This is a genomic window from Chlorobaculum parvum NCIB 8327 (assembly GCF_000020505.1).
GTDB lineage: Bacteria > Bacteroidota > Chlorobiia > Chlorobiales > Chlorobiaceae > Chlorobaculum > Chlorobaculum parvum_A.
Genome location: NC_011027.1, coordinates 1784484 through 1899826, shown reverse-complemented (window position 1 = coordinate 1899826; position 115343 = coordinate 1784484). Strand labels below are relative to the sequence as shown.

General features: G+C 57.4%; 99 protein-coding genes, 1 tRNA gene and 3 pseudogenes (2 of these 103 cut by a window edge). 44 read left to right on the top strand and 59 right to left on the bottom strand.

Annotation, left to right across the window (positions count from 1 at the left end):
• Positions 1 to 2562: the 5' portion of an alpha-amylase family glycosyl hydrolase gene (locus tag CPAR_RS08770; RefSeq protein WP_012502958.1), read on the bottom strand. It extends 927 nt beyond the left edge of the window; the window shows 2562 of its 3489 coding nt (coding positions 1-2562); it begins with the start codon at positions 2560 to 2562; the stop codon falls past the left edge of the window.
• A 361-nt stretch (positions 2563 to 2923) separates the two neighbouring features.
• Here CPAR_RS08770 and rfbA point away from each other — a divergent pair, with 361 nt between their 5' ends.
• The 9 genes from rfbA (at position 2924) to CPAR_RS08725 (ending at position 13556) form a co-directional block, all read left to right on the top strand.
• Complete coding sequence (gene rfbA / locus CPAR_RS08765; RefSeq protein WP_012502957.1) at positions 2924 to 3805, top strand: glucose-1-phosphate thymidylyltransferase RfbA; 882 nt, start codon at positions 2924 to 2926, stop codon at positions 3803 to 3805.
• Between the two features lie 86 nt (positions 3806 to 3891).
• Complete coding sequence (rfbC, locus tag CPAR_RS08760; protein ID WP_012502956.1) at positions 3892 to 4449, top strand: dTDP-4-dehydrorhamnose 3,5-epimerase; 558 nt, start codon at positions 3892 to 3894, stop codon at positions 4447 to 4449.
• 34 nt (positions 4450 to 4483) lie between these two features.
• Complete coding sequence (gene rfbD / locus CPAR_RS08755; RefSeq protein ID WP_012502955.1) at positions 4484 to 5359, top strand: dTDP-4-dehydrorhamnose reductase; 876 nt, start codon at positions 4484 to 4486, stop codon at positions 5357 to 5359.
• Positions 5360 to 5443: 84 nt separating this feature from the next.
• On the top strand, positions 5444 to 6493 hold the full coding sequence (rfbB, locus tag CPAR_RS08750) for a dTDP-glucose 4,6-dehydratase (RefSeq protein WP_012502954.1): 1050 nt from the start codon (positions 5444 to 5446) through the stop codon (positions 6491 to 6493).
• Positions 6494 to 6541: 48 nt separating this feature from the next.
• Positions 6542 to 7951: a mannose-1-phosphate guanylyltransferase/mannose-6-phosphate isomerase gene (locus CPAR_RS08745; protein ID WP_012502953.1), complete on the top strand. Its 1410-nt coding sequence runs from the start codon at positions 6542 to 6544 to the stop codon at positions 7949 to 7951.
• A 123-nt stretch (positions 7952 to 8074) separates the two neighbouring features.
• A complete protein-coding gene (locus tag CPAR_RS08740; RefSeq protein ID WP_012502952.1) occupies positions 8075 to 8296 on the top strand; it encodes a hypothetical protein in 222 nt (73 codons plus the stop codon).
• A 181-nt stretch (positions 8297 to 8477) separates the two neighbouring features.
• The gene (ileS, locus tag CPAR_RS08735; protein WP_012502951.1) at positions 8478 to 11720 is read left to right on the top strand and encodes an isoleucine--tRNA ligase; all 3243 of its coding nucleotides are present in this window, start codon (positions 8478 to 8480) and stop codon (positions 11718 to 11720) included.
• Positions 11721 to 11783: 63 nt separating this feature from the next.
• The gene (locus tag CPAR_RS08730; RefSeq protein WP_041466347.1) at positions 11784 to 12218 is read left to right on the top strand and encodes a TraR/DksA family transcriptional regulator; all 435 of its coding nucleotides are present in this window, start codon (positions 11784 to 11786) and stop codon (positions 12216 to 12218) included.
• A gap of 168 nt (positions 12219 to 12386) precedes the next feature.
• On the top strand, positions 12387 to 13556 hold the full coding sequence (locus CPAR_RS08725) for a nucleotide sugar dehydrogenase (protein ID WP_012502949.1): 1170 nt from the start codon (positions 12387 to 12389) through the stop codon (positions 13554 to 13556).
• 126 nt (positions 13557 to 13682) lie between these two features.
• On the opposite strand, the gene purF is transcribed toward CPAR_RS08725, so the two are convergent.
• Positions 13683 to 15176 carry an amidophosphoribosyltransferase gene (gene purF, locus CPAR_RS08720; RefSeq protein ID WP_012502948.1) on the bottom strand — a complete coding sequence of 498 codons (1494 nt, stop codon included), beginning with the start codon at positions 15174 to 15176 and terminating at the stop codon, positions 13683 to 13685.
• 283 nt (positions 15177 to 15459) lie between these two features.
• Here purF and CPAR_RS08715 point away from each other — a divergent pair, with 283 nt between their 5' ends.
• Positions 15460 to 15987: a hypothetical protein gene (locus tag CPAR_RS08715; RefSeq protein ID WP_012502947.1), complete on the top strand. Its 528-nt coding sequence runs from the start codon at positions 15460 to 15462 to the stop codon at positions 15985 to 15987.
• A 63-nt stretch (positions 15988 to 16050) separates the two neighbouring features.
• Here CPAR_RS08715 and CPAR_RS08710 read toward each other — a convergent pair.
• Positions 16051 to 16123 (bottom strand) — tRNA-Ala (locus tag CPAR_RS08710).
• A gap of 99 nt (positions 16124 to 16222) precedes the next feature.
• Here CPAR_RS08710 and CPAR_RS08705 point away from each other — a divergent pair.
• Entirely contained in the window at positions 16223 to 17095 is an 873-nt protein-coding gene (locus tag CPAR_RS08705) for a cell division protein FtsX (protein ID WP_012502946.1), read from the top strand.
• On the opposite strand, the gene nfo is transcribed toward CPAR_RS08705, so the two are convergent.
• The 4 genes from nfo to purN form a co-directional block, all read right to left on the bottom strand.
• The gene (gene nfo / locus CPAR_RS08700) at positions 17096 to 17941 is read right to left on the bottom strand and encodes a deoxyribonuclease IV (protein ID WP_012502945.1); all 846 of its coding nucleotides are present in this window, start codon (positions 17939 to 17941) and stop codon (positions 17096 to 17098) included. It abuts the gene before it with no gap.
• A gap of 66 nt (positions 17942 to 18007) precedes the next feature.
• The gene (locus CPAR_RS08695) at positions 18008 to 18994 is read right to left on the bottom strand and encodes a glycosyltransferase family 2 protein (protein WP_012502944.1); all 987 of its coding nucleotides are present in this window, start codon (positions 18992 to 18994) and stop codon (positions 18008 to 18010) included.
• A complete protein-coding gene (locus CPAR_RS08690) occupies positions 18995 to 19654 on the bottom strand; it encodes a 7-carboxy-7-deazaguanine synthase QueE (RefSeq protein ID WP_012502943.1) in 660 nt (219 codons plus the stop codon).
• Positions 19651 to 20253, bottom strand: coding sequence for a phosphoribosylglycinamide formyltransferase (gene purN, locus CPAR_RS08685; protein WP_012502942.1), 603 nt, complete (start codon positions 20251 to 20253; stop codon positions 19651 to 19653). Before purN ends, CPAR_RS08690 begins: the two co-directional genes overlap by 4 nt.
• Positions 20254 to 20442: 189 nt before the next feature.
• Here purN and purH point away from each other — a divergent pair, with 189 nt between their 5' ends.
• On the top strand, positions 20443 to 22014 hold the full coding sequence (gene purH / locus CPAR_RS08680) for a bifunctional phosphoribosylaminoimidazolecarboxamide formyltransferase/IMP cyclohydrolase (RefSeq protein ID WP_012502941.1): 1572 nt from the start codon (positions 20443 to 20445) through the stop codon (positions 22012 to 22014).
• A 182-nt stretch (positions 22015 to 22196) separates the two neighbouring features.
• Here purH and CPAR_RS08675 read toward each other — a convergent pair whose 3' ends face one another.
• Entirely contained in the window at positions 22197 to 22682 is a 486-nt protein-coding gene (locus CPAR_RS08675; RefSeq protein WP_012502940.1) for a DUF456 domain-containing protein, read from the bottom strand.
• Positions 22683 to 22746: 64 nt separating this feature from the next.
• Positions 22747 to 23661, bottom strand: a complete 915-nt coding sequence (gene queG / locus CPAR_RS08670; protein WP_232203892.1) for a tRNA epoxyqueuosine(34) reductase QueG — start codon at positions 23659 to 23661, stop codon at positions 22747 to 22749.
• 123 nt (positions 23662 to 23784) lie between these two features.
• On the opposite strand from queG, the gene CPAR_RS08665 reads away from it, so the two are divergent.
• Positions 23785 to 25728, top strand: coding sequence for an FAD-dependent oxidoreductase (locus CPAR_RS08665; protein ID WP_012502938.1), 1944 nt, complete (start codon positions 23785 to 23787; stop codon positions 25726 to 25728).
• A gap of 38 nt (positions 25729 to 25766) precedes the next feature.
• On the opposite strand, the gene CPAR_RS08660 is transcribed toward CPAR_RS08665, so the two are convergent.
• The 9 genes from CPAR_RS08660 to CPAR_RS08620 all read right to left on the bottom strand — a co-directional run bounded on the left by CPAR_RS08660 (position 25767) and on the right by CPAR_RS08620 (position 34422).
• Positions 25767 to 27278, bottom strand: a complete 1512-nt coding sequence (locus tag CPAR_RS08660) for a DUF6798 domain-containing protein (RefSeq protein WP_012502937.1) — start codon at positions 27276 to 27278, stop codon at positions 25767 to 25769.
• A 64-nt stretch (positions 27279 to 27342) separates the two neighbouring features.
• The gene (locus CPAR_RS08655; protein ID WP_012502936.1) at positions 27343 to 28467 is read right to left on the bottom strand and encodes a serine hydrolase domain-containing protein; all 1125 of its coding nucleotides are present in this window, start codon (positions 28465 to 28467) and stop codon (positions 27343 to 27345) included.
• Between the two features lie 17 nt (positions 28468 to 28484).
• Positions 28485 to 29363, bottom strand: a complete 879-nt coding sequence (locus CPAR_RS08650) for an MlaD family protein (protein ID WP_012502935.1) — start codon at positions 29361 to 29363, stop codon at positions 28485 to 28487.
• A gap of 25 nt (positions 29364 to 29388) precedes the next feature.
• Complete coding sequence (locus CPAR_RS08645; RefSeq protein WP_012502934.1) at positions 29389 to 30123, bottom strand: ABC transporter ATP-binding protein; 735 nt, start codon at positions 30121 to 30123, stop codon at positions 29389 to 29391.
• A 1-nt stretch (position 30124) separates the two neighbouring features.
• Entirely contained in the window at positions 30125 to 30922 is a 798-nt protein-coding gene (locus CPAR_RS08640; RefSeq protein WP_012502933.1) for an MlaE family ABC transporter permease, read from the bottom strand.
• Between the two features lie 111 nt (positions 30923 to 31033).
• Entirely contained in the window at positions 31034 to 31900 is an 867-nt protein-coding gene (locus tag CPAR_RS08635; protein ID WP_012502932.1) for a PHP domain-containing protein, read from the bottom strand.
• A 267-nt stretch (positions 31901 to 32167) separates the two neighbouring features.
• Positions 32168 to 33016, bottom strand: coding sequence for an undecaprenyl-diphosphate phosphatase (locus CPAR_RS08630; RefSeq protein WP_012502931.1), 849 nt, complete (start codon positions 33014 to 33016; stop codon positions 32168 to 32170).
• 24 nt (positions 33017 to 33040) lie between these two features.
• Complete coding sequence (gene rdgB / locus CPAR_RS08625; RefSeq protein ID WP_012502930.1) at positions 33041 to 33712, bottom strand: RdgB/HAM1 family non-canonical purine NTP pyrophosphatase; 672 nt, start codon at positions 33710 to 33712, stop codon at positions 33041 to 33043.
• The gene (locus CPAR_RS08620; RefSeq protein WP_012502929.1) at positions 33709 to 34422 is read right to left on the bottom strand and encodes a pyridoxine 5'-phosphate synthase; all 714 of its coding nucleotides are present in this window, start codon (positions 34420 to 34422) and stop codon (positions 33709 to 33711) included. The genes rdgB and CPAR_RS08620 overlap by 4 nt, the downstream gene beginning before the upstream one ends.
• A gap of 189 nt (positions 34423 to 34611) precedes the next feature.
• On the opposite strand from CPAR_RS08620, the gene CPAR_RS08615 reads away from it, so the two are divergent.
• Both CPAR_RS08615 and CPAR_RS08610 read left to right on the top strand, forming a co-directional pair.
• Positions 34612 to 34839, top strand: a complete 228-nt coding sequence (locus CPAR_RS08615; RefSeq protein WP_012502928.1) for an AbrB/MazE/SpoVT family DNA-binding domain-containing protein — start codon at positions 34612 to 34614, stop codon at positions 34837 to 34839.
• Between the two features lie 3 nt (positions 34840 to 34842).
• Positions 34843 to 35226: a type II toxin-antitoxin system death-on-curing family toxin gene (locus CPAR_RS08610; RefSeq protein WP_012502927.1), complete on the top strand. Its 384-nt coding sequence runs from the start codon at positions 34843 to 34845 to the stop codon at positions 35224 to 35226.
• Positions 35227 to 35424: 198 nt separating this feature from the next.
• On the opposite strand, the gene nhaA is transcribed toward CPAR_RS08610, so the two are convergent.
• Complete coding sequence (gene nhaA / locus CPAR_RS08605) at positions 35425 to 36774, bottom strand: Na+/H+ antiporter NhaA (protein WP_012502926.1); 1350 nt, start codon at positions 36772 to 36774, stop codon at positions 35425 to 35427.
• Between the two features lie 451 nt (positions 36775 to 37225).
• Between nhaA and CPAR_RS08600 the strand changes: the two genes are divergently transcribed.
• From CPAR_RS08600 to CPAR_RS08590, 3 genes are all read left to right on the top strand, one after another.
• Positions 37226 to 39628: an endonuclease MutS2 gene (locus CPAR_RS08600; RefSeq protein ID WP_041466345.1), complete on the top strand. Its 2403-nt coding sequence runs from the start codon at positions 37226 to 37228 to the stop codon at positions 39626 to 39628.
• Positions 39629 to 39740: 112 nt separating this feature from the next.
• Positions 39741 to 40337 (top strand): CDP-diacylglycerol--glycerol-3-phosphate 3-phosphatidyltransferase, encoded by a 597-nt coding sequence (gene pgsA, locus CPAR_RS08595; RefSeq protein ID WP_041466344.1) that lies wholly within the window; start codon positions 39741 to 39743, stop codon positions 40335 to 40337.
• A 4-nt stretch (positions 40338 to 40341) separates the two neighbouring features.
• A complete protein-coding gene (locus tag CPAR_RS08590) occupies positions 40342 to 40818 on the top strand; it encodes a phosphatidylglycerophosphatase A family protein (RefSeq protein WP_012502923.1) in 477 nt (158 codons plus the stop codon).
• A gap of 143 nt (positions 40819 to 40961) precedes the next feature.
• Here the strand turns inward: CPAR_RS08590 and dxs are convergent, their stop codons facing one another.
• The 3 genes from dxs to CPAR_RS08575 all read right to left on the bottom strand — a co-directional run bounded on the left by dxs (position 40962) and on the right by CPAR_RS08575 (position 45191).
• Positions 40962 to 42890: a 1-deoxy-D-xylulose-5-phosphate synthase gene (gene dxs, locus CPAR_RS08585; protein ID WP_012502922.1), complete on the bottom strand. Its 1929-nt coding sequence runs from the start codon at positions 42888 to 42890 to the stop codon at positions 40962 to 40964.
• 353 nt (positions 42891 to 43243) lie between these two features.
• The gene (locus tag CPAR_RS08580) at positions 43244 to 43669 is read right to left on the bottom strand and encodes a secondary thiamine-phosphate synthase enzyme YjbQ (protein ID WP_012502921.1); all 426 of its coding nucleotides are present in this window, start codon (positions 43667 to 43669) and stop codon (positions 43244 to 43246) included.
• Between the two features lie 70 nt (positions 43670 to 43739).
• Complete coding sequence (locus CPAR_RS08575) at positions 43740 to 45191, bottom strand: alpha-amylase family glycosyl hydrolase (protein ID WP_012502920.1); 1452 nt, start codon at positions 45189 to 45191, stop codon at positions 43740 to 43742.
• 249 nt (positions 45192 to 45440) lie between these two features.
• Between CPAR_RS08575 and CPAR_RS08570 the strand changes: the two genes are divergently transcribed.
• The 8 genes and pseudogenes from CPAR_RS08570 to CPAR_RS08535 all read left to right on the top strand — a co-directional run bounded on the left by CPAR_RS08570 (position 45441) and on the right by CPAR_RS08535 (position 55877).
• Positions 45441 to 45776, top strand: coding sequence for a 4a-hydroxytetrahydrobiopterin dehydratase (locus CPAR_RS08570; RefSeq protein ID WP_012502919.1), 336 nt, complete (start codon positions 45441 to 45443; stop codon positions 45774 to 45776).
• 127 nt (positions 45777 to 45903) lie between these two features.
• Positions 45904 to 48149, top strand: a pseudogene (locus tag CPAR_RS08565) (ATP-dependent helicase).
• A gap of 354 nt (positions 48150 to 48503) precedes the next feature.
• Positions 48504 to 49553, top strand: a complete 1050-nt coding sequence (locus CPAR_RS08560; RefSeq protein WP_012502918.1) for an MJ1255/VC2487 family glycosyltransferase — start codon at positions 48504 to 48506, stop codon at positions 49551 to 49553.
• A complete protein-coding gene (locus tag CPAR_RS08555) occupies positions 49550 to 50146 on the top strand; it encodes a nitroreductase family protein (RefSeq protein ID WP_012502917.1) in 597 nt (198 codons plus the stop codon). Before CPAR_RS08560 ends, CPAR_RS08555 begins: the two co-directional genes overlap by 4 nt.
• Before the next feature lie 12 nt (positions 50147 to 50158).
• Positions 50159 to 50743, top strand: a complete 585-nt coding sequence (gene aat / locus CPAR_RS08550; protein ID WP_012502916.1) for a leucyl/phenylalanyl-tRNA--protein transferase — start codon at positions 50159 to 50161, stop codon at positions 50741 to 50743.
• 188 nt (positions 50744 to 50931) lie between these two features.
• Positions 50932 to 52233 (top strand): ArsA family ATPase, encoded by a 1302-nt coding sequence (locus CPAR_RS08545; protein WP_012502915.1) that lies wholly within the window; start codon positions 50932 to 50934, stop codon positions 52231 to 52233.
• A 222-nt stretch (positions 52234 to 52455) separates the two neighbouring features.
• Positions 52456 to 53337: an enoyl-ACP reductase gene (locus tag CPAR_RS08540; protein WP_012502914.1), complete on the top strand. Its 882-nt coding sequence runs from the start codon at positions 52456 to 52458 to the stop codon at positions 53335 to 53337.
• 314 nt (positions 53338 to 53651) lie between these two features.
• On the top strand, positions 53652 to 55877 hold the full coding sequence (locus CPAR_RS08535; protein WP_012502913.1) for an NADP-dependent isocitrate dehydrogenase: 2226 nt from the start codon (positions 53652 to 53654) through the stop codon (positions 55875 to 55877).
• A gap of 57 nt (positions 55878 to 55934) precedes the next feature.
• Here the strand turns inward: CPAR_RS08535 and CPAR_RS08530 are convergent, their stop codons facing one another.
• Entirely contained in the window at positions 55935 to 56558 is a 624-nt protein-coding gene (locus tag CPAR_RS08530) for a murein L,D-transpeptidase catalytic domain family protein (RefSeq protein ID WP_012502912.1), read from the bottom strand.
• Between the two features lie 111 nt (positions 56559 to 56669).
• On the bottom strand, positions 56670 to 57578 hold the full coding sequence (locus CPAR_RS08525; RefSeq protein WP_012502911.1) for a pirin family protein: 909 nt from the start codon (positions 57576 to 57578) through the stop codon (positions 56670 to 56672).
• Positions 57579 to 57783: 205 nt separating this feature from the next.
• On the opposite strand from CPAR_RS08525, the gene CPAR_RS08520 reads away from it, so the two are divergent.
• Complete coding sequence (locus tag CPAR_RS08520) at positions 57784 to 58605, top strand: TIGR00282 family metallophosphoesterase (protein ID WP_012502910.1); 822 nt, start codon at positions 57784 to 57786, stop codon at positions 58603 to 58605.
• A gap of 105 nt (positions 58606 to 58710) precedes the next feature.
• Here the strand turns inward: CPAR_RS08520 and fbp are convergent, their stop codons facing one another.
• Positions 58711 to 59712: a class 1 fructose-bisphosphatase gene (gene fbp, locus CPAR_RS08515; protein WP_012502909.1), complete on the bottom strand. Its 1002-nt coding sequence runs from the start codon at positions 59710 to 59712 to the stop codon at positions 58711 to 58713.
• Positions 59713 to 59959: 247 nt separating this feature from the next.
• Between fbp and recJ the strand changes: the two genes are divergently transcribed.
• Positions 59960 to 61675, top strand: coding sequence for a single-stranded-DNA-specific exonuclease RecJ (gene recJ, locus CPAR_RS08510; RefSeq protein WP_012502908.1), 1716 nt, complete (start codon positions 59960 to 59962; stop codon positions 61673 to 61675).
• A 63-nt stretch (positions 61676 to 61738) separates the two neighbouring features.
• Here recJ and CPAR_RS08505 read toward each other — a convergent pair whose 3' ends face one another.
• From CPAR_RS08505 to CPAR_RS08490, 4 genes and pseudogenes are all read right to left on the bottom strand, one after another.
• Positions 61739 to 62641: a lysylphosphatidylglycerol synthase transmembrane domain-containing protein gene (locus CPAR_RS08505; protein ID WP_012502907.1), complete on the bottom strand. Its 903-nt coding sequence runs from the start codon at positions 62639 to 62641 to the stop codon at positions 61739 to 61741.
• Positions 62625 to 63559 (bottom strand): annotated as a pseudogene (locus tag CPAR_RS08500) (glycosyltransferase family 2 protein). Before CPAR_RS08500 ends, CPAR_RS08505 begins: the two are co-directional and overlap by 17 nt.
• Positions 63556 to 65121, bottom strand: a complete 1566-nt coding sequence (locus CPAR_RS08495) for an ArnT family glycosyltransferase (RefSeq protein WP_012502906.1) — start codon at positions 65119 to 65121, stop codon at positions 63556 to 63558. Before CPAR_RS08495 ends, CPAR_RS08500 begins: the two are co-directional and overlap by 4 nt.
• Entirely contained in the window at positions 65118 to 65789 is a 672-nt protein-coding gene (locus tag CPAR_RS08490; protein ID WP_012502905.1) for a phosphatase PAP2 family protein, read from the bottom strand. Before CPAR_RS08490 ends, CPAR_RS08495 begins: the two co-directional genes overlap by 4 nt.
• Positions 65790 to 66157: 368 nt before the next feature.
• On the opposite strand from CPAR_RS08490, the gene CPAR_RS10680 reads away from it, so the two are divergent.
• From CPAR_RS10680 to CPAR_RS08465, 5 genes are all read left to right on the top strand, one after another.
• On the top strand, positions 66158 to 68389 hold the full coding sequence (locus CPAR_RS10680) for a S8 family serine peptidase (protein WP_012502904.1): 2232 nt from the start codon (positions 66158 to 66160) through the stop codon (positions 68387 to 68389).
• A gap of 188 nt (positions 68390 to 68577) precedes the next feature.
• Positions 68578 to 69447, top strand: coding sequence for a formyltetrahydrofolate deformylase (gene purU / locus CPAR_RS08480; RefSeq protein ID WP_012502903.1), 870 nt, complete (start codon positions 68578 to 68580; stop codon positions 69445 to 69447).
• A gap of 52 nt (positions 69448 to 69499) precedes the next feature.
• Entirely contained in the window at positions 69500 to 70447 is a 948-nt protein-coding gene (locus tag CPAR_RS08475; RefSeq protein WP_012502902.1) for a cation diffusion facilitator family transporter, read from the top strand.
• Positions 70448 to 70653: 206 nt separating this feature from the next.
• Complete coding sequence (locus CPAR_RS08470) at positions 70654 to 73749, top strand: SUMF1/EgtB/PvdO family nonheme iron enzyme (RefSeq protein ID WP_232203889.1); 3096 nt, start codon at positions 70654 to 70656, stop codon at positions 73747 to 73749.
• 67 nt (positions 73750 to 73816) lie between these two features.
• Entirely contained in the window at positions 73817 to 74335 is a 519-nt protein-coding gene (locus CPAR_RS08465; RefSeq protein WP_012502900.1) for a lipocalin family protein, read from the top strand.
• Positions 74336 to 74399: 64 nt separating this feature from the next.
• Here CPAR_RS08465 and cydC read toward each other — a convergent pair whose 3' ends face one another.
• The 6 genes from cydC to CPAR_RS08435 form a co-directional block, all read right to left on the bottom strand.
• On the bottom strand, positions 74400 to 76118 hold the full coding sequence (gene cydC / locus CPAR_RS08460) for a thiol reductant ABC exporter subunit CydC (protein WP_012502899.1): 1719 nt from the start codon (positions 76116 to 76118) through the stop codon (positions 74400 to 74402).
• Positions 76115 to 77857, bottom strand: coding sequence for a thiol reductant ABC exporter subunit CydD (cydD, locus tag CPAR_RS08455; RefSeq protein ID WP_012502898.1), 1743 nt, complete (start codon positions 77855 to 77857; stop codon positions 76115 to 76117). The genes cydC and cydD overlap by 4 nt, the downstream gene beginning before the upstream one ends.
• Before the next feature lie 198 nt (positions 77858 to 78055).
• A complete protein-coding gene (gene cydB / locus CPAR_RS08450; RefSeq protein WP_012502897.1) occupies positions 78056 to 79078 on the bottom strand; it encodes a cytochrome d ubiquinol oxidase subunit II in 1023 nt (340 codons plus the stop codon).
• Between the two features lie 18 nt (positions 79079 to 79096).
• A complete protein-coding gene (locus CPAR_RS08445; protein WP_012502896.1) occupies positions 79097 to 80452 on the bottom strand; it encodes a cytochrome ubiquinol oxidase subunit I in 1356 nt (451 codons plus the stop codon).
• Positions 80453 to 80780: 328 nt separating this feature from the next.
• Complete coding sequence (locus tag CPAR_RS08440; RefSeq protein ID WP_012502895.1) at positions 80781 to 81218, bottom strand: c-type cytochrome; 438 nt, start codon at positions 81216 to 81218, stop codon at positions 80781 to 80783.
• A 206-nt stretch (positions 81219 to 81424) separates the two neighbouring features.
• Positions 81425 to 82105, bottom strand: coding sequence for a sulfite exporter TauE/SafE family protein (locus CPAR_RS08435; protein WP_012502894.1), 681 nt, complete (start codon positions 82103 to 82105; stop codon positions 81425 to 81427).
• Here CPAR_RS08435 and CPAR_RS11085 point away from each other — a divergent pair.
• Complete coding sequence (locus tag CPAR_RS11085; protein WP_156773420.1) at positions 82104 to 82310, top strand: hypothetical protein; 207 nt, start codon at positions 82104 to 82106, stop codon at positions 82308 to 82310. The genes CPAR_RS08435 and CPAR_RS11085 overlap by 2 nt on opposite strands.
• 24 nt (positions 82311 to 82334) lie before the next feature.
• Here CPAR_RS11085 and ccoS read toward each other — a convergent pair whose 3' ends face one another.
• From ccoS to CPAR_RS08330, 22 genes and pseudogenes are all read right to left on the bottom strand, one after another.
• A complete protein-coding gene (ccoS, locus tag CPAR_RS08430; protein WP_012502893.1) occupies positions 82335 to 82508 on the bottom strand; it encodes a cbb3-type cytochrome oxidase assembly protein CcoS in 174 nt (57 codons plus the stop codon).
• A gap of 10 nt (positions 82509 to 82518) precedes the next feature.
• Positions 82519 to 84942, bottom strand: a complete 2424-nt coding sequence (locus CPAR_RS08425) for a heavy metal translocating P-type ATPase (RefSeq protein WP_012502892.1) — start codon at positions 84940 to 84942, stop codon at positions 82519 to 82521.
• Positions 84929 to 85360 (bottom strand): hypothetical protein, encoded by a 432-nt coding sequence (locus CPAR_RS08420; RefSeq protein ID WP_041466340.1) that lies wholly within the window; start codon positions 85358 to 85360, stop codon positions 84929 to 84931. Before CPAR_RS08420 ends, CPAR_RS08425 begins: the two co-directional genes overlap by 14 nt.
• Complete coding sequence (locus CPAR_RS08415) at positions 85339 to 85776, bottom strand: FixH family protein (RefSeq protein ID WP_012502890.1); 438 nt, start codon at positions 85774 to 85776, stop codon at positions 85339 to 85341. The genes CPAR_RS08420 and CPAR_RS08415 overlap by 22 nt, the downstream gene beginning before the upstream one ends.
• On the bottom strand, positions 85773 to 86885 hold the full coding sequence (locus tag CPAR_RS08410; RefSeq protein WP_012502889.1) for a 4Fe-4S dicluster domain-containing protein: 1113 nt from the start codon (positions 86883 to 86885) through the stop codon (positions 85773 to 85775). Before CPAR_RS08410 ends, CPAR_RS08415 begins: the two co-directional genes overlap by 4 nt.
• A gap of 105 nt (positions 86886 to 86990) precedes the next feature.
• A complete protein-coding gene (locus CPAR_RS08405) occupies positions 86991 to 87455 on the bottom strand; it encodes a c-type cytochrome (RefSeq protein ID WP_012502888.1) in 465 nt (154 codons plus the stop codon).
• Positions 87456 to 87493: 38 nt separating this feature from the next.
• Positions 87494 to 87658: a cbb3-type cytochrome c oxidase subunit 3 gene (locus CPAR_RS10825; RefSeq protein ID WP_012502887.1), complete on the bottom strand. Its 165-nt coding sequence runs from the start codon at positions 87656 to 87658 to the stop codon at positions 87494 to 87496.
• Positions 87655 to 88326, bottom strand: coding sequence for a cytochrome-c oxidase, cbb3-type subunit II (gene ccoO, locus CPAR_RS08400; RefSeq protein WP_012502886.1), 672 nt, complete (start codon positions 88324 to 88326; stop codon positions 87655 to 87657). Before ccoO ends, CPAR_RS10825 begins: the two co-directional genes overlap by 4 nt.
• Positions 88327 to 88350: 24 nt before the next feature.
• Positions 88351 to 89751: a cbb3-type cytochrome c oxidase subunit I gene (locus CPAR_RS08395; protein ID WP_012502885.1), complete on the bottom strand. Its 1401-nt coding sequence runs from the start codon at positions 89749 to 89751 to the stop codon at positions 88351 to 88353.
• Positions 89752 to 90079: 328 nt separating this feature from the next.
• Positions 90080 to 91144: an S-methyl-5-thioribose-1-phosphate isomerase gene (gene mtnA / locus CPAR_RS08390; RefSeq protein WP_012502884.1), complete on the bottom strand. Its 1065-nt coding sequence runs from the start codon at positions 91142 to 91144 to the stop codon at positions 90080 to 90082.
• Positions 91145 to 91172: 28 nt separating this feature from the next.
• Entirely contained in the window at positions 91173 to 91994 is an 822-nt protein-coding gene (locus tag CPAR_RS08385) for a purine-nucleoside phosphorylase (protein WP_012502883.1), read from the bottom strand.
• Between the two features lie 166 nt (positions 91995 to 92160).
• The gene (locus CPAR_RS08380) at positions 92161 to 92850 is read right to left on the bottom strand and encodes a YggS family pyridoxal phosphate-dependent enzyme (RefSeq protein WP_012502882.1); all 690 of its coding nucleotides are present in this window, start codon (positions 92848 to 92850) and stop codon (positions 92161 to 92163) included.
• 11 nt (positions 92851 to 92861) lie between these two features.
• The gene (locus CPAR_RS08375; protein ID WP_012502881.1) at positions 92862 to 93350 is read right to left on the bottom strand and encodes a peptidylprolyl isomerase; all 489 of its coding nucleotides are present in this window, start codon (positions 93348 to 93350) and stop codon (positions 92862 to 92864) included.
• Between the two features lie 27 nt (positions 93351 to 93377).
• Complete coding sequence (locus tag CPAR_RS08370; protein ID WP_012502880.1) at positions 93378 to 94067, bottom strand: tetratricopeptide repeat protein; 690 nt, start codon at positions 94065 to 94067, stop codon at positions 93378 to 93380.
• Positions 94068 to 94177: 110 nt separating this feature from the next.
• Positions 94178 to 94957, bottom strand: coding sequence for a TatD family hydrolase (locus CPAR_RS08365; RefSeq protein ID WP_012502879.1), 780 nt, complete (start codon positions 94955 to 94957; stop codon positions 94178 to 94180).
• Between the two features lie 2 nt (positions 94958 to 94959).
• Complete coding sequence (gene lspA, locus CPAR_RS08360; protein ID WP_012502878.1) at positions 94960 to 95442, bottom strand: signal peptidase II; 483 nt, start codon at positions 95440 to 95442, stop codon at positions 94960 to 94962.
• 87 nt (positions 95443 to 95529) lie between these two features.
• Positions 95530 to 96420: a shikimate dehydrogenase gene (locus tag CPAR_RS08355; RefSeq protein ID WP_012502877.1), complete on the bottom strand. Its 891-nt coding sequence runs from the start codon at positions 96418 to 96420 to the stop codon at positions 95530 to 95532.
• 21 nt (positions 96421 to 96441) lie between these two features.
• The gene (locus CPAR_RS08350) at positions 96442 to 97839 is read right to left on the bottom strand and encodes a tetratricopeptide repeat protein (RefSeq protein ID WP_012502876.1); all 1398 of its coding nucleotides are present in this window, start codon (positions 97837 to 97839) and stop codon (positions 96442 to 96444) included.
• A gap of 94 nt (positions 97840 to 97933) precedes the next feature.
• A complete protein-coding gene (uvrC, locus tag CPAR_RS08345) occupies positions 97934 to 99823 on the bottom strand; it encodes an excinuclease ABC subunit UvrC (protein ID WP_012502875.1) in 1890 nt (629 codons plus the stop codon).
• A 106-nt stretch (positions 99824 to 99929) separates the two neighbouring features.
• A pseudogene (locus tag CPAR_RS08340) lies at positions 99930 to 101736 on the bottom strand (sodium:solute symporter family protein).
• Between the two features lie 55 nt (positions 101737 to 101791).
• Positions 101792 to 102049: a DUF4212 domain-containing protein gene (locus CPAR_RS08335; protein ID WP_012502874.1), complete on the bottom strand. Its 258-nt coding sequence runs from the start codon at positions 102047 to 102049 to the stop codon at positions 101792 to 101794.
• Between the two features lie 392 nt (positions 102050 to 102441).
• Positions 102442 to 103590, bottom strand: a complete 1149-nt coding sequence (locus CPAR_RS08330; protein WP_012502873.1) for a hypothetical protein — start codon at positions 103588 to 103590, stop codon at positions 102442 to 102444.
• 341 nt (positions 103591 to 103931) lie between these two features.
• Between CPAR_RS08330 and CPAR_RS08325 the strand changes: the two genes are divergently transcribed.
• Positions 103932 to 104453 (top strand): NUDIX domain-containing protein, encoded by a 522-nt coding sequence (locus CPAR_RS08325; protein WP_012502872.1) that lies wholly within the window; start codon positions 103932 to 103934, stop codon positions 104451 to 104453.
• Between the two features lie 104 nt (positions 104454 to 104557).
• On the opposite strand, the gene CPAR_RS08320 is transcribed toward CPAR_RS08325, so the two are convergent.
• Entirely contained in the window at positions 104558 to 105433 is an 876-nt protein-coding gene (locus tag CPAR_RS08320; protein ID WP_012502871.1) for a DUF1207 domain-containing protein, read from the bottom strand.
• Between the two features lie 63 nt (positions 105434 to 105496).
• Entirely contained in the window at positions 105497 to 106423 is a 927-nt protein-coding gene (locus tag CPAR_RS08315) for an aspartate carbamoyltransferase catalytic subunit (RefSeq protein ID WP_012502870.1), read from the bottom strand.
• A gap of 176 nt (positions 106424 to 106599) precedes the next feature.
• On the opposite strand from CPAR_RS08315, the gene hypA reads away from it, so the two are divergent.
• The 9 genes from hypA to CPAR_RS08270 all read left to right on the top strand — a co-directional run.
• Positions 106600 to 106941 (top strand): hydrogenase maturation nickel metallochaperone HypA, encoded by a 342-nt coding sequence (gene hypA, locus CPAR_RS08310; protein ID WP_012502869.1) that lies wholly within the window; start codon positions 106600 to 106602, stop codon positions 106939 to 106941.
• A gap of 61 nt (positions 106942 to 107002) precedes the next feature.
• A complete protein-coding gene (gene hypB / locus CPAR_RS08305) occupies positions 107003 to 107821 on the top strand; it encodes a hydrogenase nickel incorporation protein HypB (RefSeq protein WP_012502868.1) in 819 nt (272 codons plus the stop codon).
• Positions 107740 to 110112 (top strand): carbamoyltransferase HypF, encoded by a 2373-nt coding sequence (gene hypF / locus CPAR_RS08300; RefSeq protein ID WP_198002618.1) that lies wholly within the window; start codon positions 107740 to 107742, stop codon positions 110110 to 110112. The genes hypB and hypF overlap by 82 nt, the downstream gene beginning before the upstream one ends.
• A 142-nt stretch (positions 110113 to 110254) precedes the next feature.
• A complete protein-coding gene (locus CPAR_RS08295) occupies positions 110255 to 110509 on the top strand; it encodes a four helix bundle protein (protein ID WP_012502866.1) in 255 nt (84 codons plus the stop codon).
• A gap of 40 nt (positions 110510 to 110549) precedes the next feature.
• On the top strand, positions 110550 to 110834 hold the full coding sequence (locus tag CPAR_RS08290; protein WP_012502865.1) for a HypC/HybG/HupF family hydrogenase formation chaperone: 285 nt from the start codon (positions 110550 to 110552) through the stop codon (positions 110832 to 110834).
• The gene (gene hypD, locus CPAR_RS08285; protein ID WP_012502864.1) at positions 110831 to 111925 is read left to right on the top strand and encodes a hydrogenase formation protein HypD; all 1095 of its coding nucleotides are present in this window, start codon (positions 110831 to 110833) and stop codon (positions 111923 to 111925) included. The genes CPAR_RS08290 and hypD overlap by 4 nt, the downstream gene beginning before the upstream one ends.
• A 20-nt stretch (positions 111926 to 111945) precedes the next feature.
• Positions 111946 to 113520 carry a tetratricopeptide repeat protein gene (locus CPAR_RS08280; RefSeq protein WP_012502863.1) on the top strand — a complete coding sequence of 525 codons (1575 nt, stop codon included), beginning with the start codon at positions 111946 to 111948 and terminating at the stop codon, positions 113518 to 113520.
• Positions 113521 to 113555: 35 nt separating this feature from the next.
• Entirely contained in the window at positions 113556 to 114599 is a 1044-nt protein-coding gene (gene hypE, locus CPAR_RS08275; RefSeq protein WP_012502862.1) for a hydrogenase expression/formation protein HypE, read from the top strand.
• Between the two features lie 82 nt (positions 114600 to 114681).
• A protein-coding gene (locus CPAR_RS08270) for a radical SAM protein (RefSeq protein ID WP_198002617.1) crosses the window boundary here: on the top strand, positions 114682 to 115343 show its 5' portion. Its footprint extends 166 nt past the window's final position; 662 of the gene's 828 nt are visible here — the first part of the coding sequence; it begins with the start codon at positions 114682 to 114684; the stop codon falls past the right edge of the window.

Below are 115343 nucleotides of genomic sequence, written 5' to 3'. Positions count from 1 at the left end.
TGGTCGGACAACGCGGAACTCCATGAACAGATTGTACTGGTAGCCGCCGAGTGCGACGAACAGCCCCTGTTCGCGCACCAGCGCGCAGGAGCGGATGAACTCCAGCCCGCTGCGTTGGTCGCGGAAGATGACGAAACTGTGGTGCTCTCCGGGCAGGCTGAGGGCGTCGCCGAGCGAGGTCTGGCGCATCGAGCCGTTGTCGAGCCGTCCGGCAGAAATCCGTATCCATCCCTCCGATGCTTCGTAGCGGTTGTTGTAAATGAAGAGTGAGTGCTTGCCGTTGTGTTGGTTTGAGTAGGCGAAAACGTTTTCGTTCACCTGTCCGTCCGGCGCGTAGAGGTCGAACAGCTGGAAGTGCGCAACCTCGGCGAACAGCGAGCGCTGCTTCATGACCGGGAAGATTTCGCGGTAGTGGCGTCCGACCAGCTCCTCATCGGGGCGCTCGTCATAATAAGCCTTGGCGTACTCCATTCCGTACTTCTCGGTAAAGCCTTCCACCTGTCCGTGGCCTATCATCGGCAGTCCCGGCATGGTGAGCATCATCATGCAGACGCCGAAATACTTGTCGCCCCGTCCGAATTGCGCGATGGCCGTGTCTTCGTCGGGGTTGTTCATGAAGTTGACGTAGCGCTTCAGAATTTCCGCGTCGAACTCCAGCGTCTTTTTGATCAGTCCGCGGTAGCCAGCGTTGTCCTCCTTTTTGAGCATGTGCATGAAGGCGCTGTTGTAGACACGGTGCATCCCGAGCGTACGCACGAAGTAGCCTTCGAGCATCCAGAACGCTTCGGCGAGCAGCAGCGTGTCGGGCACCTCCTGGGCGACGCGGTCAACCACTTCGCGCCAGAACTCCTGCGGCATGGCGGCCTCGAATTCGGCCATGCTCATCGACCAGGCACCGCGTGACGGAATGCCCGGCGCGTGGCCGTGCAGCGGGAACCAGAGGCGCTGGATGTGCATTTTGGCCAGCACCATCGCCGCGTCGAAGCGGATCACCGGGAACATTCGGGCCACGTGCAGAATCTGCTGGATCACCCCTTCGCGCACCTCCGGATCGAGGAAGTTGAGCTGCGCCGTGTCGTTCCACGGCATGGTGGTACCGTCGTTGCCGTGGTAGATGTAGCGCGTGTCGCCGGTCATGTGATCGACTCGCTTGAAGGTGACCGCGGCGTCGGAGCGGTTCCAGTAGCCATCCTCGATGTGGATGCCGTAGCGGCTGTCCTCGCTCAGGTTCGGGCCGTTGTAGGTGTAGTTCGGATAAGGCGGCTGGCCGGTCGAGAGGAACCAGTCGGGACGGTTGCGCACCAGCTCCGAGTCGATGCCGGTGTGGTTCGGCACCATGTCGCTGGCCAGCCGGATGCCGCGCTGCATGGCGCGGTTCCGGAGGTTGACGTAGCCGTCGTAGCCGCCAAGCTCGTGTGCGATCTCGTAGCTTTCGAGCGCATAAGCCGAGGCCTTGGCTTCCGGATTGCCCTGAAGCTGCTTGATCTTGCGAGATGCATAGCTGCGTTCCCACAAGCCGATCAGCCAGAGGGCGGTGAAGCCGCGGTCGGCGAGCATGTCGAGCTCCTCGTCCGGAATATCCTGAAGCCGCGCGATGTGCCGTCCGTACTGGCGCGAGAGCTGGTCGAGCCAGACGTAGGTGCTCTTGGCGATCATCACCACTTCGGGCATCCACGAAGAGTCGTGCGAGTAGCGGGCCGGAGCGTCGCCGAGGTCGTCGTAGGAGGGTGAATGCACCTCCTGTTCGCCGAACATGCCGCCATGCACGGCGTTCTCGTGCGAGAGGTTTTCGAAGAACAGATAGCGGTCTTCATCCTCGATCAGCACGATTGTTTCGTCAAGCAGTTCCAGCCAAGGCGAGCCAGCCAACAGATCGCTCCAGTGCAGTTTGATGAAGCGGAGCTGATCGAGCAGCGAGTCGGGCGCGTGCCGGAACGGGCGAGTGAGCAGCTCCTCCAGATCCTCCTCGCGGTCGCCGACCGGCCCCACGCTCTGCACGGCGTGCTGCATAGCTTTGACGAGCTGCGGATAGGCCCGGTCATCGTGCAGCTCACGGTCGGAAATCAGCGCAGCGAACTGCTTGAGCGCCGGATTGCGGTTGTTCAGCCAGACCAGATAGGCTTCCTCAAGAGCGTTGGCGCGGTTCGCCGCGCTTTTCAGCCAGGTCTCGGGAGCGGTTTTCGAGCGGTAGATATCCCCGGTCGGAAAGCGTTCGACGAACTTGCCGAGATACTCGACCGAGTTCCAGTTCGAGGCCTCCCTGTCGAGCACCGCCAATGCCTGATTGTGCAGGCCAGAGACCTTGTCGATCACATGGTGTTGCAGTTCATGCAGCAGCTTCATGCCGTGAAACTGCGCGGGCAGCAGCTTTTTAGCCTTGTCGCCTTCAACAAGGCTCAGCTGGTGGTTGATCGCTTCGGTCTGCCGCTCGGATTGCTTCATCGCTTCTTGCCGGTCTTGAGGCAATCGCAGCAGCGCGGGATCGTCGAGACGGTAGCGGTTTCGCGCCGCTTTGCTGATATAGAAGTGCTCTTTTATAGAAGTAGGGATGTCGGTGCTCATATGACGGCTCAGTCAGGCTCGGGATGTTTCAATGGTATTGGAGTAAGGTACGCAATTGCATGAATATTATATCGGGCTATCAGGCTGCTCTCTGTATTTGTTGCTAAGTGTTAAGCTTCTGGACGTTGTTGTTTCGTCAATGCTTTGCGGCGGTTCAATAGGGGGTGGTTGTTGTCTGTAAAGCATGCACGCCGGCCGTTTTCTCCCACTTTTGAAAAGCTCCGTTACGAATTGCTGGGTGAGCGGGACGAAGTAATCAAAGCTGATTTTTTTTGTATGTTTATCTGTTTATGTCTAAAGCATGAGGGTGGACTCTGGCGTATTTCCCTTGATCACGTTCGGTGATAACTTACCAGATACTATGAAAGGAATCATTCTTGCAGGCGGCTCCGGAACCCGCCTCTATCCGGTGACCAGAGGCGTGTCAAAACAGCTTTTGCCGGTGTACGACAAGCCGATGATCTACTATCCGCTTTCCACGCTGATGCTCGCAGGTATCAGGGATATTCTGGTTATCACCACGCCTGAAGATCAACCCTCATTCGTCAAGCTTCTCGGTGATGGCAGCGACTGGGGCATCAATCTCTCGTACACGGTTCAGCCCTCGCCCGACGGCTTGGCGCAGGCATTCATTCTCGGCCGCGATTTTATCGGCGACGACGATGTGTGTCTCGTGCTCGGTGACAATATCTTTTTTGGTTATGGCTTCAGCGGTATGCTCGAAGAGGCGGTTCGTCACGTCGAGCAGCGGAACAAGGCTGTGGTGTTCGGTTACTATGTAAGCGATCCGGAGCGGTATGGTGTTGTGGAGCTTGATGCAAGCGGCCAGGCGCTGTCAATCGTCGAAAAGCCTGAACGTCCGAAGTCGAACTATGCGGTTGTCGGCCTCTATTTCTATCCGAATGATGTGGTTGCTATTGCTGCGGGCGTCAAGCCTTCGGACAGAGGTGAGCTGGAGATTACCTCGGTTAATCAGGCTTATCTCGAACGTGGGGATCTGTTCTGTTCGGTCATGGGTCGTGGATTTGCCTGGCTCGATACCGGCACGCACGACTCTTTTCAGGAAGCGGGAAACTTTATCGAAACCATTGAAAAACGGCAGGGGCTTAAAGTTGCCTGTCTCGAAGAGATTGCCTGGCGGAATAAATGGATCGATGATGCTGGGCTTGAAGCCTTGGCCCGTCCGCTGCTCAAAAATCAGTACGGAGAGTATCTCTGGAATCTTCTGCAGAAGAAGGGCTGATTTTTCGCCTCGTCAACAGGCAGTTCTGAACCTTGGATTGTTGCATTTGTGGTTGAGGTCTTATCATTACTATAGCATTGGTTGGTATGCGTATCATTGAAACATCACTGCCGGGAGTCCTTGTATTTGAGCCCCAGGTTTTTGGAGACGATCGAGGCTGGTTTTTCGAGTCTTTCCGGCAGGATATGTTCGAACAGCATGCCGGAAGCCATCGTTTTGTGCAGGATAACGAGTCATTTTCACGGCACGGTGTCGTTCGTGGTCTGCATTACCAAAAGCCGCCGTATACTCAGGGCAAGCTTGTCCGGGCCAGCCGTGGTGAAGTGCTCGATGTGGCGGTCGATATCCGGAAAGGCTCGCCGACTTTCGGCCAGCATACCGCACAGCTGCTCAGCGAGAACAATCGCCGTATGATGTGGCTGCCTCCCGGCTTTGCGCATGGCTTTGCCGTGCTGAGCGACTCGGCGGTGTTCAGCTACAAATGCACTGGCTATTACGCCCCGACGCATGATGCCGGCATCCGGTGGAATGATCCGGCCATCGGTATTGACTGGCGATTGTCAGAACAGGAAATCAGTTTGTCGGACAAAGATCTTCGCCAGCCGCTGCTGCACGAGATCGAGCCTCTTGAGCTGACGTCGTAGCCTGTTGCATTATGAATGTATCGTGAACCCTTCGATGAATCTTCTCGTTACCGGAAGTCGCGGCCAGCTCGGCTCGGAGCTGCAAGCTTTGCAAAATGCTGCGAGCGATCACACTTGGCATTTCTGCGACTTCCCAGAACTCAATATCACTGATGCCGACAAGGTCGAGGTTTTCTGTCGAGACCACGAGATCGGCGCGATCGTCAACTGCGCGGCTTACACCGCGGTCGACAAAGCCGAGAGCGAACCCGATGCGGCGTTCCGGGTGAATCGTGACGGCGCGGCATCACTCGCGGCGACGGCAAAGGCGGTCGGTGCGCATCTGGTGCATGTCTCGACCGACTATGTCTTCGACGGATCCAATCACCGCCCCTATCGCGAGGATGATCCTGTCGCGCCATGTGGCGTGTACGGCCGCTCCAAGCTGGAGGGGGAAGAGGCGATTCGCGCGAGCGGATGCTCCCATGTGATTATCCGCACCTCGTGGCTCTACTCGGCTCATGGGCAGAATTTCGTGAAAACCATGCTGCGTCTTGGAGACGAGCGGGAGCAGATCGGCGTGGTGTTCGATCAGGTTGGTACACCGACCTGGGCAGCGGATCTGGCCGGAACGATCGTTTTGATGCTTGAGCAGCTTGATCCAGCCAGCCAGTATGCCGAATCGTTTCATTACTCGAACGAGGGCGTGTGCTCATGGTACGACTTCGCCAAGGCGATCATGGATGCCGAAGGGCTTTCGTGCAAGGTCTCGCCGATCGAGAGCTGGGAATTTCCGACGCCAGCCGCAAGGCCTCATTTCAGTGTGCTGAACAAGAGAAAAATCCGGGAGTTCCTCGGCATTGAAATTCCGCATTGGCACGACAGTTTGCTAAAGATGCTCGAAGAGCTGCGGGAAGGTGGTCAGGCGTGAGCGGATCGATTTTACAAGGCATTGCGCAATAATTTGTGGCAGGGCAACCGCCAGGGTTGCCCCTACAACGTTCTCTTATAAACTATGCATATTCTTATCACGGGCGGGGCGGGGTTTATCGGATCGCATGTCGTCAGGCATTTCCTGAACCGTTATCCCGACTACACGGTTACCAATCTCGACAAGCTTACCTACGCCGGCAATCTGGCCAATCTGAAAGATGTCGAATCGAATCCGAACTACCGTTTCGTGAAGGGTGACATTGCCGACGGCCCGTTTTTGCTCGATCTGTTCAACGAGCAGCGGTTTGATGCGGTGGTTCATCTCGCTGCCGAGTCGCATGTTGATCGCTCGATCGAAAGTCCGGTCGAGTTCGTGATTGCCAACGTGCTTGGCACGGTCAACCTGCTTAATGCGGCGCGCGCCACGTGGGGCGGCAAGTTCGATGGCAAGCTTTTCTACCACGTTTCGACCGACGAGGTGTACGGCTCGCTCGGCAGCGGGGGGATGTTTTCCGAAACCACGCCCTACGATCCTCACAGCCCCTATTCGGCCTCGAAGGCCTCTTCCGATCACTTCGTCCGAGCTTTTCACGACACCTACGGTCTGCCCGTGGTCATCAGCAACTGTTCGAACAACTACGGCTCGCACCAGTTCCCTGAAAAGCTGATTCCGCTCTTCATCAACAATATCCGCCTGGAGAAGCCGCTGCCGGTGTACGGCGCGGGGCTCAACGTTCGCGACTGGCTTTGGGTCGTCGATCACGCGCGGGCTATCGATGAAATCTTCCATCGAGGGACAGTCGGCGAGACCTACAACATCGGCGGGCACAACGAATGGACGAACATCGACCTCATCCGCCTGCTCTGCCGCATCATGGATCGCAAGCTTGGCCGTGATGATGGGAGCTCCGAGACGCTCATCACCTACGTGACCGACCGCGCGGGCCATGACTTGCGTTACGCCATCGACGCCTCGAAGCTGCAACGCGAACTTGGCTGGGTGCCCTCGGTCACCTTTGAAGAGGGGCTCGAAAAGACGGTCGACTGGTATCTCGACAACCAGGACTGGCTCGACGAGGTAACTTCCGGAGCTTATCAACACTACTATGAAACGATGTATGCCAGCCGCTGAGAACGGATCGGGATATTCGGACTTGACCATTGCATTGACACTGTGCTTATGATTATGCCTGTGATTTTGAGCGGCGGTTCCGGAACAAGGCTTTGGCCTCTGTCGAGAGCTTTGTATCCGAAACAGCTTTTGCCGCTGTTCGGCGACAAGACCATGCTTCAGGATACGGTGCTCCGGGTCGAGACCATCGACGGTGTGGGGCCGGTGACCTGCGTTTGCAACGACGAACACCGGTTTCTTGTCGCCGAGCAGCTCCGGCAGATTGGTGCGGACGAAGAGGCGATCATTCTGGAGCCGGTCGGTCGCAACACGGCTCCGGCCGCTGCGGTCGCCGCGCTGATGCTTGCCGACAAGCATCCCGGTTCGCTGATGCTTGTCATGCCTGCCGACCATGTCATTCTCGACCGGCAGGCCTTTGCCGAAGCAATCGAGTCGGGGCGCCAGGCTGCCGAGGATGGAAATTTGGTGACCTTTGGCATTGTGCCGAACGAGCCGGAGACGGGGTACGGCTACATCAGATCGGTTGCCGGTTCTGAGAAAGCCGCCCGGCCTGTGGCGGAATTTGTCGAGAAGCCTTCCCGGGAACGGGCGGAAAGCTACCTGGCGTCGGGGGACTATTTCTGGAACAGCGGCATGTTCCTCTTTCGGCCCGAAGTCTATCTGGCCGAGCTTGAAGTGAACGCGCCGGAGATGCTTGCCGCTTGCCGGGCAGCGGTTGAAAAGGCACGGATCGATCTCGACTTTCTGCGTCTCGATCTCGAAGCGTTCAAGGCATGTCCTTCCGATTCGATCGACTACGCCGTCATGGAGAAGACCACCAAGGCGATGGTGGTGCCGATGGATGCCGGGTGGAACGATGTCGGCGCATGGTCGTCGCTTTGGGAGGTGCAGGAGCGCGATCCGCAAGGCAATGTCATGCGCGGCGATGTGCTGGCGCACGATGTCCAGAACAGCTACCTGCACTCTACCAGCCGCCTGGTTGCGGCGGTCGGCCTCGAAAACCATATCGTCGTCGAAACCTGCGACGCGGTGCTGGTGGCCTCAAAAGATCGGGTACAGGAGGTCAAGGCCATCGTCGAGCAGCTCCACTTGGAGGCGCGTGAGGAGCCGCTGATTCACCGGCGGGTTTACCGGCCCTGGGGCTCCTACGAAACTGTCGATGAGGGAGAGCGCTTCAAGGTCAAGCGCATCACGGTCAAGCCGGGCGCATCGCTTTCGCTGCAACTGCATCACAAGCGGGCCGAGCACTGGATCGTCGTCAAGGGTACTGCTGTGGTCACTGTTGATGACCGGCAGGTGGAGCTTGTCGAGAACGAGTCGATCTACATTCCTGTCGAGGCTCGTCATCGCCTTGAAAATCGTGGAAAAGAGCCGCTCGAACTGATCGAGGTACAGTCCGGCCGGTACCTCGGCGAGGACGACATCGAACGCTTCGAGGATAACTATGGGCGTCTGTAATCGCGTCCTGATCTACGTTTCCGCGCGTCCACCGTTTTGATAGCTCTGAATATTGTCATACATTACTTTGTCAAGAGTATTACGACAACAGTAGTTACGAATCAATCAAAATTCCGGTAGCATATGTCTGAAGAAATGAAATCTCCCAACCCGGGACAGCCGGTTGGCGATGTGGTCAAAGGTGATTTCGCAACCATTCTTGTCGGTCTCGGCACGATGCTTGATGGCGCTCTGACGCCTCTGAGCAAGGTCGTGGCTTCTGCGCTCGATTCGATGACGGTCGTGGCGCACCAGATCCTCGACGGCATCAGCACGACGCTCGGCGACAACAACAAGCAGCAGTAAGCTTTTCGCAGCGTCCGCATAGTTGAGGCGCATGATACTTCGGGAGGCAGGTCTTTTCAGTGGAAATGGCCTGCCTTTCTCTTTTCCAGCCGATTCTCGTATATTCAGACTTTTCTGCGGAGAGGGGTTGCTCGCCCCGTTTCCCGCTTATGATATTTCCAGTTTGACATTCCCAGCGACCATGCCCGACACCTATCCCGAATACCCGTCCAGCCTTTCCTACAGCGCCATGGAAGCGCAAATCCGCGAGTTCTGGATCGAACGGAATATTTTCAGGAAGAGCCTTGAAAAGGATGCGCCGAAGGGCATCTACTCCTTCTATGAAGGCCCGCCAACGGTGAATGGCAAGCCCGGCGTGCACCACCTGTTCAGCCGCACTATCAAGGATGTGGTCTGCCGCTACCATGCCATGCAGGGCTATCAGGTGCCACGCAAGGCGGGATGGGACACGCACGGTCTGCCGGTCGAAATCTCGGTCGAGAAGAAGCTTGGCCTGAAGAACAAGTCGCATGTCGAGGAGTATGGCGTTGGCGAGTTCAACCGCGAAGCGCGTTCGCTGGTTTACCACCACATCGACGACAACCGTGAGGGGTGGGGCAAGCTCACCGAGCGGATGGGCTACTGGGTCGATATGGACAGCCCGTATATCACTTGCGATAATAATTATATCGAGTCGGTCTGGTGGGCGCTGAAAACCATTTTCGACAAAGGGCTGATTTACAAGGATTACAAGATCGTTCCGCAGGATCCGAAGTCCGAGACCGTGCTCAGTTCACACGAGCTGGCGCTGGGTTACAAGGAGGTGCAGGATCCGAGCGTCTATGTCAAGTTCCGCCTGAAGGATTCGGACGAAAGCATTCTCGTCTGGACGACCACGCCGTGGACGCTCATCTCGAACGTCGCCCTCGCCGTCGGCCGCGACATCGACTATGTGCGCGTCAAGCATCGCGAAACCGGTGAGGTGCTGATTCTGGCCGAGTCGCGCCTGTCGGTGCTGACTGACAAAATCGGCGACGAGTCGGCGTGGGAGATCATCGATCGCATGACGGGCAGCGACCTCGAAGGGCGCGACTACGAGCCGCTCTTCAACTACTTCTCGCCCGAGCGCCGTGCCTGGTACGTGGCGTGCGGCGACTTCGTTTCGACCGGCGACGGCACGGGCATCGTGCATATCGCTCCGGCGTTCGGCGCGGATGACTACGAGCTGTCGAAGCAGTACCAGCTTCCGATGCTTCAGCCAGTGGCGCGTAACGGCTGCTTCACCGCCGAGGTGCCCGATTACGAGGGTATGTTCTTCAAGGAGGCCGACAAGCCGATCATGCAGCGGCTCAAGGAGGAGGGTAAGCTCTACCGCCGCGAAACGATCCAGCACACCTACCCCTTCTCGTGGCGTTACGACGTGCCGGTGATCTATTATGCTCGCGAGTCGTGGTACATCCGCACCACCGATATCGCGCCGCGCATGGTGGAGCTGAACAAGACGATCAACTGGAATCCTTCCGAGATCGGCGCGGGACGCTTCGGCAACTGGCTCGAAGAAAACAAGGACTGGGCGCTCTCCCGCGAACGCTTCTGGGGAACGCCACTGCCGGTATGGGTCGCCGAGGATTTCGCCATTGGCGACGGCCCCGACTCCGGCAAGCTTTTCGCGGTCGGCTCGGTCGCGGAGCTGCGCGAGGGCTTCATCGACATCGACGGCCAGCAGATGAATCTCGGCGACGCGCTCGACAAGGGCCTCGTTGAACTCGACCTGCACAAGCCTTTCGTTGATCGCATCTGGTTTGTCCGCGACGGCAAGCGCTTCAATCGTACGCCGGAGCTGATCGACGTCTGGTTCGACAGCGGCTCGATGCCCTTCGCCCAGCTCCACTACCCGTTCGAGAACAAAGAGCTGTTCGACAAGACCTTCCCGGCGGACTTTATCGCCGAGGGCGTCGATCAGACGCGCGGCTGGTTCTACACGCTGCACGCCATCGCGACGCTCATCTTCGACCGCCCGGCCTACCGGAACCTGGTCGTCAACGGCCACATCCTCGACAAAAAAGGGCAGAAAATGTCCAAGTCGAAGGGCAATGTGGTCGATCCGTTCGAGTCAATGGAGCAGTACGGCGCGGACGCCATCCGCTGGTACCTGATGATTACCAGCCCGCCGTGGCGTCCCAAGCTTTTCAACGTTGCCGAAATCGAGGAGGAGCAGCGCAAGTTCTTCCGCGCCTTCATCAACAGCTACAACTTCTTCGTGCTCTACGCCAACGTCGATGGCTTCCGCAACGAAGAGGCCACCATTCCGTTCGCCGAGCGTTCGGAGCTCGACCGCTGGGTGCTCTCCAGCCTCAACACGCTCGTTGCCGAAGTGACGCGCCGCATGGAGAGTTACGACCTGACCGGCGCGAGCCGACTCATTGGCGACTTTACGGTTGACGACCTGTCGAACTGGTATATCCGCCGCTCGCGCAAACGCTTCTGGAAGGGCGAGATGGGGCCGGACAAGCTCTCGGCTTACCAGACCCTCGCCACGGTGCTCGAAACGCTCTCGAAGCTGATGGCTCCGTTCGCCCCCTTCATCGCTGAAAAAATCTGGCTGGATCTGAAGAGCGTCGGCGGAACTGCGAAGGCCGAATCGGTACACCTGGCCGACTGGCCGGTAGCTGATGAAAGCTGCATCGACGAGGCGCTCGAAGAGCGGATGAAGAAGGCGCAGATCATTACGTCACTGGTGCGCACCATGCGCGAAAAGGCTTCCATCAAGGTGCGTCAGCCGTTGAAGCGCATCCTGCTCGCCGCTGCCGAACCCGGTTCTCGGGCTTCCTACGAGCTGGTCTCCGACATCATCAAGGAAGAGGTCAACGTCCAGAAGATCGAGTACGTCGAGGACGAAGAGGGCTCGGTCATCAGCAAAAAGGCCAAGCCAAACTTCAAGACCCTCGGCCCACGCTTCGGCAAAGACATGAAAGCGCTGGCCGAAGAGATCCGGATCATGAGCCACAAGCAGATCGCGCGGCTCGAACAGGAGGGTGAGATCGAGATTGACCTCGACGGACGCCTCTTCAAAATTGAGCGGACGGACGTCGATATCGTGCATGAGGACATCGAGGGGTGGCTCGTGGCAGCCGACGACGCGCACCGCATCATGGTGGCGCTCGACACGGAGATTACCGAAGAGCTGGAGCTGATGGGTCTGGCCCGCGAGCTGGTCAGCAGGATTCAGACCGTCCGCAAGGAGAGCGGGCTCGAAATCACCGACCGGATCGTGCTGCATCTCAACGCATCCGGCAAGCTGGCCGATGCCATTCGTCAGTACGAGACCTACATTATGGAAGAGACGCTGGCCGTCGAGCTGAACTGCCCGTCATCGAAGCCCGGTGTGCCCTACGCGATCAACGAGCTTGAGTGTGAGCTGGTACTTGAAAAATCCGGATTATGATGTTATAATCTATATCTCAGTTTTTTTACGGTTTACCGTTGGAACCTCTAACCCATGACCAGCATGTCGAAGAAAACCAGCACCGCCAAGGCAGGCGCCGCCGAGCCTTCGGAGCCGACGAGAGTGATCAGAACCTACCTGACTGACGAGGAACTCGAACACTTCAGGCAGATTCTGCTGAAACGGCGTGAAGAGGTTCTGCGTGACCTCGATATCCTTCGCTCCTCACTGTCCGAGGAGAGTGTCGAGGACTCGATCAACTCGAATTACTCGATGCACATGGCCGATCACGGCACCGAAACCATGGATCGCGAACAGCGCTTCATGTTCATCGCCCGTGACGAAAAATATCTGCACTACATCGACCAGGCTCTCGATCGCATCCGCAACAAGACCTACGGTATCTGCACCAAATCGGGCAAGCCGATTCCCAAGAAGCGTCTTGAGGCCGTGCCGCACACCTCGGTCAGGATCGAGTTCAAGCAGACCAAGAAATAACGTGAAAGGCTATCTTGCCGGAGCATCGACAACGTATTCAAGGGCTGCCTCGAAAGGCGGCCCTTTGTGTTGTTGAGTTCTGAAGCAGAAGAGCCTGAGGCGGCAGACTGTTAAAGTTGCCAGGCTGGAAATTGCCACGGAAGTACAATATTTATCCGCTTGTTTACTATGAAAATTGCCATTGCCGGAACCGGTTACGTCGGTTTGTCCATCGCCTGCCTTCTGGCCCAGCATCATGAAGTTGTTGCTCTGGACATCGTTCCCGAGAAGGTCGAGCTGATCAATAATCGCAAGTCACCGATTGTCGATTCGGAGATCGAGGATTTTCTCGCGAACAAAGAGCTGAACCTCAGGGCGACGCTGGATAAGGAGGACGCTTATTCCGGTGCGGATTTTGTGGTGATTGCCACGCCGACCGATTACGATCCCGAGAGCAACTATTTCAATACCCGCTCGGTCGAATCGGTGATTCGTGATGTTATGGCGATCAATCCGAAGGCGGTGATGGTTATCAAATCAACCATTCCAGTTGGCTATACGGCCAAGACCCGGCAAGAGATGGGGTGTGACAATCTGCTCTTTTCACCGGAGTTCCTGCGCGAAGGCAAGGCACTGCACGACAACCTCTATCCGTCGCGCATCATCGTCGGCGAGCGTTCGGAGCGGGCGGAGACGTTTGCCAATCTTCTGCGCGAAGGGGCGCTCAAGGAGGATATTCCGGTGTTGTTCACCGACAGCACGGAGGCCGAAGCGGTCAAGCTTTTTTCCAATACCTACCTGGCGATGCGTGTGGCCTATTTCAACGAGCTGGACACCTACGCCGCGACGCATGGCCTGGATACGCGACACATCATCGAAGGCGTTGGGCTTGATCCGCGCATCGGGTCGCACTACAACAACCCTTCGTTCGGTTATGGCGGCTACTGCCTCCCGAAAGACACCAAGCAGCTGCTGGCTAATTATCGGGATGTGCCGCAGAATCTGATTCATGCCATCGTCGAGTCCAATACCACGCGCAAGGATTTCATTGCCGACAGCATTATCCAGCGGAACCCGAAGGTGGTCGGTGTCTATCGCCTCATCATGAAGGCGGGCTCGGACAATTTCCGCGCTTCGAGTATTCAGGGTATCATGAAGCGCATCAAGGCCAAAGGCATCGAGGTGATCATTTACGAACCGGTGATGGAGGAAACCGAGTTTTACCACTCACGCGTGCTCAATGATCTGGAGGCGTTCAAGCAGGAGTCGGATGTCATTATTGCCAATCGTATGACTTCCGATCTTGAAGATGTTACTGACAAGGTGTATACCCGCGATTTGTTCGGTCACGATGCCTGATCGCTTTTTTTGCCAATGCTCTTGGCGCTGATGGTGATCGTTAAAGAATGGAAAAAGCCGGTCGAATCTTTTGGGATTCGACCGGCTTTTCTGCTGAATTCAGGTGGCGCTTTGCCGGGGAGGTGATCAGTCGTTCTCCTCTTTGTCGGTCGTGGCGTCGGTAATCGGGATAGGGTAGTCGCCGCTGAAGCAGGCAGTGCAGTAGCTGCACTTTTCGCCCTCGAATTCCGGCACGCTGTTCAGAAGCCCCTGCATGGTCAGGTAGCGGAGTGAATCCACACCGATGTAGTCCCTGATTTTTTCAATATTTCCCAGCTCGTCCTCCGCGTCGGCAAGCATGTGGGTCAGCAACTGTCGCTTGGAGGGGAAGTCCATGCCGTAAAAGCAGGGATTGGTGATCGGTGGCGAGCTGATGTGCAGATGAATCTCTTTCGGATTGGCTTCGCGAACGAGCTTGATGAGCATCTTGGCTGTCGTGCCGCGCACGATCGAGTCGTCGACGAGGATGATCGGACGGCCCTGCATGACGCCGCGCACGATATTGTATTTCGAGCGAACCTTGATTTCACGGCTTTGAATGCCCGGCTGAATAAAGGTGCGGCCAACATAGTGGTTGCGGATCAGGCCGTGCTCGAAGCGCGCAGGCTTGCCGAGTTTGTTGCTTTCTCTGACGAAGCCGAGCGCAGCCGTGTTCGATGAGTCCGGCACGCTGACTACGGCCAGCTCCTTGTCGTTGGGGTCTCGTTCGATCGTTGATTCCCTGGCCAGGTTCTTGCCGAGGTTTCTGCGCACCTTGTCAACCGAGTGCCGAAAGATGAAGCTGTCCGGGCGGGCGAAATAGACATACTCGAAGATGCAGCGAGCCTTGCGCTCGACCGGCGGCAGGAACAGCGAGATCGGCTTTTCGTTTTCTATTGAGAGGTGGTCGATCAAGAGAATCTCTCCCGGTGCGATGTCGCGGATGTACTCAGCCTTGATGATGTCGAAAGCACAGGTTTCGCTTGCTACCACGTAGGCCAGCTCACCGGTTGCGGGATCGATTTTCTTGCCGAGAGCCAAGGGGCGCACGCCGTAAGGGTCTCGCGCCGCAATCATCTGGTTGTTGGCCAGAATCACGATCGAAAAAGCTCCTTCTACCTGCCGCAATGCATCGTAAATCTGGTGCAGTGGCTCTTTTTCCTTGCTGCGCGCAGCAAGGTGCGGGATGATTTCGGTATCCGATGAGGCCTGGAAAATCACGCCCTCTTCGGTCAGCTCCTTGCGCAAAACTCTCGAATTGGTCAGGTTTCCGTTGTGGGCGATGGCGAGGCTGCCGGAGCGGTAGGTGAGGGAGAAAGGCTGGATGTTGTTGTTCGATTTGGAGGCGCCGGTGGTGGAGTAGCGGTTATGGCCGATTGCTGCGTATCCGCTCAGGTTCTCGAAAATCTGTTCGTCCCTGAAAACTTCGGATACCAGTCCCGGCCCTTTATGCTGCTTGAACAGGGTCTTTTTCTTGGCCTTGTTGTATTCGGCAACTACGATACCTGCTGCTTCCTGTCCCCGGTGTTGTAGCGAGTAGAGGCCGTAAAAGGTATCTTCGGCGGGAGTTTTTGAGTTGAAAATGCCGAAAACTCCGCACATATCGATCAAATCTTGAGATTGTGTAAAATCTTTACCGTCCAGCGGCAAGTGAAGCTAATATATCAAGGGGAAACATAAAAACCATGAAAGAGAAAAAGGGGTTTGCATAACACGCCAAACAGGTCATTTTGTCATCTGTCGTTCACTCCGGCTTTCCGAATAGTTCAATGGAGAATTAGCTCTGTTGTGACCTCTGAACTGCTTTGGCTGGAATGGAATAAGCGGTTCAGCCGTTGTTAGCAGACAGTAGTCAGCACATCTTCATTCACTCAACTGATCATCAATGAACTCATCCACGAAAAAAACTCCGTCACAATCGGTCTGGACATGGATTGTTATTACCCTTTTGTGGGGAAGCGTTTTCTTCGCTACCTCTACCTGGATTCTCGGCATTGTTTCCGGCTGGTTTGACGGCGGCGCATTCAGTCCCGATCGCGCCGAAGCGCTGCGCGTCTATGCAATGTATGTTCCTGCGCTGTTGGTTGTTGCGCTCTCGGCCATGGTGATACAAAGCCGACTCGACCCGGACTGGCAAAAGCAGAGAGAGCGCGAAAAAGCGGTTCGGGCAGGAAAGCGTGAACAGCTTTTTGTTTCGTTTGCGGCCAGCATTGCCACGAGCTCTCTTTTCACTTTGTTGACGGCTGCTGCTCACATGGTCGCCGCGCCGGTTATCGGAACAGCTGTCAGTTTCAGCGTGAAGACCGTGCTGGTTGCCGCAGGGCTTAACATCGTGTTTGGACTTGCAGCATCGCTGTTTGTCGGGATGATTTTTCTGGTGTTTGGCGTTGCAAAAGGAGGTTCGAAGGCGTGAAGCGTTCGGCGGAAAGGGCATAAAAAAAGCGCAGGGTAACCTGCGCTTTTCCTGTATTTTTCGTGGAGCTAAGGAGACTCGAACTCCTGACCCTTTGCATGCCATGCAAATGCTCTACCAACTGAGCTATAGCCCCATCGAGAAGGCTTAATTATCAGAAAAAAAATTTGCATTTCCAACAGCTTTTTTTGAATCTTGGGGGTGAAAGTTTTAAAAGCTGAAAAAAAATGACACTATGGGGCTGCTGTACAGTATGAAAGAGGGTTTTTCAGGGATTGGCCGGGCCAAACTTCCTGCTTTTGTGACCATAGCTGTCGGCTTTTTCTCACTACTGTTGCTGGGCTTGTTCGGCACGGTCTCTCTCAGCTTTTATCAGGTGATTCAGGAGGTGCGCTCTCGCGTTGAACTGGAGGTTTTCTTTGATGAAACCGTCAACGACGGTCAGGCGCGCTCGCTCGGAGAAAAGATGCAGGCGATTCCCGGAGTGGCTGAAACGCACTATATCTCCCGGGATGAAGCTGCATCGAGGTTCAGGCGTGATTTTGGAGAGGATGTCGTGACCATTCTGGGCATGAATCCCCTCCCTCGCTCGGTGACGCTGAATATCGATCAGCGCTACGCTCTTCCGGACAGTATCGCCGTTATCAGAAAGAAGCTTGAAGCCTTGCAACAGGGGCTCGACATCCGGTACAATCAGGAGTATCTGACAGGCATCGAGAAGAACGCGCGGCTTTTTACGCTGATTACGGCTGTCGCCGGTGGCGTGATTGCGCTGGCCACCATCGTTATGAACGCTTTTACGGTACGGCTTGCCATGTACGCCCGGCGTGACCGCATCAAAACCATGAGGCTGGTCGGGGCCACCCGCCGCTTCATCAGCGCGCCATTTCTTATCGAGGGTGCAGTGCTCGGACTGATTTCAGGCGGACTGGCCGCGCTCGGCCTCTGGCTCGCGTTCGATCAGGCCTTGCTGCGCTTCGAGCCGGCCATCTACCAGATTCTGCATCCTTCCACGCTCTACGTCTATCCCGCGATGGCCCTGCTTGGCCTCGTGCTCGGAGTTTTTGGCAGCATCTTTTCGGTGGCGCGCTTTCTGCGGCGGACGTAATTACTCTTTCTCGAAGCTGTAAAGCATCTCGATCTCCTCTGCCCAGCTTTCGGAGTTCGGAGTTTCGAGAATCAGCGGAATCTCCTCCATCGCCGGGTGCTGCATGAGATGCACGAACGCCTCGCGCCCGATCATTCCCTCTCCGATGCAGGCGTGCCGGTCAACCCGGCTGCCAAGCTTCTGTTTTGCATCGTTCAGATGCATTCCCCTCAGGTACGATAAGCCCACCACGCGGTCGAACTCCGCCAGCGTGGCGTCGAACGCTTCGGGCGTACGCAGGTCGTAGCCGCTGGCGAACAGGTGGCAGGTGTCGAGGCAGACGCCGACCCGCGATTTGTCTTCGACCAGCTCGATGATTCGCGCAAGATGCTCGAAGCGCCAGCCGAGATTACTGCCTTGTCCTGCCGTGTTTTCGATCACCGCCGTTACGCCCGCCGTCGCGTTGAGCGACAGGTTCACCGACTCGGCGATGGTGGCGAGGCACTCATTCTCACTGACGAGATTGAGATGGCTGCCGGGGTGGAAGTTCAGCATCGTGAGGCCGAGCGCTTCGGCGCGCTGCATTTCGGTGGTGAACGCCTTGCGCGACTTTTCGAGCTTTTCAACTTCGGGAGCGCCGAGGTTGATGAGGTAGCTGTCGTGCGGCAAAATGTGCTGGGGCAGGAATCCCGCCTCCTCGCAGTTCCGCCGGAATGCCTCGATCGAAGCCGTCGAAAGCGGTGCGGAGTGCCACTGGCGTTGGTTCCGAGTGAACATGGCGAACGCTTTCGCGCCGATTTTCTGTGCGTTCAGCGGGGCGTTTTCGACGCCTCCGGCAATACTGACATGGGCGCCGACCCGTTTCATACTATCGTCTGGTTTGGATGTTTTCGTGAATCGAGCATACCGTAACGGCGATCTGCTGCCGGAAGTTCACTCGTTCAGTTTGTCGATGATGGTGTCAGGCAGGTTTGCGGTTTTGCGGATCGACCAGCCGCCGTGCTGCGACTGCCGGCTTGAGAGCATCTCGCCGAGCAGACCGGTCGAGAAGAACTGCACACCGAGGATGATGAGCAGTATGCCAAGAAAGAGAATCGGCCGGTTGCCTGCCGGTTGGTTGAAAAAGTACTTTTCGATGGTGACATACAGGCCGATGCTCAGGCCAGCGAGGAAGCTGCCGAGTCCCATCATGCCGAAGAAGTGCATGGGGCGTCTCAGGTAGCGCGTGATGAACATCACCGAGAGGAAATCGAACAGGCCGGGTAGGAACCGCGACACGCCGAACTTGCTGGTGCCGAATTTGCGGGCGTGGTGCCTGACCGGAATTTCAGTGACGCGGAAGCCTTTCCACTTGGCGAGCACCGGAATGTAGCGGTGCATCTCGCCGTGCAGGTCGAGCGAATCGGCCAGTTCCCGGTTGAAGGCTTTCAGGCCGCAATTGAAGTCGTGCAGTTGAATGCCGCTGAAGATGCGCGTCGTCAGGTTGAAAAGCTTCGATGGCATCGTTTTGCTCAGCGGGTCGTTGCGCTCGCGCTTCCAGCCGCTCACCAGATCGAAGCCTTCATTCAGTTTCATGACGAGCGCCGCGATCTCCTGTGGATCGTCCTGCAAATCGGCGTCCATCGTTACCACCACCTCGCCTGATGCCACGCGCAGCCCTGCTGAAAGCGCTTCGGTTTTACCATAATTCCGGCGGAACGAGATCAATTTTAGCTCTGGCCTGCCAGTCATCAACTCCCCGATCACCTTGTCGGAACCATCGGTTGAACCGTCATCGACCATGATTACCTCGAAGCTGAACGGCGCATCGAAGCATCGCGCCAGATCGGGACTGTTCAGCGCTGCGAACAGTTGGGCGCACAGCTCGGGGAGCGACTCCCGCTCGTTATAGAGCGGCACGATGACGGAGAGGCTCGTCATCTACACCCCCCGCGTTTCGGGGTTCCAGATGTACTTGTGCAGCTGAAGCTGCATCCGAACCGGCAGCCGGTCGCGCAGAATCCACTCCGCCAGCAGGCGCGGTTCGAGCTGGCCGAACACCGTGCCGAAGATGAGCGTGCACTTGCCGAGCAGGCCTTGTTTCGTGATGAAATCGCGCGCCCACAGGTAGTCTTCCTCCGAGGCTACGACGATCTTGAACTCGAAGCGTTTGGGTGATGCGAGTGCCAGCGGGATGTTATCCATGCAGTTCTGCTCGGCGACTCCCGATGACGGAGTTTTGATATCGATGATCGTATGCACGCGCGGATCGACGCGGTTCACCGGCAGGAAGCCGCCGGTTTCGAGCAGCACCTTCGCGCCTTTGTCGCAGAGTGCGGAGAGCAGCGGATAGACCTCCGGCTGAAGCAGCGGCTCGCCGCCGGTGACTTCAACGATTGGCGCATCGAACGTTAGTGCGCGACGGACGACTTCGTCAATCGTCATCGCCGTGCCCGCTTCCTCGGCATAGGTCGTGTCGCAGTAGTTGCAGCCGTGGCCGCATCCGGCGAGGCGCACGAAGGCGCACGGCCATCCCGCGAACGATGATTCGCCCTGAATGGAGTGGAAGATTTCGCTGATGCTGATGGTCGCCGTTGTCATGGCATCTGCTCGTCAAGCAGTTGTTCGAGCGCATCGGGGTAAAGGCGGTGTTCGCAGCGGAGCACCCGTTCGGCAAGCGATTCGGGCGTGTCCTCCGGCAGCACCGGCACATGGTTCTGCTTGATGATGCGCCCCTTGTCGTACTCCTCGTTCACGAAATGCACCGTCGCGCCGCTCCGGGTTTCGCCCGATGCGATGACCGCTTCGTGCACACGAATTCCGTACATGCCGTGGCCGCCGAACTCCGGCAAAAGCGACGGATGGATGTTTACGATCTTTTCCGGATAAGCGGCGATCACCGCGTCCGGGATCTTGCGCAGATACCCGGCAAGCAGGATCATGTCGATCTGCCGATTCCGGAGCGCCTCCAGCATAGCGCTGGCAAACTCGTCATGCGAATCGAACTGCGATTCCGACAAGTGAATTGCCTCGATACCATACTCTTTCGCAAAATCCATCGCGCCGCATTCCGCGCGGTTCGATAGGCATAGCACGATCTCGGCGGGCAGCTCGCGTTCGATGATCGCATGGAACAGCGCTTTGAAATTGGAGCCCGTTCCCGAGCAGAAGACTGCCAGCCGTTTTTTGTTGTCACTCATTCAGATCGAGAGCAAAGGATTTTGTGAAGTTCTTCTAATATGCACCCTAACGTTGCTTTTTTCAAGCTGAAAGGTTTCCTGCGCCGGGCTCCGGCGGGAACTGAGTTTAGTTCACCGGTCGGTAAAATCGCGGATTTTTGTAAATTCCCCGTTTCACTTTACGATTTAAACGAAAATAATTTTCTGCTCATGTCCGATCCTGTCATCAAACGGGCGCTCGTGTCTGTTTCCGACAAAACCGGCATCGTCGATTTCTGCCGTGAACTGGCCTCGATGGGTGTCGAAATTTTCTCCACCGGTGGTACCCTTAAGGCGCTTCAGGATGCCGGTATCGCAGCCGAATCCATCTCCACCATCACCGGTTTTCCGGAAATCATGGACGGCAGGGTCAAGACGCTCCATCCGAAAATCCACGGCGGTCTGCTCGCTGTGCGCGATAACGCCGAGCACCAGCAGGCGGCTCGCGAGAACGGCATCGAATTCATCGACCTCGTGGCGGTTAACCTGTACCCTTTCGAGGCGACGATTGCCAAAGCGGACGTGAGCTTCGAGGAGGCGATCGAGAATATCGACATCGGCGGTCCGTCGATGCTGCGTAGTGCGGCCAAGAACAACGAGTCGGTCACGGTCATCACCGATGCCGCCGATTACGCCACCGTGCTTGACGAAATGAAGTCAAACGGCGGCGCGACCACGAGGACAACCCGCCTGACGCTCGCGGCAAAGGTCTATGCGCTCACCTCGCGCTACGACACGGCCATCGCGGCTTACATGGCGAAAGCTGCCGGAGTCGAAGGCGCGAACGACACGATGACCGTCAAGCTCGAAAAGGAGCTGGGGATGCGCTACGGCGAGAACCCGCACCAGAGCGCCGGACTCTACAAGATGGACGATGGCAACGGCACCCGCTCGTTCGGCGCGATTTTTGAGAAGCTGCACGGCAAGGAGCTGTCGTACAACAACATGCTCGATATCGCCGCCGCGACTGGCATCATCGAAGAGTTCCGCGGCGAGGAGCCGTCGGTGGTGATCGTCAAGCACACCAACCCGTGCGGCGTCGCGCAGGCTCCGACGCTCTGCGAGGCGTACCGCAAAGCCTTCTCGACCGACACGCAGGCTCCGTTCGGCGGAATCATCGCCTTCAACCGCCCGCTCGACATGGAGACGGCAAACGCGGTCAACGAAATCTTCACCGAAATCCTCATCGCACCGGCCTTCGAGGAGGGCGTGCTCGATCTGCTCATGAAGAAGAAGGATCGCCGACTCGTGCTCCAGAAGCAGCCGCTGCCGAAAGCTGGCTGGGAGTTCAAATCCACGCCGTTCGGAATGCTCGTGCAGGAGCGCGACAGCAAGATGGTTGCTCCTGAAGAGCTGAAGGTGGTGACGAAGCGCCAGCCGACCGAAGAGGAGCTGGCCGACCTGATGTTCGCCTGGAAGATCGCCCGTCACATCAAGTCCAACACGATTCTCTACGTCAAGAACCGCCAGACCTTTGGCGTCGGCGCAGGCCAGATGTCGCGCGTCGATTCCTCGAAAATCGCCCGCTGGAAAGCTTCGGAAGTGGGCCTTGACCTGAAAGGCTCGGTCGTCGCCTCGGACGCCTTCTTCCCCTTCGCCGACGGCCTGCTCGCCGCCGCCGAAGCCGGAGTCACCGCCGTCATCCAGCCCGGAGGCTCGATCCGCGACAACGAAGTCATCGAAGCCGCCGACGCCAACAACCTCGCGATGGTGTTTACGGGGATGCGGCACTTCAAGCACTGATCTTATCCCCGGACTGAAGTCCGGGGCAACACAAGAGCGCGTAAGATCATAATGTCAGCAGTGTTCAAACCCTGCTGGATGTAAGAATGAAAAAGACTGCAAAGGCAGCAGGAACAAAGCGATAAGCGATGTTCCGGCTGCCTTTTTTGTTTCCTTCATGATACCAGTCAGACCGTATCTCCTCACAAAAATCTCACCACCAGAAACACCCCAACAATAACGAACGCTACGGCGATGCGAACGGCGATGCCGATAGCCATGCCGAGCCAGGTTCCGAGTCCGGCAGTGCCGGCTGAGCGGAGGTCTTTGTTGGCGTAGAGTTCGCCGAGGACGGCTCCGATGAAAGGCCCGATGATGATGCCCGGCAGACCAAAGATAAGGCCAATCACCGTTCCGATTGCTGCGCCGATGATGCCGTATTTGCCCGCGCCGAAGCGTTTGGCTCCGAGCAGTCCAGCGAGGAAGTCGATGAGGTAGGCCGCCGCGGTGAGCACGCCGAGAATGGTGAGCGTTCCCCAGCCGACGTAGGCAAAGCCTTCAGCCCATGCGGCTAAGACGAGTCCCGCGAAGATGAGCAGCACGCCGGGCAGAGCGGGCAGCAGGAGGCCTGCGAATCCGGCGATGAGCAGGATCGCGGAGACGAGCCAGAGGATGGTGGAGGTTTCCATGATGTACGGTTGCTTTTCAAAATGACTTCAGGGATAACAAGGACTACAACGACAATAATGAGATTTATTGTTTGTTGGTTCTTTCAAGCGCTGCCTGTGCGTTTCGCTTGAGTCGGCGTAGGCCGAGGCGCATTGCCGGGGTTCCAGCGAAGAGTTTGCGGAATTGCGAGTTGGTGAGTTCGAGGGCATGGGCTGGGGTCAGTTCTGCCAGCTCTTTTTTCGTCTCGAAACCCGGATAGGCTTTGTGCTTTGCGACGGTGTTGTGCGGGCAGGCGTCGAGGCAGTGGTCGCAGCCGTAAAGCCAGCCTTCGGTCATTGCAGCCTCCTCGTCGGTGAAGTCGCGTTTCAGCTCTATCGTCAGGTATGAAATGCAGCGCCGGGCGTCGAGCTTGCCGGAGGCGGTGAGCGCTCCCGTGGGGCAGGCGTCGAGGCAGGCGGCGCAGCCTTCGCAGGGATCCCAGTCGAGTGGCGCGTCTGGTTCGAGGTCGAGGTCGAGCAGCAGTTCTCCGAGGAAAACTCGCGAGCCGTAACCGGGCACGATGAGCAGCGTGTTCTTGCCGGTGCGTCCGATTCCGGCGGCTTCGGCCCACTCTTTTTCGAGCACCGGCGAGCTGTCCACGCAGACCTTGCCGTTGACCGGCTGGTCGCAGATCGACCGGATGAAGTCGAGCAGCTCCTTCAGCAGTTCGCCAACGACGCGGTGGTAGTCTGAAATGACGGCGTAGCCGGAGATTGCGCCGGGCTTTGTGGGCGCGGGCCACGGCAGGGCGACGGAGAGGACGGTCTTAACGCCGGGCAAAAGCAGCTCCGGATTGGCGCGCGCTTCAATGCCCGTTTCGAGGTAACCCATCTCGCCGTGCCGCTTCTCGTCGATCATCGCGCGGTACATCTCCATCGCTTCGGACAGCGGGTTGGCAGCGGCGAATCCGGCGGCGCAGAAACCGAGGTCGAGGGTTTTTTGCCGGATTGTTTCTTTCATTGTCAGCCGCTTTTCAGACATATCGATTCACCATTGGTTGCGATAACCTGCATTTCTTCTTAAATATACGAGTCAACTTCACGTAGTTGTTCCGCAACCTTTCGAACCGCCACCAATTCCTTCATGCAGCGACGCGAGTTTTTCCAGCATTTCCTCAAACGCGCCGGTATCGGGGCGGGCGCAGTCACCGCCGCAACCGCCGGTCTTGTCGGCTATTATCAACCCCGTAAGGAGGTATACGATGCCTCCGGCAAGAATAATGACGAGTTGCCCGAGAAGCTGACGACACCGAAAAAGGCGGTGGTGATCGGCGGCGGGCTGGCAGGCATCAGCTCGGCGCTGGAGCTTGCGCGGCGGAACTTCGAGGTGACGCTGGTCGAGGCCTCGCCGTCGCTCGGCGGCAAGCTGACCGGCTGGCCCATCGAGGCGCTCGGCGAGCAGTTTCCGGTGGAGCACGGCTTCCACGGCTTTTTCGATCAGTACTACAACCTGAACGAAATGTTCGCCTCGGCAGGCATTGGCAGCGAAATGTTCACCGCCTCACCCGGCTATCCGGTCATCTTCAGCGACCAGCAGGTCGAGGTGTTCGGTCAGACGCCGAAGTGGTTTCCGTTCAACATTCTGTCAGTCGTCCAGCAGTCGAAACGGCTCGACATCGCGTCGTTCCTGAAGGACTATCCCGGACTGTGGCCGGTCATCAGCATGTTCCGTTACCAGTACGACCGCACCTTCCATGATTGGGACAGCATCGATTTTATGACCTACTGCCAGCGTGGCGAGGTGCTTCCGGCGTTTATCGACACCGTGCTGCACCCCTTTTCGGACGCTACGATGAATCGTATGGAGGTGCTCTCCGCCGCCGAGGCGATGCGCTACTTCCACTTCTACTTCATGGGAAGTCCGGAGGGGCTGGCCTTCAAAATCACCACGAAGGACTGCATGAGCGCCCTCATCGACCCGCTGGAGAAGAAGCTAACGTCGATGGGCGTGCGGGTGCTGAAAGGGCAAAAGGCGCGGAACCTCGTCATGCAAAACGGGCGCGTCACGGCGGTGCGGCTCGATGGCGCGGGAGGCGCGAGCGGCGCGGTGGCTTCGATTCCGAAGCGCGAGGTGCCGGTGACGGGGTGGCTGCAACACACCTCCGAAGCGGGGATTCCCGTGCTCGTGGCGCGGAGCGGAGCGGAGTGGGTCGCCCTCGACGGGCGCTGCACCCACATGGGTTGCCCGGTCGGCTCCGAAGAGGGCTCGGACGGTCTGTACTGCCCCTGCCACGCCGGTCGGTTCGACGCCGAAGGGGTGCCCTTCAGCGGCCCGCCGAAAGCGCCGCTTGCACGACTTGACGTTCGCGAGGCGGGGGAGATGCTCGTCATCGAAAAGGCGCCGTCAAGCTCGTCGCCCGCCGTCGTCGCCGCCGAAGAGCTTCCGTGCGACTACTGCGTAGTGGCTTCGGACGTGCGCGGCACTCGCGAGTTGATTGCCAGCAGCCAGCCAGACAACCGCGACTTCGCCAACCGCGTGGCCGATCTCGGCGAGGCCGATCCCTACGTCGTCTGGCGTGTCTGGCTCGACCGCCCGCTTTCGTCCGCCGACTTTCCGTTCTACACCGTGTCGGGCTATACTTACACCGACTCGATTACCTTCTATTCGAGCTTCCAGCAGCCCTTCATCGACTGGGCGAAGCGCACCGGCGGCTGCGTTGCCGAGCTGCACGCCTACGCCGTTGCGCCGGAAGACGTTCGCCCCGAGCCGGAGATTCGCGCTGCGATGCTGCAAGAGCTGTACGCCATGTTCCCGGAATCGAAAAATGCAACGATCCGGCACGAACTCTTCATGATGCAATCGAACTTCACCCGCTGGGCACCTGGTGACCACGCCAAGCGACCCGCCGTTGAAACTCCCTATCCTAATCTCTTTCTTGCTGGAGACTGGGTGCGCACCAACGCTCCGGTTTTCCTCATGGAAGCTGCCGCCTTCACCGGCAGGCAGGCCGCCAATGCGATCGCCGCAAAAGAGTCGCTGCGGCAGAGGCCGTTGCCGATTGTGCCGATGGATGGGATATTCGCGTAGGGGTGCTTGTCCAGGGCAAAGTTCTCTTGGTTTGTTGGTCAATTGTTGTGAAAACCGACGATCATATAGCGCTTGTCTTTCCAGCAGATATGCAGACCGGTATAGAGCGATTCCGGCACGTTGCTGTCGATGACCGCGTGCGTGATTCCATAGTTCGTATGAAGGGCTCTGAGCAGTGCCGGTCCTGACGAGGTGGCTTCGTTTTTGTAGAATGCCTCAGCCTTTCTGTTACGGTGATACCATTCAAGGATCTCGCGGTCTTTGTAGGGGTGGGTTTTCAGGTTGATGAAGATCGGTGCGCCGGTTTCAAGGCGAAACGGATCGAACTTACCATTGCGCGTCGGGATGAGCCAGAGGTCATCGGCGGTCGAGTGATGTCGGGCGAAGCTCATCACTTTCTCTTCAGGGCTCTCTTTTGTCGCGAACAGTGCGGAGGCCTGTGCCGGAAGGTGCGCCATGACCGGCGCGATAACGCCGATGCAGCCAACCAGAAGCAGCACCTTTCTGGCGAGCGGTTTGCGTTCCATCAAGGGTATGAGACTCGCGGAGAGCTTTCCGGCGAGAATCGTGTAGGCAAGCGGCAGCAGGATTACCGATGTTCTCCAGGGTGTGAGCACTTCGAGTGAGGGCCATGAGACGAAATAGAGCAGCGGCACCGTGATGGCAATAACCGCCGCTAGCGGCAGCATGATCCAGAAGAGCGGTGATTTGCGGACTATGCCCATCGAAATCACGATGATCGCCATGGAAATGTAATCCTCATAGTTGAGCCAGTGACTCACTTTGGTGTGGGTTGCAATGCGCTGGGTCGAGAGGATGCTCATCGCTTCCCGTCCGATATCCGGTGTTGTATAGGCAAACAGCAGTTTGTAGCGTATGACCAGTGGTGCCGACAGGCCGATGAACAGCATGAGCGGGAGAAGGACGTCCCGGCTGATTTTTTTCTCGCGATAGATGGTCAGTGCCGTGAAGCTTCCCTGAATGAGCAGGGCCGAGGGCATGTAGGCCGGGTGGAATGCAGCTCCTACAGCAATGGCGAGCGAGGCCCACATCCGGGCTCCTGCAAGAAAGCGTTCGATGCCGAGAATGATGAGCACGCCGAAAACGCAGGGCTGGAAATAGTGCCCGATGAGGTACTGGGTTCCGAAGCCGAGCTGCATGTTTTTTTCTTCGACGAAAAGCAGGCCGAGGAAGAGGGCGAGCGCCGCGGTATGGTGTTTGATGCCGAACAGGCGATTCGAGATGCTTGCCAGCGACCAGAGCAGAATGGCGAGCAGGATGGGAAAAAGCACATAGACTATCTGGAGGCTGTGCAGCGTGAAAAGGGTCTCGATAAGCAGCGTGAAGGCGGGGAGTGGATCGAGGGTATTGGCCATCCAGTCATGGGAAAGGAAGCCGTAGCCATTTGCGGCAGCTGCGTGCAGGAACTTGGTGTTCTGATTCTCCTCGAAGAGTGGCCGCTGCAACGCGACGATGCTCAATGCTACGCCCAGTATAAGCCAGCCAATAGCGGTAACTATTGTTAATGATTTCCCTCTGGAGCTGCTCATGCGTTGTCCTGCTTTTTTATTGATAATCTTGCTTCGGGGGCTTCTGAATGGTAACGGGGCCGGTTCAGTCGTTCAGGCACTCCACTACCGTGTCGTGCAACAGTGGCCGGAATTTGCGAATCTTCTTGTTCTCCTCGGTCGGCCAGACTCTGTTGCTCAGCAGAATCACCGCCAGATCTCGCTTCGGATCGACCCAGATGCTGGTGCCGGTGTAGCCGAGGTGCCCCCAGGATTTTTCTGAGAAGCGGCTGCCTGCCGATGATTTTCCGGGGGTGATGATGTCCCAGCCGAGCGCTCTCGGGGCGTCGGTTTTCTTCAGGAACATCCGGACCGTCTTTGCCTGAATATATCGGTGTCCGTTGTACTTGCCTCCAGCCATGAGCATTTTCACCATTTTCATCAAATCACCTGTCGTTGTGAACAGACCGGCGTGTCCTGCGGCTCCTCCGAGGAGGGCGGCATTCTGGTCGTTGACGAGCGGTCGCGATCTGGGAAGTGTCCAGGTGGTGTCGGGGGCGGTCGGGGCGATGTATGGCTGGAGTTGGCGGGGAGGATTGAACATTGTCGATTTCATGCCGAGCGGCCCCGAAAAGCGGGCGTGGAAGTTGGCGGGTAGGCTTTGACCGGTCACCTTTTCAATAATCCGGCCGAGCAGGATGAAGCCGAGGTCGCTGTATTTGGTCTCCGTTCCCGGCTTGTAGGCGAGCGAATCCTGTTCGATGGCCTGGAATACCTCATTGGGCGTGCGACAGGTCTCGGCAAAAAAGGTGTGTGCCCTGAGTCCCGAGTTGTGGCGCATGAGCTGTTCGATGGTGATCTTTTCCTTGCCGTTGCAAGCGAAGTTGGGCAGGTATTTTGCGACGGGGGCGTGCAGGTCGAGGGAGTCGCGTTCCACAAGTTGCATGATGATGCTGGTGGTGACGATCGGCTTGGTCAGCGAGGCGGCGTCGTAGATGGTGGTAGTGTCGGCGACTGGGTCTTTCAGGTTGTAGGTCAGGCTGCCGAAGGCCTGGTGATAGACCGTTTGGCCCTTGTAGATCACCGCAAGGCTTGCGCCGGGAAAGACTCCGTCGTTGACGGCTTCCTGCATCACCGCATCGAGCCTTCTGAAATTCGGCCCTGCTGTAGCGGTCGTCAGCGAAACGACCGCAAGCAGGCAGGCGAAAAGGTGTATCCGAAGCAGGCGCATGAGCCTTCAGGATGCGGTCAGAAGAGGGTGAAGCGTACGTAGCGGTTGGGCTTCCTCTTCAGATCGGTGAGCAGGGAGTCGAGCGAAACCAGGGTGGCGCTGAGGTTGTCGTAGAGCGCCGGATCGTTGTTGAGCTTGCCGAGCGAGCCTTTGCCTTCGTTGAGCTGCTTCAGGAGCGTTTCGGTTTCGGCGGAGGCTTTCTTAAGGTTCGCAATGGTCTGTTCGGTATCCTCTGCCAGCGACTTGTCATGCAGCAGCTTCGACAGCAGCCCGTTTCCGTTTGAAATCTGTCCGGCAACACTGTTCAGCTCTTCTGAACTCTTGCGCAGGTTTGCCACGGTTTTTTGCAGGTCTTCGCCCATCTGCTTGTCTGAAATGAGCCGTCCGGCAGGGCCGTCGCCGTTGTTGAGCTTGTCGAGCAGCGTGTTGAGCTTTTCGATGGTGCTCTTGGCATTGTCGGTCAATGCGGAAAGTCCGTCTTCGGGCACGAGCTGGATGAAATCACCCTCCTTGACCGGCTTTCCGGTTCCCGCCTTGATGTCCACATACTTATCGCCCAACACGCCGAGAGAGCGAATTGAGGCCTTCGAGTCCTTCGTGACAAGGTTTGCGTACTCGTTCTGCAACTTCAGGTTGGCCACGACGAACAGCGAGTCGTTCTCCGTGGCGAAGTTGAGGCTTGAGACGGTACCGATCTTCTTGCCAGCGACGGCAACGAAGTTGTTTTCAGCCAGACCGTTGACGTTTTCGGTCATGATCTTGATGGTCGTTACACCGGTGAACACACTGGTGTTTCTGCCGATGACCAGGCCGAGATAGGCAGCGAACCCGAGGCCGAGCAGAAAGAAAATGCCGGTTTTAAGGTCGCTCCATTTCAGTTCTTTCAGGTTTCTCATGCGATAACAGGGGGACTTGAAAAAATTAAAGTTCGAGGATTTTGTCCGACAGGATCGACTTGATGAACGGGTGCTCCGAATTGTGCAACTGTTCGGTCGGGCCGTCGAAAATGATCTTGCTCTGGTACAGCACGGAGACTTCGTCGGCGATGGCGAACACGTCGTCGATGATGTGCGTGACGAACACCGCGCCGAGGTCGTTGCTCTTTTTGAGCGAGGCGATCAGGTTCAGAATCTTGCGCGAGCTGACCGGGTCGAGACCGGCGGTCGGTTCGTCGAAGAGAATCATCTTCGGGTTGAAGATCAGCGCCCGGCCAATCGCAACGCGCTTTTTCATGCCGCCACTGAGGCTTTCGGGGAGCTGCTCCTCGTAGCCTTCGAGCCCGGCGAACCGGATCTGCTCGGTGACCCGCTGTTTGATCTCCTCTTCAGGCAGCCTCAGGTTTTCGCGCAGGAAAAAGCTCATGTTCTGGGCGATAGTCATCGAGTCGAACAGGGCATTGCCCTGGAAGACGATGCCCATTTTGCGCCGGATCGGGTAAAGATCGGCCTCCTTGAGCGGGGTAATATCGACGCCATCGACGAAGACCTGCCCACTGTTTGGCTTGATGAGGCCGAGCATGAGCTTGATGATCGTGCTTTTGCCGACGCCGCTGGGGCCGAGTATCGCCTTGATGGTGTTGTCCTGCACGGTCAGCGAAACCTTGTCGAGAATTACCTTTTCGCCGTACTTCAGCGTGACGTTCCGGAGTTCAATCATATCAGTGCATGATGTCGAGCACGATTTTCGAGACGTAGAAGTTGGCCACGAGCACCAGGCCCGACGAGGCGACGATACCCTTGATGGTTGATCGGCCAACGCCAGCCGTACCGCCGTGTGCCGAGAAGCCGTTGAAGCTGCTGACCAGCGTGATGATAATCGCGAACACCGGAGCTTTGAGGAAGCTGACGACGAAGTCCTTCGGCAGCAGCCTCGGGTAGATCGAGTTCCAGAAGATGCCGGGGTCGAGCTTGTGGTAGAACTGAGCGACGAGAGCGGCGGTCTGCAATCCGGCGAAGTCGGAGAGGGCGATGAGCGGCACGAACATGATGAGCGCGGCCAGCAGCCTCGGCATGACGAGCTTGGCGATGGGGTCGGTGCCGAAGGCGCGCAGGGCGTCGATCTGCTCGGAAATCTGCATCGCGCCGAGTTCCGCGCCGTTACGCGATCCGTAGCGCGCCGAAAGCATCAGGCCCATCAAGAGCGGGCCGAGTTCGCGAAGTACGGCGTTCGAGGTGGAGCGCCCGAGCATCGTCTTGGCGCCGAACTCTTCGAGCAGGTTGCCCACTTCCATTGACATCAGCGCGCCGATGGAGATCGAGCTGACGAGCACGATCGGAATCGACTCGACCCCGCAGATGAGCGCCTGATCAAGCACATCCCGCCAGTAGCGTTTGGCTTTTGGCAGGGTGGAAAAGGCTCTGAGCGCGAAATAGAAAAATTCCTGCATGGTCAGCAGCAGCTCCTTGAGCTGGAGCACTTTGCTATCCACGAAGTTACCGATGAGCGTCAGGGGCATAGTATCAAAATCAATTCATCATAAATCGCGCCCATTCGACTTCCGGCGCTCTGTATGTGGTGCAAGTATAGCAAACTTGCAGGTTTCTTCATCAACGGGCCAAAAAAAATCTCAACCCTTCATCACCGGATACAGCCGGCTTTTCATTTTGGTGACCCACTCGTACGGTATCCAGATCTGGCCGAAATTGTCTTCGTGATCTTTCAAGCCGTGATAGTCCGAGCCGCCCGAGAAGAGCATGAAGTACTCGTTGGCAATCTCCCGGTAGTAGTTCTGGCGGTAGGTGTCGTGCGAAGGGTGAATGATTTCAAGCCCATCGAGCCCGAAGGAGATGAGCTGGCGCAGAATTTCATCGGGCACGTTCTGGGCCGGATGGGCCAGGAACGACAACCCGCCGGCTTCGTTGATGAGCCGGATGACCTCCTGCGGATGCGTTTCGATGCTTTTGACGTAGGCCGGGCTGTGCGAGCCGAGGTATTTGCTGAATGCTTCGCTGAAACTTTTGACGAACCCGCCGTCCTGAAGCACCGCCGCGATGTGCGGACGCCCCACGCTGCCGTTCTGGGCTTTCATGATGATCTGTTCGATCTCGATCTTGACGCCCATTTTGCCGAGTTTCTGCACCATGCGCTCCGCCCGCTCCGTGCGCAGGCGGCGGCAGTTGTCCAGATAACGCTTCAGCTCTGAGTGCTGATAGTCAAAAAAATACCCAAGGATATGGATGTCATACCCCTTGTAGGCCGAGCTCATCTCTACGCCAGGGATCAGCTCAAGCCCCAATTCGAGTGCTAATGGCTTTGCTTTGTCTATACCCGCAACGGTATCATGGTCGGTGATGCTGATGGCTTTCAATCCGCCATGAACCGCCTTACGAACGATCTCTTCGGGTGTGAACAGGCCGTCCGAACATTTGGTGTGTATGTGTAAATCCGCTTTATCAAAGCCATTATGCCCTACACCTGACGAGCTGTATGGCATGGCCAAAGTTTGGTTTTCATGTTTTTATTCTAATCCTCATATATAACAAAATTTCCGGCCTTGTTTACAGGAATAGAATAAATTTTCGCGGTAGAAAGTTGCATTCCGGTAGGAAGGTGCAGGGGGCGTGAATTGATAATTGACAGTGGATAATTGATAATGTTGGGACGAGAGGCGGGGCGATCTGTAGGGGCAGGCCTTGCGCCTGCCCTTTCCAAAATACCGAGGCATATCCGCAATCAGGGCGCAGGTCATGCGTCCCGACAATCACGGCATCAGGTGCCCGGTGCCGATCATGATGATGAGGCTGATGCCGAGTAGCAGGCGGTAGCCGATGAAGATTCCGGTGCTGTGGCGTTTGAGGTAGGTGAGCAGGAAGGCGATGGAGAGGTAGCCGAAGATGAAGGCAAACACGGTGGCGACGGCGATGTTGATCATGTTGTCGGTCGAGGCGGTGATGACGTCCCAGGTTTTGTAGAGCTGGTAAATGCCTGCGGCGAACACCGAGGGGAGCGAGAGCAGGAACGAGAAACGCGCCGAGGTTTCGCGGTCGAGGTTGCGGAACAGTCCGGCGGTGATGGTGACGCCAGAGCGGCTCGATCCTGGGATGAGCGCCATCGCCTGTGCGAAGCCGATAATCATCGCGTCGAGCCAGGTGATTTCGCTGATTGCCTTGCCCCGCCGTCCCTGCCTGGCGCGGTTGCTCGTGTGTTTTTCGGCAATCGACAGCACGAGGGCCAGCGCGATCAGCGCCGCCGAAACCCAGTAGAGTGAGCGAAGGGTGGTTTCGATGTCATCCTTGAACGCCAGGCCGAACACCACGATCGGTATCGTTCCGGCGGCGATCATCCAGCCCGTCCGCGATTCGTCCGAGGCGAGCGGCTTGCCTTTGAGCAGGTCGGAGACCACCGCGCCCACGATGGAAATAATGTCCTTCATGAAGTAGATCAGCACCGCCGCGAGCGTACCGATCTGCACGATGGCCGTGAAGGCCGCGCCGGGGTCGTCCCATCCGGCGAGGGCGGGCACGATGCGCAGGTGCGCGGAGCTGCTGATGGGCAGGAACTCGGTGAGGCCCTGGACGATGCCGAGGATGATGGCCTGAAAGAGGTTCATGAAAAGGGTAGGGGTTCGGTTATGCTAAAGTCCGCATTGCTCAAGAAGTTGACGGATTCGGCGCACGGCGGCCTGCACGGCTCGTCCACGGTGGCTGATGGCGTTTTTTTCGTCGATGGTGAGCTGGGCGAAGGTTTTGCCTGTCCCGGCGGGCATGAAGATCGGGTCGTAGCCGAAGCCACCTTCGCCAATCGTCGTTTCGGTAATGACGCCCTCGACGCTACCCTCAACCGTTTCTTCAATCGTTACGTCGTTGTCAGCCGCCGATGGCAACAGCCCTTTCATGGCGATGACCGTCCTGAATCGCGCTGAGCGGTCGGTTTTTCCGGTCATCCGGTCGAGCAGGTGGCGCACGTTGTCCGCGTAGGTCGGCGACTGGCCGGGCGGCATCGGGGCGAACCGTGCGGAATAGACGCCAGGTTCGCCGTTGAGCGCATCGACTTCGAGGCCGGTGTCGTCGGCGAGCGCGATGAAATGGTTCAGTTGCGATCTGACCAGCTCGAAGATCGCGTCGGCTTTCAGTCGCGCGTTGTCTTCGAGCGTCGTTTCGGTCTCCTCGACGTCGGCTTCGAGTCCCAGCTCGAAGAGCGCGCGTACCCGGAGCGCGGGATGAATGCCTTCAAGCACCGGTTTCAGCTCGCGCACCTTGTCGCGGTTGCCGGTGGCCAGCACGATGTCGATGGTTTCGGTGCTCACCGTGAGATGTGGTCGAGGAGTTCCTGAATGGCGACCGGCAGTCCGACCAGCACCGCACGGGCTATGAGGGCGTGACCGATGCTGACCTCCTCGATGTCGTGCAGCTCGCGGAACGGCGCGATGTTGTGCACGCTCAGGCCGTGCCCGGCAACGACTGCGAGTCCGGCTTCACGCGCGATGCGAGCCGCAGTGCGGATGCGCTCCAGCTCGTAGGCTATCTGTTTGTCGCCGGTGGCGAGCGAGTAGGGGCCGGTGTGCAGCTCCACGAGGTTCGCGCCCGCCTCGGCGGCCAGCTCGATGGCGTCGTCCTCGGGCTCGATGAAAATGCTCACTTCGACGCCGTGGTCGCGCAGCGGTTTGATGAACTCTGTGAGGCGCTTGAAGTGCGTGTGGATCGCGAAGCCGCCCTCGGTGGTCAGCTCCTCGCGCTTTTCAGGCACAAGCGTCACCAGCTCGGGTTTCACCCTTAGCGCGATGGACTGCATCTCGCTGGTCATGGCCATTTCGAGATCGAGCTTGGTGTCGATGGCTTCACGAAGCCGTTCGAGGTCGTCGTCCTTGATGTGGCGGCGATCTTCGCGCAAGTGGCAGACGATGCCTGCCGCGCCGCTCTGTTCGGCGAGAATGGCGGCCTCCACCGGATCGGGATGGCCTTCGTTGCGAGCGTTGCGCAGGGTGGCGATATGGTCGATGTTAACGGCGAGTCTCATGGTCGTAGCTCCTTTCACAAGTTGAGGCGGCCCCGGCACGGGGTCAGTCAAAGATCGGGTAATAGCGATTAATAACAAATATACAAAATGTTACAACGCGGTAGCAGGCGGATGCTTCCGGGAACTTGGCGGTGAGATGCCGATGTTATAACTTTGTACTGATAAAGTTATAACCTTACTGAGGCGGCTATGATAAAGCAATTGACAAAGCACGGGAACAGCATGGCGATGGTGATCGAAAAACCGATCCTTGAACTGATCGGAGCCGATGCCGATACTCCGTTTGAAATCACGACGGACGGGCAGGCGCTTATTCTCACACCGCTGAAAAATCCTGAAGGAAGCGCGGCGTTCGGTGCGGCGCTTGAGAAGGTGAACACCCGTTATGCAAAGGCGTTGAAAAAACTTGCCGAGTAAGCGATGAGATTTCTGGAGCTTCACGAGGTTCTGCACATCCACCGCGATCAGATCACCCGTTACGGCGGAACGCTCGGCGTTCGGGAGATGGGCCTGCTCACCTCGGCAGTTGCCATGCCGACGGCAACGTTCAAAGGTGAGTTCCTGCACACCGACATCCACGAAATGGCTTCGGCCTATCTGTTTCACTTGGTAAGGAATCACCCTTTTCTCGACGGAAACAAGCGAGTCGGCGCAGTGTCAGCCATCGTTTTTCTCGCGTTGAACGGCTACGATTTCGAAGCGCCGGAGGATGATCTCGTTGAAATGGTTTACGGTGTTGCGAGAAGTGAAGTTGAAAAGATGGATGTTGTGCTGTTTCTGCGGAGATGGGGAAGAAGGAGATGATCGTGGATGAGCAAATGCTGCGAGGTGTTGGGAGTCAGACTTTTTTCTCTCAGGCGATTATTTGTGCCAACGTTTGCGCTCACCGGTAAATTGCGAGCGCAGCGAGTAATTTATCCGAGTGCAGCGCCTTGTTAGCGCCAGTTTTGGCAGCACGAGCCACACCCATTGTCATTGCTCCATTCTCTTATGAATCGCTTTTCATGCGTGATCCACTTCATGAGTTCTTCCACGTGTAGGCGACCACATCAACAGTGCGAGACCTGCCACTGCGGAAAACATGGATGCGAGGAAGATTCCCAACTTGGCACTGTCAATTAGGTTCTTGCCGAAAGCCAAATTCGCAATGAATAGCGCCATGGTGAAGCCAATTCCTGCAAGCAAGCTACCGCCTGCGAGCAACCGCCAATCGAGTCCTGGGGGTCGAATCGCAATGTGTAAACGTATAGCTAGCCAGCTAAATAACAGAATACCAACAGGCTTACCAAGCACGAAACCTGAGAAAATTGCCACGGTGACTGAATTACCAAGGTCATTTAAAGTAAGTGGCAACCCGGCGTTGGCAAATGCGAAGAGCGGCATGATGACAAAACCCACCCAGGGATGTAAGCCAATCTCCAGGCGCTCTACTGGAGACAGCGTTTCACGCGCGGCAATCTCGGCCACCTGCAATGTCTGCCGATCTTTCGTATCCGCACTGCTTTCGCCACTGGCTGGATGCGCAATAACCTGACTCAATATCGCGTACAAGCGCTCATCGCTGACCCATCGGCGGGCTGGAGTCATCAAACCAAGTATCATGCCAGTGATGGTGGCGTGGATGCCGGACGCATCCACTGCAAGCCAGATGACCCCACCCACCAGGAAGTAGAGTGGAAAACTGCGAAAGCCGAGCATTGCCGTGGCGCGTATAATCACCAGGCCAAGCGTAGCCAGCGCCAACGCACCCCAGACAATGTTGCTACTGTAGCCGATGGCGACGACAAGAATGGCACCGATATCGTCAAAGATCGCCAAAGACAACATGAACACGCGTAAGCTTTGAGGTATGCGCGAGCCAAGCAGTGCCAAGCAACCGATGACAAACGCCGTGTCAGTTGCCATGACCGTGCCCCATCCATGCTCGCCGGGTTGTCCTGATTGCAGCGCCAGATATATCGCAGCCGGGACGATCATGCCGCCCAGGGCGGCTGCTATGGATAGCGCGGCCATGCGAGGCTTGTTCAACTCTCCGAGAATTAACTCTCGCTTAAGCTCCAATGCGACCAGAAAGAAAAACAGCGTCATCAGACCATCGTTGATCCATTCGCGCAGCGAACGGGCAAACTCGAACGTCCCAAGCTGAAGACCAACCTGTGTCTCCCAGGCATGTTCAAACGAGTCGGCCCACGGTGAGTTGGATAGAACGAGAGCGGCAACAGTGAACAATATAAGAATTGCCCCACTAGCTGACTGAATGTGCAAGAAACGCACAAAAGGTTTAGTCAGCCGATCAACAAATTCCTTTGGTAATCGGGTGGCTTCTGGGTTTGCCTGCTGATCTGTAATCATAAAGTGTTTTTCCGATCGTCAAGCGCTAACATTGTTTATGCTGATCCGCATAAGAGGCAGATTTTTGATTTTCAGCCCATATAAGACGCATCCAGACAGTATCGAAAATATCTCGCAACGCTCATAATTTTAAAATTTTACCGCGTTTTCCTCGATTTATCAAGTGGTCTTATGCGGATCAGTATAAGACCACTTGATTACGGTGCTCAATCGCGGCACCCGTCCATCCAGCAAAAGTTTCCTTCCAATAAATGTAGTGTTTCAGCAGAAAAAAGCTCGCATTTTCCGGTCAATCTGAGCACCACAGCCCACAGATTTTTTTCGGCACGTCGAAGTCCTCCGTTTCCCCCCCCCCCCCCCCAACAAAATCCCTCGCCCTCAGCTTTTTCGGGATTATCTTTTATCTTGGCGGCCAGAAGCGTGAACGAAGTGAAATGGTGATATGGTGAACATGGACGAATCGACAACAACAGAGTCAATCTCCCTTCTCAAAAAGCTTGAGTTCGATAAGGTGGCGCGGTATGCTGCCGGGTTCTGTATTTCCGAGATGGGGCGCGACCTCGTGGAGCGGATGGAGGCTCCTCTGGCGGGTGAGACCGAGCGGGAGCTGAAGCGGGTGCTGGAGTTGAAGAACTTTCTCTTCGAGGGCGCGCCGCTGCCGTTTTCGCAACTGCCCGATACCCGCCGCCTGCTCGACAAGCTGGAGGTGCTCGAAAGCTGGCTCGATCCGGAGGAGCTGCTCGACATCGCGGCGTTGCTGCAAAGTGCAGCGCAGCTTCGGCGGTTCATGTTTTCCAACCGCGACATCTATCCCGAACTGAACGATCTGACCATCGCGCTTTGGCTGGAAAAGAGCATCCAGTACGCCGTGGCGCTGGCCATCGACGAGCGGGGTATGGTGCGCGATACGGCCAGCGACGCGCTGCTCGACATCCGCAACGGCCTCAGCGAGGCGCGTGATGGATTGCGTCGCAAGATGGAGCGGCTGCTGCGGCGCTGCCAGAACGAGGGGTGGCTGATGGAGGAGACGGTCGGTTTCCGGCATGGTCGGCAGGTGCTGGCGCTCCGGGTCGAGAACAAACACCGGCTGCACGGCTACATCCAGGACTACTCGCAGACCGGCCAGACGGTGTTCGTCGAACCTGCCGAAACGCTCGAAATCAGCAACCGCATCCAGGAGCTCGAAATCGCCGAGCGGCGAGAGATCGAGCGCATCCTGAAGGCACTTTCCAGCGGAGTTCGTCAGGAACTCGACAACGTACGCCACAACGAGCGGATCATGGCCGCTTTCGACTCGCTCTACGCGCGGGCGCGGCTCGCCGTCGAGACCGGCTCGATGCTGCCGCAACTCTCGGCGGGGCGGCGGCTGAAGATTGTCAAAGGGTACCATCCGTGGCTCTTCATCTCGCACGGTTTCTCGAAGGAGAAGGTGCTGCCGCTCGACATGGAGCTCAGCGAAAACGAGCAGGCGCTGGTGATTTCGGGGCCGAACGCGGGTGGCAAGTCGGTGGCGATGAAGACCGTCGGCCTGCTCTGCTGCATGTTGCAGCACGGTTATCTCGTCCCGTGCAGCGAGAGTTCGGAGTTCCCGCACTTCGCCGGGCTGTTCATCGAGATCGGCGACGAGCAGTCCATCGAGAACGACCTTTCGACCTTCAGCTCTCACCTTGCGGCGATCCGCGACATTCTCGACCGCGCCGTGCCGGGCAGCCTCGTACTGATCGACGAGCTGTGCTCCGGCACCGACGTCGAGGAGGGGAGCGCCATCGCCCGCGCGGTGATCGAGGAACTGATTACGCGGGATGTGAAGACGGTCGTCACCACCCACCTCGGCGAGCTGAAAGTCTATGCCCACCGGCGCGACGGCGTCGTGAACGGCGCGATGGAGTTCGACCGCAACGGCCTTGCGCCGACCTTCCGCTTCCTCAAAGGCGTGCCGGGCAACAGCTTCGCCTTCGCGATGATGCGGCGCATGGGCTTTTCGGACGAAATCGTCAACCGCGCTTCGGGCTTCCTCACGACCGGCCACACCGGGCTGGAGGAGATGATCGAGGATTTCCGGCACTCTGCGGCGCAGAACCGCGAGCTGGAAACGGAACTCAGGCGCGAACGGCTCGAAGCCGAATCGATTCGCTCGACCTTGACCTTGCAGCGGGCCGAGCTGCGCAAAAAGATGCAGGAGCTGAAAAGCAAGGGATTCCGCGACCTGAACCGCCAGCTCGAACAGGCGCGCAAGGAGATTCGCGACCTCGTGCGCGAGGTGAAGGAGCATCCCGGCGACGAGCCCACGCTGCACAAGGCGCGTACACGGCTGGCCGGGATGAAGCAGGAGGCCGCGTCGAAAGAGGAGGCCGTCGAGCGGGAAGTTGCGCCGCAGGCCGACCTGAGCATCCGCCCCGGCGACACGGTGCGGATCGGCGACACCAACACTACCGGCGAGGTGGAGTCGATCCAGGGCGATTCTGCCGTGGTGCAGTGCGGTAATTTCCGGCTCACCACCGCCTTGCGCGGACTTGAAAAGATCTCCCGCGCTGGAGCCAAAAAGCTGCAAAAGGAGGGATCGACTCCTCAGGCTTCATCCAAAAGCTGGTCGGTCAAAGCGTCAACGCTCGAATCGACTCGGCTCGACCTGCGTGGCCTGACCGGCGACGAGGCGATCGCCGAGATCGGCCGCTTCATCGACGCGCTGGCGATGCACCGGATGCCGTCTGGCACCATTGTTCACGGCAAAGGCTCCGGCGCGTTGCGGCTGCGCACGGCTGAATTTCTCAAGCAACATCCGCGCGTCAAGAGCTTCCGGCTCGGTAGCTTGCAGGAGGGCGGCGCAGGCGTGACGGTGGTTGAAATCCGCTGATGTTCTCGGCACGCTCTCTGCGGGCGGCATTGAAAAAAAGTGCAGGATGACGTATCTTTCCGCCGTGCAAGCCTCCAGACGGCGGGATACCGACTTCAATTTCATCATCAACATGACTTTCTCCAATCAGCTTACCATCCTGAGAATCATTCTCGTGCCGGTTTTCGTGCTGCTGCTCATGCAGGATAGCGCGTGGTACAAGCTGACGGGGGTCATCGTTTTCGTAACGGCTTCGCTCACCGATATTTATGACGGCTACCACGCCCGAAAGTATGGCGAGGTGACCCGGCTCGGCGCGTTCCTCGATCCGCTGGCCGACAAGCTGCTCATCACTACGGCATTTCTGTTCTACGTCTGGCAGGGCTATCTGGCGCTCTGGATGGTGCTGGTGGTGGCGGCTCGCGACATCATTGTCACCGGGCTGCGCGTTTGGGCCGAGCACATCGATCATCCGGTGGTGACCAGCAAGGAGGCCAAGTACAAAACCTTCGCGCAGAATCTGTTCGCCTACATCGTCATGCTCTTTATCCTGTTGAAGGAGAAGACCTTTTTCGGCAGCAAGGTCGGAGCTGTCATGGATGAAATTCTCCATTCGCCCTGGCTTGATTACGTGATGCTCGCCATCACCCTTTTCACGGCCTGGACGGGGATTTCCTACCTCATCAGCAACCGGAGCCTCTTTCTCCCGAACCCGCAAGGGGGGCGCTGACGCCATGCGCGCCATTCTGGCAAAGATCACCGGCAGCGCGTTCGGCCTCGGTTACGCGTCGTTTGCGCCGGGCACCGTCGGCAGTGCGGGTGCGGCGCTTGCGTATTTTTTCATTCCCGTTTTGCATAACCCGCTTGTGCTGATGCCGATTATTTTGGCGACGATTGCGCTCGGCGTCTGGGCGAGCGGCGTGATGGAGGAGGAGTATGGCGAAGATCCCTCGCAGGCGGTGATCGACGAGGTTGCCGGGCAATGGCTTGCGCTCGCGTTCCTGCCGGTCACGCCGTTTGTGGTGCTGCTGGGATTCATCTTTTTCAGGCTCTTCGACATCCTCAAACCCGGCCCGGTCGATAGCCTGCAAAACCTTCCTGGTGGCTGGGGTATCATGGCCGATGACGTGCTGGCGGGGATTTTCGCCAACGTGACGTTGCGGATTATGATGGTCGTGCTGCCGATGCTGCCTTACGATTGGATGGTGTGAACGGGTGATTTCGGTGATGTAGTGTAGGGGCAACCCTTGCGGTTGCCCTTTTGTGGGTGAACTCGGAACTCTGTGCAAACTGATAAATCAGGGCAACCGCAAGGGTTGCCCCTACCAAAAATCACGATTTTTTCCTTAACGCTCTACGCCTCCACCTTGCAGAACTCCTGAATCTTCTCCGCCAGCGTCTCCGCGTCCAGTCCCACTTCCTTGTACAGCTCTTGCATGCTGCCGTGCGTGACGAAGTCGTCCGGGAGGCCAAAGCTGATGCTCTTCATGCCGGGATGGGCGTGGCTGAGGTAGCTCGTCACGCTGCTGCCGAAGCCGCCGATGATGCTGTTTTCTTCGATGGTGACGATGTGCTTGCATTTGGCTGCGGCCATGTCGATCATCTCGGTGTCAAGCGGCTTGAGGAAACGCATGTCGCAGACCAGCGGATTCAGCCCGGCTTTTTCGAGCAGTTCGGCGGTTTCGAGTGCTCTCTGGCTCATTGAGCCGATGCCGAGCAGTGCGACCGTGTCGCCTTCGCGCAGCACGCGGCCCTTGCCGACAGGAATCGGCGTGAACTCTTTGTGCAGCGTAGCGCCGGTGCCGGTGCCTCTCGGGTAACGGATGGCCACCGGGCCTTTCACTTCGTAGAGCGCAGTGTAGAGCATGTCGCGCAGCTCCTGCTCGTCGCCCGGAGCCATGATCGTCAGATTCGGTACGGCGTTGAGGTACGACAGGTCGAACGCGCCGTGGTGCGTCGGGCCGTCTTCGCCGACGAGGCCTGCGCGGTCGATGGCAAAGACTACGTGCAGGTTCTGCAGCGCCACGTCGTGGATGAGCTGGTCGTAGCCGCGTTGCAGAAAGGTCGAGTAGATCGCGCAGACCGGTTTGAAGCCGCCGAGAGCCAGACCGGCGCAGAAGGTGACAGCGTGCTGCTCGGCGATTCCGACGTCGAAAAAGCGCGACGGGATCGCCTGCTGGAACAGGTCGAGCGAGGTGCCGCTAGGCATGGCGGCGGTGATGGCGGTGATGGTCTGGTCTTTCAGCGCCAGCTCGACCAGCGCTTCACCGAACACCTCTTGGTACTTCGGCTTCGCGGGTTTGCCCGGAGCCTTCAGATTCGCGCCGGTCTCGATGTCGAAGCCGCCTGCGCTGGCGTGCCACTTGGGCTGGTTCTCCTCGGCGGGCTTGAACCCTTTGCCCTTTTTGGTGATGACGTGCAGCAGCTTTGGGTGCGGCAGCGAACGCATTTCGCTTAGCGCCTTGGTGAGCTGCTCCATGTTGTGCCCGTCGATCGGGCCGAAGTAGCGGAAGCCGAGCGCTTCGAAGTACGCACCGGGTGTGAAGGCCGCCTTGATGCCATCTTCAAGCCGATGCACGGCGGTTTTGGCCGTTTCGCCGATATCGTTGTGCATCAGGGAAATGCTGTCCCAGACGAACTTCCGGAGCTTGTTGTAGGTCTTGTTCAGCGGCAGGTTTACCAAGTAGTTGTTCAGTCCGCCGGTGCTTGGCGAAATCGCCATCTGGTTGTCATTCAGGATGACAAGCACGTCGGACTTCACGTCGCCGAGGTGATTCATCGCCTCGAAGGCCATGCCGCCGGTCAGGCTGCCGTCGCCGATGATCGCAACCACCTTTTCCGACCGCCCGGCCAGGTCACGCGCCACGGCCATGCCTGCCGCTGCGGAGATCGAGGTCGAGGCGTGGCCAGTGTCGAAAGCGTCGTGCGCGCTTTCACTGCGCTTCGGAAAGCCCGCCAGCCCGTTGTAGCGGCGGTTGGTGTCCATCTGTTCCAGTCGTCCGGTCAGCATTTTGTGCACGTAAGCCTGATGGCCCACATCCCAGATGAACCGGTCGGTCGGACTCTGATAGACGTGATGCAGCGCGACGGTCAGCTCGACCACGCCGAGGCTGGAAGCGAAATGGCCGCCATGCTGCGACACCAGCTCGATTACTTTTCTGCGGCACTCGGCGGCCACCTGCTCAAGCTGGCTGATGCTCAGCTTCTTGAGGTCGGCGGGATCATGGATTGTCGAAAGCAGGCTATAGCCTTGCGAAACAGGTGACGAGAGGGCCTCGGTCATAGGTTCGGAATCTGGAGTTCAGGCGGAAGAAAAGTACTTGTTTTTTCAACCGCCCGAACTCCTCTATGGTTCCGATTGGGGGGAGGATTTTCTTTTCAGAAATCGGGATCGGAATGAGATGATATAAAGAGGTTTTTTCGTAGGGGCAACCGCAAGGGTTGCCCCTACATCTCAGACCATATGCTGCATGATCGAAATGATCGGTTGCACAAGATATTGGGCTGAAGCCCTGAAAGAAAAGAATTCCATCGACCCCGGGGTTTAAAAACCGGGGCAACATGAATGTAAGAGGCTGAATGTCCGCCGGGTTAAAACCCGCCTGAATGTAAGAGCGATTTTAGATCCCGATCTCTTTATTCGCCCTGGATGTGTACCAGCACTTCGCGTTTCTCCCTCGGACCGTCGAGTTCGATGAAGAAGATCGATTGCCACTGGCCGAGCAGGAGGTTGCCGTCGGCGAAGGGCACGGTTTCGGAGCTGGTCATGAAGAGCCCGAGCAGGTGCGAGTGGGCGTTGTCGCGTCCGTCAATCGTGTCGAGGTTGTGCAGCCAGTCGCCATCCTTCGGTATGAAGCGCTTCAGGAAGGTGGTCATGTCCTGCTTGAGCTGCTCCTCGCGCTCGTTGATGTTGATGCAGGCGGTGGTGTGGCGGCTGAGCAGCGTGACCGTGCCCTGCTTCAGGCCAGTGGCTTCGAGCGCCGCACGCACGTCATCGGTGATGTCGATGATGTCGATCGGCTGGTCGGTTTTGCAGGCGATGGTGGTAAGGTGGAAGTTCATCGGTGTGAGTGCGTGTCGGAATGGTTGATAAATGGATGTTCCGGATGATGCTTTGTTGCCGGAAGACGGATCAGGTCTCGGGCTTTTTCACCATGAGCAGGACGCCTTCGTTCTGCTTGAGGTGGAGGCCGGTGGCGTTGTCGTTCAGTTGCCACTCCTGGAGCGGTTCCGGGAAGCGGGTCGAGTAGGCTGTGATGGAGCTTTTGTCGAGGCCATCCAGCGCCGGATGGGTGAATTCGATATCGATTCCGTGGCTTGAGAAGTTGGCGAGCACGAATGCGTGCGAGTCGGAAGTCGAACGGCAGTAGCCGAAACAGAGCGAGAGATCAGCCGCGTTCAGGTTGAGCCATTCGGTGCGTCCCTTCTCCTGAAAAACCGGATCGAGCCTGAGTTCGAAGAGTTTGAGGTAGAGCGGCAGGAGCTTTTCATGCCCTTTCTCTTCAGCACTTCTGATGATCTGGACCGGGATTTTCCTGACCAGGCCTTCGAGCTGGCCCTGATGGATCAGCGTCATGCCCGGCGAGGTGAGCAGCACCAGCGCTGCGACCGCGTGGTTCTTGCCGAACCATTCGGATGCACGATCCTCGTCGTGGTTTTCGATGAAGCGGCACAGGCGCGCCTGGTATTCCGGGTCGCACAGCAGGTGATCCCGAAGTTTCAGGATGTTGACCGGAAAGCTGCCGAGGAAGTCATAAAAGTTCTTGTCGTACGTGAAGTCGAACCCCATCTGCTGCAGCGCCCACTCCTTGTGCCAGTAGGCTTCTGCCAGAAAGATGAAGTCGGGATGCTTTTCGCGAATATGCCGGATCGCGGTCGGCCAGAACTCTCCGGGCATTTCGCCGTACTGGCTTCCCCAGGTAGTGTCGAACACCTCTTTGATCAGCAGCATCGCCATGTCGCACCGCACGCCGTCGCACAGATCACTGACGTGCAACAGGTTGTGGATCATCATGTCGTGTGTGGCGGGATTGGCGTAGTTGAGCTGCAGGGTGTCGCTCCACGGGGGGAAGTAGGGATCCTTGCCGTGAGCGAGGAATTGGCCTTTGGTGAACTCGAAACAGGCATCTTCCGGATCGTCCTCCGTCATCGAAACGAACAGTTCGGGATGCTCGGGCAGCCAGCGGTTGTCGAGCGCCATGTGGTTCGGCACGAAATCGAGCATGAGCTTGATGTTCATGCTTTTTAGCCGCTCGCGGAAGACGAGCAAACCCTCTTCGCCGCCGAGCATTTCGCTGACCTTGTAGTCGGCAACGGCATACGGCGAGGCGACGATGTCCTCAGGCTGCAAGTCCTGGAGGTAATCGAGCAGCTCCGAGCGGAGCCCCTTGTGCGAAGCTGCGATTGCCGCGCTGTAGCAGCTTCGTTTCCAGACTCCCATCAGCCACACAAAGGTGAAACGGCCGCAGCGAAGCAGCTCCAGCTCCTCGTCGGGCACATTGGCAAGCGTGATTGTCTGCCCATGCCTGATCGAAAGCTCTCTCAGCCAGACGCGCGTATTGATTTCGTAAACAAGAGGAAACATGCCTGAACTGTTGAGCGGGGAGGATGGCTAGTGTTGTGGCTGGAAATTTCTGATGCCTAATATAGCAAGGAAAAAAGAAAAGAAAGAGGGGGGATAGGCGGGTTTCCGGTTTCCGGAAAAGCCCTGCGTGCAACTCTGGAATGGATGGTGCAGTTGAGAATAACGGGGAGGTCAAAACCGCACTCCGGTGACGTCTCCAATGAAGCCAGAAGGGGCTGATCTGCGGAACTCAAGACGGGAGAATACATCATGACACAGCTTGAAAAGAAACATTGTGTGCCCTGCGAAGGGACGGAAGCTCCCATGGCTCCGGAAGAGCTTCAACGCCAGCTCTCCCACATTCCGGACTGGAACGTTGTCGATGATTCCGGTACTCCGAAGCTTGTGAGGGTTTTTACGTTCAAGGATTTCAACGATGCGCTCGACTTTACCGTCAGGGTTGGCCAGCTCGCCGAATCCGAGGGGCATCATCCGGCACTTTTGACCGAATGGGGCAAAGTGACGGTTTCGTGGTGGACACACGCCATCGGAGGCATCCACCTGAACGACGTCATCATGGCGACGAAGACCGAAAAGCTGGTTTGATGACGGTTTTTTTCTGATGTCAGCGTTGGTATTCGAGCTTGGATGTGCGAAATTCTTCTGAGCTTTGTGACGGCCTGCCACTCCCCATCCGGAAGCTGAGGCCGCTAACCTTTTATTTTCAGCAGCTTTGACAGATTTTCTTCAGGGACTCAACGACGTTCAGCGTGAGGCCGTGCTTGCGACCGAAGGCCCCGTGATGGTGCTGGCGGGCGCGGGGTCGGGCAAGACTCGCGTCATCACCTACCGCATCGCGCACCTGATTCGCAACGTCGGGGTTTCGCCCCAGAACATCCTCGCCCTGACTTTCACCAACAAGGCGGCGGGAGAGATGCGCCAGCGTATCGACGGCATCCTCGAATATGGCAGCGCCTCCAGCCTCTGGATCGGCACGTTCCACTCGGTGTTCGCGCGGCTGTTGCGCAGCTACATCCACCTGATTGGCTACGACCGTAACTTCTCGATTTTCGACGCTGACGACAGCAAGAGCCTCATCAAGCAGTGCATGAAGGAGCTGAACCTGTCGCCCGAAACGCTGCCGGTGAACCTCGTGCACTCGGCGATCAGCAAGGCCAAGAACAGCTTTGTCTTGCCGCCGGAGTTTCATCGCAAGGCGATCGACGACCAGTCGCAGAAGATTTCGCTGGTCTATGAGCGCTACGTGCACAAGCTACGCGAAAACAACGCGCTCGATTTCGACGACCTGCTCATCAAGCCCATCGAGCTGTTCACCGAGCATCCGCAGGTGCTGGCGCAGTTGCAGGAGTATTTCAAGTATCTGCTCATCGACGAGTACCAGGACACCAACCGCGTGCAGTACCTGGTCGCGAAGATGATCGCCGAGAAGCACCAGAACATCTTCGTCGTGGGCGACGATGCGCAGTCGATCTACTCGTGGCGCGGGGCGGACATCTCGAACATGCTCAACTTCAACGACGATTACGGCGACGCGCAGCTCTTCAAGCTGGTCGATAACTACCGCAGCACCAAAACGATTCTCGACGCGGCCAACAGCGTCATCAGCCGCAACACGCGCCAGATCAAGAAGGAGCTGGTGGCGAACGCAGGCATGGGTGAGCCGATCACGCTGATCGAGGCGTTCAACGAAAAGCGCGAGGCCGAGAAGGTGGCTGAGCATATCAACTCGATCCGGCTTTCGAAGGGTGCGCAGTACCGGTCGTTCGCGGTTTTCTACCGCACCAACGCCCAGTCGCGCGTGATCGAGGACATGATGCGGCAGAACCGCATTCCGTACAAGATTTTCGGCAGCGTGTCGTTCTACAAGCGCAAGGAGATCAAGGACGCCGTGGCCTACATGCGGCTCGTGCTGAACGAGCGAGACAGCGAGTCGCTCCTGCGGGTTATCAACTTTCCGCCGCGCAAGATCGGTGACGTGAGCATCAACAAGCTCAAGGAGTTCGCCGAGGAGCGGAACATGTCGCTCTACGAGGCGGTCGTTCACGCGGGCGAGGGGGGATTTCAGGCCCGGCTGGTGAATGCGCTTACCGGGTTCGCGAGCCTCATCGAGGCGATGCGCCAGCAGGCCGAAGCGGGCACGGCCTATGACGTGCTCTCGATGCTCTACGAAACGACCGGTCTGCTTTCGCTCTTGAAGGAGGAGAACACGCCCGAGTCGCTTGCCCGGCACGAAAACCTGCAAGAGCTGCTCTCGATGACGCGCGACTTCGCCGACCACAATCCCGACGCGGCCACACTCGGCGACTTCCTCGCGACCATCTCGCTGGCGTCGGACTACGACGAAACGCAGGAGTCGGACAACTACGTCTCGCTCATGACGGTGCACGCGGCGAAAGGTCTCGAATTTCCGGTGGTGTTCGTCACCGGCATGGAGGAGCGGCTCTTTCCGCTCAACAGCTACGAGCCGGGCGAGCTCGAGGAGGAGCGGCGGCTCTTCTACGTGGCGATCACCCGCGCGCAGACCAAGCTCTTCCTCTCGTGGGCGCAGAGCCGCTACATGTACGGCCAGCCGCAGATGTGCCTGCGCTCGACCTTCATCAACGAAATCGACCCCGACATTATCGTCACCGAAGGGGGCGCAAGCTCTCCGAAAGCCCGAAAAAGGTCGCCGCGACGGCAATGGCCGGACGCCCGGTTTTCGGCTCGTCGCTCAGGCCGCAGCCGGGCAGCCCGTCTGGAAAGGTGCCGACCGTCAAACCCGCCGGATCGGCGCGCCCCACTGGAGCGGCCAAAAGCGAATACCGCCCCGGTACGAGGGTACAGCATGCCATCTTCGGCCCCGGCACGGTGCTCGACGTGCAGGGCACCGGCGCGAAGCAGAAGGTGAAAATCAACTTCCGCAACGCCGGAGAAAAGACGCTGATGGTGCAGTACGCCAATCTGAAAGTGGTGGGGTGAAGGGAGCGGTTATTGTTCCGGCGGCACTCACAAAAATCACCAGAACAAGAAATCGGGCTAAAGCCCTGATTAATTTTATGTTATCTCGATCCCCAGACTAAAGTCTGGGGCAATGTAAATGTAAGAGGGAGAGTGTCCGTCGGGTTAAAACCCGACTGAATGTGAACCCCGAAGCGGCTTCGGCGCTGGTTGGTTCCTGTCCACCGCGCTCACAACGTCCACTTCGTCCATTCCCGCGACTCTTCTGTGTCAACCTCGTGACAGTATTTGCCGTTATGATCGGGATTTCCGTAAATTTAGGGCTATCGAACGACCGGCTTTTGCGGCCGGCAAAGGCATAAAACAGCGTAGTGAATGAAGATCCTTTTCGGTGTTCAGGGAACCGGTAACGGCCATATCAGCAGAAGCAGGGAACTGGTCAGAAAGCTCAAAGAGGATGGGCACGAGGTCGAGGTGATCATCAGCGGCAGGGAGGAGTCGGAACTGCGGGAGATCGAGGTGTTCGCTCCCTACAAAGTGCTCAAGGGCTTCACCTTGGTGACCCGCAAAGGGAAGATGAACTATGTCGAGACCATGTTCAAGCTCGATTTCGTGAGGCACTGGTCTGATGTTTTATCGCTCGATATGGCCGGGGTCGATCTGGTGATCACCGACTTCGAGCCGGTTACTTCGATGGCTGCCCGGATGAAGGGGCTGCCAAGCGTGGGGTTCGGTCACCAGTACGCTTTTCCCTACCATGTTCCGTTAGCGCGGGGCAGCCTGTTTGCAAAGTACACCCTGCTTCACTTCGCCCCTGCCCGATACAATGCGGGCCTGCACTGGGACCATTTCAATCAGCCGATCTTTCCGCCGGTCATCCCTGAAACTCTGTACAAGGCTGTTCGGCCTGAAGAAGATCCGAAGAAGATTCTGGTCTATCTGCCGTTCGAGGAGATCGAAGACATCGAGGAGTTTCTGGAACCGTTCCCCTCGTTCCGCTTTTTCATTTATGGCAAGGTGAGCGAAGATCGCGACGATGGGCATCTTTCGTTCAGAGCTTATTCCCGGGAAGGATTTCTGCGCGACCTGATGGAGTGCAGCGGCGTGGTGTGTAATGCGGGGTTCGAGCTTCCGGGCGAGGCGCTGCATCTCGGCAAGAAAATGCTTTTGCGGCCCTTGGACGGACAGATCGAGCAGGAGTCCAACGCGCTTGCGATGGTGCAGCTCGGCTATGGTATGGCGATGCACAAGCTCGACGGCAATGTGCTCAGGGAGTGGCTTGCCCAGCCGCCGGGGACTCCGCTCAACTATTCGCGGACGGTCGATTATATCGCCGAGTGGATCGCATCGGGCCGGTGGGATGATCTGAAGATGTTCACCGATGCAGCGTGGCGGGATACCCGCGGTGAGGGTGGACGCCCATGAAACTCAGGGAGCTGGTGACCCGGAGCCGCAGTATCCGGCGGTTTGACGAAAGTGTTGAGGTGAGCGCTTCGACGCTTCGCGATCTGGTGGAGCTGGCCTGCTACGTGCCTTCGGCGGCCAATCGACAGCTGTTGCGCTTCCTTCCGGTCACAGGCAGCGAGATGCTCGACGGGGTGTTCCCGTGCCTGAAGTGGGCCGGCTACCTCGAAGAGTGGCTTGGGCCGGAGCCGGGCGAGCGTCCGCCAGCGGGACTCGTCGTGTTGTGTCGCAACGAAGATACTGCGGGCGCGGCCTGCGACAGCGGCATCGCGGCGCAGACCATCCTGCTTGGCGCGGCAGAGCATGGGTTGGGCGGCTGCATCGTGGCCGCCATCGATCGCGAGCGGCTCATGCGTGAACTTGATCTTCCCGATTCATGGACGGTACTCATGGTGGTCGCGCTTGGCAAGCCTGTCGAGACCGTGGTGATCGACCAGATCGAGCCGGGCGGCGATATTCGCTACTGGCGCGATCAGCACGCCATTCATCACGTCCCCAAACGGCAGGTCGATGAGCTGCTGGTGACGGCAGCGCAGCTTCGGGAACGCGGGTAAGCAGTTCGTGGCATGATTAAAGTCGAGGATATTCTGCGCGCCTACCGGCACGGCTTTTTCCCCATGGCCGACTCCCGCGAAGGCACGGTGAGCTGGTGCCAGCCGTACCAGCGCGCCGTTGTGCCGCTCGATACGTTCCGCCCTTCACGAAGTCTCAGGCGCGTCATCGACGAGGGGCAGTTCACCATTAAAACGAATACGGCTTTCGAAAAGGTAATCCGCGCCTGCGCCTTGCCCCGTGCTGTCGAAAAGGAGACCTGGATTTCGGAGGAGATCATCGAGGTTTTCCTCAAACTGCACAGGCTCGGGCTGGCGCACAGCGTAGAGAGTTGGCAGAATGGCGAGCTTGCCGGAGGGCTTTACGGCCTGTCGATGGGTGGGGCTTTTTTCGGCGAGTCGATGTTCTTTTTCGAGCGCGATGCCTCAAAAGTCGCGTTCGCATGGCTGGTGGGCTATCTGCGCAAAAAGGGCTTCAGTCTGCTCGACGCCCAGATCATGAATCCGCATCTCGAAAGCCTCGGCGCTATCGAAATTCCTCACGAGGAGTACATGCTTCGACTCGAACACGCGCTCGCCAAAAAGATTTTCTTCATCTGACGAAGCTGTTCGAACTCCTCAGTCTGAAAGCTTCCGATGCTTCGGTTTCGGCGCCCTATCCGCCTTGCTCTCAGCCTCTTCATTACACTTTTTAGCGATGCCCTTGAGAAGAAACGGGGAAAAGTGCTAACTTCACATTCTTGTTCCAACGGGTTCATTTTTCAGGCCGCACAAAAGGAGAGTACCGCATGCTTTCGAGGGATTTAACCGAGAATCAATCTCAACCGAGGGTTATCATCTATTCCGGCAAGGGAGGAACGGGTAAAACCACCATTTCTTCCTCCACGGCGGTTGCCCTTGCCCGCCAGGGTAAACGGGTGCTGATCATGTCGTCCGACCCGGCCCACTCGCTTTCCGATGTGTTCGGCGTGCAGATTGGCCGTAACGAGCCCCTGAAGATCGAGAATAACCTCTATGGTCTCGAAGTTGATACCATCTACGAGCTGAAGAAGAATATGTCGGGCTTCCAGAAGTTCGTCTCTTCGTCCTACAAAAATCAGGGGCTCGACAGCGGCATGGCGTCTGAATTGACCACACAGCCCGGTCTCGACGAAATTTTCGCGCTTTCCCGCCTGGTCGATGAAGCCCAGTCCGGCAAGTGGGACGCCGTGGTGCTCGACACTTCGCCGACAGGCAATACGCTGCGCCTGCTCGCCTACCCCGAAATCATCATCGGCGGCAACATGGGCAAGCAGTTCTTCAAGCTTTACAAGAGCATGTCGTCGCTGGCCCGTCCGCTCAGCGGAAACAACATTCCCGACGAGGACTTCTTCAACGAGGTCAACGTGCTGCTCAAACAGATGGAGGATATCAACGACTTTATCCTCAGCCCGGAGGTTACTTTCCGGCTGGTGCTGAATCCGGAGAAACTCTCGATTCTGGAAACCAAGCGCGCCTACACTTTCGTGCATCTTTACGGCATCAACATCGACGGCATCGTCATCAACAAGATTCTGCCGACCTCGCGCACGGTGGGTGAGTATTTCGAGTTCTGGGCAGACCTGCACAGCAAGTACCTGATGGAGATCGACAACTCCTTTTACCCGACTCCGGTTTTCCGCTGCCACTTGCAGCGCACCGAGCCGATCGGTCCCGACGCGCTTTACGACATCAGCCAGATCGTTTTCGGCAACGAAGCGCCCGACAAGACCTTCTATTCCGGAAAGAACTTCTGGATCGAGAGCAAGGAGAACGAGGCAACCTCCGATCATCGCGATGTGCTCTGTATCAAGATTCCGTTCCTGAAGGATGCTGAAGATGTCTCCGTCGAGCGGATGGGCACCGACATCATCGTTACGGTCGATCGCGCCCAGCGCAACATCACTTTGCCGAGAGCGCTGTACAGCCTTGAAATGGATCGCTTCGTCAGAGAAGACAACCTGTTGAGGGTGATCTTCAAGGAGGTCAAGGTCGATAAAGAAGAAATGGAGCTGAACGTCAACAAGAATGTGCTCAACAAACTCCGCTCCATGCGGCGTCTCAAGATTTGAGTTGCCCTGAAAAGGAGACTATTGCACCTTTTTCCTGGTCTGTTCATGACGGCTTTTTTTGCGTCTGGTCGAGGGCGTTCAGTGGGTACTTTTGGGTCAGGATGTAAATTTTACCGGATAAGTGTTTAACTATTCACCGGAAACTTGTATCTTGACAGCTTTGAATAAATCATCAACGGGGTAACCACTACCCTAATTTTCTGAAAAGAACCGGATTTTACCATGCCTGAGAAAGCGCACTATGGTCTTTTGAAAGGGAAAAAAGGCATTGTTTTCGGCCCTCTCGATGAAAGCAGCATTGGTTGGCAGATCGCGCAGCATGCTTACCGTGAAGGTGCACAGATCGCTCTTTCCAATGTTGCAACGGCCATTCGCTTCGGCAATCTCCAGGAGCTTGCTGAGCTCTGCGGCAATGCACCGATTCTCATCTGCGATGCTTCCAAGAACGAGGATGTCGACAACACCTTCAGGGAACTCAAAGAGAAAATGGGGCCCGTTGATTTCATCGTGCATTCGATCGGCATGTCCCAGAACATTCGCAAGCAGCTCCCCTACGAGGATCTGAATTACGAGTGGTTCATGCGGACCCTCGATGTTTCCGGTATTTCGTTCCACAGGCTGGTAGCCTATGCGCTGAAGAACGATGCTATCAATGACGGCGGCAGTATTCTGGCGCTTTCTTATATCGCATCGCAGCGTAACTACTGGACTTACTCCGATATGGGCGACGCCAAGTCGCTGCTCGAATCGATCGCCCGCAGTTTTGGCCCCAGGCTGGCCAATCGCGGCATCAGGATCAACACCATCTCGCAGAGCCCGACCTACACCAAGGCCGGCAGCGGTATTCCTGGTTTTGAGAAGATGTACGAGTATAGCGATCTGATGTCTCCGCTCGGCAATGCCAGTGCTGAGGAGTGCGCCGAATACACCATGACGCTTTTGAGCGACCTGACGCGCAAGGTAACCATGCAGAACCTGTTCCATGACGGAGGGTACAGTTCGATGGGCGCAACCATCCCCATGATCAAGCTCGCACATGAAGTGCTTCATGACAAAGAGCTTGCTACAAGGGTTGGTCTCGAAGACCGTCATCCATCCAAGTGAGCATTGAGGGAGCACCGGCTTCCGCCGGTCTCCCGTTTGACATCATTCCTTCCATAGTCATCGGCTGACCCGACTCTGTTTTCCAGGGCCGGGAGGCGGGTTTCTCCCTTTTACGGGGGAATGGCTACGAATGGAAGTGAGCGTTTTTCCGGCACGAAACGTGCATTACATAGTTTGGCGGTTTGTTCCGGTCTGAGATCGGTACGAATGGCGCTTGTTTCCCGAACGGCAGCGTTCCGGCTTCTGTTCAGGGCGGTGAAATTTTTTTTCTCTTATAGTCAGCAATCAACAAAGACCTTTAAAAAAGCAACGATATGGCAAGCAAATCGACCATCATCTACACCAAGATCGACGAGGCGCCGGCACTGGCGACCTACTCGCTGCTTCCGATCATCCAGGCCTTTACCCGTGGAACCGGCGTTGATGTCGAGACCAGGGATATCTCCCTTGCCGGCAGGATTATCGCCAACTTCCCGGAGAATCTGACCGAAGAGCAGAGGATTCCCGACTACCTCGCCCAGCTTGGCGAGCTTGCGCTCACCCCGGAAGCCAACATCATCAAACTGCCGAATATCAGCGCTTCAATTCCTCAGTTGAAAGCCGCGATTAAAGAGCTTCAGGAGCATGGTTACAATGTTCCGAACTACCCCGAAGCCCCGTCGAATGACGAAGAGAAAGCAATCCAGGCCCGTTATGCCAAGGTACTTGGCAGTGCCGTGAACCCGGTGCTTCGCGAAGGCAACTCCGACCGCCGCGCGCCGCTTTCGGTCAAGGCATACGCCCAGAAACATCCGCACCGTATGGCTGCATGGAGCAAAGACTCCAAGGCTCACGTTTCCCACATGAACGAGGGCGACTTCTACGGCAGCGAGCAGTCCGTAACCGTGCCTGCCGCCACCACCGTTCGTATCGAATATGTCAACGGCGCCAACGAGGTGACCGTGCTGAAAGAGAAAACCGCACTGCTCGCCGGTGAAGTGATCGACACGTCGGTCATGAACGTGCGCAAGCTCCGCGAGTTCTATGCCGAGCAGATCGAGGATGCCAAATCGCAGGGCGTGCTGCTGTCGCTGCACCTGAAGGCTACCATGATGAAGATCTCCGATCCGATCATGTTCGGCCACGCTGTTTCGGTGTTCTACAAGGATGTGTTCGACAAGCATGGCGCATTGCTTGCCGAGCTTGGCGTGAACGTCAACAACGGCCTCGGCGATCTCTACGCCAAAATCCAGACCCTGCCGGAAGACAAACGCGCCGAGATCGAGGCTGACATCATGGCGGTCTACAAGACCCGTCCCGAGCTGGCGATGGTCGATTCCGACAAGGGCATTACCAACCTGCACGTGCCGAACGACATCATCATCGATGCTTCCATGCCGGTCGTCGTGCGCGACGGTGGCAAGATGTGGGGACCCGACGGTCAGCTTCACGACTGCAAGGCCGTGATTCCGGATCGCTGCTACGCCACCATGTACGGCGAAATCGTGGACGACTGCCGCAAGAACGGCGCGTTCGATCCTTCCACTATCGGCAGCGTGCCGAACGTGGGCTTGATGGCGCAGAAGGCTGAAGAGTATGGTTCGCACGACAAGACCTTCACCGCTGCTGGTGACGGCGTCATCCGCGTGGTCGATGCCGACGGTACGGTGCTCATGTCGCAGAAGGTCGAGACCGGTGACATTTTCCGCATGTGCCAGGCCAAGGATGCTCCGATCCGCGACTGGGTCGGCCTTGCCGTTCGCCGCGCCAAAGCCACCGGTGCTCCGGCTGTGTTCTGGCTCGACAGCAACCGCGCTCACGATGCGCAGATCATCGCAAAGGTGAACGAGTATCTCAAAGACCTCGACACCGACGGCGTCGAGATCAAGATCATGCCTCCGGTCGAAGCCATGCGCTTCACCCTCGGCCGTTTCCGTGCCGGACAGGACACCATTTCGGTGACCGGCAACGTGCTTCGTGACTACCTCACCGACCTGTTCCCGATCATCGAGCTCGGCACCAGCGCCAAGATGCTTTCGATCGTTCCGCTGCTCAACGGTGGTGGCCTGTTTGAAACCGGTGCAGGCGGTTCGGCTCCCAAGCACGTGCAGCAGTTCCAGAAAGAGGGCTACCTCCGCTGGGATTCGCTTGGCGAGTTCTCGGCTCTGGCCGCGTCGCTTGAGCACCTCGCACAGACCTTCGGCAACCCCAAGGCTCAGGTGCTGGCCGACACGCTCGATCAGGCTATCGGTAAGTTCCTCGACAACCAGAAGTCGCCCGCTCGTAAGGTTGGTCAGATTGACAACCGCGGCAGTCACTTCTACCTTGCCCTTTACTGGGCTGAGGCTCTTGCCGCGCAGGATTCTGACGCCGAGATGAAAGCACGTTTCGCTGGTGTGGCCTCGTCGCTCGCCGCGAAAGAGGAGCTCATCAACGCCGAGCTGATCGCCGCACAGGGCAGCCCGGTTGACATGGGTGGCTACTACCAGCCCGATGACGAAAAGACCGCCGCAGCCATGCGCCCGAGCGGTACGCTCAACGCGATCATCGACGCCATGTGATTCTTGCCGCAAGGCAGCACATCATAACGCAGAAGCCCGGTTTTCAGCCGGGCTTCTTTATTTTCGTGGCAAGTTGTTCTCAGGCGACCATGCGTAGATGAATCCTCCAGCGTGGAGCTTCTGCACCACCTCGCCGATGTTCTGCTTCGAGACAGCAAAACAGCCGTTGCTGCGCCCGATCATCGGACCATGCAGGGTTGCGATGTTCAGCAGGATGTAGGGGATGGAGACGTACCGCGCCTGATGCAGCACGATGTCTCGCTTGGCGGCGTTGCCGTTGCGCAGCGAGTCGAGGCCGTCAAGCCTCAGCGCGAGGCCGTGTTCGCCGTAATACAGTCTGGTGACGCGGAACAGCCCGAGGCTGCTCATGTTGGTCTCCGGCACATCGGAAAAGCGCCGCGCGTAAAGCTCGCCGGAGTTTTTGCCGTGGGCGACCCGATAGAACGATTGCCGACCGGTTTTCAGGTTGATGATGACCATCCGCTTCACATATGACGGCTGGCTGTAGTCGATGACGGCAAGCGCCCGGGGTGGCGCGATTGCAGGGTTCAGGCGCTGGTACTCCTGCATGGCGGCAAACGCCTCTTTTATCGCTTCCGCTGAAACATGTCCCGAATCAAGCAGGAGCGCGATTGTCCCGAGGTTCAGCAGGAGAAGAATCAGCAAGCCTGCCGCTCTCATCGCTCTCTTTACTGGATTCACGAACATGGATCTGGAGTTGATGGATTTTCTGGTGCGGTGTATCGTTCAAAATAGCCCGTCTCGTTCAATTCGACCAAACGCCGGTTCCGTTCAGTGCTCCTTGATGAATGTGCCGTTCTGGTACTCCTCGAAGGCGGCGCGCAACTCCTCCCTGGTGTTCATGACGATCGGGCCATACCATGCGACCGGCTCGTTGAGCGGTTTGCCCGAGATGAGCAGAAACCGGACCGGATCGTTTTCCGTGCTGACCGTCACGCTGTCTCCATCGCTGAACAGAATGAGGGTTTCATTATCCTGATACCGTTCGGGTTTCATGTCGAAATAGTTGACCCCCTCCGTATCATGTGAAAACGGCTCGTTGGCATGGCAGAAAATGCCCCTGCCTTCGATAACGTAGGCGAGCGCTGTATGCCCCCGTTTGACCGGATGGGTGAAAGAGGTCGATGGGGGAACGGTGATATCAAGATATTCCGGGTCGATCGCGATGTTGTCCACGGGGCCGACCGTATCCCCGATTCTGCCGCTGAAGAGCGAGATGGTGACGCCGTTGTCAAGCTTCAACTTCGGCACCTGCGAATCGGTAATGTCGCGGTACCGTGGCCTGGTCATTTTCTGTGACGCGGGCAGGTTCGCCCAGAGCTGGAAGCCGCCCATCCTGCCGTTCCGGTCTCCCTCCGGCATCTCCTGATGGATGATGCCGCTGCCGGCGGTCATCCACTGCAATCCGCCTGGCCGGATCACGCCCCGGTTGCCCAGGCTATCGCCGTGCTCCACCTCTCCTTCGAGCATGTAGGTGATGGTTTCGATACCGCGGTGCGGGTGCCAGGGAAATCCCTTGCGATAGTCCTCAGGATCTCCGGAACGGAAATCGTCGAGCAGCAGGAACGGGTCGAACTGCGGAACTTCGCCGAATCCGAAGGCTCGTTTGAGATGCACTCCGGCGCCTTCGATGACCGGTTTGCTTCTGAACACCTTGCTGATGGTTCTTTGGATAGCCATGGCATTCGCTCCTGTTCTGGATTTGCGAGGGTGCGCGATCAGAGAAGAAACGATCAGCCGGAGCCATTAAGTTCACATCCGGCGACCCTGAGGGCATAGTCGGGGAAGCGATGAATTTTCTGCCGATGATCGAAATATGGCTGTTAATGTGTAACTTCACGCCAACAAATGAATGAAAACACCAGATTTACCAAGGAAAGCCGATATGTCAGCAAAAACCACCAATATCCTTTTCATCGGTGACGTCGTCGGCAATCCCGGCCTGCAGATCGTCAGCCGGATGCTCAAAGGATTTATCTCGAAATACGAGGTAGATTTCGTCATCTGCAACGGCGAGAATGCTCATCACGGCAAAGGCATGAGTCTTGAGGCGCTGAACCAGATGCTTGAAGCGGGCGTCGATGTGGTGACCGGCGGCAATCACACCTGGAACAACTTCAACTTCTTCGATACCCTCAAGACCCACGAACGGGTACTCCGTCCACAGAACTACCCCCGAGGCACCTACGGTAAAGGTTACGGCACCTACAAACTCCCGCGCGGGCTGGGCGAAATTACCGTGCTCAACCTGCAGGGGCGCACCTTCATGTACCCCATCGACTGCCCGTTCCGCACGGCCGACTGGGTTATCAAGCAGGTGAAGGACAAATCGTCGATGATTTTTGTTGATATGCATGCCGAAGCGACAGCTGAAAAGCTGGCGCTGGCCTGGTACCTCGACGGCCGTGTGTCGGCTGTCATCGGCACCCACACCCACGTGCAGACTGCCGACGAGCGCATTTTCCCGAAAGGCACGGCTTACCTGACCGACGTCGGCATGACCGGGCCGCACCAGTCGGTCATTGGCATGCAGGTCAAATCGGCCGTTGACCGGATGCTCTACCAGACTCCCCACAAATACGAATGCGCCACCGACGACGTTCACCTCTCCGCCGTGCTCATCACGCTGGATGTGGAAACTGGTAAAGCGGTCGGGATCAAAAGGATTTTCTATCCGGAGTTCGAATCGGTTGCGTCGCAGGGGTGAGTGCGAGTAATCAGGTCAGGATGAGGTTGCCCTATTATCGAAATTGAAAAACAAAAACCCCAGCCATTTGGTTGGGGTTTTGTTGTCTGCAAAGTCTAATAAAAATCATCGCTTGTCCTGCTCGAACTCTTCGGCTATGAGCACGTCGTTCTTGCTGCCGATGTAGAGCGGCGTGCGCTGGTGCAGCTCTACCGGCTCGATGTCGAGAATCCGGCGGTGTCCGTCGGTGGCGCGACCTCCGGCCTGCTCGCAGATGAAGGCCATCGGGTTGGCTTCGTACATCAGGCGCAGCTTGCCATTTTTGTGCTTCTTCGTTGCCGGGTAGATGAACACGCCGCCGGTCAGCAGGTTGCGGTGGAAGTCGGCCACGAACGAGCCGATGTAGCGCGTGCTGTAGGGGCGGCCGGTTGCCTTGTCCTCCTCCTTGAGGTAGTCCAGAAAGAGCTTCGTGCCGTCGTGAAACTCATTCCATGAGCCCTCGTTAACCGAGTAGTATTTACCGTGCTCCGGGGTGGTGATGTTCTCGTGCGAGAGCAGGAATTCGCCGACGGTCTGGTCGAAGGTGAAACCATGCACGCCGTGGCCGGTGGTGTAGACCAGCATGACCGACGAGCCGTAAATGACGTAGCCGGCAGCCACCTGATCAGCGCCTTTCTGCAGGCAGTCCTCGATGCTCGCTTGCGAAGGGTTGTCGCTCTTGAGCCGGTAGATCGAAAAGATGGTGCCGACGCTGACATTCACGTCGATGTTCGATGAGCCGTCGAGCGGGTCGAAAAGCAGAACGTATTCGCCCGACTCGAACTTCGGCGGCGTGATGGTCTCTTCGTTCTCCTCGGAGCCCATAATGGCGAAGCGCCCGTGCTGGCCGATGGCGTTGATGAGCCGTTCGTTGGCGAACAGATCGAGCTTTTTGACCTCCTCGCCCTGCACGTTGGTGGAACCGGCAAGGCCGAGAATGTCGGCAAGTCCGGCGCGCACGACTTCGCGCCGTACCAGTTTTGCGGCAAAGGCGACATCGTTCAGAAGGCCGGTCACCTCGCTGTTGATTTCGGGATAGAGCTTCTGCTGCTGGAGAAAATGGCTTTCAATGGTGGTGAGCTTGTTCATCACAAAATCGTTCAGAATGATTGAATGACGGCCGAAGAGACCGCGGGATCCGGCGCTGAAAATGCAGAGGCTGGCGCTGCTTGTCCGGATAGATGATTAAATACACTCGAATTTCTAATTTATGCTATTTTCAAAGTTCTTGCAATGATACGGCTCTCAAGGCTGAGCAACTGCCGGCTTCTTTTTTTCTGAAGGGACAAATATCCGTACATTCACCGACCTGCATTTTCGATTCAAAACCGTATTCATGAAACGCTACCGCTGGACCCGTCTCGATCCCGAACCTACCCTGGTACAAGGGCTTGCCGAATCGATCAACGTCAGTATGCCGATTGCGGCTGCTCTCTGCAATCGCGGTATTTCGAGCTTCGAGGAGGCACGCCAGTTCTTTCGTCCGTCGCTCGACGATGTGCTCTCGCCGTTTCTGTTCAACCAGATGAAGCTGGCCGTCACGCGCGTTCTGAAGGCGGTATCGGGTGGTGAGCCCATCATGATCTACGGCGATTACGATGTTGACGGTACGACCGGAACGGCCATGCTTTCGCTGTTTCTCAGTGAGATGGGGGCCCGTGTTTGCCACTACATCAACGACCGGTTCAGCGAGGGGTATGGCCTTTCGGAAGCTGGTCTCGACTATGCCGTCGAGCAGGGAGTGAGGCTCGTCATTACGGTCGATTGCGGGATTCGGGCGCTCGATGAAGTGCAGGCGTGCGCCGACCGGGGCATCGACGTCATCGTTTGCGATCATCACGAAGCCGAAGAGCTTCCGGCGGCCCACGCTATTCTCGATCCGAAGGTCGAGGGGTGCAGTTATCCGTTTCGGGAGCTCTGCGGCTGCGGTGTGGCTCTGAAGCTTGTGCAGGCGATCGTCGAAACGCAGGGATGGCCTCGAAGCCGCTGGGTGCAGTATCTCGATCTGGTGGCCATCGCGACTGCTGCCGATCTGGTTTCGCTGACAGACGAGAACCGGGTCTATCTCCGGGAAGGGCTCGAACTGATGCGCCGTTCGCCGAGGGAGAGCCTGAAAGCGATGCTGGCGTTCATGAAGGTCAAGCCGGTCGAATTCGATCTGATGAACATCACCTTCGGCATTGCACCCCGGATCAATGCTGCCGGACGGATGGGCTCTGTCGAGGTTGCCATGCGCTGGCTTTTGGCCAGGGAGCCGGATGAGGCGCATCGTTGCGCGACGGCCCTTGAAGAGCTGAACGCCTCCCGTCGGGAGATCGACGCCGAAATCACCACCAAAGCCGAAACCATGGTTGCCGGTCATTGCGCAAGCTACTGCTCATCCATCGTTCTTTACGATGAAGCGTGGCACCTCGGCGTGCTTGGTATCGTGGCCTCGAAGCTGCTGGACAAGCACCTTCTGCCAACCGCGGTGATGGGAGGGGCGAACGGATTGATCAAGGGCTCGGTCAGAAGTGTCGATAATCTCAACATTCACGAGGTGCTCCAACACTGTCGAGAGCATCTCGAACAGTTTGGCGGTCATCACCAGGCAGCCGGTTTTACCCTCAGGCCCGACCGGTTGGCCGCCTTCAGGGAGCGGTTCGACGAAGTTTGCCGCGAGATGCTGCCGGTCGAGAAGCGCCAGAAAGAGCTGCTGATCGATGCCGAGCTGTCGCTTGACGACATCACCCCGAACTTTCTCAACGTGCTCGAACAGTTTTCACCCTTCGGGTTTGCCAACCGCGAGCCGCTGTTCGTCACCGCGCCATGCCGCCTTGTCGGCAAGCCGAAACTGCTGAAAGAACGCCACGTCAAATTCATGGTGCAGGGAGAGCGCAGTTCCAGGTTCGAAGTGATCGGCTTCGACCGCCCGGACATCTACAAGGATCTGGAGCGTATCGGCAACGTTGCGCCGCTCCAGCTGGTGTGCATTCCGGAAAAAAAGCAGTGGAACGGTCGGGAGTACGTGCAGCTGCGTCTGAAGGATATGGCGTTCAGTGAGCATGGATAAGTTGATTATCCACTGCTCCGCATCGTTCCGGTTCTGAGCGCTTCGGTGAAACTCCTTTCTCTTCTATTCCTTCTCGACGGCTGCCAGCGAGTGGCCGGGTTCGTGGCGCATCTTGGCCAGGATGCCCGGCAGTGACGAAATGGCCGAAACCACGAAGAACACCAGCGACAGGGCAATGCCTGTGTTGACGTCTAGCCCGAGATGGTTCAGGGCGTAGAAAAAGGTCACCTCACGCGCACCCGCTCCGCCGATGGTGAGCGGCAGGATGGTGGCGACGCTTGAAATCAGGAAGATCGCGAGATAGTCGATATGGTGTGACGAGGCCGACAGGGCCATGAGGATGAACCAGGCCGAAATGACCTGTGTTGCCTGAATGGCCAGCGATTCAACCGCTGTGATGAGGAACACCGGCATGAACTGACGGTAAAAGAGCCAGGTCAGGAGCAGCGACAGGGGGTAGGAAATTCCGGCGATCACCCAGACCCAGAGCATTTCACCGGGATAGAGCGCCGCGAATGAGCTCGGGACGATGAGCAGCGCCGACAGGAAGATAAGCGCGAAAATGCCGCTGACCCGATCCCAGAACACTGCGCCGAAGATGTTGACGACCGTCAGACCGTGATGTTTTTTCAGAACGTAGATCTTGTACCCGTCCCCTCCGATGCCGCCCGGCAGGAAGAGGTTGTAGAACATGCCCAGGTAGTAGAGCTTCATGTTGTACCAGGTTGACAGGCGTAAGCCGATCGCCGTGAAAAACCGGTTCAGCCTCAGGGCGTTGATGATTTTGGAGATATTGAAAAACAGAACGGCTCCGAGCAGGTAGCCGGGGCGCGCGTTGCTGATGATGGCCCACAAACGGTTGAGGTCGGTCTTGCTCAGCACGATGGCCAGCGCGGCCACGGTCAGGATGACCTGAATCGCCGTCTTGATGAGTTTGCTTTTTATAGAGCTACTTGCTTTTGTCAACGATCTGGCGGATGATATAGGGTTTCTTGTTCTGCGACTCGTAGTAGGTGCGCATGATGAATTCGGCGATGAAGCCTGTCGTGATGAGCTGAATGCCGATGAAGGTCATGATGACCCCGAGGGTCAGCAGCGGGCGGCCGCCGATGTCGTTACCGAAAATCTTCAGGGCGACCAGGTACAGATCGATGCCGATGCCGAGGAACAGGGTGATGAAGCCGAGCGTGCCGAACAGATGCATCGGCTTGTGGGCGTATTTCTGGAAAAAGACCATGAAGAAGAGATCGCTGAGCACCTTCAGGGTTCTGCCGATACCGTACTTCGATTTGCCGAACTGGCGGGCGTGGTGCCGTACGTCAACCTCCTCCATCTTTGCGCCGTACAACTGCACGAGCACCGGAATGAAGCGGTGCAGCTCGCCGTATAATCCGAGGTTTCGGGCCACATCGCGCTTGAAGAGTTTCAGAGTACAGCCGTAATCGCGGATGTGGACGTTGGTCATGTTCCGGATCATCGCGTTGGCGATCTTGCTTGGAATCTTGCGCAGCACCATGCCGTCCTTCGTCCGGCGCGCCTTCCGGCCACCACGTCGAGCCCCCTCGATTCGAGACGCTCGATCATCATCGGAATGTCCGCAGGATCGTTCTGCAGGTCGCCGTCCATCGTGGCGATCAGTTCGCCTTTGGCTTCGTTGATGCCCGCCGACATGGCAGCGGTCTGTCCGTAATTCTTGTTCAGCACAACGCAGCGCGCGTTCGACGGGGCGTAGCGCTCGATTTCGGCCACTGTCGAGTCGGTCGAGCCATCATCGACCAGGATGATTTCATGTTCGATGCCGCCGAGTGCCGAAGCAAGCGCATCGAAGAGCGGCTTGATGCTTTCGGCTTCGTTCATGAGCGGTATGACGACGGAGAGTTTCATCGGGTATCCGGTTGATCGGGTATTCTGACAAGGACGATTCCATGTTTACCGTACAGGCGTTCGACCGGACCGAGCTTGTCGAGACGATCGATGCTGGTCAGCACCACGTCACCCGGCAGGGGTTCGCGCTGTTCGGCAAAAGAACCCGAATATACTAAAAAAGAGGGGTAATAGACTTTCCACATCACGATTTTGAGCCCCTCCTCGCGGGCCAAGAGCGCGGCCTCTTTCACCGGCTGCTGCATCACCCTGGCGGCCATCGGCATGGCGATGAAGTTGAACGAAAGGGTCAGCAGCGCCCCGCCGATGATGAAGCGCACTGGCGGCATGAGCGCTGGCACGAATTGCAGCAGCAGACAAAACGCGGCTGCGGCGATCATCAACAGCGAGAAGTGGTTGGATGCCATCTGATCCAAAAAGCCCTGAACCTGCGCCTGCACGAAACGGCTTTCAATCGACGGCAGCACCTGTGGCAACACCAGTGGCAGGGCTGCAAAGATCAGCAGTAGAGCCGCTGGCCAGAGCGCGAGCAGCCAGGTGCGGTCAACCTCGGCCAGTTCGATGCCGAGCAGGATGAAGAGCGGCGTGTAGCCGTAAATCATGTAGTGCGGCAGCTTGGTGCCCGACAGGGAAAAGAAGATAAAGACGAACGCAAACCAGATCAGGCAGAACTGCCAGAGCGGATCAGACCAGCGCGACCGGAGTTTCGAGAATACCCGGAAGAGGAGGCCCGTCGAGGGCATGAGGCCGATCAGCACCACCGGCAGGTAGTAGAACAGCGAACCGGAGTGCCCCTCCATCGAGCCCTTGAAGCGGCTGACGTTGTGCTTCATGAAAAAGCCTTCGATGAACGCCTGGCCCTGATCGAGGTATTCGAGAACGTACCACGGCAGCGCGATCACCAGGAACAGTGCAATGCCTGCCGGGTTCAGTGCAAGTTTGAACCAGCGTTTCAAGTCCTTCTGAACGAGGAAGAACAGGAACGACACCACGACGGGAATGAGGATCGCTACCGGTCCTTTGTCGAGCACGCCGAATCCCATCGCTGCGAAGGCGAGGTAGATTGCCGAACGCTTGCCGTGTCGCCAGTAGCGGTAGATGCTGAGCAGCGTCACAGCAAGACAGAGGTTGAGCAGCGCATCGGCGATGGCTGCCTTGGCGATGATGCTCACCTGGAGCGCCGTCGCCATTAGCGCCGTCGCCCATACAGCCTCGGTTTCGTTTCGCTCGCGGCGAACGAAGAGAAAGATCACCAATGCCCAGAACGCTGCTGAAATTGCGGATGGCAGTCGGAACGCGAACTCGTTGATGCCGAACGATTTGACTGAAAGCAACTGCAACCAGTAGATCAGAATCGGCTTGTCGAACCGCAGTGCGCCGTTCAGGTAGGTGGTCAGGTAATTCTTCGACACAAGCATCTCCCGCGTCGCCTCGCTGAACGCACCTTCATCCACGTCGAACAGAGGCCCGGAGCCGATGCCTGCAAAAAAGCACAGGAAAACGATAAGACCGAGACCAGCTAGCAGCAAGTTCCTGTTCAGTGTTTTTGACTCTGGTTTCATGGCGAATCGTCGGGAAGTTTCATTGAACATCGTTGTGGCCGGTGAGTGGGTTTTTCCCCGGAATTGGCCGGGAAAAAGCGTTGCTGGAGCAGCACGACCGTTACGATGCCGAGCGCTGAACCGGCCACGATGTCGCTCAGGTAGTGCTGGCAGAGCACCACGCGGCTTGCCGCAATGATAAAGGCGACAATGATGAACACGGGTCTGAATCTTGGAAGCAGCAGCGACAGGCTCAGGGCAGCGCTCAGGGCCGTAGCTGAATGCCCGGATGGAAACGATTGCCACGCATGATCGAACATATGCTGGAACGGCTCGAATCCGTAGATGCCGTCATGCAGCAACAGTTTTGGCCGGGCCCTACCGAAGATGAATTTGAGCAAATCGGCACTCAGCCCCGAAACAGCCACTGTGGTGAACAGGAACAGTCCTTTCATCGAAAGCTGCCGGTTTCGCTTTCGGTACCATGCAAACAGCGCGAGACCTCCGATAAGATACCATTCCGACTGCCCGGCTTTGGTGACGGCTTTCCAGGTTGTATGCCAGGCTCCGGTGTCAAGCTGATGAAAAAACAGCGTCAGAGACTGGTCGAGCAGAAAAAAGGAGACGGCACAGAACAGCAGGACTGCCGCAAGGAGCAGGTGTTGTTTCTGATTTCTTTCATCAATCATGTTGCTCTGCGTTTTGCTTCGATGACCAGTGGCGACTTTGAATTAAATGTGCGGATGTTGCGCTATTGCTGCCAGCTCTGATCGCTTCATCATACCGTTCAGTATGTCGCTGGCTCTGAAAATAACCATTTTCAGCGAGTCTCCACGGGTGTTTGCCAAGGTGTCTGTCAGGATGATATGAAGGCAGACTTATTGACGCGAAGAGTTTGCTTATGGATTGTAAGTGGGAACACCGCGTATATGTTTTTGTCTTGGGATTGAGCCTATAGTGTTGTATTTTTTTATTTAAAGAGTAATAAAAGAGTGTATATGTTATTGTCTTTTTTTATGTGAGGGTCTATACCAATCAACTGTAAACCCCTGTGGTCATGAATAACAAAACCTTGCTGAACCATCAAGCTGATGCTTTCCAGTACCTGTTCGCAGGGGCTGCTCCCAACGAGCCCGATTTTTCTGCCAGAGGATGGTCGACCTCTCACTTTTCATCGCCTGTTATCGATTTTCCGGATGACGGAGAGCTTGGAATCCAGAAAAAACCACTCCCTGATCCTGATGTTCCTACAGGCGATAAAACAGCTCCTACGGTTACCAGCTTCGAGCCTTCAGACAACAGTTCTGGTGTCGAGGTAGGATCCAATATCACGCTGACATTTAGTGAGGATATTCAAGCTGGTAGCGGCACAATTACCATTCGTGTCGACTCTTCTCGTGGCACCATATTTGAGAGTTTCGATGTTTCCAGCAGCGATAACCTCACGTTTTCAGGCAGCACTCTGACCATCAATCCGACATTTGACCTCGATCCTGAAACCCATTACTATGTGGTGCTTGGCAGGGGAAGCGTTGAAGATCTTGCAGGCAACGACTATGCCGGAACAAAAACCTACGATTTCACAACCGAAGCCGGTTCTGATACGGATGCGCCGTTAGTTATCGATTTCAGCCCGGCTGACGATAGCGGCAATGTCGCGGTGGGCACCAACATCACCCTGACCTTCAACGAAGCGATTCAGGCCGGTAGCGGTACCATCGAGATTCATGTCGATTCGCCGACAGGAACGGTGATCGAAAGCTTCGATGCGGCGACCAGCAGTAACCTGAATTTTTCGGGAAGCACGCTGACGATCGATCCGACCAGCGATCTTGCCAATGAAACGCATTACTATGTCACCATCGGAACCGATGCGGTGCATGACCTTGCGGGCAACAGCTACGCTGGAACGACCGAGTATGATTTCACAACCGAAACCGCTCCTGATCCTGTTTCGTGGGATCCGGTTTCCGGTCATGGATTGCTCAATATTGACGCCATGCTGGAAGCCGCGACTGGTCAGAGCATTGCCGACGCGCCCCTTTATGGTGACGGTTACGACTCCTGGGATTGGGGCTTGAACGACATCCAGGCTCCTGACGCCTGGCAGGCCGGATACACCGGCGAAGGCATTGTCGTGGCGGTGATTGATACCGGCGTGCTCTACACCCACAGCGATCTTGATGCGAACATGTGGGTCAATTCTGGAGAGATTGCTGGTGACGGTATCGATAATGATGGTAACGGCTATATCGATGACGTTTACGGCTATGACTTCATCAACAATGATGGTGATCCGATCGATGATCATGGACATGGCACTCATGTTGCCGGTATCATTGCTGGAGAGGATGACGGTACCGGAGTGACCGGTGTCGCTTACGATGCCTCGATCATGGCGGTCAAAGTACTCAGCTCTTCGGGCAGCGGCTCCTTCGCGGCAGTTGCGGACGGCATTATCTATGCCGTTGATAACGGTGCCGATGTGATCAACATGTCGCTCGGTGCTTATGGCGCATACTCCAGCGATGTTTACAACGCTGTATCCTATGCGCTCGATCACGGGGTTATCGTCTGTATGGCTTCAGGCAATGACTATGAAACCTCGCCAACCTATCCGGGAATCCTCGCTCAAACCCTCGGCGGCATCGCGGTCGGTGCGGTCAACAGCAGTAACGTTGTAGCTTCGTTCAGCAACGATGCAGGCGACACCGATCCTTACGATTTTGTCGTTGCGCCCGGCGTGAGCATTTACAGCAGCTATTACACTGGCGGTTACGCCTCGATGAGCGGAACCTCGATGGCTACGCCTTACGTCGCGGGTGCCGCTGCGCTGCTGCTTTCAGCGGAAGCGGACTTCGCATCGATCTGGACAGTTGAAGAGCTTGAAAATATCCTAACCAACTCGGCGGACTTCCTCGGAACCAGCGCGCTTGCCGCTTCGACCGGAACTGAATCGGAGCTTGGTGCGGCATCTTCAGCTAACGATTTCGGATTGAGCACCGAAGCTGAATTCCTCGGTTTGGTCGATGCGGGTATCGGTCATGGCAACGGTGTCAATGCTGAGCTGCCAGCAGGTTTGACCGGAGCTCTTGATTTCTTGCTTGACGGTCACGAGGGAGTTGCCTCGAAAATTCAAGCGGCCTTGGCCCACCATTTCGAATTGGGCACCGAGGCATACTTCCACGGTCTTGTTGATGCTGCTGGAAACGGCAATGATGCCGAACAGGTAGGCTTGACCGGAGTCCTAGATTTTGTACTGGACGGTCAAGAAGTCTTCGCCGTGTGATTCTCAGGACATCTGGAACGATGCCGGTTTGAATCGAAAAGAGCGGAAAGGTAGCCGAATTTCCTTTCCGCTCTTTTTCGTTTCAGCTATTATCGTCATAAGCTTCGCGTTTCAGTGAAACCAATAACCGCTCAGGTTCATTATCTTGCCGTAGTTTCATCGTTAACGCCAAGCCCAGTTTTGCGCCCATGACCGCTGCCGCCGAACCCTCCAAAGCCGTGCTTTTGCTCTCCTGCCCCGACCGCGTGGGGCTTGTGGCGCGGATCGCCAATTTCATCTACGAGCGCGGAGGCAACATTCTCGACCTCAACGAGCATGTCGATGTGGACGAGCGTCAGTTTTTTCTCCGCGTTTCGTGGAGTCTCGATAATTTCTCGATTCCCGCCGACGACCTCGAATCGGCCTTTGCGCCGCTGGCTCGCGAATTTCGGGCGAACTGGACGATCCGGTTTTCGGGCACGCGCAACCGGATGGCGGTTTTCGTCTCGAAGTACGACCACTGCCTGCGCGAGATTCTCTGGCGGCACAGCCTCGGTGAGTTCGACATCGACATTCCGCTCGTCATCTCCAATCATCCCGATCTCGCGCCGCTTGTCGAAGCGCACGGCATACCGTTCCACGTCGTTCCGGTGACGCCTGAAACCAAGGCCGCAGCCGAGCAGCGGCAGATGGCGCTGTGCGAGGAGCATGGCATCGACACCATCGTGCTGGCGCGGTACATGCAGGTGCTCTCGCCGGAGTTCACAGGGCGCTGGGCGGGCCGGATCATCAACATCCACCACTCGTTCCTCCCGGCCTTTGTCGGCGGCAATCCGTACCGCCAGGCCTACCGGCGCGGCGTGAAGCTCATCGGCGCGACCAGCCACTACGTCACCGACGAGCTCGATGAAGGGCCGATCATCGAGCAGGATATCATCCGCATTACGCACCGCGACACGCTCGACGACCTTGTGCGCAAAGGGCGTGACCTCGAACGGCTCGTGCTGGCTCGTGCCCTGCGCCTGCACTGCGATCACCGCATTCTCATCAACGGGCGTAAGACCGTCGTGTTCGACTGAGCCAATCCGGTTCACCGGGAATTCCCAGCGCTGGTTTGGTTGTTGTTTCAGCATGAGCGAGCACCATCACGACCATAGTCACGATCACGGCCACGAGCATGACCATCAACACGGTCATGCCGGGCATCACCACCATGTGGTCGGGAGCATTAAGACCGCCTTTTTCCTGAACTTCGGCTTCACGATTCTCGAAGCGATCGGCGGCGTGCTGACCAACAGCACGGCCATTCTCGCCAACGCCGTGCACGACTTCGGCGACTCCATTGCGCTCGGTCAGGCGTGGTACTTCGAGAGGCTCGCCGGGCGGACGGGCGACAAGCGCTACTCCTACGGCTACCAGCGCTTCTCGATTTTCGGCGCGCTCCTCAGCGCCCTGATGATGCTCGTCAGCTCGTTCGTGGTGCTCGTCGAAGCGCTGCCTCGCCTTATCCATCCGGAGCTTCCCGATGCCAAAGGGATGGTCGCCTTCGCGCTGGTTGGCGTGGCGGTTAACTCGCTCGCGATGCTGCGCCTCAAGGGCCAGACGGGCATGAACGCCCGCGTCATCGCCCTGCACCTGCTTGAAGACGTGCTCGGCTGGCTCTCGGTGCTGCTGGTCTCCGTGGTGTTGCTTTTCGTGAACTTGCCGATTCTCGACCCGCTGCTCGCCATCGTCATCACCCTCTACATCCTCACCGGCGTGGTGAAGAATCTCCGCGCAATGGTTCCCGTCTTCCTGCAAGCCGTGCCAAGCGAGCTCAGCCTCGACAAGGTTGTCGCCGACATTCAGCAGACCGAGCACGTCACGGGCGTGCATCACGCGCACCTCTGGTCGCTCGACGGCCAGCGCACGGTTTTCACCGCTCACCTCGAAATCGGCTGCGAAGTCAACCCTGCCGAATACGCCAGCATCAAAGAGGAGATTCGCAAGCTCGTCGCCCGCCACGGCATTTACCATTCCACCGTAGAGCTCGAATATCCCGGCGAAGTGTGCAGGAACGAGCCGCACAAAGGCGGGTAGGGGCGACCGGCTGGTCGCCAGATCGGTCAAATCAGTCGGATATTTCCCTACGTCCGGTTCGCTAACCACCATTCTTCCTGTAGGGGCGAACCTGCGTGTTCGCCCTTTCCCCGCATGGCGTGCGCCCTCTCGGCATTTTTGCGTAATTTCCCTTTTGCGAAAACGAGCCGTCAACCCCATTCCCACGAGCCATGCGAATCATCAAAGTGCTGATCGCCTCACCCTCCGATGTCGGCGAGGAACGCAAGATTGCCGAATCGGTTGTTCATGAATGGAATACTCGTCACAAGAGCAAATATGGCATTTGGCTGGAACCGGTGCTCTGGGAAACACACACGGCTCCGGAGGCAGGCGAGCGACTTCAGGGGAGTGTCAACGAGCAGATTGTTGACGAGTGTCATTGCGCTATCGCCATCTTCTGGACGCGAATCGGCACCGATACGGGCGTCGCGCCGAGCGGAACGGTGGAAGAGATCGAGCAGATGGTCAAAAATAAAAAGCACATCATGGTTTATTTCTCAGATGTGCCGGTGTCCCGTTCACAGGTCGATAAAGAGCAGGAAGCAAAGCTCGATGAATTCAAGGCGATTGTCACTAAAAAATGGCTCACCCACTCCTTCTCCGACCGCAACAAATTTGAGCACGACCTCTCCCGCCACCTCGACCTGCAAATCCCTCGCTGGTTCGGTGATCCCGATTCCCAGCCAGCCGATCCTCCCCAACCTGACAGCGCCGCCGACCTCCAGTGCTACCAGTCAACGCTGAAAGAGGAGCTGCGCTGGATCCGGATGCTGGGCCTGCCCAATATCGAGCGGATTGATGTGAATCTCGATGACGACACCTTCGTGCCGTTGCGGTTCACGCGCAGCCGGAAGTTCGCGCCTGACGGGCCGGAGCGGATGCATTCGATGCTCGAAGAGAACATCCTTACGCCCGACCGGGTGATGCAAGAGGCGTTCAAAAGTGACCGGCGGATGCTACTCGTCATCGGCGATCCGGGCGCGGGCAAGACGACGCTGCTCAAGTATTACGCGCTCTGCTGCCTCGGCCCGGAACGCTTCAGCCGCCTCGGATTCGCGGAGCCGGTGAACGTCTTTTACCTGCCGTTGCGAGAGCTGGTCAAAAAGGACGACGGCGGCTTTCATCATCTCGCCGATAGCCTCGCGCGGTGGGCGTCGGCCAATCAGTTGGAGATTGACCGCAAGCTGTTCGACGGCTGGTTGCGACAGAGCCGCTCGCTGGTTTTGCTCGACGGACTCGACGAAATTGGCAGCGTCGAGGAGCGCAAAAAGGCGTGTCGCTGGATCGAGGGGGCGTGGAAAAGCTACACCGGCGCGAGGTTCGTGGTCACCTCGCGGCGCACCGGCTACCGCAAGGATGACGGCGTCGAGCTTGAGGTCGATCACGACCGGGCCGATGTCGAGGATTTCACGCGGGAGCAGCAGGAGCGGTTTCTCGCCAACTGGTTCCGGGCGGCCTTCCTGCGCGACTACAACGACGCGCGTCTGTCCGAGGCCGAGTGGCAGAGCAGGCAGGAGCACCGGGCAGAGGAGCGCACCACCAAAATCGTCGCTCATCTCCGCGAGGAGGGCAACCGCAGCCTGCGCCAGCTCGCGGCCATTCCAATGATTTTGCAGATCATGGCCATCCTCTGGAAAGAGCGCGACCACCTGCCCAACAGCCGGGTCGATCTGTACAACTCGGTGCTCGATTACTTGCTCCAGTTTCGGGATGCTCGCCGGAACATCAAGCCGTTGCTGCCAGCCAGAGACGCCCGCATGGTGCTTGGTCCGGTTTCGCTCTGGATGCAGGAGCAGAAGGAGGATGACGCGGAAAAAGGGGCGATGCGCAGCGCGATGGACGAGCGCCTGTGCAATCTCGACAAATCCCCGTCAGCGCAGGATTTTTGTGACTATCTCGTTGACCGAGCGGGTCTGCTCATGGAGTACGGCAAGCAAAGCTACGTCTTCCGCCACAAGTCGTTCCGTGAGTTTCTCGCGGGTATCGAACTGGTGAAAAAGGTGAATCGGACTTCGGGTTATCTCGACCCAATCATCAAAAGCTTCGGCGAAGACTGGTGGGAAGAACCGCTCCGCTTTTTCATTGCCCACGGCGACGAAGAGCTTTTCGAACTCTTCATGGACAAGCTTTTTTCGTCAAATGTCAGTGATGATGTTTTGCAACAAAAGCAACTCTTTCTTCGGACATTGATTGAAGAAGCTCCAATGAAAAAGCCTGATGCGCTTTGCGAGCATTTGATGAAGCCGGAGAATAGCGCGATGCGACAGCGGGTGATTTTGGATTGTATTCGGGCAGTTGATAAAGAATCATCTATTGTTTTGGTCAGGAAATTTGTGACTGGAAAACTGGCGAAGGATGAAGATGCATCTGGACGAGCAATTGAGGTTCTGATAGAACTTGATGCCACCCATTCAGAATACTCATTACCAGATCGTCTTTGGAGTTATCATTTGTCTTCAGGTTTTCGAGCTTCTCCATCATTTCACAACCCCTTTGAACAATATGCGCAGTACATTCTTATAAAAGGCGGCAGCTATGTTTATTCGGTAACCAAAAAAGAGGTGAAAGTCTCCGATTTGTACTTTGCCAAATATCCGGTGACAAACAGGCTTTATCGGCGGTTCATAGATTATTTACGATCGAAGTCGCCGGAATGCGAGTCTCTTTTTCCGGTATCGGGATTTCAAGAGGAGTTGCAAAAGATTGCGAATGAAAAAACGTGGGATACAAAATTTGCAGATTATCTCAATGAAGGAAAAAGTAATCTTGCTGGTTGGTTCCGATCTATGGACGATGATGACCGGAAATTTGGAGGTGCAGAACAACCTGTCGTGAGTATTCCTTGGTATGCTGCACGTTCCTATTGCCTGTGGCTTTCTCTGATGGAGAGCAAAGGCAAGAAGTTTGATCTTTACCGTTTGCCGATGGAAATTGAGTGGGAATGGGCGGCGGCAGGAAAGGAAAGGCGGCGTTATCCGTGGGGTGCAGAAAAACCAAGCACGAAACGAGCTGGTGGTGATAATGTTGACTTGACTACTCCGGTTGGAAGTTGCCCTGAAGGAGCGACACCAGAAGGATTATATGATATGGTTGGTAATGTCTGGCAGTGGCAGGAAAACAGCTATGATGATACGAAAATAGCTCGTGCTTTGCGAGGAAGCCCTAATAGCGGTTATAAAGATAAACTTCGGTGTACTTGGCGTTATTATCTCACTCCAGGTAGTGCTGGTAGTTTTTTTGGTTTTCGTGTCGTACGCTCAGCCGATACCCTGAAATCCTGATCATCCAGTTCCCCGGAACTCTGAAGCGGAGATTTTGTTGTTCATCTGAAAAAACGGGAGAACACCGATGAAAAAACTTTTATTGCCTTTGCTCTTGTGGATGGTTGCGCTTGCCGGGTGCGGCAGTGCGCCGAAGGGGATTGAGGCGGTCGATAACTTCAAGCTCGATCGCTACCTCGGCACCTGGTATGAAATCGCCAGAATCGACAACTGGTTCGAGCGCGGCTCCGATCACGTCTCGGCCACCTACACCCTCCGCGACGACGGCAAGGTTCAGGTGCTCAACAAGGGCTACTATCCCGAAAAGAAAAAGTGGAAAACCGCCGAAGGCAAAGCCAAATTCGCCGGAGATCCGAACGTCGGAGCGCTCAAGGTCTCATTCTTCGGCCCCTTCTACGGCCCGTATACTGTTTTCGCTCTCGACCACGAAAACTACTCGTGGGCAATGGTCACCGCCTCCAGCCGCGACTACTTCTGGATTTTAGCCAGAACTCCGCAGATGGACGACGCGCTCTACCAAAAGCTCCTCGAAGAGGCGAAAGCGCAGGGCTTCGACACATCGCGGGTTATGAAAACGCCGCAGTAGTTGACTCGGTGGGTTGCATGGATGTTGTGGAAATCATTGCAATAATGTCCACAACATCCTCTTCTCATGCTTTCCGTTGGTGTTGCAATTTCCACATTCCGGCATAGAACCCGTCGCTTTTCAGCAGTTCTTCGTGGCTTCCTCGCTCAATAGCCCTGCCTTCGTAGAGCACCACAATTTCGTCGTAGCGCTCCATCCGGTGGAGGTTGTGGGTGATGGCGAGCACGGTCTTGCCATGGCTCGTGCGGTCGAGGGTGTCGAGGAGGGCTTGTTCGGTGAGGGCGTCGAGGTTGGCCGTGGCTTCGTCGAGCACAATGATTGGGGCGTCTTGCAGAATCATTCTCGCCACCGCGAGGCGCTGGCGTTCGCCGCCGCTGAGGTTCATGCCGTGCTGACCGGCCCAGTCGTCAAGGCGGCTTTGCAGGTCGCCGAGTCCCGACAGGGTGAGGGCGTTGCGGAGCTGCTCGTCCGTGGCTTCGGGTGCGGCGAGGAGCAGGTTTTCGCGGATGGTTTGGCCGAAGAGGTAGGTTCGTTGCGAAACGACCGCGATGTTGCGGCGCAGCTCTTCGGGGTCAAACTGGTCGATGGTTTGTCCGCCAATCGAAATGCTGCCCTGCGTCGGATTCCAGAAGCGCACCATGAGCGAGGTGATGGTCGATTTGCCTGCGCCGCTCGGGCCGACAATCGCGATCCGTCCGCCCTGCGGCACGCTGAACGAAACGCCGTCGAGCGCGGGGCGATCCGAGCCGGGGTAGGTGAAGGCGAGGTTTTTGACTTCGATGCCGGTCGTTTTTGGGAAGACTTCCGGGCGTTCGGGCGCGGTGACTTCGGGCTTGGCATCGATGATCTCGAAGAGTCGTTCGCCTGCGCGGACGTCAGCCTCGATGTTTTGCACCGAGCCAGTGAGCGGTAGGAACGCCTCGAACGAGGCCATGACGCCGAACACCACCGATGCGAGCGTGATGGCGCTCGTCGCGCCGGTTCGCACCATCGGTAGCATCGAGTAGAGAATCCAGATCACCGCCCCGTTCATCGCAAGTCCGGTAAGCGATTCGTGCAGCCCCTCGATGAAAGCGGCCCGCTTCTGCAACGTGAGCTTTTTTACTTCAGCCTCATGCAGCTTTTCAGTGTAGTCGCCGACCATGCCGAAGACGCGCAGTTCGCTCATGCCCTGCACCATATCGACCGCGAGCACCTGCTGTTCGCCCTGGAGCGCAGTGATGCCGCGCGCCGTGCCGGCGGCGAGCCGCGCGGTCAGCACCGGCACGGCAAGTCCCGCGAAGAGCTGGCTCGCGAGCACGCCTTCGGCGGCGGTGGTTGACCAGTGGCCGACGATGAACCACATCAGCAGCGTGACGAGCGCAGCGGTGACAGGTGGGGCGAGCACGCGGGCGTAGATGTTTTCGAGGCTCTGGATGTCATCGACGATCCGCTTGAGCAGGTCGGCACTGCGGTACGAAGCGAGCCGGGCCGGGGCGAGCGGCTCGACGGAGTCGTAGAACCAGACGCGCAGGCGGGTGAGAATCTTGAAGGTGGTGTCGTGCGAAATGAGCCGTTCAGCGTAGCGGATGACGCCACGCGAAATGCCGAAAAATCGCACGCCGGTGATGCCCACCTGCAACGCCGAGAGCGCGGGCATGAGCGCGGCGGTGGTAATCAGCCAGGCGGAGGCCATCAACAAACCGATGCCGCTGCCGATGGTGGCGAAGCCGATCAGCGCGGCGAGCAGCATCCACCAGGCAAAGGGGCGCGTCAGGCCCGCCAGTCGCAAAAAGGTTTTCATGCCGCAGCCTCCTGCATCGACGAGAACACCGCTTCGCGGTAAAATCCTTCATTTGTCATCAGCTCGTCGTGCGTGCCACTCTGCACGATGTGGCCACTGTCCAAAACCACGATTTTGTCGGCGTTACGGATGCTTTCGAGCCGGTGGGCGATCATCACCACCGTGCGCCCGCGCATGAGCACCTCCATCGCTTTGCGGAGCTGCGCTTCGAGGATCGGGTCGGTGTGCGAGGTCGGCTCGTCGAGCAGCAGGAGCGGCGCGTCTTTCAGGAAGGCGCGGGCCAGTGACAGCCGTTGTGCCTCGCCGCCGCTCAGCCGTGCGCCCTCTTCGCCGATCATCGTCTCCAGGCCGTCGGGCAGCGAGCGCACCATGTCGAGCAATCCGGCCTGTTTCAATGCGTTATCAATCTGATCCGGCGTGGCGTCGCGCCGGGCCATCAGCAGATTTTCGCGGATGCTGGCGTTGAAGAGGAACGGGTGCTGCGGCACCCAGGCGATCTCTTGGTACCACGAATCGAGACTGAACTCTCGTGCTTTGCGGTCGCCGATTGAAATCGCGCCTTCTGAGGGTTCGATGAAGCGCAGAAGCAGGTTCATCAGCGTGCTCTTGCCTGCGCCGCTCGGCCCGGTCAGGGCGGTCACGGTGCCTGGCTCGATAGTGAGGCTCACGCCGTCGAGCGCTGGTTTGTCGCTGCCGGGGAAGCGGTAGTCAACTCCATCAAAAACAATCGGTTGCGACGAAATATCACTGGCGGTCAACTCGCGCGAACCCGCTTCGGGAATCTCGGCGGAGCGGTCGAGAATTTCGTGCATCTCCTTCGAAGCGGTTACGCCCTCCATGCCCGCGTGGAACTTCGTGCCGAGCTGGCGGAGCGTGAGGTAGAAATCCGGCACGAGCAACAGTGCGAAGAAGCCGGGGCGGAAGGCGAGATGGCCGCCGAGCATCCGCACGCCGATGCTCACCGCCACCACCGCCGTGCCGAGCGTGCCGACCAGTTCGAGAGTCAGCGACGAGAGGAACGCGATTTTGAGCACCTGCATCGTCGAGTGGCGGAAATTCTCGCTCGCCTCAGCAATGCCATCGCGCCGCGTTTTGGCCTGCGCGAAAAGCTTGAGCGTCGAGAGGCCCTGCAACATGTCGAGGAAGTGGCCGCTCATGCGGCTCATGGTGTTCCACTGCTTTTCGGTGGCCGCGCTGGCCCGCTTGCCGATCAGAATCATGAACACCGGAATCAGCGGCGCGGTCACGACGAGAATCACGCCCGACAGCCAGTCCGCCGGAAAGACCGCCGCGAGGATCACCACCGGAATGATGAGCGCCAGGAAGAGCTGCGGAATGTACTGGCTGAACCACGCATCGACCGACTCGACGCCCTTGAGTAGCGTGGTGACGATGCGCCCGCTTTGCCCTGAGCGGGTGTAGGATGGCCCGAGCGCCGCCACCGTGCCGGAGAGCCGTTCAGTTAACGTCTTGCGGATGGCGAGCGTGCCAGCTTTCGCCGCGTGATGCCCCGCCCAGCTGAAGAGCACGCGCAACGTGCTGAAGAGAGCGAACAGCCCAACAAGCGGCGCAATCGCGGCCCACGCCGGGGCGGCGCGGAAAACCGTGTCGATCACGCCGCTCAGCACCCACGCCTGCGCCACGAGCATCAGCGCTGCCGCCGCGCCCGCGAGGCCCGAAACGAGAAAAGGCCGCTTCTGTTCAGCAAGCAGCCGCATGAGGTTCCGGTCAATGTTCATCGCGACTGGGCTGTATCGGAAGGAATCGGTTGAGTAATCATGCGTGGATTTTGGGACTTCAACATGGGAACCATGGTAAAGAATTCCCATCCTCTTTGCAACAGGGCGATTTCTGATTGAATCATCAAATGTGAAAGAAAGATAACAAAGAAGGGCGACCAACCGGTCGCCCCTACAGAAAGAAAATGTGTTGTCAGCTCAATACTCCATCTTCGAGTCTTTCGTTACGCGCTGGCGGAAGACCCAGTAGCTCCAGCCCTGATAGAGCAGCACGATCGGCACGAAAATCGCCGCGACCGTGGTCATGATGCCGAGGGTGTACTGCGACGACGAAGCGTTGTAAATCGTCAGGCTCCAGTCGGGATTGGTGCTCGAAACCAGCACTCTCGGGAAGAGTCCCATGAAGATGGTGATGGTCGAGAACGCAATCGAAACGGCGGTCATGACGAACGCCCAGCCGGATGCGCCCTTGTTGAGCAGCACGATCACCGAGAGCAGTGCGAGCACGCTGAAGATCGGGATTGCGCCAGGGTTGACGCCGAGGCGTGCGAACAGGTCGGTTTCCACGAAGGTGTAAACCGCAAAGACCAGCGAGAGCACAGTAGCCGGAACCCAGAGCTTTTTGGCCAGCCCCATCGCGCGTTCGTGGAGGTCATCGGTAGTTTTGAGCGTCAGGAACACCGCACCGTGCAGCGTGAAGATCATCAGCGAGGCCAGGCCGCAAGCGAGCGCGTACGGGTTGAGCAGGTTGAAGAAGCCGCCAGTGTAGTTCATCGTTTCATCGATCGGCACGCCACGGATGAAGTTGGCCATCGCTACACCCCAGAGCAGGGCAGGAATGGCGCTGCCGAGGAAGATGCTCCAGTCCCAGAAGCTGCGCCACGCCGGGCTGTCGCTTTTGCTCCGGTACTCGAAGGCCACGCCACGAAAAATGAGTGCCACCACCATGAGCAGAAGCGCAAGGTAGAAGCCGCTGAACAGCGTGGCGTACCAGTGCGGGAACGCGGCGAAAATCGCGCCGCCGGCCGTGATAAGCCACACTTCGTTACCGTCCCAGAATGGGCCGATGGTGTTGATCACCGCGCGGCGATCGAGGTCGTCTTTGCCCATGAAAGGCAGCAGGATGCCGACGCCGAAGTCGAATCCTTCGAGAATGAAGAATCCGGTAAACAGGACGGCGACCAGGACGAACCAGATTATCTGCAATGTCTGCAAATCCATTGTTTTCTCCTTTTCGGTTTATTCAGCGCCGTGAAGGCCAGCCGTTGCATATTTTTTCAAGAGAAACACATCCACCAGCGTCAGAGCACTGTAGATGAGCGTGAACACTACGACCGAGGTCAGCAGTTCAGCGCCGCTAACCACCGATGCGGGCGTGACTGCCTGCTCGGTTTTGAGCAGCCCGACCACGATCCACGGCTGGCGGCCCATCTCGGTCAGAATCCAGCCCGCCGAGTTGGCGATGAAGGGCAGGATGAACGCCGAGAGCAGCAGCGCACCGGTGAGCTTGCCGAAGGTATAGTCCTCGCGGATCACCTTGAAAAGCGCCACCGCAGCGGCCAGCAGCATCAGCGTGCCGGCGCCAACCATGAAACGGAAGCTCCAGTAGGCGGTGATGACCGACGGAATGTAGTCGCCGGGGCCGTATTTGGCGACGGCCTCTTCCTGAAGTTCGCTGAGGCCCTTGACCTCACCCGAGAATTTGTTGTAGGCAAGGAACGACAACATGGCAGGTACGCGGATCGAGAAAACGTCCTCCATCTTTTCTTCGTCACCAATGGTGAAAAGCGAGAAGCTGGCTGGATCTTCAGAGTGCCAGAGCGCTTCGGCGGCGGCCACTTTCATCGGCTGGTTGTGCACCATCTCCTGCATCTGCGTGTGACCGGCGAGGCTGACCAGCAGCGAGCCGATAAACGCGTAAATTGCACCGAATTTGAGCGAGGTCCTGAACTGCTCCTCGTCCTTGGTCTTTTTCATCAGGTGCCAGGCGCTGACCGCGATTACGAGAAAGCCACCCGTGGCGATTCCGGCGGTGATCACGTGCGGGAACTGCAACCAGACGTAGGGGTTGAAGAGCAGCTCCGAGAAGCTGGTCATTTCAGCGCGTGAGCCGTCAGCGGCCATCTGGAAGCCGACCGGAGACTGCATGAAAGAATTGGCGACCAGAATCCAGAGCGCCGAGAGGTTCGAGCCGATGGCTACCAGCCAGATGGCGGCGGCGTGCAGCCCTTTAGGGATGCGATCCCAGCCGAAGACCCAGATGCCGAGGAAGGTCGATTCGAGGAAGAAAGCGAGCAGCGCCTCGATGGCGAGCGGCACGCCAAAGATGTCGCCGACGAAACGGGAGTACTGTGACCAGTTCATGCCGAACTGGAACTCCATGACAATACCGGTAACGACGCCGATGGCAAAGTTGATGAGGAACAGATGCCCCCAGAATTTGGTCAGCTGACGGTACTTCTCCTTGCCCGTCCTGACCCATGCGGTTTCCATGATCGCCGTGAAGATGGAGAGTCCGAGGGTAAGCGGTACGAAGAAGAAGTGGAACACCGACGTCAGGGCGAATTGAAGCCGCGCAAGAAAGAGTGTGTCCATTTTTACTTAATGAATGGTTGATGTGTGGTTGTTATGAGTGATAACGATTTCCAAAACCTCGCGTGAGGCTGAAAAATTCACTGATGAGGCTATTTTTTTATTTTAACGATTGTTACGGGTGCGGGAGGTCGTAGGTTTTTCCGTTAAAAAGTGTGGTCAGAGAGGAGTTGTCCAGATCGGTATTGTCGTTTTTCTCGTTGTCGAAATAGATTTGAATGAATGAGCTGGTGCCAGAGATGCTCAGTTTATCGATGAATCAACCGAACGGTTAGTTCGCAAATATCCATCGTTTTGGGGCTTATTTTTCCAGAACGATGGATGCAGCAGTTCACCGCAGACTTTCAATGTAGGCGATGATCTTGCTGATTTTGTCGTTGCTGAGCTGTTTGCCAAATGCGGGCATACCGGCTGGTCGGCCTTTCTCGATCGACTTGTAGATTTTTTCAGGGGTCGAGCCGAATTTGAGGCGTTTTCTGAGGTTCGGGCCGATGGCTCCTCTGGCGTCGCTCAGGTGGCAGGCGGCGCAGTGGGTTTCATATTCAGCCTTGCCTGCGGCGATGGCGTCGGGATTGTCGATGTACCGCCCCGGACCGGCTGTGGTCTCCGTTGCTGTACTCTGTTCGAGAGCTCCCATCACCTCCGGATCGATTTTCCGGGGCAGAACCTCTGTATTTTGCGGGGGTTGAAAGACCACATACACGATGGTCAAAACAAGGATACCGAAAGAGATGACCAGCCATCCTTTCGATTTTCCGGATTCGCTCATGCTTTTCTCCTGTTGTTGCTGTTGCCCCGGTGAGTCCATAGACTTTTTTCGAGTCGCAGCGATGTGCTATTCGAGCAGTTTTGTGAAGAAAACACCGGCGGCCTGCTCGTCGTTCATGTTTGTGTCTTTGAATTCTCGGAGCGTCAGCGCTTGATTTTCAAATCCGATCTCGATAGCGATTTTAATCTGGATCTGGATGAGAGACGCTAACCTCGAAATGCGCCGTAGATGAACCAGATGCCGGTGAGGATCATGATGATGCCTGCCAGGCGGTAGAGGCGCTGGCGGGTCTTTTCGCCGATCAGGGTTGCAGTTTTGCCGACGAGTAGCAGCGCCGGGGCAGTGCCGATGCCGAAAAGCAGCATCATGAGCGCGCCCAGCACCATACCTGCAAAGTGGTCGGGAGCGTCCATCGCGGCTCGGGCAGCGGCGAGCAGGGCGGTGTAGGTGAGGCCGCAGGGCAGGAAGCCGAGCACGATGCCGAGTGGAAACCAGGCGCCTGCTGAGGCCGGGCTTCTGAACAGTTCCACTGTCTTCCTGATGAACGGTGTGGAGGGGTTGCAGCTCATCAGGCGCTGACCAAAGGGCAGCCAGCCAGCAGAGGCCAGACCCATCAGCACGATGAAGAGGCCTGAGAGCGCCATGACCGCAGTCTGGATCGGGTCGATCGAGGAGGCGAGCGACAGGAACGATCCGGTTACGCCGACCACCGCACCGAGGATGGTGTAGGTCGTCACCCGTCCGAGGTTGTAGAGCAGATGGTGCCCGAGGCCGGGCTTGTGCTGGCCGAGCGAGAGCGCCGCAACCAGCGGCCCGCACATGCCGATGCAGTGGCCGAAGCCGCCCGCCAGTCCGGCCAGCAGCATTGCAAGCAGTTCACTTTTCATGGTTGCGATGGTTTATTCCTCCATTGTATTGATCGAAATCGTTCTTGCACTTGCCTTTTTTATTCCATTCCATAACAAATATGCATCATTATCGGGCTTGTGGCATTTCAGTCCGTCATTCCCGCGAAAGCGGGAATCCATACGCTTGTTTCAGATTCTGGATTCCCGCCTGCGCGGCAATGACGAGGAAACGGCATTTTATTGATGCATGAATGATCTGGAGTTGGAATCACTTGTCCATTTTCTTCGGCTTGTTCTGCACCTCGTCGTCATCATCGAGCATACGGTACTTGGGCGCTTCCGGATCGTCAAGCTGTCCGCTGCGTACTGCCCAGAGGAAGAGAGCCCATCCGGCAAGGCCGATGACGAAGCCGATGCCTATGAGAAAGAAGGTGCTTGCCATGATTGCAGGTTCAGAGTTTTCGGAGTCGGAGCGAGTTACTGACCACTACGAGCGAACTGGTTGCCATGAGGAGCGCTGAAACAATCGGGTGCAGCACGCCGGTGACGGCCAGCGGCAGGGCGATCAGGTTGTAGCCGAACGCCCAGGCGAGGTTCTGGCGGATGATGGCGAAGCAGCGGCGAGAGTGGGCGACGAGCGTGTCGAGCAGCGTCAAATCGTCGTTCATGATGGTCACTCCGGCGCTGTCGATCGCCACCGCCGTGGCCGTGCCGAACGAGACGCCAGTGTCGGCTTCAGTAAGCGCCGGGGCGTCGTTGATGCCGTCCCCGGCCATCAGCACGGTTTCGCCCGAGCGCTTCAGCTCCCTGATCGCTTCGGCCTTGCCGAGCGGATCGAGGCCGGAGCGCACTTGCGTGATGCCGCATTTTTCGGCGATGTAGCGTGCTACGCCAGCGTTGTCGCCGGTGAGGATCATCAGCCCCAGTCCTTGCGCCCGGAGTGCCTCGATCATCCGTTCGGCATCGTCGCGCAGGTCGTCGATCAGGCCGAAGAGGCCTGCCACATGGCCGTTGCAGGCGACGAGCACCGTGGTCTTCCCCTCGGCTTCGAGCCGGTCGGTGGTTTCGAGGCATTTGTCGTCGAGCGTCACCCCTTTCTTTTCGAGCAGGACGCGTGAACCTGCAAGCCACGTTTCGCCCTCGATTTTTCCTGAGACTCCCATGCCGGGAATCACCCGGAGTCCGTCGAGCGGCAGCCTCTCGCCGAGCCATGCGTCGGTGATTGCCTGACCGGCCGGATGGCTCGACCACGCTTCGAGCGAGGCGCAGCACTGCATGAAACGGTTGGAAATGCCGTAGTCGAAAGTGTCGGTCACGGACGGCTTGCCGCGCGTGATGGTGCCGGTTTTGTCGAGCACGACGGTGGTGGTTTTGGAGACGGTTTCGAAAATATCGCCACCCTTGACGAGGATGCCTTTGCGGCTGACCGCCGTGGTGCCGACGAGGATCGCCAGCGGCGTTGCAAGCCCCAGCGCGCAGGGGCAGGCGATCACCAGCACCGAAACGGCGGTCATGAGCGCCGTTACCGTCGGCGCTCCGTCAATCCGCCACCAAGCGAAGGTGCCGGCCGCAAGAAGGATGATCGCTGGCACGAACCATCCAGCAACGCGGTCGGCCACGCCCTGGATCGGGGCTTTGCGCGCCTGCGCCTCCTCGACGGTGCGGATGATGCCAGACAGCAGCGTTTCGTGCGCATTGCCCGTGACCGACACCAGCAGGCGTCCGGTGATGGCCAGCGTGCCCGCATAGACCGTGCTGCCCGGCGCTTTGGCTACGGGCGCTGACTCGCCGGTGAGCATCGACTCATCGACATCCGACTCGCCTGCCGTCACCGTGCCGTCCAGCGGCACCCGTCCGCCGGGTAGAACCTCGATCACCGCGCCTGCGTTGATCTGTTCGAGTGGTGCCGGGGCTGCGTGCCCATCCTCTCCGACCAGCAGCGCTTCGGATGGTTGCAGGTCGGCCAGTGCCGCGAGAGCGCTGCCCGCCTTCAAACGCGAACCGGCTTCGAGGAATCGACCGAGCAGGATGAAGGTGATAATCATCGCCGAGGTGTCAAAGAACACTTCGCCGCCGGTGAAGATCATCGCCACGCTGTAGAAGTAGGCCGAGAGCGAGCCGAGCGCCACCAGCGCGTCCATGTTCAGCGATCGGTTTCGTAGCGAGCGCAGGGCGTTGGAGATGAATGGCCAGCCGGAGTAGAAGACCACCGGCGTGGCCAACGCCCAGGAAATAATCTGGAAAGTCAGGCGGTAGGTGGTTTCGATGCCCTGAAAAAAGCCTGCGTAGAGCGCGGCGATGATGAGCATCAACTGCATCGAAAAGAAGCCCGCCGTGCCGAAGCGCAGCAGCAGGTCGCGCTTTTCCTCCGTGAACGCCTCGACCTGCGCACCATGCCGGACCGGGCGTGGAAGGTAGCCAAGGCCTGCGAGGGTGTTCAGGATCGTCTCAAGGGTGATCTCGCCGGTACGCCACTGGATAGTCGCCCGGTGGGTTGCGTAGTTTACCCTCGCCGAGACGATGCCGTCGAGCCGCGCCAGCGCCTTTTCAACCAGCCAGACGCACGAGGCGCAGCGGATGCCCGAGAGCAGCAGATCGATCTTGCTGGACGAGCCGTCGTTGCGAACGTTACCTTCGAATTCCCGCGCATCCACTTTGCCGAACGCCGGGCGGCCCGGTTGCCAGTCGCAGCGCTGCTGATAGAAGGCGTCGAGCGACTCGCTGTGAATCAGTTCATAGACGCCGAGGCAGCCGTGGCAGCAGAAGTATCGTGTTTGCCCGTCGATCACTGCTGTGACGGCTGCCGAGTATTCCATCTCCTGCTGGCAGTGGTCGCAGTGGAGCTTTTCTTTGTTTCGCCGTTCAGTCACGGACATTGAAGGTGAACGCGGGATTGCCGAGTTCCGGCGAGAGGATGGTCGCCTGCCAGAGTTTGCGGCCACTCATGCACTTGACGATCAGCCCTTTGCCGACCCATGCGCCGTCCGCCTGCCGCTTAAGGGTGACCTGGTTTTTGCCCATCATCATGCCCGGCATGGAGAGGTCGATCACAAGGGTTGCGGGAAGCCCCTTGGCCGGTTCTGCGTTCACTCTGAAGGTCAGTTCCTGCATGTGCCTGACCGGCTTCGGGTTGATGTCGAGCGTTACCTGCCGCTCTCCGGCCTGCTTCGTGCAGGGGGCGGTGTGCAGGATGTTGCTGTCGCCGATCTGCTCTGCTTTGAGCGCGGCGCTATTGAGCGTCATTGCGGCGAAGAGGGCGATCGGAGCAAGCATCAATGAACGTCGTAAAACCATGATCTGCTGCTGTTGAGAGTTGATGATTCGAAGTCGAGCCTGACCAGCCATTTGCCTGCCGATGCCACGAACGCTTTGGCCTGATAGACTCCCGGAGCTGTTTCGTACATCGGGCAGGTCTGGTCACCCGACTTGCTGGAGATGTTGCCGATAAAGAGCTGGATTTTGGCGTTTTTCAGCGGCTTGCCGCCTTCGGTGAGCACGAAGGTCAGCTCGTTTTCGCCCTGCCGGATCGATGCCGGCGCTTCGATGCCGATGCCACGCTTTCTTTCCTCACTTTTCTGGCTGAACCAGCGTTTCTGTTTAAGGTAATAATCGCTTTCGACAAGTCCCTCGGAGGTGCGGAATGCAATGAAAATCCCGCTGATCATGGCTACGAGAAACAGCCCGTAGAGTGCCGCGATGAAGAGTTTCATAAAAATCCGGCCTCCTTTGTGATGCTGATGCCGTCGCCGTGCAGGGTCAGCGATACTTCGTCGGGTTTTCCGCTCGCCCGGAGCAGTACTTTGTTCCGGATGACGCCGAAAGGCGCGATCGAGATGGTGCGCTCACCGATGAGCGTGATGCCTTCCGGGGCGTCGAGTTCGAGTTCAAGCGGCTTGCTGCTGTTGTTGTAGATCGTGTAGGCGTAGCGGTTCAGACCAGCGGGCAGTGGCTCCTGCACACGGCTGAGGGTGAATTCAACCGGCGGGCGCATGGCGAAGAGCAGCACGACCACCAGCGCCGAGGCTGCCGTCAGACCGCCGAGCAGGAAGGTTTTCGGGCGCATGATCCGGCCTTTGTAGTTCGGGAAGGGCGGAAGGTCGCGTTTGCTGCTCTTCAGCCAGCAGGCGTCGATGCACTCGGCGCAGGCGATGCAGCGGTTGCTGAGCCCCTCCTTGATGTCGATGCCGACCGGGCAGGCGCGCACGCAGTCGTCGCACTTCATGCAGGTCGAGTCGCGCGACTTGTCGTATTCGATCACCAGCGTATCCTTGTCGAACAGCGCGTTCTGCATCATGGCGTAGGGGCAGATCGAGGTGCAGAACCCCCTGCCGAGCAGGGCCAGTTCCATCCACACCAGCGCCCAGAGTACGATGAAAAATCCCGCAATTAACGGCGATGAAAAGAGCCCGGCGATTGCCTCAGCCGGGGGCACGAAGTACCAGATCATGGTGATGGACACCAGCGCCGAAAGCGGTACGAGCACCAGCTTGCCGATAAGGTTGCGGTGCTTCTGCCCGATGATCGTCGCCAAGCTGCCGGTCAGGTCGAGCAGTACGGTCTGGGGGCAGAGCCAGCCGCACCAGACCCTTCCGAAGATCACCGTGACCGTAGCGATGAAAAACAGCAGGAAGAGCGTTGCCGCGAGGATAAGGTAGAAGTCGCCGATCCGGATGATCGTGCCGAAGAAATAGAGGTTCAGTTCACCGATGTCGAACCGCAGGGCACTCTGTCCGTTGATTTTCAGGAACGGAAGCCCGGTCAGCAGAATGGCCTGCGCGATTGCCGCCGCTCGCCGGTATCGTCTCCAGACAGGTTGCATGGTGATCGGGGGAGTTGGTTCAGAGGGTTGGAGCGACGGAATACTTTTCTTTTAGAAGACGCCGCCGCTCTGGAATTGGTTCCGTGGGCGGCGGCGCGGCACAGGTCATCGCAGGCTTTCGATGAAGGATATGATTTTGCAGACCTTGTCGTTGCCAAGCTGCTGGCCGAACGGCGGCATGCCGCCCGGACGACCGTTGGCAATCGATTCGTAGAGGTCTGCGGGCGTCGAGCCGAACTTGAGCTTTGTCTTGAGGTTCGGGCCGATTCCGCCGCTGGCGTCGGCCATGTGGCAGGCGGCGCAACTGGTCTCGAACTCCGCCTTGCCAGCCGCGATCGCATCGGTCTTGCCGATATAGCGGCCCGGATCGGATGAGGAGGCCGCCGCCACCGCCTTTTGCTTACCGGCCTTCATTTCATCCTCGAAAATCTTGTAGAACGACCAGCCCGAAATGGCGGGGGTGAAGGAGGCGATGTACCAGACGAGAAAGATGATCATGCCGATAAAAAAGGCCATCCACCCTTTCGGGATTTTGTTGTGGCCTTCGTGCGGTACTCCGGAATCGTTCATGCTGCTCTCCTGCTGTCGATGTGGGTTATAAAGGTGTTTTACCGTTGATGCTCTTGCTCTTCTTCGTCCTTGTCCAGCATCCGGAACTTCGGTTCCTCGACCTTTTTCTTGCGCTTCGGGTTGTAGTAATAGAGAATGATTCCTGCCATGACGAGCGCAAGCATTATGGTGAAGGCAACGTAAGCGATCTGTTCCCAATTCATTGTTGCGCCCCCATTGCCTTGACGTCGCGCCCGAGCTTCTGCAGGTAGGCGATGATGGCGTCCATTTCGGTCAGCTCGCTCTGCAGGGCCGGTGGCGTTACCAGGTCGCGGGTGGCTTTAGAGTCGTACTCCGGCGAGGTTACGCGCTGCTTGTAGTCGGCGATTTGTTGCTGTACCTCTGCTTCGCTGTAGCCGTAGCCGAGGATTTCGCACTTTCTGTACGAGTTCGAGGTGTCGAGCTTGTTGGCGGCGAGCCAGCCGTAGGGCGGCATGTTGGAGAGCGCGAACATCGACTGCGGGCTGTGCATGTGCTTGTAGTGCCACGAATCGGGGTATTTGCCGCCGACACGGTTCAGGTCGGGGCCCGTGCGGCGCGACCCCCAGAGGAACGGGCGATCCCAGGCGAACTCCTCGGCTTTCGAGTACTCGCCGTACCGCAGCACCTCGGTGCGGAGCGGCCGGACGGTCTGGGTGTGGCAGTTGTTGCACCCTTCCCGAATATAGAGGTCGCGCCCCTCCTGCTCGATGGCCGTGTAGGGCTTGACGAACCGGCTCACCGGCTGGGTCGAAGGCATGAACATCGGCACGAACACCGTCACCACCGTTCCGACGAGGATGACCAGTGCGGAGACAACCGCAAAGAGCAGCGGCTTGGAATTGATTCCCATGATCAGAACTCCTGAATTTAAACGTTATGCTTCGGCGGTTTCAGTGGTTTGCGGTGCTTGCCTGACCGTCTGGAAAATGTTCCAGGCAAAAATCAGGATGCCGGCGAAATAGACCAGTCCGGCGGCAAAGCGCATCCGGTAATAGGGATAGAGCGATGTCAGCCCGTCGAGGAAGCTGTACATGAGCGATCCGTCGGGATTGGTGGCTTTCCACATCGCGCCCTGCTGGATGCCGCCGATCCACATGGTGATGGTCCAGGCGAGCTGGCCGACGAGAATCAGCCAGAAGTGAATGTTCGCCAGTTTGATGCTGTAAAGCTCACGACCGCTGATTCTCGGGATCATGTAGTAGAACGAGGCCGAGATAATCATCGTCACCCAGCCCATCGTGCCCATATGTACGTGGCCGATCACCCAATCGGTGTAGTGGAAGAAGGCGTTGAGCGTCCGGAGTCCCTGCAGCGGGCCCTGCAAGGTCTGGAGGCCGTAGAAGGTGATGCCGAGAATGAAGAATTTGGTCAGATAATTGGTGCGCATCTGCTCCCAGTTGCCCTGCAGGGTGTAGTAGCCGTTCACCACCGAACCCCACGACGGCGCGATCAGAAAGATGCTGAAGGCGATGGCCACCGTCTGGATCCACTCCGGCAGCGGGGTGAGCATCAGGTGGTGCGCGCCCGTCCAGAGGTAGGCGAAGATCAGCGACCAGAACGAGACGATCGAGAGCCGGTGGCTGTAGATCGGCAGGCCCGTGGCCTTGGGCAGGAAGTAGTAGAACATGGCCAGGATCGGCACGGTGAAGATGAAGCCCACGATGTTGTGGCCGTACCACCACTGCACATTGGCATCGTTGTTACCTGCGTAGATGCTGTACGATTTGAAGAGCGTGACCGGAATTTCGAGGTTGTTGACGATGTAGAGCACCGCGATGGTTACGGTCATGGCGATCAGGTACCAGAGCGAAATGTACATCTGCTCTTCGCGGCGCTTGATCAAAATGGCGAAAACGTTGATGGCGAACATTACCCACATGACCACCACGGCGATGTCAAGCGGCCATTCGAGTTCGGCATACTCCTTGGTGGTGTTCATGCCCGCCATGAGGGTGACGGCGGCAGCAGCGATGATGAGGTTGAAGAAGTACATCTGCGCCTTGGCCAGACGGGGGAAGGGCAGCGGGGTGCGCGTCAGGCGCTGGAGCATGTAGTAAGCGGTAGCGAAGATGCCTGAAAGCCCGAAGCCGACGCCGAGGCCGTTGGTGTGCACCACGCGCAGGCGTCCGAAGCTGAGCCAGGGCGTCAGGTTCAGCGACGGATCGAACATCTCGAACGCTATCCAGAGCCCGATAATCAGCCCTACGATGAGCCAGAAGAGCGCCGAATAGGCGAAACCCCGCACGATGGAGTAATCATAACCGGAATCGTTCATGCCCTTCTCCTCAAGAGTTCTGGTTGATAAGATGGCGTGAGAGGGCACGACTGTTCGACTGTTTTTTCCGGTTTCGGAAAGATGCTGGCGACAACTCTTTCAAAAGCGGGAAAGCGCAGGATCAGGGATGTCCTCAGTGACTGAATGGTGGCGGCAACAGTACAAAGTACAGATATGATAACAATCGTTTATCAAAAGTACGGAAACGATCTTGTTCATGAAAGATGAATCTGTCCCGGCGACAGGCTGGTGGCTGAAGCCGTAAACGCACAAGGCCCCCTTTGTGAGGGAGCCTTGTTGCCTATCGATCTTGTCAGTCCAGACCGGTTCAGCCGTTGACGACCCTGGTCAGTCCTTCGTTGTAGTTGCCCACGACGGCCTCTTTCTCGGTGATGATGCCGCGGATGAGGGTGCCGGGGGTGACGTCGAAAGCATAGTTCACCACCGGGGTGGTCGGGGTGGCGACCTGCGTGCCGAAGATCTGGCGCAGTTCGTCGGCGTTGCGCTCTTCGATCGGAATCTCCGAGCCTTCGGCCATGGTGATGTCGATGGTCGAGACCGGAGCCGCGATGTAGAACGGCAGCCCGTGGTACTTCGCGCTGATGGCGTGGGCGAAGGTACCGATCTTGTTGGCCGTGTCGCCGTTGGCCGTGATGCGGTCAGCGCCGGTGACGGCAAAGTCGATCATGCCACGCTGCATCAGAATCGCCGACGAAGAGTCGGAAATCGAGGCGAACGGAATGCCATCATGTTCCAGTTCCCAGGCGGTGAGGCGCAGGCCCTGCAAGAGCGGGCGGCTCTCGGCGGAAATCACGCGCTCGATCAGCCCTTCCTGATACGCCAAGCGGATGACGCCAAGCGCCGTACCGATGCCGCAGCAGGCGAGCGTGCCGGTGTTGCAGTGGGTGAGTACGTTGAGCTTGCGGGTCTTGAGCACCTCGGCGAAATCCTGCTTGATGAGATCGACGCCGTGGCGCGCGATCTTGTCGCAGTTGTCGACTTCGTCGTTGTAGATTTTGTGCGCCATGTCGGTCATCTTCGCGAAGAGCGTTTCGAGCGAATCGTTCTCGAAGTTGGCGTCATAAACCTCCTGCATTTTTTTCGTGGCGAAGAAGAGGTTTACGGCGGTCGGGCGCGAAGCGTTCACATCGGCGATCAGCTTCTCGAAATAGGCCGGGAAGCCTGCCTTGTCGCCCGTGTATTCGTTGATGCCGAGCACGACCGTGTAGCCTGCCGAAGCGCCGATAAGCGGAGCGCCGCGCACGGCGAGGGTTTTGATGGCTTCGATGGCTTCCTGGTGATCCTTCGTTTCAACATGGATCTCCTGCAGGGGCAGGAAGCGCTGGTCGAGGTAACGGAAAGTGCCGTTTTTAAATGAGATAGCGTCTATCATGAGAGAACAGGTATTGCCTTGTTAAGGATTAAAGATTGGCTACGACGTTCCTGAAAATGGTGGTCATGTTCGGCTCGGCGCGGTTGGAGACTTCGATGATCTCTTCGATACCGACAGGAACGAGGCAGTCCGGGAAGCACTCGTCGGTGACGATGGACATGCCGAACACCTCGGTGCCCTGGTGCACGGCGGCGATCACTTCCGGTACGGTGGACATGCCGACCACGTCAGCGCCCAGCGTCCTGAGCATGCGGTACTCGGCGCGGGTTTCGAGGCACGGGCCAGAGACGGCGACGTAAACACCGCGCTGCACCTTGATGCCATTTTCGAGTGCCACTTTCTCTGCGATTTCGAGGATTCTCGGCGAGTAGGGAGCGCACATGTCGGGGAAGCGGGGGCCCATTTCAGGATCGTTCGGGCCGATCAGCGGGTTGCCGCCGAGCAGGTTGATATGGTCGTCGATGAGCATGATGTCGCCTTTGCTGTAGCCGGGGTTCATGCCACCGCAGGCGTTGGTGATGCCGAGGGTCTTCATGCCGAGCTGCTTCATGACCCTGATCGGGAAGACGATCTGCGTCATCGAGTAGCCTTCGTAGTAGTGGAAACGGCCCTGCATGGCAACGACCTTCTTGCCAGCGAGGGTGCCGAAAATCAGCTTGCCGTGATGGGTTTCAACCGTCGAAATCGGAAAATAGGGAATGTCGGCATAATCGAGCGAAAAATCGATTTCGATCTCCTTGACCAGTCCGCCAAGGCCGGTTCCGAGCACGATACCTACCGGATATTCAGCCGTAGTTTTTTTTCTGATGAATTCAACGGCTTCCCGGATTTTCTGCCTTTGTTCAGTCATGATATTCCCTGTGGTTTTGATGGATTTAAAACGGCATGCAAAAAAGACATTAAATATAAGCAGCTACGGGGAGAGATGAAAGGCGGGGAGGAGTTGATAATTGACAGTTGACAGTGGATAAATGCAACAAGAGCAAGTGAGGAGGCCAGCTCTTTCAATTATCCATTTATCGCCATCCGAAAATTGCCGTTCCGATGCGGATCATGGTGGCGCCTTCGAGGATGGCTTCCTCGAAATCGCCGCTCATGCCCATCGAAAGCTCGGAGAGCGCGGCTGGTTCGGGAGCGTTGTTGCGGATCATGTCGAGGGTTTCGCGCAGCTCCGAGAATTCGCGGCGTGCGGTGTCCGGATCGGGCGAGGCGATGGTCATCAGTCCGCGCAGGCGCACGTTCGGCAGAGCGAAGCACTCTTCGGCGGCCTGCAACACCGAGTCGGGACCGAGGCCGTACTTCGTGCCTTCGCGCGACACGTTCACTTCAAGCAGGAAATCGACGTTCAGCCCGTGCTGAACCGCGCGTTTGGACAGCTCCTCGGCGGTCGAAACCTTGTCGATGCCGTGCACCATCGTCACCTTGTCGACGATCTGACGAACCTTGTTGGACTGGAGGTGTCCGATGAAGTGCCACGAAACCGGCAGGCCCGACAGCTCGGGCGCTTCGCACTTTTCGAGGAACTCCTGCACATAGCTCTCCCCGAACTCCCGCTGTCCAGCCTCCCATGCTTTGCGTACGGCGGCGGCACTTTTGGTTTTGGAAACGGCGATGAGAGTGACCTCATCCACACTTCGGCCCGCTTTGCGGCAGGCCTCGGCGATCTGTTCCCTGACGGCGGCGAGGTTCGAGGAGATGCTTTCCATGACAGGTTCGTTCAGGCGGTTACCGGGGTGATAGTTTCGATGGTGACCGGTTTGATCGGGTTGTCGCGCATGTCGGTATCGACAGCCGCAATCGCATCGACCACGTCGATTCCGGACTCAACGACGCCGAACACGGTGTACTCGCCATCGAGGAAGTTGTTGTCGGCCTGGTTGATGTAGAACTGGCTGCCCGACGAGGCTTTCTGCGGGTTGTTATCCCTCGCGGCGGCAAGCGTTCCTTTCTTGTTGGAGTGCTTGATTTCAGCCGGAACGCGGTACTCGGGGCCGCCGGTGCCGTGCATCATGCGTTTGTCGTCGTGGCGGGAGAGCGGATCGCCCGACTGGATCATGAAGCCCTCGATGACCCGGTGGAACCGGATGCCGTCGTAGTATTTTTCGTCAACGAGTTTGATGAAGTTGTCGCGGTGCTGCGGGGTGTCGTCGTACAGGGAGATCGCAATGTCTCCCATGCTGGTCTTGATAATGAATTGTGCTGGCATGTTCTGCTGTTTGAGTGTCGGAAAAATTCAGAGTTGCGGAATCGGGACGCCTGCGCCTTCAAGACGCCAGAGAGTGCGGTTGGCGACCACAGCCGAGCTGGTTTCGGGCCAGGATTTGATGACCTTTTCAAGCTGTTTGACCGCTTCGGCAGGTTGCTCGTCAAGCACGTAACTGTCTGCGGCCTTGTTGAGGTACATCGCCTTGAGGGCTTCGTTTTCAGCCGTTTCCGATGCTTTTGCGTATGCGGTTGCGGCTTTGGTGAATTGCTTGTCCTGCACGTGGCAGGCGGCAGCTCCGGCGATTGCTGCGGCTTGGAGATCCTTGTTGTCGCTCTTGACCTTTTCGTAGAGCGCAAGCGCTTCACTGGTCTTGCCATTGTTGTACCAAAGCGTTGCCAGATAAAGCCTGGTTTTGTTGCCGCTCGGCGTGTAGCCCCAGCGCTTGATGATGGTTTGCATGTTGCTTACCAGCTTCGCGTTGTCAGTATCGCCGGTTTCGCTTGCCACTTCGATAGCAGGGATGAGCTTCGACAGTGCAGCCGAGGCCTGCTGTTCATCGACGCGGCTCTTCTGTAACCAGTAGAAACTTCCGCCCGCCGCAAGCAGAATGACCGAGACGAGGATGATGATTTTATTTTTATGGAGCATGACGATTTCAAGCCAGCCGTCGGCCAGCGTTGAATCATCAAACGCGTTCTTGTTCTGCGTGGTGTTCATGTTGTTCTGTGATCTCGTTTTCTGGCAGGTCGCCCAGCCGTTTTCCGGCTGCTGGCGTCGATCAACCTACGTAAGTTACCATGAATTTCAAAATCCGGCCATAGCATCAGTTACGCAATGGCGAACAGCTCTTTTGCATTGCTGAACAGGGCTCCGGTGACCTCTTCGAACGGCTCAGGACGAAGGTCGGCGATTTTGTTGACGGTGTGCTTCACGAATGCCGGTTCGTTCCGTTTGCCTCGTTTGGGAACCGGCGCAAGGTAGGGGGCGTCGGTTTCGGAAAGCAGGTCATCCAGACCGACGGCCTGTACCACTTCGGGCAGGGTCGATTTCTTGTAGGTAACGATGCCGGGAATCGAGAGTTTCAGGCCGAGCTCGATGCAGTGTTGCGCCATTTCGATGTCTCCCGAAAAGCAGTGCATTGCGCCTCTCAGCGCTGACGAGCGCTCTTCGCCGAGGATGCGCAGCATGTCGGGCCAGGCGTCGCGGCAGTGGATCACCACCGGCAGGTCCAGGCGAGTAGCCATGCGGAGCATTTCGCGAAACGCCTCCTGCTGAGCTTCCGGATGGTGGTCTGGCCAGTGATAGTCGAGCCCGATCTCGCCGATGCCGACCACCTTTTCCGATCGTGCCAATGTTTCAAGCTCATCATAACGATCCGGGCTCAGTTGAGCGGTTACCTCATGCGGATGCAGGCCGACATTGGCGTAGATAAAATCGTAGCGGTCGGCAAGTTCGATCGAACGACGGCTCGATTCAGCGCAGGTGCCGGGATCGATGAGTAGTCCGACGCCCGCCTCCCGGAGCCGCTCGATCACCTGCTCGCGGTCTTCGTCGAACTCCGGGAACGAGAGGTGGCAGTGGATGTCGGCCAGGGAGGACGACGTCATGGTTATCGCGGGTTGAAAATCTTATCGTGAAAGAAAAACAGCAGGCACGCGCCGATGGTGATGCACGCATCGGCGATGTTGAAGATCGGCCAGAGCGATACGTATTTGCCGAAAAGTGTTCCTTGGTAAATATCGAAATAGATGAAGTCAACAACATGGCCGAATATTAAGCGGTCAATGAGGTTGCCGAGACCTCCGCCCAGGATGAGCGCGAAGGTTAAGATGAACAACGGGCTGCGGTTTTGCGATATCCAGACATACCAAGTTAGCCCAGCGGAGATAGCGAGGGCTAACAGCAGAATGCCTTCGGGCGGTAGTAATCGCAACCCGAAAGCAATGCCAAGGTTTTCGGCGTACATAAGTTTGAACCAGTCCGGTACGAGCACGATCCCGTTGGGGAGGTCTCTTAGTACGTTGATCGCAAATAGTTTTGCGAAGCGATCGACGACGATGAATACCAACGTCAGGAGGTAAAATTGTACCATTGAAAAGAGTGTTAATGTTGGGGACGGGTGTATCGTGCATTCAAAACGTAAAATATCATCACCAGGGCTGATTTTCAAACCACTGGATCAGACATTTACGCTGATTTCGATTTCGTCGAGCACGGTTTTTCTGACGGTGTCGACGGGCATCTCCTGACCAGTCCAGATCGAGAAGGAGCGGGCTGCCTGGCCGATGAGCATCTCGATGCCCGAAATGGTCTCGGCGCCAGCTGCGCGTGCTTCGGCGAGCAGTGGCGTTTCGAGCGGATTGTACACCATATCATAGACGATCTGGCCTTCGTGCAGCAGCTTGCGTCTCGCTGGTACGACGCTTTGGATGGCGTCACTCCGCCCGGCTGTGCCGATGGGCGTTGCGTTGACGATGACGCAGCACTCGCCGAGTAGCCGTTCGCCATCCGGCGTGTCAAGCTCTGCGGTCAGGCAGGGCTCGACCAGCTCGCGGTGTGCGTACCCTTCGAGCATCGCTTCGGCTTTTTCGAGATTCCGAACCATGAGCCGTACCGACGAAGGGTGGAAGTGGAGTCGAAACGCCTCGACAGCGGCGAGGGCAGCTCCGCCATTTCCGAAGATGCAGACCGGCTTGCCGTGAATTTGCTCCGCCATCGGCAGCAGCGGCGCGGCGAATCCGGCGATGTCGGTATTGTGCCCAGTCAGGCGGCCATTGTCGTTAACGATGGTGTTCACCGCGCCGATGGCCTGCGCTTCCGGTGACAGCTCGTCAAGGAATGGGACGACGGTTTTCTTGTACGGAATGGTGACGTTGAACCCGGCGATGCCGAGCGCGCGAGCTCCGGTGAGGGCGTTGCCCACCAGTTCCGGAGCGGCGATATTGAAGATGGTATAGATGCTGGGAAGTCCGAGGGCCTGAAACGCCGTGTTGTGAATCAGCGGCGACCACGAGTAATCGACATTCCTGCCGATGAGTCCGAAAACCTTTATTGCCTGCCGTTTTGACACGAGGAGCGTTGAACCTTCGGTTCAGGAAATGTCGAGCAGCCTGCGCACCGCATCCTGCTGATAAAGTTCAGGGAAGGTGCTCTGGAAGAGCTGCTTCTTGTCAGGATCGATCTTGAAGGCTTTGCTGAGCGCCTTGACCGTGCTCTGATTGTCGCCCATCGCGAAGTAGGTTGCGGCGATCTCGAAGTGCGCTTCCGCCGAGAACGGTTGCAGCGAGATGGACTCTTCGAGGGCGCGGATGGAGTCGTCCATTGCACCGGCCTCGCGCAGCACCATCGCATAGTCGAGCCAGATCTGTGGGCTTTCCGGCTCCAGCGGGATGATGGTTTCGTAGGTGCGGCGTGACTGGTCGAGCCGACCGAGGTTGTATTCGATCTCCGCCTTGAGCAGAAGGAAGTCGAGGCTTTCCGGTATTTCCGAAAGTGCATGGCCGATGGACTCCAGGGACGCTTCGTACTTTTCCTGAGCTTCGTAGCAGCAGGCGAGCGCGAACCAGGCGTCGGCGAACTCGGGGTTCAGCTCGATGCAGCGGTTGTAGCAGGCGATGGCCTGTTCGTACTCTTCGAGCTCTTCCCTTGCGATGCCGAGATTGTAGAGCGCGTTGATTTCGTCCGGTTCGATCTCAAGGGTTTTCGAATAGCTTTCGGCAGCCTCTTCGATTCTGCCTGTGATGGCCAGCACATTGGCGCGGTTGTACCATGCCGAGCTGAAATCGTCCGAAATGGCCAGCGCCATGTCGTAAGCCTCAAGCGCTTCGCTGTAGCGTTTGAGCTTGCTCAGTACAAGGCCCTTGTTGTACCAGGCGTTGATGTTGTACGGATCGAGATCGATGGCTTTGTCGTAAGCGACGAGGGCTTCGTCCAGCTTGCCGAGGATATCGCGCGAATAAGCCAGCTCGTACCAGGCCTCGGCGAACTCCGGGTCGAAGCTGAGGCTGTGGCTGAAATGGCCTTCGGCCTCATCGAACCGTTCGAGTCGCTGGAGAATGAGCCCACGATAGAAGTGCGTCTCCTTTTCGGTGGTCGAATCGGTCACGACCCTGTCGATTTCATCGAGCGCCTCTTCGAGCTTTCCGGTATTGAAGTACGCCAGCGCGAGGTTGAGGGTCATTTCGCTATCTGCGGGGCTGAGCACCATGGCGTGCTGGAACGCTTCGAGCGCTTCGTCAAACAGGCTGTTGAGCGTCAGGCTGTTGCCCAGGTGAAACCAGGTTTCCGCATTGTATGGGGCGAGTTCTTCAAGTCGGCGGGCTGCAACAAGCGACTGATCGTACACGCCCTCTTCGTTGAGGCGGGCGATCAGGTCGATCAGTTCTTCGGGATCGTGGATTAAATCGGGGTCGGAATCCCCTTCCGGACGGTATGGAAAATCTTCCGCCGAATAGTTCTGGTCATCATCAAAAAAATCAAGCAGACTCATACACGCTTTTTCAAGCTTTCACGATCATAAAAAATCACACGAGAAAATATAGCAGATTTTTTTTCAAAAAAAGAGCCCTTTCCGGAAGGTGCGTTTATGGTTGATCGGCATCCTGCTGCCGGAAATAGCGGTAAATGCTTTCGGCAGTTTTTCTTCCGGTTACTTCAGAAAGTTCTTCGATCGAGGCTTTTGCGACGGTTTCGACAGATCCGAAGCGGCTCAGCAGCTTTTCGGCGCTTTTTTCGCCCACACCCTTGATGCCGGTCAGCTCGGTGCGGATGGTCCGGTCGCTCCGGAGCTTGCGGTGGTAGGTGATGGCGAAGCGGTGCGCTTCGTCACGCAATTGTTGCAAAAGCTTGAGCGCCGGGGAGGTTTTCGGCAGGTTGTACGGGTCGCGCTCGTTCGGTACGAAAATCTCTTCGAGCCGTTTGGCCAGGCCTGCCACCGGGACGTCGATGCCGAGTTCCTGCAAGGCTTTCCAGGCTACGTTGACCTGCCCCTTGCCGCCGTCGATGAGCACCAGATCGGGCATCGGCAGCTCCTCGGCAAGTGTTCCGCTGTAGCGCCGGGTGACCGCTTCTTGCATGGCGGCGTAGTCGTCCGAGCCCTCGAAGCTTTTCAGTTTGAACTTTCGGTAATCCGATTTTTTCGGTTTGCCTAAGACGAAGGTGACCATCGAGCTGACGTAATCGGTGCCCTGAAAATGCGAGTTGTCGAAGCACTCGATCCGTTCGGGAAGCTTGTCGAGATGCAGCACCTGCTTGAGTGATTCAAGAGCTGGTGACTTGCGCGACATCTCGCCGCGGAGCCGCTTCTGCACCATGAATTCGTGCAGGTGGTGCTCGGCGTTGTCGAGGCACATGGCGATGAGCTGCGCCTTTTCACCGATGCGCGGTACCGTGAAGCGCACCTGCCGCTGCCCGGTCTGGCGTGATGCGAGGAGCTGGCGCAGCGCTTCAAGCTCCTCCTCCGGCAGCTCGGCTTGCAGGAATATCTCCTGCGGGATAAGGTCGGGCGTTTCCAGGTAGTAGTGTTCGAGGAACGAGGCGAGCAGGTTCGGCAGCGGCGTGTTGCCGGTGTTGGTCAGATAGGTGTGGCGCGAGCCGATGAGCTTGCCCTCGCGGATGCGGAAGATCACCCCGCAGGCGTCCTCCTCGCCGGTCGCTATGGCGAATACGTCGCGGTCAACCGGTTCGTTGCTTACCACCTTCTGCCGTTCGGCGTAACGCTTCAGTCCTTCGATCTGTGCTTTCAGCGTGGCCGCTTCCTCGAACTTCAATTCCGCGGCTTTCTGCTGCATTTCGGCAGTCAGGTCGCGCACAAGCGCCGAGGTTTTTCCTTTGAGAAGGGTGACGATCTCGCGGATCATCGCCTGGTACTCCTCCTCCGATTGCAGCCCTTCGCACGGCCCTTTGCATTTGTGGATGTGGTAGTCGAGGCAGACCCGGTACTTGCCTGCTGCGACCGCCTCTTCGGTGAGCTTGTATTTGCAGCTTCTCACCGGAAAGATCGAGCCGATTAGGTCGAGAATCAGCCGGAGCTGGGAAGCTTCGGTGTAGGGGCCGAAGTACTGCGAGCCGTCACGCCGAACCTGCCGCGTCAGAAAAATGCGCGGGAACCGCTCGTTGGTGATGACCACGTAGGGGTAGCTTTTGTCATCCTTGAGGTTGACGTTGTAGCGCGGCTTCAGCTCCTTGATGAGGTTGTTTTCGAGAATCAGCGCCTCGACCTCCGATGAGGTGATGATGACGTTCAGATCGGCGATGTGGCTCACCAGCACGGCGGTTTTGCCCGGCTGGCGCCCCTGACTGTTGAAGTAGGAGCGAACCCGGTTGCGCAGGTTTCGTGCTTTGCCGACATAGATCACCGTGCCTGCCGCATTGCTGAACCGGTACACGCCGGGCGAAGTTGGCAGCGAGGCGAGCTTTTCAGCAAGTGTTTCGCGTGCGGGCTTTTCCGGTATTGTTGCGGAGGTGTCGGCCATGACGAAATCGTGCAGTCTGCGTTACTGGGTTTCCGGATTTATGATAACAAAAAAAGGCGCGGATGGTTCCACGCCTTTTTTTGTTTGTCGATGGTTGTGTTCGGAATCAGTGTGCCGAAGCTTCACCAGCGCCTTTAGGATAGCGCAGGCTGTCAACCAGCTCCTGAATCTCTTCCGGAGGTGCAGGAGTGATCCGCGAAACCACGAAGCTGACCACGAAGTTGATCACCATACCCACCGTACCGATGCCTTCCGGCGAGATGCCGAGGAGCCAGTGTTCCGGGTTGTTGTCACCAGGGTTGATGAACTTGAAGTTGATGATGTAGGCAGCCGTGAAGATCAGACCGGTAAGCATACCGGCGATCGCGCCCTCTTTGTTCATCCTCTTAGAGAAGATGCCGAGGATGATGACCGGGAAGAACGACGAAGCGGCCAGACCGAACGCGAAGGCCACAACCTGTGCCACGAAGCCGGGCGGGTTGATGCCGAAGTAGCCGGCGATAGCCGGCGATGCAGATCGCGATGGCCACGGCGATACGGGCATACATCAGCTCGGCGCTTTCGCTGATGTTGGGGTTGATCTGCTTCTTGATGAGGTCATGCGACACCGAGGTCGAGATGACCAGCAGGAGACCGGCAGCCGTCGAAAGAGCGGCGGCAAGACCACCAGCGGCAACCAGTGCGATCACCCAGTTCGGCAGCTGGCCGATTTCCGGGTTGGCAAGCACCATGATGTCCTTGTCGATGTAGAGCTCGTTGGCGTTGTCGGTCGGTGCGTTGGAAAGCAGCATCTGTCCTGCCGGGCCGGTTTCAGAGGTGAACGACGGTTTGCCCTCAAAAGCATCACCACCGTTGGCATTTTTACCAAGGTACTGAATCTTGCCATCGTTGTTTTTGTCCATCCATGCCAGCAGACCGGTTTTTTCCCATTTTTCGAACCACTGGGTTTTTGGATTTTCAGCCAAGGCAGCATAGCTCTTGTCGCTGACCGTGTCGATCAGGTTGATACGGGCGAAAGCTGCAATTGCCGGAGCCGTGGTGTAGAGCAGGGCGATGAAGAGCAGAGCCCAGCCAGCCGAGACGCGGGCGTCGCGAACCTTCGGCACGGTGAAGAAGCGAACGATAACGTGCGGAAGACCGGCAGTACCTACCATCAGAGCGACGGTGATCGCAAAGACGTCGATCATCGGTTTCGAGCCGGTGGTGTAGGCCGCAAAGCCGAGCTGTTGAGACAGTCCATCGAGCTTGTCGAGCAGGTAAACGCCGTCAGAACCGGTGCCACCAAGTCCGAGCTGTGGAATCGGGGTTCCTGCAATCATCAGCGAAAGGAAGATAGCCGGAACCATGTAGGCGAAGATCAGCACGCAGTACTGGGCGACCTGGGTGTAGGTGATGCCTTTCATGCCACCAAGCACGGCGTAGAAGAACACGATAGCCATGCCGATGAAAATACCCATGTTGATGTCTACTTCAAGGAAGCGGGAGAACACCACGCCGACGCCGCGCATCTGGCCGGCCACGTAGGTGAACGACACGAAGATTGCGCAGATGACAGCCACGGTGCGGGCCACGTTCGAGTAGTAACGGTCACCCACGAAATCGGGCACGGTGAACTTGCCGAACTTTCTGAGGTAGGGGGCGAGCAGAAGAGCCAGCAGCACGTAGCCGCCCGTCCAGCCCATCAGATAAACCGAGCCGTCATAACCCATGAAAGAAATGAGACCGGCCATCGAAATAAATGAAGCCGCCGACATCCAGTCTGCAGCGGTTGCCATGCCGTTCATCAGCGGTGGAACACCCGCACCGGCAACATAGAACTCTTTCGTTGAACCAGCCTTCGCCCATACCGCAATGGCGATATAGAGCGCAAAGGTCAGGCCTACGATAAGGTAGGTCCATAATTGAACACTCATGATGGTTGTTTGTTAAGCGTTTGGAAAATGGTTTTCGGATAGCGTTTTGGCCGGTTCAGTCTTCGTGAACGTCAAACCTCTTGTCGAGCTTGTTCATCAGCATGACGTAAACAAAGATCTCCACTACGAAAACGTAGATAGAACCCTGCTGGGCAAACCAGAAGCCCAGTTTGAAGCCTCCGAGCCGGATCGCGTTCAGGGGTTCGACAAGAAGAATGCCGAATCCATACGAGACGACGAACCATACAACCAGCAGGCCGATAAGGTAGCCGAGGTTGATTTTCCAGTACTCCTGGAGTTTCGCTTTTTCCATGGCATTGGTAAGTTTGTGCTTGTTGAGAACTACTAAAGACAGAACATGGCACCATGTAGGGCGATGCCGATAATAAAGAGAACAGTCGTATAAACGGACGTAACCACTTATTCTGTCAGACATTCATGTCGGAAAAGAGGGGTTTCCGGCCATGCGTCTTAATCACAATCACAAATCGAACTGAAGTGTAGGCTATTCGGATTCATTGAGCTTTCCGGTTATGAGCTTCCGACAGCCAATGCATTTTTACCGATTGTTAACAATATACGCGATATAGGGCGGAACTCATAATTGTTCATTTCGCGCCTATACTGTCCGTCAGCATTCTGTTCCTCTGACGATAAAAAAGCCGCAGTTTCCTGCGGCTTTTTTATTTAAAGCTGAGGCAAGCCTTAGAAGGTGACGGTTGCCCAGAGCTCGCTGCGCAGACGCTCGCCAGAGGCACTGCCAAAGTCGTCTTCAGCCTTTGATGCGAGGTAGCGAAGAGTCGGCTGAATTGTCACACTGCCAGCAGCAGAAGAGTACACCGGAATCTTGTACTGTGCCCATACGAAGTGGTTGGTGAGTTTGGTATCGTAACCATCGTTGACATCGGTGCGGTTGAAATCATACCAAGCCATGAAGTTTCCGATTTCACCTTTCACCCTGAACAGGTAGCCATCATAATCGACTTTGTAACCAGAATTCGGGGTCGTGTCATCGCAATTGGTATAGAATGCACCGAAGGTCAGCTTTGCATCACCGGCAGGAACGCCAATGAGAGCGCCAAAGGTGTATGGCGTGACTTTTTGAGCGACAACGGTGCCCGCTCCCCTGATATCCTGCGTGAAGACATCAGAGTTTGTCAGAACGGTCAAGAACTGGGGCTCAAGTGTAACATTTCCAACGTTGACCTTGTAGTCAAGGTGCAGTGCATAGCCGTCGTTAAAGAGACCGTCGCCATCATAAGCAGTATTGTCGCCAGATTCGTTGTCAAGCACAACAAGCGTTGCATTCAGCATTCCGTTGCCGATTTTGTGCCCGTAGTTGAGTCCCAAAACACGGTCGAAATTGATGTTGAATACAGGGGTGCCGAGTGGCTGTCCCGGGTAGATGGTGAGATCGAAGATCGGGTTGTTGAGTGAGCCCAGCGGAAGGCGGCCAACCATATAGTGGCAGTCCTCGAGCATGCGCCCAAAGTAGAAGTTCGAGACATCGACATTGATCTCTTCGGTGTTTGCATAACCAACACTCTGCCAGCCACCAGCAATGATGTATGGTTGCCCTTCACCAAAGATGCCAGAACCCAAGCTTTCGTTCTGAAGCAGAGCCTTGAAGAAGTAGCCATTACCCAGATCTGCAGCTGCCTTCAGGCGAACTCTGTACTGGAAGACAACGTCATCGTTGGCGGAACCAGTGAACGAAAACTGATCGGCGTCGCCGAAATAGGATACGTCTCTCAGACGGACGCTAGCGTCACCGCCAAATTTCAGTTCAGCCTGAGCGGGGGAAGCAGATGCTAACACTGCGAACATCGCAGCAAGTGACAGCATTTTTTTCATTGTGTGTTCTCCGTTAGGTTGTGTGATGCGTTTTGGTCAATTCAAATAAAAACCGCTTTACAACGGCCGGTTACCATCATCGGAGTGTGGGAACCTTATGACACTAAAAAGAACAGGTGTGGTTATGGTTAACGCTAAATTAAGGAAATAGTATTCATTAGTCCAAAAGAAAAGCGCTTTTTCCGCTTTTTCGTTGTATTGGCATGTATTTTGAAGGTTATATATCGATATAAGGTATGCTGCTCTGTTGTGTCGAATGTCAAAGGATAGTTGTCGGATTTTTCATTTATTCTTTCAAAATGAAAATACGTTGTTACAACGCTTAAGGTGGCTGTGATTTTATGCATGATCTGTCAAGAAAACCGGTTCATCTCAGGGCAAGTGCCTTGTGTATTCGGGATGACGAGGTGCTGTTTGTCGAACATCGGAGTTTCGCGCCGGGAGATCCCGCTTTTCCGGAAACCTACTGGATTTTGCCCGGCGGTGTGGTCGAACGGGGCGAAACCTTGCATGAGGCGCTCAGACGGGAGGTGATGGAGGAGACCGGTCTGGAGTGCTCGGTTGGCGGTATGGTTTTCGTCAAGGAGTTGCTCTATCCATATCCCGGTTTGCCGGAGCAGGGAGAGCGGCACCACTCGGTTTCCCTCGGGTTTCATTGCGAGGTGACCGGTGGCACGCTTGTGACCGGCCGCGATCCGGAACTGCCCGACGACCGGCAGATGATTTTGCAGAGCAGTTGGCTGCCAATCTCCTCGTTGACCTCTTATCGCCTCTATCCGCCATTTCTGTATGAATTGATAGCGTCGGGGCATCAGCATGGGTTTGACAACCCATGTCCCGGATTTTTCGATTCGATGTTGTGAGAGGTGGGGGATAAAAAAAGGGGTAGCCGCAAGGACTACCCCTACAAAAGAATTGGTGATGGCATTTTCGTAGGGGTAGACCTTGCACCTGCCTCTACATCATCCTACAAATCAACAATCATGCCCAGCGTCGTGTAGCTTTCAGGTTTGTAGAAATACATGCCGTGGCGGCTCATGCCCGAAAAGTAGTTGGCGGCGACCCGCACATTGTCCAGACCGATCGAGCTAAGGCGCATGCCGGCCTGGAGGTTCCAGGTGCCGCGGTAGCCGTCGGTTTTGCCTTCATCCCACTGCCAGACAGGCAACAGCTTGAAGTCGGCGGCCAAGTAGGCGTCATAAGGCAGGCCGATCTCCGCGCCGGCCTGGAATGAGCTTGCGCTGATTTCATCGGGAATGGTGTGGTACATGTACTGGTAGCCAAGATAGATTCTGCGGCCCGGCGAGCTGAGCGAAGCCGTGACGTTGATGAACTCCCGGCTGTAGGTGAACGGAATGCCGAAGGGACTCTCCTCCGGATGGAGCCATTCGCCCGCGTCGTCGGTGTGGCCATCTTCGAAGTGCGCCGAGATGTGGCTCCACCGAACTCTGACAGCGGCTTCATCGAACGGAATGAGCGTGTCGGTGAGCTGGCGACGGAACGTGGCGTTCACGCCGAAGAGGTAGTCGATGCTGTCAACCGGGAACTTGAAGTTGCTCGTCCGGTTCAGCAATGACCAGGTGGCGAAGTCGATACCGGCGGCGAAGGTCTTTTTCTCGTTCTGGTACAGGTCGGCCGAGGTGCCGATGTCGAGCTGGAGCTGCTTTTTGCCGAGCTTCGGCATAACGGCGATGCGGGGTTCCATCGGGTCGGCCAGCAGCGGTTCGAACAGGGTGTCGAGTGTCGGATGGAGTCCCGATTCAGCTTTGGCTGTGTTGGCAGGGGCGGTGATGCCGACGGTTGCCAACAGCGCGGCGGTCACTATCGAAAAGCGTTTGTTCATGGTTTGTCGTTTTTCAGGGGTATGGTGATGTTAATAAATATTCGTTGACTGTCTGCCGCCGTTTCACTTGGCCAGCAGGCGATGCAGCACGGCCATTCGAACCGCTACGCCGTTGGTTACCTGTTCCATCAGCATGCTGCTTGAATAGCCGGGCGGCTGAATCCGGTCGGCTACCATGTTTGAAATTTCAATTTCACGGTTGATCGGCCCGGGATGCAGCACCGGCATGAGCCGTTTCAGGCGGTCGAATTTCTCGTCAGTCAGGCCGTATCCCGCAGAGTACTCTTCGAGCGACGGAATGTAGCCGCCGGTGGCCCGTTCGAGCTGGAGGCGCAGCACGATGGCCGCATCGGCCCAGGCCAGCGCTTTGTCGAGATTGGTGAAGACCTGCACGCCAAGCTGGTCAATCCGGCCGGGGAGCAGCGTCGAAGGCGCGCAGACGGCGATCTCTGCGCCGAGGGTTTTCAGGCCGAGGATGTTCGAGCGGGCAACCCGGCTGTGCAGGATGTCGCCGAGAATCATGATTTTTAGCCCTTCGATCTTTCCGAAGTAGCTTCTGAGAGTGAGAATGTCAAGCAGCGCCTGGGTCGGGTGCTCGTGCGTGCCGTCTCCGGCGTTGATGACCGGCCGGTTGGTAATCGATGTCACGAAGTCCGCCGCGCCCGATGATGGGTGCCGCAACACAAACGCATCGACTTTCATCGCTTCGAGGTTGCGGATGGTGTCCGACAGGGTTTCGCCTTTGCTGACGCTGCTCGATGCTGCCGTGAAGCTCAGCGTTCCCGCGCCAAGATGCCGTGCGGCGAGCTCGAACGAAAAGCGGGTGCGGGTGGAATTCTCAAAGAAAACAAGGGCGATTCGCCGGTTCGAGAGCAACGGGGCGAAGGTTTCAGGCTCTCTGTTGAGCCCCTCTCTGTATCCGGCGGCAAGGTCGAGCAGCTCGACCAGCGTGCTTGCCGGTAATCCGAAAAGTCCCGTGAGGTGGTTCAATACTTCATGGACGTTTATGCGTTGAAATGAATGTTGTTTCGAAAATTAAGAAAAATTTAACGATCATAGCACTATGCAGTCACGCTGTTATCCGATGACCGGAACTATTTTAAGAAAAGAGCTGTACAGACTTACGTTTTTCAGTTTTTTCAAGCTTCAAAGCCAAAGCATTTGCGATGCATGAGATGTCCATTGCCATGTCGGTTATCGATGCCGTGACCGAAAAGGCCCGCCAGGAAGGGTGCTCGAAGGTGACCGGCATCGAGCTTGTGGTCGGCCATCTTTCCGGAGTAGAAGTCGAGTCGCTCAAGTTCTGCTTTTCAGCGGCTTGCCGCGACACGCCTGCCGACGGGGCCGAGCTGGTCATCGAGGAGTGCGAGGCGGTCGGTCGCTGTGAAGCGTGCGGCGAAACCTTTCCGATCACGAGCTTTTACGCGAAGTGCCCGTCATGCGCCCAGTTCCGGGTGCAGATCGAATCGGGCCAGGAGCTTTCGGTACGTTCGATTACCATCGAATAGATGCGTGTCGGTGAGGCGTTAGACAGTAGTAATTATCAGAAAAGACAGGAGTAACCAAGCTATGTGCGATACTTGCGGTTGTTCAGGCGATGGAGGCGTGGTGCTGCGTAAGCCGGGCGTCAAAAATTATCATGTCCACGTCGGCGATGACGGCCATCACGACCATGAACATAGTCACGACCATGGTCACAGCCACGATCATGCGCATGATCACCACCACGGCGAGGCTCGCAAGGTGCAGATGGAGCAGGATGTTCTGTTGCAGAACAACATGCTCGCCGAGCGCAACCGCGGCTGGTTCGAGGCGCGGCGGGTACTGGCGCTGAACTTCCTCAGCTCGCCCGGTTCCGGCAAGACCTCGATTCTCGAAAAAACCATCCCGGCGCTGCTGGAGCGCCATCCCGTTACCGTGATCGAGGGCGACCAGCAGACCACCAACGACGCCGACCGGATCGACGCGCTCGGCGTGCCGGTCATCCAGGTCAACACCGGCACCGGCTGCCACCTTGACGCGCAGATGGTGCAGCGCGCCGTGAAGGAACTCGACCCGGCGGAGCGCTCGCTGCTCTGCATCGAGAACGTCGGCAACCTGGTCTGCCCGGCGCTTTTCGACCTTGGCGAGGCGGCGAAAGTGGTGGTCATCAGCGTCACCGAGGGCGACGACAAACCGCTGAAATATCCCACCATGTTCCACGAGGCGGACATCTGCCTGCTCAACAAAACCGACCTGTTGCCGCACGTCGATTTCGACCCCGCCAAATGCCGCGAGTACGCCATGCAGGTCAACCACCACCTCGAATGGATCGAGCTTTCGGCGCGAACCGGCGAGGGCTTCGACGAGTGGATCGCCTGGCTGAACGCCAAACTCGCGGCGCTCTGAGCGGATCGTCGCACTGTGAACGCCGCCGGATCGAGGTTCGCGGCATCGTGCAGGGGGTGGGTTTCCGCCCCTTCGTCTGGCGGCTTGCTCATCAGCTCGATCTGGCTGGATTTGTCTGTAATGCAAGTTCCGGCGTGGTGATCGAAGTCGAAGGCGAACCGAACGCTCTCGACCGCTTCGAGGCCGCTCTCCGCGACGAAGCGCCGCCGCTCTCCCGCATCGATTCGATTGACCGCCAAAGTATCCCGTCCGTCTGCGGTGAGCAGGGCTTCGTCATCTCCGAATCCTCCGGCGGTGACGCGATGCAGACGCTCATCTCGCCCGACATCGCCGTCTGCCCGGCCTGCCTTGCCGACATCGCTGATCCCGCCGGACGGCGCTACCGCTACGCCTTCACCAACTGTACCGACTGCGGTCCGCGCTACACCATCGTCGAGCGCATTCCCTACGACCGCCCCTTTACCACGATGAAAGGGTTCGCCCTGTGTCCCGACTGCCAGCGCGAATACGACGACCCCGCCGACCGCCGCTTTCACGCCCAGCCCAACGCCTGCCCGGTCTGCGGCCCGAAGCTCGAACTGCGCGATGCGGCGGGTGTCCGGCTGGAGGTCGGCGACGAGATCACGGCGGCGGGCGAGCTGCTTGCGGGCGGAAAGATTCTGGCGATCAAGGGGATCGGTGGATTTCATCTCGCGGTCGATGCCTCGAACGAACAGGCCGTCCAGCTTCTCCGAACTCGCAAGGGACGCGAGGAGAAGCCGTTCGCCGTGATGGTGCGCGACCTTGACACCGCCCGCGCCCTGTGCGAAATCGGCCCAGAGGAGGAGGTCGCGCTCGCTTCGCCGCAAGCGCCCATCGTGCTGCTGCGCAAGCGTTCGGATCTGCCCCTCGCCCCGTCCATCTCGCCGGGCAATGACCGGCTCGGCGTGATACTGCCCTACTCGCCGCTGCACTGGCTGCTCTTGCGGGAAGGCCCGGAGGTGCTCGTGATGACCAGCGCGAACTTCAGCGAGGAGCCGTTGGTAGCCGACAACGCCGAAGCGCTCGAACGGCTCACGGGCATCGCCGATGCGTTCCTGATGCACGACCGGCCAATCGCCCGGCGCTGCGACGACTCGGTGGTGATGTCGATGGCTGACGCCGTGCGCCTGATTCGCCGCAGCCGTGGTTACGCACCCGCGCCGATCAGGCTGCGCCAAAGCGGCCCGCCGGTTCTCGGCACGGGCGGCGAGCTGAAGAACGCGCTCTGCCTCGTGAAGGGCGGCGAAGCGTTCCTGAGCCAGCACATCGGCGACATGAAAAACTACGAGGCGTACCGTCACTTCGACGACGTGGCTGCGCACCTGCAACGCATTTTCCAGACGGAAGCCGAGCTGCTCGTGCACGACCTGCACCCCGCCTACATGACCACGCGCTGGGCGCTGGAGCAAGGCAAGCCGACGCTCGGCGTGCAGCACCACCACGCGCACCTCGCCTCGTGCCTCGCCGAACACCGCTGCGACGGCCCGGCCATCGGTCTCACGCTCGACGGCACCGGCTACGGCCCGGACGGCACGGTGTGGGGCGGCGAAGTGCTGATCGGCGTCGCCGCCGGAGCGACACGCTTCGCTTCGCTGGAGCCGATGCCGCTGCCCGGCGGCGACGCGGCCACGCGGCAGGTGTGGCGCACGGCCCTCGGCTGGCTCCACCGCAGCTGTGCGTCACCCGAAGGCCTGGAATGCCTCCGCCAGCCGCAGTCGGCGCAGGTGCTCGAACTGCTCGACAAAGGAGTCGGTACGGCGGAAAGCTCAAGCTGCGGACGCCTCTTCGACGCCGTCGCCTCCATCTGCGCTCTGCGCCACGAAGCCCGCTACGAAGGCCAGGCCGCCATCGAACTGATGCAAGCCGCACGCGGCCAGATCGCCGACACCGCCTACAGCTTTGGCATCGAGCGCCGCGACAGCCGCTGGCAGATGCTCGTTTCACCCATCATCCGCGACATCGCCAAAGCCGTCCAAGCAGGCGCTAAAGCTGGAGAAATCGCCCAACGCTTCCACCGGACGCTCGTCGTCATGCTTTCAGAAATTACACGTAAGGCCTATCTTGAAACCGGCCTGAAAACCGTCGCATTAAGCGGCGGCGTGTTCCAGAATGTACTGCTTGTTGAAGCCCTTGTGCACGAACTAGAAGCCGCAGGATTTACCGTGCTTCTGCACCAGCAAGTGCCCACCAACGACGGTGGCATCAGCTTGGGGCAGGCAGTGATTGGGCAGGAGTTCTTGCGCGGGCGGTATCGTGGAGTTGATAGTTGACAATTGACAATTGACAGTTTAAAAAGATGAAGAGCGTGGCGCAAAAAAATGAGATGAATGGGAGTGGGGTTCGTGAGCTTTCATTCGAGTTTGCGCTTCGGGTTGTCAAGCTTTGCCGGTTTCTTGAGAAGGAAATAGGCAATTGCTCAAGTCTGGTACTGCCATCGGGGCTCTGATTCGTGAAGCTCAGCAGGCCGAAAGCAGGGCTGATTTTATTCACAAACTGTCAATTGCACTGAAGGAAGCTAATGAAACCGAGTATTGGATCGATTTGCTCTACCAGTCGCAACTCATTGAAAAGAAAGGATATGAGTCGATCAAACCCGATATCGTCGAATTGCTAAAACTCCTGACCAGCATTATCAAATCCACAAAAAATCGCCGTGATAACGGTTGAGCAAGAAAACACTATCAACTATCAATTATCAACTGATACCATGTGCTTAGCTATTCCTGGAAAACTCATAGAAATTCGCGAAGAGAACGGCCTGAAAATGGGCACGGTGGACATCAGCGGTGCGCTCACCAAGGCGTGCCTTGAATACGTGCCGGAGATCGCCATCGGCCAGTACACCATCGTCCACGCGGGGTTCGCGCTGAAGATCATCGACGAGGAGGAGGCTGCCGAAAGCCTGAAGCTCTGGGATGAGCTCATTAAAAGCGGTGCGTTTGATGTTGATGGCGAACTTCCGCCGTCGCCCATCCAGAATCCGGACGCATGAAATTCATCGACGAATACCGCGACCCGGCTCGCGCTCGCGCTTTGCTTGACCGCATCCGGCAGGTGGCTCGCCACGACTGGACGATCATGGAGATTTGCGGCGGGCAGACGCATTCGATTTTGCGGAATGGTATCGATCAGCTTTTGCCACCGAATGTGCAGCTTGTGCATGGGCCGGGGTGTCCGGTGTGCGTGACGCCGCTGGAGACTATCGAGCGGGCGCTGGCGATTGCGGCGATGCCGAACACGATTCTCACGAGCTTCGGCGACATGCTGCGCGTGCCGGGCAACTCGAAAGACCTGTTCATGGCGCGGAGCGAGGGGGCGGATGTGCGGGTCGTTTTTTCGCCGCTTGAAGCGTTGCAGATCGCGCGCGACAATCCGTCGAAAGAGGTTGTGTTTCTTGCGGTCGGTTTCGAAACCACGGCTCCGGCCAACGCGATGGCCGTCCATCAGGCGGCGCGGGAGGGGCTCTCGAATTTCAGCGAGCTGGTGAGCCAGGTGATGGTGCCGCCGGCGATGCGGGCGATTCTGTCGTCACCCGACAACCGCGTGCAGGGGTTCCTCGCTGCCGGGCACGTCTGCGCCATCATGGGCTACGAGGAGTACGAGCCGGTGGCGGCGGAGTTCGGCGTGCCGATTGTGCCTGCCGGGTTCGAGCCGGTCGATCTGCTCGACGCGATTCTGAAAACGGTCGAGTTGCTCGAAGCGGGCCGTTCGGGCGTGGTGAACGCTTACGGGCGCGTGGTGAGCCGCGAGGGCAATCCCGAGGCGCGGCGGGTGATGCAGGAGGTGTTCGAGGTCGCCGACCGACCGTGGCGCGGTATCGGCGTCATTCCGCAGAGCGGCCTCGTGCTGCGCCGGGAGTACGAGCGTTTCGACGCCGAAAAGCGTTTCGACGTGGGCCACATCGCCCCGCAGGAGTCGCCGTTGTGCAAGAGCGGCGAGGTGCTGCAAGGCCACCTCAAACCCTCCGACTGCCCGGCCTTCGCGCGGGAATGCACCCCGCAAACCCCGCTCGGTGCAACGATGGTCTCCTCCGAAGGAGCCTGCGCCGCATATTATCGCTATCACCGCAACGTCAGCAGTTGAACCATTTACCCCTAACAACGATGAAAAAACTGATTTTCAGGACACTAACAGCATTGGTACTGTTTGCACCCATAGCGAGTTGTAACCAATCGCCAGAGCCGGAAAAAATTTTTGAATTGAAAAAAGGGGCTGAACAGGGTGATGCCGAAGCACAATTTAAAATCGGATTGATGTATGCTTTGGGCAAAGAAGTTAGGCAGGACTATGTCGAGGCCTTGAAGTGGTTTCGCCTGTCCGCTGCACAGGGTAACGCTGGAGCGCAAGGCAACCTTGGAGTGATGTACGCCAATGGCCGTGGGGTGAGGCAGGACTATGCTGAAGCCCTGAAGTGGTTTCGTCTGTCTGCTGCGCAGGGGTATGATGTCCCACAATACAGCATCGGATTTATTTATGAGAATGGCCATGGTGTAAGACAGGACTATGAGGAAGCTTTGAAATGGTATCATCTGTCCGCAGCGCAGGGGAACTCCGAAGCACAACGCAGGATCGGAGTTTTTTACTATAAGGGCTATGGCGTGAAGCAGGATTATGTGGAAGCCCTGAAGTGGCTCCGTCTGTCTGCGGCACAAGGGAATGCGGGCGCACAACGCGACATTGGATTGAGTTATGTTAAAGGCGAGGGAGTGAGCCAGGACTATGCTGAAGCGCTGAAGTGGTTTCGTCTGTCCGCTGCACAAGGAAATGCTGGCGCACAATACGACATTGGATTGATGTACGCTAACGGTGAAGGGGTGAGACAGGACTATGTGGAAGCCTTGAAGTGGTACCGGTTGTCTGCTGCAAAGGGTGACTCTGATGCGCAATTCAATCTTGGATTGATGTATGCCAAAGGCTATGGAGTGAGACAGGATTATGCGGAAGCGCTGAAATGGTACCACAAGGCCGCGGCACAGGGTGACGCCAAAGCACAATACAACATTGGATGGTTTTATAAGAATGGCTACAGCGTTAGGCAGGATTATATCGAAGCTTTGAAGTGGTATCGGCTATCTGCGGCACAGGGAAATACCGAAGCGCAATTCAACATCGGAGTGATGTATGAAAAGGGCTATGGAGTGAGACAGGACTATGTGGAAGCATTGAAATGGTATCTTCTGTCGGCCACACAGGGTAACGCTCTCGCACAATACAACACCGGAGTGATGTATCACAAGGGTATGGGCGTGAGACAGGACTACACTGAAGCATTGAAATGGTATCGTCTGTCCGCCGCACAGGGGAATGCTGGTGCTCAAAGCAACCTCGGAGTGATGTATGTCATGGGAGTTGGTGTAAGACAAGATTATGCTGAAGCATTAAGGCTGTTAAGACTTTCTGCAGAGAAGGGTTACGATTTCGCACAATGTAACCTTGGAACAATGTATGCCCGTGGCGAAGGCGTGAAGCAGGATTACGGGGAAGCACTGAAATGGTATCGTCTGTCCGCCGCACAGGGAAATGCCGAAGCGCAATTCAACATTGGAGAGACGTACGAAAAAGGGCAAGGTGTGATACAGGACGAGAGTACGGCCAAAGAGTGGTATAGAAAAGCTTGTGACAACAATCTAAAAGAGGGGTGTGAAGCATACAAAAAATTGGCAGAGCAAGGCTACTGAACCATCAACTTTTGTCCGTTAAATCCAATCCCCCAATGACCATGCAACTGAGCTGCCCTTCGCCGATTCTTCAGCATGAAACCGTCCAGATGGCTCATGGCGCGGGCGGGCGTTTGTCGCAGGAGCTGACGGCGCGGGTGTTCATGCCGCACCTCGGCAATCCGGTGCTCGACCAGCTCGACGATCAGGCGCGGTTCGAGGCCGAGCCGGGGCGCATCGCCTTCACCACCGACACCTACGTCGTCTCGCCGATCTTTTTCCCCGGCGGCACCATCGGCGATCTGGCGGTCAACGGCACGGTGAACGATCTCGCCGTCGGCGGCGCGGTGCCGCGCTACCTCAGCGCCGGGTTCGTGCTTGAAGAGGGATTGCCGCTCGCCGACCTCGAACGGATCGTCAAAAGCATGGCCGAGGCCGCGCGGAAGGCGTGGGTGGTCATCGCGTGCGGCGACACGAAAGTGGTGCAGAAAGGGCAGTGCGATCGAATTTTCATCAACACCTCCGGCATCGGCTTCATCCCGCCGGGCCGCGAAGTGTCGTGCCGCAACCTCCGCCCCGGCGACGCGGTGCTGCTCTCCGGCACCATCGGCGACCACGGCATGGCGATCCTCACCACCCGCGAGGGCCTCTCCTTCCAGAGCCGCATCCGGAGCGACTCCGCTGCCTTGAACGGCATGATTGCCGACCTGCTCGCAGCCGCGCCGAACCTCCATGCCATGCGCGACCCCACGCGCGGCGGCGTCGCGGCCACGCTCAACGAACTCGCCGCCTCCTCATCGGTCGGCATCGAACTCGACGAAGCCGCCATTCCCGTGCGCGAGGAGGTGCGCGGAGCCGCCGAACTGCTCGGCATCGACCCGCTCACCGTCGCCAACGAAGGCAAAATGCTCGTCGTCGTTCCCGCCGCCGAATCCGATGCGGCGCTTGCCGCCATGCGCTCGCACGAGCACGGACGCGAGGCCGCCGTCATCGGCAAAGTCACTGAAGAGCACCCCGGCATGGTGGTGATGCGCACGCCCTTCGGCAGCCGACGCATTGTTGAAATGCCGCTGGGGGAGCAGTTGCCGCGGATTTGCTGATGCTGTGCTTTCTTTTATAAAGTGTAGCTTTCTATTTATGGTTAGTAAACTGAGTCGAACGTATTCAAACGTAAAAAGAAATTTGTCTGTACGTGCAAGGCAGGCTGAGGATTATTACAGATATAATCTATCTAAAAATGGATTGCCAAAAATTGAAGTACAGATTGTTGATCAATGCAACTTGAATTGCAGGGGTTGTTCTCACTTTTGTGGGATTGCTGATCGTGTGTTTTATGATTTGCCTCAGTTTGAAAAAGATATGAATCGATTGAAGCGATTATTTAAAAAAATTAACAAGATCAAGTTGTTGGGGGGAGAGCCGTTTTTGCATCCTGAGTTGATTTCGTTTATTCGGATAGCTCGTGATTGTTTTCCGTTATCTGATATAGTTGTTGTTACGAATGGTATTTTGTTGCCAAAAGTTGAGCCTGTTTTTTGGTCGGTTTGTAAAGAAAAAAATACAGCGATTGAAATGTCTGTTTATCCGCCCTTGCAGAATAAGGTTAGCTATTATAGAGAATTAGCTAAACAGAATGGAGTTGCTTTTAAAAGCAGCAAAATAAAGTGGTTTTTTACTGCGCGAATCAATCCGGAGGGGGATTCGGATATGAAGAAGGCCTTTAATGCCTGTCGAAATAATTATTTTGTTCCGTTTTTGAAAGATGGCGCGATATATTCCTGCGCGATTTCATATGCGGTGCGTTATTATAATAAACGATTTGATAAGAATATTGCTGAATCTAA

Excerpts from the sequence above, each read along its gene's own strand:
- CPAR_RS08560 (WP_012502918.1), top strand. The coding sequence starts at position 48,504 with ATGAAGATCCTTTTCGGTGTTCAGGGAACCGGTAACGGCCATATCAGC.
- CPAR_RS08440 (WP_012502895.1), bottom strand. The coding sequence starts at position 81,218 with ATGAGCGAATCCGGAAAATCGAAAGGATGGCTGGTCATCTCTTTCGGT.
- CPAR_RS08640 (WP_012502933.1), bottom strand. The coding sequence starts at position 30,922 with ATGCCCCTGACGCTCATCGGTAACTTCGTGGATAGCAAAGTGCTCCAG.
- purN (WP_012502942.1), bottom strand. The coding sequence starts at position 20,253 with ATGAGTGACAACAAAAAACGGCTGGCAGTCTTCTGCTCGGGAACGGGC.
- purF (WP_012502948.1), bottom strand. The coding sequence starts at position 15,176 with ATGTGCGGAGTTTTCGGCATTTTCAACTCAAAAACTCCCGCCGAAGAT.
- recJ (WP_012502908.1), top strand. The coding sequence starts at position 59,960 with ATGAAACGCTACCGCTGGACCCGTCTCGATCCCGAACCTACCCTGGTA.
- uvrC (WP_012502875.1), bottom strand. The coding sequence starts at position 99,823 with ATGGCCGACACCTCCGCAACAATACCGGAAAAGCCCGCACGCGAAACA.
- CPAR_RS08725 (WP_012502949.1), top strand. The coding sequence starts at position 12,387 with ATGAAAATTGCCATTGCCGGAACCGGTTACGTCGGTTTGTCCATCGCC.
- CPAR_RS08590 (WP_012502923.1), top strand. The coding sequence starts at position 40,342 with ATGCGCGCCATTCTGGCAAAGATCACCGGCAGCGCGTTCGGCCTCGGT.
- CPAR_RS08600 (WP_041466345.1), top strand. The coding sequence starts at position 37,226 with ATGGACGAATCGACAACAACAGAGTCAATCTCCCTTCTCAAAAAGCTT.
- CPAR_RS08540 (WP_012502914.1), top strand. The coding sequence starts at position 52,456 with ATGCCTGAGAAAGCGCACTATGGTCTTTTGAAAGGGAAAAAAGGCATT.
- CPAR_RS08545 (WP_012502915.1), top strand. The coding sequence starts at position 50,932 with ATGCTTTCGAGGGATTTAACCGAGAATCAATCTCAACCGAGGGTTATC.
- CPAR_RS08570 (WP_012502919.1), top strand. The coding sequence starts at position 45,441 with ATGACACAGCTTGAAAAGAAACATTGTGTGCCCTGCGAAGGGACGGAA.
- CPAR_RS08335 (WP_012502874.1), bottom strand. The coding sequence starts at position 102,049 with ATGGAAAAAGCGAAACTCCAGGAGTACTGGAAAATCAACCTCGGCTAC.
- cydD (WP_012502898.1), bottom strand. The coding sequence starts at position 77,857 with ATGAACATTGACCGGAACCTCATGCGGCTGCTTGCTGAACAGAAGCGG.
- CPAR_RS08370 (WP_012502880.1), bottom strand. The coding sequence starts at position 94,067 with ATGAACACCACGCAGAACAAGAACGCGTTTGATGATTCAACGCTGGCC.
- mtnA (WP_012502884.1), bottom strand. The coding sequence starts at position 91,144 with ATGATAGACGCTATCTCATTTAAAAACGGCACTTTCCGTTACCTCGAC.
- CPAR_RS08490 (WP_012502905.1), bottom strand. The coding sequence starts at position 65,789 with ATGATTGATGAAAGAAATCAGAAACAACACCTGCTCCTTGCGGCAGTC.
- CPAR_RS08655 (WP_012502936.1), bottom strand. The coding sequence starts at position 28,467 with ATGCGCCTGCTTCGGATACACCTTTTCGCCTGCCTGCTTGCGGTCGTT.
- ileS (WP_012502951.1), top strand. The coding sequence starts at position 8,478 with ATGCCCGACACCTATCCCGAATACCCGTCCAGCCTTTCCTACAGCGCC.
- CPAR_RS08465 (WP_012502900.1), top strand. The coding sequence starts at position 73,817 with ATGAAAAAACTTTTATTGCCTTTGCTCTTGTGGATGGTTGCGCTTGCC.
- CPAR_RS08660 (WP_012502937.1), bottom strand. The coding sequence starts at position 27,278 with ATGAGCAGCTCCAGAGGGAAATCATTAACAATAGTTACCGCTATTGGC.
- CPAR_RS08630 (WP_012502931.1), bottom strand. The coding sequence starts at position 33,016 with ATGAACCTCTTTCAGGCCATCATCCTCGGCATCGTCCAGGGCCTCACC.
- CPAR_RS10825 (WP_012502887.1), bottom strand. The coding sequence starts at position 87,658 with ATGAATTGGGAACAGATCGCTTACGTTGCCTTCACCATAATGCTTGCG.
- nhaA (WP_012502926.1), bottom strand. The coding sequence starts at position 36,774 with ATGATTACAGATCAGCAGGCAAACCCAGAAGCCACCCGATTACCAAAG.
- CPAR_RS08695 (WP_012502944.1), bottom strand. The coding sequence starts at position 18,994 with ATGACGAGCCTCTCCGTCATCGTGCCGCTCTATAACGAGCGGGAGTCG.
- CPAR_RS08690 (WP_012502943.1), bottom strand. The coding sequence starts at position 19,654 with ATGACAACGGCGACCATCAGCATCAGCGAAATCTTCCACTCCATTCAG.
- purH (WP_012502941.1), top strand. The coding sequence starts at position 20,443 with ATGTCCGATCCTGTCATCAAACGGGCGCTCGTGTCTGTTTCCGACAAA.
- hypA (WP_012502869.1), top strand. The coding sequence starts at position 106,600 with ATGCATGAGATGTCCATTGCCATGTCGGTTATCGATGCCGTGACCGAA.
- CPAR_RS08405 (WP_012502888.1), bottom strand. The coding sequence starts at position 87,455 with ATGAACGATTCCGGAGTACCGCACGAAGGCCACAACAAAATCCCGAAA.
- CPAR_RS08535 (WP_012502913.1), top strand. The coding sequence starts at position 53,652 with ATGGCAAGCAAATCGACCATCATCTACACCAAGATCGACGAGGCGCCG.
- cydB (WP_012502897.1), bottom strand. The coding sequence starts at position 79,078 with ATGGATTTGCAGACATTGCAGATAATCTGGTTCGTCCTGGTCGCCGTC.
- CPAR_RS08375 (WP_012502881.1), bottom strand. The coding sequence starts at position 93,350 with ATGCCAGCACAATTCATTATCAAGACCAGCATGGGAGACATTGCGATC.
- CPAR_RS08705 (WP_012502946.1), top strand. The coding sequence starts at position 16,223 with ATGGGGCTGCTGTACAGTATGAAAGAGGGTTTTTCAGGGATTGGCCGG.
- rfbC (WP_012502956.1), top strand. The coding sequence starts at position 3,892 with ATGCGTATCATTGAAACATCACTGCCGGGAGTCCTTGTATTTGAGCCC.
- CPAR_RS08320 (WP_012502871.1), bottom strand. The coding sequence starts at position 105,433 with ATGAACAAACGCTTTTCGATAGTGACCGCCGCGCTGTTGGCAACCGTC.
- CPAR_RS08330 (WP_012502873.1), bottom strand. The coding sequence starts at position 103,590 with ATGAAAAAAATGCTGTCACTTGCTGCGATGTTCGCAGTGTTAGCATCT.
- purU (WP_012502903.1), top strand. The coding sequence starts at position 68,578 with ATGACCGCTGCCGCCGAACCCTCCAAAGCCGTGCTTTTGCTCTCCTGC.
- CPAR_RS08555 (WP_012502917.1), top strand. The coding sequence starts at position 49,550 with ATGAAACTCAGGGAGCTGGTGACCCGGAGCCGCAGTATCCGGCGGTTT.
- CPAR_RS08745 (WP_012502953.1), top strand. The coding sequence starts at position 6,542 with ATGATTATGCCTGTGATTTTGAGCGGCGGTTCCGGAACAAGGCTTTGG.
- CPAR_RS08495 (WP_012502906.1), bottom strand. The coding sequence starts at position 65,121 with ATGAAACCAGAGTCAAAAACACTGAACAGGAACTTGCTGCTAGCTGGT.
- hypF (WP_198002618.1), top strand. The coding sequence starts at position 107,740 with ATGGATCGAGCTTTCGGCGCGAACCGGCGAGGGCTTCGACGAGTGGAT.
- pgsA (WP_041466344.1), top strand. The coding sequence starts at position 39,741 with ATGACTTTCTCCAATCAGCTTACCATCCTGAGAATCATTCTCGTGCCG.
- CPAR_RS08420 (WP_041466340.1), bottom strand. The coding sequence starts at position 85,360 with ATGGTTTTACGACGTTCATTGATGCTTGCTCCGATCGCCCTCTTCGCC.
- CPAR_RS08530 (WP_012502912.1), bottom strand. The coding sequence starts at position 56,558 with ATGAGAGCGGCAGGCTTGCTGATTCTTCTCCTGCTGAACCTCGGGACA.
- CPAR_RS11085 (WP_156773420.1), top strand. The coding sequence starts at position 82,104 with ATGGTTGCGATGGTTTATTCCTCCATTGTATTGATCGAAATCGTTCTT.
- lspA (WP_012502878.1), bottom strand. The coding sequence starts at position 95,442 with ATGGTACAATTTTACCTCCTGACGTTGGTATTCATCGTCGTCGATCGC.
- CPAR_RS08520 (WP_012502910.1), top strand. The coding sequence starts at position 57,784 with ATGTCAGCAAAAACCACCAATATCCTTTTCATCGGTGACGTCGTCGGC.
- CPAR_RS08280 (WP_012502863.1), top strand. The coding sequence starts at position 111,946 with ATGAAAAAACTGATTTTCAGGACACTAACAGCATTGGTACTGTTTGCA.
- CPAR_RS08350 (WP_012502876.1), bottom strand. The coding sequence starts at position 97,839 with ATGAGTCTGCTTGATTTTTTTGATGATGACCAGAACTATTCGGCGGAA.
- rfbB (WP_012502954.1), top strand. The coding sequence starts at position 5,444 with ATGCATATTCTTATCACGGGCGGGGCGGGGTTTATCGGATCGCATGTC.
- CPAR_RS08425 (WP_012502892.1), bottom strand. The coding sequence starts at position 84,942 with ATGTCCGTGACTGAACGGCGAAACAAAGAAAAGCTCCACTGCGACCAC.
- CPAR_RS08665 (WP_012502938.1), top strand. The coding sequence starts at position 23,785 with ATGCAGCGACGCGAGTTTTTCCAGCATTTCCTCAAACGCGCCGGTATC.
- ccoO (WP_012502886.1), bottom strand. The coding sequence starts at position 88,326 with ATGGGAATCAATTCCAAGCCGCTGCTCTTTGCGGTTGTCTCCGCACTG.
- CPAR_RS08740 (WP_012502952.1), top strand. The coding sequence starts at position 8,075 with ATGTCTGAAGAAATGAAATCTCCCAACCCGGGACAGCCGGTTGGCGAT.
- dxs (WP_012502922.1), bottom strand. The coding sequence starts at position 42,890 with ATGACCGAGGCCCTCTCGTCACCTGTTTCGCAAGGCTATAGCCTGCTT.
- CPAR_RS08525 (WP_012502911.1), bottom strand. The coding sequence starts at position 57,578 with ATGGCTATCCAAAGAACCATCAGCAAGGTGTTCAGAAGCAAACCGGTC.
- CPAR_RS08645 (WP_012502934.1), bottom strand. The coding sequence starts at position 30,123 with ATGATTGAACTCCGGAACGTCACGCTGAAGTACGGCGAAAAGGTAATT.
- hypD (WP_012502864.1), top strand. The coding sequence starts at position 110,831 with ATGAAATTCATCGACGAATACCGCGACCCGGCTCGCGCTCGCGCTTTG.
- CPAR_RS08325 (WP_012502872.1), top strand. The coding sequence starts at position 103,932 with ATGCATGATCTGTCAAGAAAACCGGTTCATCTCAGGGCAAGTGCCTTG.
- CPAR_RS08730 (WP_041466347.1), top strand. The coding sequence starts at position 11,784 with ATGTCGAAGAAAACCAGCACCGCCAAGGCAGGCGCCGCCGAGCCTTCG.
- hypB (WP_012502868.1), top strand. The coding sequence starts at position 107,003 with ATGTGCGATACTTGCGGTTGTTCAGGCGATGGAGGCGTGGTGCTGCGT.
- CPAR_RS08435 (WP_012502894.1), bottom strand. The coding sequence starts at position 82,105 with ATGAAAAGTGAACTGCTTGCAATGCTGCTGGCCGGACTGGCGGGCGGC.
- CPAR_RS08635 (WP_012502932.1), bottom strand. The coding sequence starts at position 31,900 with ATGCCATACAGCTCGTCAGGTGTAGGGCATAATGGCTTTGATAAAGCG.
- CPAR_RS08650 (WP_012502935.1), bottom strand. The coding sequence starts at position 29,363 with ATGAGAAACCTGAAAGAACTGAAATGGAGCGACCTTAAAACCGGCATT.
- CPAR_RS08620 (WP_012502929.1), bottom strand. The coding sequence starts at position 34,422 with ATGAGACTCGCCGTTAACATCGACCATATCGCCACCCTGCGCAACGCT.
- fbp (WP_012502909.1), bottom strand. The coding sequence starts at position 59,712 with ATGAACAAGCTCACCACCATTGAAAGCCATTTTCTCCAGCAGCAGAAG.
- CPAR_RS08445 (WP_012502896.1), bottom strand. The coding sequence starts at position 80,452 with ATGGACACACTCTTTCTTGCGCGGCTTCAATTCGCCCTGACGTCGGTG.
- CPAR_RS08385 (WP_012502883.1), bottom strand. The coding sequence starts at position 91,994 with ATGACTGAACAAAGGCAGAAAATCCGGGAAGCCGTTGAATTCATCAGA.
- hypE (WP_012502862.1), top strand. The coding sequence starts at position 113,556 with ATGACCATGCAACTGAGCTGCCCTTCGCCGATTCTTCAGCATGAAACC.
- queG (WP_232203892.1), bottom strand. The coding sequence starts at position 23,661 with ATGAAAGAAACAATCCGGCAAAAAACCCTCGACCTCGGTTTCTGCGCC.
- nfo (WP_012502945.1), bottom strand. The coding sequence starts at position 17,941 with ATGAAACGGGTCGGCGCCCATGTCAGTATTGCCGGAGGCGTCGAAAAC.
- rfbA (WP_012502957.1), top strand. The coding sequence starts at position 2,924 with ATGAAAGGAATCATTCTTGCAGGCGGCTCCGGAACCCGCCTCTATCCG.
- rfbD (WP_012502955.1), top strand. The coding sequence starts at position 4,484 with ATGAATCTTCTCGTTACCGGAAGTCGCGGCCAGCTCGGCTCGGAGCTG.
- CPAR_RS08615 (WP_012502928.1), top strand. The coding sequence starts at position 34,612 with ATGATAAAGCAATTGACAAAGCACGGGAACAGCATGGCGATGGTGATC.
- CPAR_RS08575 (WP_012502920.1), bottom strand. The coding sequence starts at position 45,191 with ATGTTTCCTCTTGTTTACGAAATCAATACGCGCGTCTGGCTGAGAGAG.
- CPAR_RS08380 (WP_012502882.1), bottom strand. The coding sequence starts at position 92,850 with ATGGAAAGCATCTCCTCGAACCTCGCCGCCGTCAGGGAACAGATCGCC.
- CPAR_RS08365 (WP_012502879.1), bottom strand. The coding sequence starts at position 94,957 with ATGACGTCGTCCTCCCTGGCCGACATCCACTGCCACCTCTCGTTCCCG.
- CPAR_RS10680 (WP_012502904.1), top strand. The coding sequence starts at position 66,158 with ATGAATAACAAAACCTTGCTGAACCATCAAGCTGATGCTTTCCAGTAC.
- CPAR_RS08395 (WP_012502885.1), bottom strand. The coding sequence starts at position 89,751 with ATGAACGATTCCGGTTATGATTACTCCATCGTGCGGGGTTTCGCCTAT.
- CPAR_RS08610 (WP_012502927.1), top strand. The coding sequence starts at position 34,843 with ATGAGATTTCTGGAGCTTCACGAGGTTCTGCACATCCACCGCGATCAG.
- CPAR_RS08290 (WP_012502865.1), top strand. The coding sequence starts at position 110,550 with ATGTGCTTAGCTATTCCTGGAAAACTCATAGAAATTCGCGAAGAGAAC.
- CPAR_RS08580 (WP_012502921.1), bottom strand. The coding sequence starts at position 43,669 with ATGAACTTCCACCTTACCACCATCGCCTGCAAAACCGACCAGCCGATC.
- CPAR_RS08715 (WP_012502947.1), top strand. The coding sequence starts at position 15,460 with ATGAACTCATCCACGAAAAAAACTCCGTCACAATCGGTCTGGACATGG.
- CPAR_RS08475 (WP_012502902.1), top strand. The coding sequence starts at position 69,500 with ATGAGCGAGCACCATCACGACCATAGTCACGATCACGGCCACGAGCAT.
- CPAR_RS08410 (WP_012502889.1), bottom strand. The coding sequence starts at position 86,885 with ATGCAACCTGTCTGGAGACGATACCGGCGAGCGGCGGCAATCGCGCAG.
- CPAR_RS08415 (WP_012502890.1), bottom strand. The coding sequence starts at position 85,776 with ATGAAACTCTTCATCGCGGCACTCTACGGGCTGTTTCTCGTAGCCATG.
- ccoS (WP_012502893.1), bottom strand. The coding sequence starts at position 82,508 with ATGGCAAGCACCTTCTTTCTCATAGGCATCGGCTTCGTCATCGGCCTT.
- aat (WP_012502916.1), top strand. The coding sequence starts at position 50,159 with ATGATTAAAGTCGAGGATATTCTGCGCGCCTACCGGCACGGCTTTTTC.
- CPAR_RS08675 (WP_012502940.1), bottom strand. The coding sequence starts at position 22,682 with ATGGAAACCTCCACCATCCTCTGGCTCGTCTCCGCGATCCTGCTCATC.
- cydC (WP_012502899.1), bottom strand. The coding sequence starts at position 76,118 with ATGAAAACCTTTTTGCGACTGGCGGGCCTGACGCGCCCCTTTGCCTGG.